Source organism: Microbacterium altimontanum, assembly GCF_058349865.2.
The window spans coordinates 1-115343 of the sequence record NZ_JBYRJB020000004.1 but is presented as its reverse complement, the minus strand read 5'-3'; the positions used below and the strand labels follow the sequence as shown (position 1 = coordinate 115343).

Sequence of the window (115343 nt, the reverse complement as noted above, 5' to 3'; positions counted from 1 at the left end):
CTGCCGACACGGCCCAGGCAGGTGCGAGCAGCCCGGGGAGGTCCGAGGCGCTCTGCAGCGCGGTGAAGCGACGGGCGCGCGGGTCAGTCGAGCGCGGCGGGGCCCTGCTCGACGAGGACCTTGAACTGCGCGGCGTCGATGATCCGGACTCCGAGGTCCTCGGCCTTCGCGAGCTTGGAGCCAGCGCCGGGGCCCGCGGCGACGAAGTCGGTCTTCTTCGAGACGGATGACGCGGCCTTGCCGCCCGCGGCGATGATCGCCTCCTGCGCGCCCTCCCGCGTGTAGCCCTCGAGCGATCCCGTCGCGACGACGGTGATCCCGTCGAGCACTCCCCCGCCATCGGCCGCCGCTCCCGGGCCAGGGTGACCCGGCGTCGCCCACTGCACGCCGGCCGCAGCCCAGCGCTCCACGATCTCCCGATGCCAGTCCACGTCGAACCAGTCGCGCAGCGACTCCGCGATGATGCCGCCCACGCCCTCGACGGCCGCGAGCTCCTCGACGGATGCGTCGCGGATGGCGTCGAGCGACCCGAACCACTGCGCGAGCGCGCGAGCCGCCACCGGACCGACATGCCGGATGTTCAGCGCCACGAGGAGCCGCCAGAGCTCCTTCGTCTTCGCCTTCTCGAGCTCCGCGAGCAGCTTCACCGCCGCCGAGGAGGGCTGTGGGCCGTCGAGACCCGCCTTCCGCTCCTGCGGCGTCGGGTTGCGGCGGAACGGGCTGCGTGTCTTCACGACGCCGTCGTCGTCCTCCTTCGGCAGTCCCGTCTCCGCGTCGCGGACCACGACCGAGATCGGCACGAGCTCGTCCAGAGTCAGGTCGAACAGGCCGGCCTCCGTGTCGAGCGGCGCCACCGCCGGCGGTTCGGCCTGCGTCAGGGCCGCCGCCGTCACCTCGCCGAGCACCTCGATGTCGAGCGCCCCACGCGAGCCGATGTGCTCGACGCGCCCGCGCACCTGCGCCGGGCACGACCGCGTGTTCGGGCAGCGCAGGTCGATGTCGCCCTCCTTCGCCGGGGCGAGGACGGATCCGCACTCCGGACATCGCTCGGGCATGACGAACTCGCGCTCCGTGCCGTCCCGCAGCTCCACGACGGGGCCGAGGACCTCGGGGATGACATCGCCGGCCTTGCGCAGCACCACCGTGTCGCCGATCAGCACGCCCTTCGCCTTCACGACGTCCTTGTTGTGCAGCGTCGCCTGGCGTACGACCGATCCCGCCACGTGCGCGGGAGCCATCACGGCGAACGGCGTCGCCCGGCCGGTGCGACCCACCGACACGACGATGTCGAGCAGCTTCGTCTGCACCTCCTCCGGCGGGTACTTGTAGGCGATCGCCCACCGCGGCGCCCGGCTGGTCTGTCCGAGCTCGGCGTGCAGGGCGAGCTCGTCGACCTTCACGACGATGCCGTCGAGCTCATGCTCGATGTCGTGCCGATGCTCGCCGTAGTACGACACGAACTCGACGACCTCGTCGATCGTTCGACACACCTTCGTGTGCGGACTCGTCGGCAGACCCCACTGCGCCAGCAGCTCGTAGACCTCGCTCTGGGTCGCGACCGGCGGGTTCTCCCAGGCGCCGATGCCGTGCACATACAGCGAGAGCGACTCGACGCGCAGCATCCCGGCCTCGTGTTCGAGGCCTTCCTTCTTGTCGAGCTGCTGGCGCAGTCCGCCGCTGGCGGCGTTGCGCGGATTGGCGAACGCCGGAAAGCGCCGCGCCGCCGCGGCCTTCGCCTTCTCCTCGTCGAACGGCTTCTTCGCACCGCCGCGTGCCGTCCATCGCGCCAGGGCGTCGTCGTACGCGCGGTCGCGGAACGCGGCCTGGGCGGCGTTCAGCCGTTCGAACGCCGCAACGGGGATGAACACCTCGCCGCGCACCTCCACCAGCGGCGGATGCCCCGTGCCCGACAGGCGGGGCGGGATGTCGGCGAGACGCAGTGCGTTCTCGGTGACGATCTCGCCGACCCGCCCGTCGCCGCGGGTGGCCGCCGAGGTGAGCACGCCGTTCTCGTAGCGGAGGCTGATCGCGAGGCCGTCGATCTTCAGCTCGGTCAGCCATGCCACCTCGCGGCCGGCCGCCGCCTGCGTCTTCACGGCCCAGTCGCGCAGCTCCTCGACGGAGAACACGTTGTCGAGGCTCAGCATGCGCTCCGCGTGCTCGATCGTGTCGAGGCCCGTCGCCTCCGCGGCACCCACCATCTGCGTCGGCGAGTCCTGGCCCTGCAGTTCCGGGTACAGCCGCTCGAGCTCGGCGAGCCGCCGCATCCACCCGTCGTACGTCGCGTCGTCGACGAGGGACGTGTCGCGCCCGTAGTACGCGTCCTTCGCCTCGAGGATGCGCGTGGTGAGGCTCTCAGCCTCGGTGCGAGCGTCGTCCCGTGAGATGTTCTGCGCCACGGCTCGAGTCTACGAGCGGCCGCCGACGTTCACGCGTCGACGGGGACGGCGGAGACCGTGCGGTCGATCGTGAACTGCCCGATGACCCGGGTGCCGTCGTAGAGCACCGCCGTCTGCCCCGGAGCCACGCCGTCGAACGGATGCGTCGGCCGCACGGTGAGCACCCCGTCGGCGAGCTCGGCCTGCGCCGGGACCGGGTCGGCGTGCGCGCGGATCTGCACGTCGCAGGCGAACGCGCCGTCGGGCTGCGGACGGCCCGCCCAGCTGAACCGCTCCCCCGCGATCTCCGCACACGCCAGCGCCTCCTTCGGCCCGACGACGACGGTGTTGGAGACGGGCCGGACCTCGAGCACGAAGCGGGGCTTGCCGTCGGGGGCCGGCACGCCGAGCTGAAGTCCGCGCCGCTGGCCGACGGTGAACGCGTGGGCGCCGTGGTGCGTGCCGACGACAGCGCCCGTCCGGTCGACGACCTCCCCGTCGGCGGTGCCGACCTTGTCGGCGAGCCAGCCGCGTGTGTCGCCGTCGGGGATGAAGCAGATGTCGTAGCTGTCGGGCTTCTGCGCGACCGCCAGCCCCCGGCGCTCCGCCTCCGCACGCACGAGGTCCTTCGACGGCGTGTCGCCGAGGGGGAAGTAGGTGTGGGCGAGCTGCTCGGCCGTGAGAACGCCGAGCACGTACGACTGGTCCTTCGCCGCCTCCGACGCGCGGTGCAGCTCTCGGCCGTCGGGGGTGTCGACGAGTGCCGCGTAGTGCCCGGTGCAGACGGCGTCGAACCCGAGCTCCCGTGCGCGCTCGAGGAGCGCGGCGAACTTGATGTGCTGATTGCACCGCATGCAGGGGTTCGGGGTGCGCCCGGCCTGGTACTCGGCGATGAAGTCGTCGACGACGTCCTGGCGGAACCGCTCGGAGAAGTCCCAGACGTAGAACGGGATGCCCAGCACGTCGGCGACGCGGCGGGCGTCCATGGCGTCCTCGATCGTGCAGCAGCCCCGGCTGCCGGTGCGCAGCGTGCCGCCCGCCCGGGAGAGCGCGAGGTGCACGCCGACGACGTCGTGCCCCGCCTCGACCGCGCGTGCCGCGGCGACGGCGGAGTCGACGCCGCCACTCATCGCCGCGAGAATCCGCATCCCTCCAGTGTAGGAGCGCCGAGCTGGGTGCCGGCCGGACCGCGTGGGCCGGGTCTCCCTCGGCGTCCGGGCTGCGGTGACTCAGCCTCGACCGGCGGCGCGGGCGCGCTCCACCGCCGACGGCAGCGCTGCCAGGGCGGCGTCGACGTCCGCCCCCGTCGTCGTGCGACCGAGCGTGAACCGGAGCACCTGGCGGGCTTCGGCATCCGTCCGCCCCATCGCGGTCACGACGTGCGACGGCTCGGGGATGCCGGCCTGGCACGCCGATCCGGTCGAGGCGCAGACGCCGGCGCTGTCGAGCAGGAACAGGAGCGTCTCGCCGAGCGCGCCGGGGAACAGCACATGGGCGTTGCCGGGGAGACGGTCGACCGGGTCGCCGAGCAGCACCGCGCGGTCGATGGAGCGGAGGATGCCGTCGACGAGCCTGTCGCGGAGGGCGGCAAGTCGTGCCGCCTCGTTCTCCCGTTCCGCCTGCGCGAGCTCGGCGGCGACGGCGAACGCCGCCGCTCCCGGAACATCCTGTGTGCCGCTGCGCAGGCCGCGCTGCTGGCCCCCGCCGTGCAGGAGCGCGGCGGGAGCGGCATGGCGCGACACCACGAGGGCACCGACCCCGATCGGGCCGCCGACCTTGTGCGACGACACGCTCAGAGTGGAGAGTCCCGTGGCGCCTGCGGCGTGACCCCGCCAGGTGCGGAACGAGACCGGGATGTGCCCGAAGGCCGCGACAGCGTCGAGATGCAGCGGGACACCCGCGGCGGCGGCGGCCGCGGCGAGTGCGGCGGCGTCGCTGACGGTACCGACCTCGTTGTTCGCCACCAGAGCTGTCGCGAGGGCCGCACCCGGAAGGGCGTCGGCGAACGCGTAGGCGCCGATCCTGCCGATGGCGTCGAGCGCCACCGGCCGCACGACGGCTCCCTCGTGGGTGTGCAGCCACTCCACCGTGTCGAGGGTGGCGTGGTGCTCGCCGTCGGGAAGGACGACGGCATCGGTGCCGGCCGCGCGAGCCCACCAGAGGCCCTTCAGCGCGGTGTTGATGGACTCCGTGCCGCCGGAGGTCAGGACGACTTCGATGGGGTCGCAGTCGAGGACGGCCGCCAGGCGCTCCCGCGACTCCTCGAGCAGGCGGCGCGCATCCTGACCGGCGCGATGGATCGACGAGGCGTTTCCGACGCGCTGGGATGCCTCGAGCCAGGCGTCGCGCGCCTCAGGACGCAGCGGCGCCGATGCGGCGTCGTCGAGGTAGACCGTCACCGTTCCACTCTCGCACGCCGCATCAGTCCTCGGCGCGCGCCAGCGTCCCTGCGGCGACCCGCACGCGCACGGCGCCGGCGAATCCGAGCACGAGGAAGACCGCGGCGACGAGCAGTGCGATGCGCGTGGCATCGGCGAAGCCCGCCGACAGGGCGGCGACGATCGCGTCGGCATGCTGTCCACGCAGCTGCGCGATCGTGGCGCCGGCGCTGGTGCGCGTCGCGGCGACGAGCTCCTCGGCGCGGCCGCCGGTGAGCCCGGCGTCGGATGTCGCGGCGGGAAGCGTGACGGCGAGGGCGACCGAGAGCGCGGCGCCCGAGAGGGCGGTGCCCAGGGCGCTGCCCACCTGTCGCACGGTGCTCTGGGTCGCCGACCCCTGCCCCGACTGCCGGGACGGCACATCGCGCAGCACGGTGCCGGTCAGCTGCGCCGATGCGAATCCGAGGCCCAGTCCGTAGACGGCCAGCAGTCCCGCGATGAGCCACGGCGACGCATCCGGCTGCACGAGAAGCGCGACGGCGGCGATACCCACGACCTCGAGCGCGAGGCCGACGAGAACGACGGCGGGGGCGCCCAGGCGTGCTGAGAGGTGCCGCGCGAGCGCGCCTGACACGAACGCGCCGAGCGCCATGGCGGCCAGCACGAGCCCCGCCTGCATCACGTCGAGTCCGCGGGCGTTGACGAGGTACAGCGGCAGGACGAAGACGATCGCGAACTCGCCGACCGCGACCGCCCCGGCCGTCACGTTCCCCCAGCGGAACGTCGCGAGCCGGAACAGCGACAGGTCGAGAAGGACCGACCTCTCCGCCCGGGCGCGGGCGGCCTCGCACAGGACGAACCCGACGATCCCGAGGATCGCCACCGCCGCCAGCGGCGGGATGGGTGAGACGGATGCCGTCGCCGGCCAGGTGAGACCGAACAGCGTGGCGTCGCGTCGGGGTCTCCACCAGCCGAGATCGGGGCCCTCGATCACGACGAAGACGAGGGCGGCGAATCCGACGGCGCTCAGGACCGCGCCGCCGATGTCCGGACCGCCGTCAGGACGACTGTCGCTCGTCTCGCGCACCGTGAGCAGCGCCGCGACCAGCACGAGCGCTCCCAGCGGCAGGTTGACGAGGAAGATCCACTGCCACGACGCGTATTCGGTCAGCGCACCGCCGATGAGCGGCCCGACCGCCGCGGCGCCGGAGATCACCGCGCCCCACACGCCGAACGCCGCCGCCCGGTATCTCCCCCGGAACGTCGCGTTCACGCTGGACAGCGTCGTGGGGAGGATGAGCGACGCGCCCGCCGCCTGCACTGCGCGCGCAGCGATCAGCGGTCCCGCTGCGGCCGCGGCCGCCGCCCACCCGCTGCCGGCCATGAACACCACGATGCCGGTGAGGAACAGCCGCCTGCGTCCCCAGCGGTCCGCCAGCCGACCGGCCGACAGGAGGAGCGCGGCGAGGATCGCCGCGTACAGGCTCCCCACCCACTGCGCGTCACTGAGCGTGAGACGCAGCTCACGCACGATCTCGGGAAGCGCGACGCCGACGATCGTGCCGTCGAGCACGATCATGCCGAGTCCGGATGCGAGGGTGGCGAGACCGAGCCAGTCGCGGCGGCTCGGCGCGACGGCCGTCTCCGGCGACCGGGTCACCGTCATTCGAGCTGCCCCTGCGGGCGCCGCGTCCACACCGCCTGCCCGACGATGACGACGAGGACGCCGAGGCCGATGCTCAGCAGGATGTGGCCCATCCCGGCGATCCCCGCGGTAGCCGCCGTGGGAGTGCCTCCGGACAGGACGATCCCGCCGTGCACCGCCATCATCGCGGCGCTGAGGATCACGCCGGCGTTGTACACCCCGAAGAAGACCGGGAAGAGCCTGCTGCGCCCGAGGGCGAACACCCTGTCGAGGACGAGCACCACGAGCCCGACCACGAACCCGAGGGTGAGGAGGTGCGTGTGCAGGACGCCGAGCTGGAGCGGCTGACCCTCGGCGAGGCCCGCGTGCTTGGTGAGCTCGCGGTACGCGAGGCCCGAACCGAGCCCGAGCACCAGGTAGGCGGCCGTGGCCACGAAGAGGAAGCGCTGCGAGTGCTTCATGGGACTCCCATCCTTCAGTAACACTGATATAGCTTCAGTGTATCTGAAGGAAAGTGGTGCCGGCCCGTCAGCCCAGGCTCACCCCGAACAGCAGACCGAGGAGGTAGGTCACGGCGGCCGCCCCGAAGCCGATCAGCAGCTGGCGCAGCGCACGGCGCAGCGGTGGCGCGCCCGACAGCAGCCCCACCACGGCGCCGGTGCCCAGGAGGGCGATGCCCACGAGCGCCAGCGCGAGGACGACCGCGGGCAGGCCTGCCATCCCGAAGATCCACGGCAGGACGGGGATGACCGCGCCCGAGGCGAAGCAGAGGAAGCTCGACACCGCCGCCCGCCAGGCTCCGCCCACGACCTCATGGTCGTCGCCGAGCGCCACCGGGCCGGTGTGCGCAGCCGCGGCCTCGGGCCTGCGCGCCCTGTCGAGCACCCGCTGAGCACGGGCGAACGCGTCGTCGGCGGTCATCCCGCGGGATCGGTACACGAGGGCGAGTTCATTCGCATCGAGATCGAGGTCGGGCAGGATCCCGGCTGCGAACTCCGCTGGTTCGGTCGCGTCGAGCATCTCCCGCTGGGAGCGGACCGAGACGTACTCGCCCGCGCCCATCGACAGCGCACCGGCTAGGAGGCCTGCGAGCCCGCTGAACAGGACGAACTGGGGCGCCGCACCGGTGGCGCCGATGCCCATGACGAGCGCGAGGTTCGACACGAGACCGTCGTTCGCGCCGAACACCGCGGCGCGGAATCCTCCCGACAGCCGCCGTCTGCCTCGGGCGGCGAGGCCGCGCACGACCTCCTCATGCACCTTCTCGTCCGCGGCCATCGCAGCGGTGGCATGCGGGTCGGCATCGTACGGGGACCGTCCCTCCGCGTTCTGCGCGAGGGCGAGGACGAAGATCGAGCCGAAGTGCCGCGCCATCCATCCCAGCAGCCGCGTGCGTGCCGACGCACGAGGCGGGGATGCCGGCTCGCCGCCGAGCAGCGCGAGCCAGTGCGCCTCGTGCCGTCCCTCGGCCTCCGCGAGCGCGAGCAGGATGTCGCGCTCCTCCCCGGAGCGACGTCCGGCGAGCTCGCGATAGACGCGCGCCTCGGCGCGCTCGTTCACGAGGTACTGCGCCCAGCGGCGGCGGTCGCCCGGTGCGGGCGGGGCAGGGGTGGTCACGGCGTCTCCTCGGGTGGCGGGCCGTTCGAGGCTACCGGCGTCGGCCGACGCATCCGGCGCCCCGGGCGCGATTGCCAGCATTTCGGGGCTCCGAAGCAGCCGCGCCGGGCCTAGGAGTGCACGCGTCGGCGCAGCAGCTCGATGCGCTTCTGCAGCTGCGCGACCGTCGCCTGTGCGACCGCCGGCCCGCCGCAGACCCGGCGCAGCTCGGCGTGCACGGCGCCATGCGGCTCCCCCGACTGACGCGCGTACAGGCCGACGAGACTGTTCAGCAGCTGTCGCTGCTCCTTGAGCGTGCGATGCAGCGCCTGCGGCGCGACATCCTCCGTCTTCGCACCCGCCTGCGTCTCGCGCTCCTTGCGGCGGCGCGTCTGGCGTGCCTGCCGCTGCATGAGCAGCTCATGCACGTGCTCCGGCTCGAGCAGGCCCGGCAGGCCGAGGAACTCCTCCTCCTCCGGGGTCCCCGGCACAGCGAGCTCGCCGAACTCCTTGCCGTCGAACAGCACTCGGTCGAAATGCGCCATCGATCCGAGCGCCTGGTAGGCGAACTCTTCGGTGAGCGCGTCGGACGCCTTGTCCTCCCGCTCCGCGGCGTCCATGAGGTCTTCTTCGGCGTTCCACTCGTCGCCGCCGTCCGAGTCGCGGTCGAGCGCGTGATCGCGCTGCCGCTCCAGCTCGTTCGCCAGGGCGAGCAGCGGTGGCACGTTGGGGAGGAAGACGCTCGCGGTCTCCCCCCGGCGCCGCGCCCGCACGAAGCGGCCGATCGCCTGTGCGAAGAACAGCGGAGTGGAGGCGCTCGTCGCGTAGACGCCGACGGCGAGCCGGGGCACGTCCACCCCCTCCGACACCATCCTGACCGCGACCATCCAGCGCGAATCGCCCTTCGAGAACGTCTCGATGCGGCTCGACGCCTCGGCTTCGTCGGACAGCACGACGGTGGGCGCCTCACCGCTGATCTCCTGCAGGATCGCGGCATAGGCGCGTGCAGCGGTCTGGTCGGTCGCGATCACGAGGCCGCCCGCGTCGGGCACCTGCTCGCGCACCTCGGAGAGCCGCCGGTCGGCGCTGCGCAGCACTGCGGGGATCCAGTCGCCCTCAGGGTCGAGTGCCGTGCGCCACGCCTGCGCCGTGATGTCCTTCGTGTTGTCCTGCCCGAGCTGGGCCTCCATCTCGTCGCCGGTCTTCGTGCGCCAGCGCATCTGCCCGGCGTACACCATGAAGATCACCGGGCGAACGACCCCGTCCTCGAGCGCCCGCCGGTAGCCGTAGCTGTAGTCCGTCCGTGACAGCCGGATGCCGTGCTCGTTCGGGTAGTACTCGACGAAGGGGATCGGCGCGGTGTCGCTGCGGAACGGGGTGCCGGAAAGGAGCAGCCGCCGCGTCGCACGCTGGTATGCGTCGCGCAGCGCGTCGCCCCAGCTGAGTGCGTCGCCGCCGTGGTGCACCTCGTCGAGGATCACGAGCGTGCGCTTGTCGAGGACGAGCCGCTGGTGCACCGAGGACTTCACCGCGACCTGCGCGTAGGTCACCGCGACCCCGTGGTATTGGCGCGAGGGCGCGTAGTGCCGGTTGCTGAACGCGGGATCCAGCCGGATGCCCACGCGGGCCGCCGCATCCGCCCACTGCGTCTTCAGGTGCTCGGTCGGGGCGACGACCACGATGCGATCGACCACGGCACGCCGCAGCAGCTCGGTCGCGAGCCGCAGGGCGAAGGTCGTCTTGCCGGCGCCGGGGGTCGCGGCGGCGAGGAAGTCGCGGGGGCCCTTGCCGACGCCGTCGGGTCCGTTGAGACCGAAGTACAGATCGAGGGCCTCGGCCTGCCAGGCGCGCAGGCGCTGCGCCGTGCCCCACGGGGCGCGCTGCGGATAGGTCGGCGACAGGTGCTCGGCGGCGAAGCTGCCCAGTGTGGCGTGCTCCTCCACCCGCTCCCCCTTCTTCCTCGCTGCGTGCGCGACGACATTCCACCTTAGGCGAGGCCGAGGACGTCGATCTGCGCAGCCGTGGGAAAGCTAGTCTGATTGTCGGTCACGAACCGGGAGGATGCCGATGTCAGCTGCCGACGATCGCCGCAGTCCGTACGTCCCCAACGCCGGAGCCCACCCATGGCGCCGGTACGTCGCCCTGGGCGACTCGTTCACGGAGGGCGTGGGCGACCCCGATCCCACCCGCCCGGACGCGTTCCGCGGCTGGGCCGACCGCGTCGCCGAGGTGCTGGCGCGTCAGGTCGACGACTTCGCGTACGCGAACCTCGCCGTGCGCGGAAAGCTCATCCGGCAGATCGTCGACGATCAGATCGAGCCGGCGCTCGCGCTCAAGCCCGACCTCATCACGTTCTCGGCCGGCGGGAACGACGTGATCCGGCCGGGCAGCGACCCCGATGTCGTGGCGGAGCTCTTCCGGGATGCCGTGGCCCGGCTCTCCCGTGACGGGGCGACAGTCGTCGTGTTCACCGGGATCGACACGAACTTCACGCCCGTGTTCCGCTCCATCCGCGGCAAGGTGGCGATCTACAACGAGAACATCCGCGCGATCGCGGACGACTTCGACTGCATCATCGCCGACCAGTGGGCGCTGAAGACGGTGCAGGACCCGCGGTTCTTCACCGACGACCGGCTGCACTACAACGAGCTCGGCCATCACGAGGTCGCGCGCATGGTGCTGCGCGCGCTGAACGTGCCCAACGACCTCGCCCCGATGCAGCCCGACCCGCTGCCGCAGCGCACCTGGCGCGCGGCGCGCAACGAGGACTTCGTGTGGGCGCGGGAGTACCTCGTGCCGTGGGTGCTGCGGCGGCTGCGTCACCAGTCCTCGGGCGACAACGTGACGGCGAAGCGCCCCGAGCCGCTGCCCGTCACGACCCTCGCGCCCGGGAGGGATGCCGCGGCCCACCGCGGCGAACAGGTCTGACGCTACGGCACCCGCAGCGCCCACATCGCGACGGCCGCCGCGGCCGCCACGTTGAGCGAGTCCACTCCGCCGCGCATCGGGATCGTCACGATCGTGTCGGCCGCCTGAAGCGCCCGGCGGCTCAGTCCGTCGCCCTCGGCGCCGAGCATGAGGGCGACGCGCTCCGGCGGCTGCGCGGCGAAGTCGTCGAGCGACACGGCCTCGTCGGCGAGCGCGAGCGCGGCGAGGTGGAACCCGGCGGCATGCAGCACCTCGCCTGCGGCGGGCCACTCCGGGAGCCGGGTCCACGGCACCTGGAACACCGTGCCCATGCTCACCCGCACGCTGCGCCGGTACAGCGGGTCGGCGCAGCGGGGACCGATGAGCACAGCGTCGGCGCCGATCCCCGCGGCACCGCGGAACATCGCCCCGACGTTCGTGTGATCGACGATGTCCTCGAGCACGAGCACCCGCCGGGCGCCGGCCAGCACGTCCGCCGGGGACGGCAGCGCGGGCCGGAGCATCGCCGCGAGCACGCCGCGGTGCACCGCGTAGCCGGTCACCTGCTCGGCGGCGGACGCGGAGACGACGTACACGGGCACATCGGGATGCTCCGCCAGCAGCGTCTCGGCGTCGGCGAGCCACTTGTCCTGCACGAGCACCGAGCGGGGGCGGTGCCCGGCGTCGAGCGCTCGCGCGAGCACCTTCGCCGACTCGGCCATGTAGAGCCCGCCGGCGGGCTCGAGAACGCGACGCAGCGCGACGTCGGTGAGCCCGCGGTAGTCGGCCAGGCGCAGGTCGTCGGGGTCGTCGATCGGGATCACGAGCACCCCTCAAGGATGCCCCCGGCGCGCGACGGGCGCCGAATCCGGCGTAGCCTGGGCGCGGGGAGGTGCGGATGACCACGATCGACGCGGCCGTCCGCGTGCTCGACGGCCACCGGATCGCCGTCCTGACCGGCGCCGGCGTCTCGACGGATTCGGGCATTCCCGACTACCGCGGCGAGGGCGCTCCCGTGCGCACCCCGATGACCGTCCAGCAGTTCCTCGCGTCGGAGGAGGCGCGCAGGCGCTACTGGGTCGGCAGCCATCTGGGGTGGCGGCGCTTCTCCGCCGCGCACCCCAACGACGGGCACCGGGCACTGGCAGCGCTCGAGCGCGCGGGCGTGGCGACCGGGGTGATCACGCAGAACGTCGACGGCCTGCACCTGGAGGCCGGATCGGGCCGCGTCGTCGAGCTGCACGGCACCGTGCGACGCATCCTGTGCCTGCACTGCGGCCAGGTGTTCGACCGGCGCGACATCGCCGCCCGGCTCGAAGCGGACAACCCGTGGCTCGTGACGAGCGAAGATGCGATCCTGCTCCCCGACGGCGACGTGCGCCCCGACTCGGTGGACGGCTTCGTCATCCCGGGCTGCACGGTGTGCGGGGGGATGCTGAAGCCTGAGGTGGTCTTCTTCGGCGAGTTCGTGCCGCGGCAGCGGTTCGCCGGCGCCGAGCAGCTGCTCGCCGCCGCCGGAGCGCTCCTGGTCGCCGGCTCGTCGCTCGCGGTGAACTCGGGCATGCGCCTCGTGCAGCGCGCGGAGCGCCGGGGCCTGCCGATCGTGATCGTGAACCGCGGCGAGACCCGTGCCGACGCGCGCGCCACGGTGAAGATCGACGCCGGTACGAGCGATGTGCTCGCCGCCGTCGCCGGGCGCCTCATCGACGGATGACGCTCACGCTCATCCAGCGCCGATCGAGCGCGGCTAGGCTCGTGGCGTGACCACCCTGATGCTCGTCCGCCACGGCGAGACCGACTGGAACCTCGCCGGACGCATCCAGGGCAGCACCGACATCCCCCTCAACGACACCGGGCGCCGGCAGGCCCGTGAGGTCGCCGCCGACCTGCGGTCCCGGCTCGACGGACCGGTCGCGATCGTCGCGAGCGACCTGTCTCGGGCCCGTGAGACGGCAGAGATCATCGCCGCCGAGCTCGGTCTCGATGCCCCGCACCTCTACCCGCAGCTGCGCGAGCACGCGTACGGCGAGGCGGAGGGCATGACGGTCGCCGAGTTCGCGCAGCGCCACAGCCGGGAGCGTCTCCACGAGGTCCCGGGAGCGGAGACGCTCACGCAGCTGCGCGGGCGCGCCGTCTCCGCGATCCGCCGGGTCGCGCACGACGTGCGTCGCGCCACGGCGCCGGCGCCGGCATCCGTCATCGTCGTCTCGCACGGCGCGCTCATCCGCGAGCTGGTCCGCCACGCGACCCACGGCGACCTGCCCGCTCCCGGCACCCGCCTGCCGAACGGCGGCGGCTACACGCTGCTCTTCGAGCGTGACCGCCTGCGGCTGCTCGACGCCGACCGCAGCGGAGCGCCGGCCGTCGTCTGACGCCGTGAGCCAGTCGGCCCGGTGCAGACTGCCGCCTCGCCTGAGTCGAGGACGGATGCCTCAGCGGCGCGCGAGGACCGCGCGGGCGTGCCGCAGCACGGGCTCGTCGACCATGCGGCCCTCGAACGAGAAAACCCCGCGCTCCCCCTCGGCGGCCGCGAGCACGGCGCGCGCCCAGTCCACGGTGCGCTGATCGGGGCGATACGCCGACCGGATGAGCTGGACCTGCGACGGGTGGATGCACGCCGTGGCGGCGAACCCGCTCGCGGCGGCATCCTCCGCCTCGCGGGCGAGGCCCTTCGCATCGGCGATGTCGAGATGCACGGCGTCGATCGCCGCCTTTCCCTCCGCACCGGCCGCGAGCAGGACGCGCGAGCGGGCGTACCGGGCGATGTCGCGGTAGCGGCCGTTCTTCTTGCGGCTGCCGGTGCCACCGAGCGATGCGACGAGATCCTCGGCACCCCACATCAGCGCGGCGACGTTGTCGAGCGCCGCGATCTTCTCGGCGTTTGCGACGCCGCGGGCCGTCTCGCACAGGGCGATCACGGTGAACCGCGGGTCGAGCCGGCGCAGCCGCTTCGCCGACTCCGCCTTCGCCACCATCACGGTGCGGTAGTCCGTCTGCGAGAGCGTCGAGAGATCGGATGCCGCATGCTCGCTCTCGAGCGGATTGATGCGCACGATCGTCCTGGCCGGGTCGAGCTCCGAGTCGATCACGTGACCCCGGGCCGCGGCCTTCGCGTCGGCCGACACCGCGTCCTCGAGGTCGAGGATCACCGCGTCGGCGCGCTGTGCCGCCTTCGCGTACCGCTCCGGCCGGTCGGCGGGGCAGAACAGCAGCGCCGGGCCCATCGTGAAGCTCATGCCGCATCCTCCGGCAGGCACCACATGAGTGCGACGCGGGTCGCCGTGGCGACGACGGTCCCGTCCTGGTTGCGCCCCGTGTGCGTCATCGTGACGAGGCCCTGCCCCGGTCGCGACTTCGACAGTCGCTTGGCGACGATCTCGGTCTCGCCGTAGAGCGTGTCGCCGGCGAACAGCGGGTGCGGAAACGCGATGTCCGAGAGCCCGAGCTGCGCGACGAGGGTCCCCTGGGTGATCTGCGCGACCGACATCCCGACGAGCGTCGCGAGCGTCCACATCGAGTTCATCAGGGGCCGCCCGAAGGGCTGGGTCGCCGAGTAGGCGGCATCCAGATGCAGCGCCTGCGTGTTCATGGTGAGGGACGAGAACAGCGCGTTGTCGGCGTCGGTGATCGTGCGGCCCGGGCGGTGCAGGTAGCGCGCGCCGAGCTCGCACTCCTCGTAGTAGAGGCCGCGCTGGACGATCTCGCTCATGGCATCACGCTACTCGTTCGACGGCGCCGTACCCCTGCCGTCATGCCAGGCCCAGCGCGCGGGCGATGACCAGCAGCTGCACCTCGGTGGTGCCCTCGCCGATCTCCAGGATCTTCGAGTCGCGGTAGTGCCGCGACACCGCGTACTCGTTCATGAACCCGTTGCCGCCGAAGATCTGCGTCGCGTCGCGGGCGTTGTCCATCGCCGCTTCGCTCGAGATCATCTTCGCGATCGCCGCCTCGGTCTTGAACGGCTGGCCGGCATCGCGCAGCCGCGCCGCCTGGTGCCAGGCGAGCCGGGCCGCGTGCACACGAGCGTGCATGCGGGCGATCTTGAACTGGATCGCTTGCCGGGTCGACAGCGCGTCGCCGAAGACGGTGCGTGAGCGCGCGTACTCGGCGGCGGCGTCGACGCATCCCTCCGCAGCCCCCGTGGCGAGGGCGGCGATCGCGATGCGGCCCTCGTCGAGGATGTGCAGGAATCCCGCGAACCCCCGGCCGCGCTCGCCGAGGAGGTTCCCCTCCGGCACGCGCGCGTCGACGAAGGTGAGCGGATGCGTGTCGGATGCGCGCCAGCCGACCTTGTCGTAGGCCGGCTCGACCGTGAAGCCGGGCGTGCCGTTCGGGACGATGATCGTCGAGATCTCCTTGCGGCCGTCCCGCTCGCCGGTCACCGCGGTGACGGTGACGAAGCGCGTGATGTCGGTGCCCGAGTTGGTGATGAACTGCTTGGCGCCGTTGATCACCCACTCGCCGTCGTCGAGCCGCGCCGTCGTGCGGGTGGCGCCCGCGTCGGAGCCGGCCTCGGGCTCGGTGAGGCCGAAGCCGGCGAGCGCCCGCGCGGCAAGGAGGTCGGGCAGGTACTCCTGCTTCTGCTCCTCGGTGCCGAACCGGAAGACCGGCATGGCGCCCAGGCTCACTCCCGCCTCGAGGGTGATGGCGAGCGACTGGTCCACCCGGCCGATGGCCTCGATCGCGAGAGACAGCGCGAAGTAGTCGCCGCCCTGCCCGCCGTACTCCTCGGGGAAGGGCAGACCGAACAGCCCGAGCTCCCCCATCTGCGCGACGACGTCGAGTGGCAGGGTGTGAGTGCGGTCGGCCTCGGCGGCGATCGGGGCGATGACGTCGTCGGCGAAGCTGCGGACGAGACCGGCGAGCTCGCGCTCGTCGTCGCTCACGTCGTAGGTGGTGTAGCTGTCCATATGTCCTTCATTCCGGGAGGGTGACGCGGGCGATGACCTGATCGCGACTGACCTGGTCGCCGACCGCCGCGAGGATGTGGGCCACGCCGTCGTGCGGGGCGGTGACGGGATGCTCCATCTTCATCGCCTCGATGGAGACGAGTCTCTGGCCGGCGGTGACCGTGGCCCCGTCGGCGACGTGCAGGGCGACGACAGAGCCGGGCATCGGCGCCCGCAGATCCGGGTCTGCCGCGCCCGCCGCGCGCTCGCGCTGCGCGAGCCGCCGCTCCATCGCCTGTCGGCGGGTCAGCGGGGCGAGGGCGCTCGTGACGCCGTCCGCGTGCACCCAGACGGTTCCATCGCGGTCGATCAGCGCTTCGACTCGGGCCTGCGGCCCTCGCTCAGCGACCTGAACACCGGCCGCGGGCTGATCGTTGACAGGTCCCTGAGCGAGGGCGCGCGCAGGCTGATCGACGATAGGTCCCTGGGCGAGGGCGCGCGCAGCGCGGCCGAGTCGAAGGGCCGAAGGCGGCACGATCGAGGCCGAGAGGACCCCACCGTCGGCCGTGGCGAACCACGCGCGCGCCGGCGCGGGATCGCCGCTCATCCGCCATCCCGAACCCGAGAGCCACAGCGGCGACGCGTGGCCGCGCCGGTCCGCCGGCGGCATTGCGGCGGCCGCGGCATCGAGTGCATCGGCCGGTGGGGCCGGGTCTTCGAACGGCGGCATCCGGTCGATGAGCCCCGTGTCCATCTGCCCCGCCTGGACGACGGGGTCGGCGAGGAGCGTCCGCAGGAACGCGATGTTGCTCTCCACGCCGAACAGCACCGTGTCGGCGAGCGCCGCGTCGAGGCGGCCGATCGCGTCGGCGCGGTCGTCACCGTACGCGATGACCTTCGCGATCATCGGGTCGTAGTCGGCGGTGACGACGCTTCCGGTCTCCACCGCCGCATCCGTGCGCACGCCCTGGGCCGGCTCCCACAGCAGCACATCACCGGTGGCAGGCAGGAACCCGCGCGCCGGGCTCTCGGCATAGACGCGCGCCTCGATCGCGTGGCCGGTGCGCGCGACCTCGCCGATCTCGAGCGGCTCGCCGGCCGCGATGCGCAGCTGCTGCTCCACGAGGTCGACGCCCGTGACGAGTTCCGTCACGGGATGCTCGACCTGCAGCCGGGTGTTCATCTCCATGAAGAAGAATTCGTCGGGACGGTCGGCCGAGACGATGAACTCCACCGTTCCCGCACCCGTGTAGTCGACGGATGCGGCGGCCGCGCAGGCAGCCTCGCCGAGGCGCGCGCGAGTGGCGCCGTCGATGATCGGCGAGGGCGCCTCCTCGATGACCTTCTGGTGACGTCGCTGCAGCGTGCACTCGCGCTCGCCGAGATGCACGACGCGGCCGTGCGTGTCGCCGAGCACCTGCACCTCGATGTGCCGGGGATTCTGGATGAGCCGTTCGAACAGCAGCGTGTCGTCGCCGAAGGCGGCCTTCGCGACACGACGGGCGGTGGCCACGGCATCCGGGATCTCGGAGGCGTCGTGCACCTCCTGCATGCCCTTGCCTCCGCCGCCCGCGGACGGCTTGATGAGCAGCGGAAAGCCCGCCTCGGACGCTGCGGCGGCGATCTCGTCGTCGATCATCCCGGCCGCCGAGAACCCCGGCACGATGGGCACCCCCGAGGCCGCGACGTGGTCGCGGGCGCGGATCTTGTCCGCCATCGCCTCGAGCGCCCTCGCCCCGGGTCCGATGAAGACGATGCCCGCCTCTGCGCAGGCGCGCCCGAACGCGGCGTTCTCCGAGAGGAAGCCGTACCCGGGGTGGATCGCCTGCGCGCCGGTCTGCCGTGCCGCGCCGATGATCGCGTCGATGTCGAGGTAGGAGAGGGATGCCGCGGCCGGCCCGATGCGCACCGCCTCGTCGGCTTCGGCGACGTGCGGGGCGGTGGCGTCGGCGTCGCTGTGGACCGCGACCGAGCGGATGCCGAGGCGGCGCAGGGTGCGGATGACCCGGCGGGCGATCTCGCCGCGGTTGGCGACGAGGACGGTGTCGAAGGTCATGGATCTCACATCCGGAAGACGCCGAAGCGCGGCTCGGGCAGGGGGGAACGGGAGACGACGTCGAGCGCGAGCCCGAGGAGGTCGCGGGTATCGGCGGGGTCGACGATGCCGTCGTCCCAGAGCCGCGCGGTCGCGTAGTACGGGCTTCCCTGCTGTTCGTACTGGGCGCGCACCGGCGCCTCGAACTCGGCCTGTTCCTGCGCCGACCACTCTTCGCCGCGCGCCTCGAGCTGATCGCGCTTCACGGTGGAGAGGACGGATGCCGCCTGCGGGCCGCCCATCACGGAGATGCGGCTCGCCGGCCAGGTCCAGAGGAACCGGGGCGAGTACGCACGCCCGCACATCGAGTAGTTGCCGGCCCCGAACGAGCCGCCGATCACGACGGTGAGCTTCGGGACGCGGGTGGTCGCGACGGCGGTGACCATCTTCGCGCCGTCCTTGGCGATGCCGCCGGCCTCGGCATCCTTCCCCACCATGAAGCCGGAGATGTTCTGCAGGAACAGCAGCGGGATGCCGCGCTGGTCGCACAGCTCGATGAAGTGCGCGCCCTTGAGAGCGGATTCGCCGAACAGCACGCCGTTGTTGGCGACGATCCCCACCGGGTGGCCGTGGATGTGGGCGAACGCCGTGACGAGGGTGGTGCCGTACTCCTTCTTGAACTCGTGGGTCTCGCCCGCGTCGACGAGGCGGCTGATCACCTCGCGGACGTCGTACGGCTGGTTCACGTCGACGGGGACGACGTCGTAGAGGTCCTCGGCCGCGCCGATCGCGGGGCGGCTCTCGATCACCTCCCAGGCGGGATCGGCCGGCGGCGGCAGCGTCGCGACGATGTCGCGGACGATCTCGAGGGCGTGCTCGTCGTCGTCGGCGAGGTGGTCGACGACGCCGGAGCGGCGGGCGTGCAGCTCTCCCCCGCCGAGCTCCTCGGCCGTCACGACCTCGCCGATGGCCGCCTTCACGAGGGGCGGTCCGCCGAGGAAGATCGTGCCCTGGTCGCGCACGATGACGGTCTCGTCGCTCATCGCGGGAACGTACGCGCCGCCGGCGGTGCACGAGCCGAGCACCGCAGCGATCTGCGGGATGCGCTCGGCCGACAGCCGTGCCTGGTTGAAGAAGATGCGGCCGAAGTGGTCGCGGTCGGGGAAGACCTCGTCCTGCTTGGGGAGGAACGCCCCGCCGGAGTCGACGAGGTAGATGCAGGGCAGCCGGTTCTCGAGGGCCACCTCCTGCGCGCGGAGGTGCTTCTTCACCGTCATCGGGTAGTACGTGCCGCCCTTGACGGTGGCGTCGTTGCAGACCACCATGACCTGGCGGCCGTGCACGAGTCCGATGCCGGCGATGACGCCCGCGGCGGGCGCCTGTCCGTCGTAGAGCCCGTCGGCGGCCAGCGGCGCGAGCTCGATGAACGGGCTCCCCTCGTCGAGCAGACGGCGCACGCGGTCGCGCGGAAGGAGCTTTCCCCGGCCGAGGTGGCGCTCGCGCGACGCCTGGGGGCCGCCGAGGGCCGCGACGGCGAGGCGCTCGTGCAGCTCCGCGGCAAGATCCCGCTGGGTGACGGGTTCGGTCATGGCAGCTCCGGCTGATGTTAGTCTTCATTAACTGAATCCCGATGTTAGCGAGGATTAACTCAGATGGCAATCACGCAGCGCGAGCGGGCGAAGTCCGATCGCCGATCGGCACTGGTCCGAGAGGCGTCGCGGCTGTTCGCCGAGCGCGGCTTCGCGAGCGTGACCCTCGAAGACATCGGCACGGCGGTCGGCGTGAGCGGCCCCGCCGTCTACCGGCACTTCGCGAGCAAGCAGGCGCTGCTGGGGGCGATCCTCGTCGGCGTCAGCGAAGGGCTGCGCGACGGTGGACGGGCCGTGACGGATGCCGCGGCCGACGCGTCGGACGCCCTCGACGCGCTGATCCGCTTCCACGTCGACTTCGCCCTCGCCGACGCCGACGTCATCCGCGTGCAGGACCGCGATCTGGGCTCGCTCGCCGATGCCGATCGGCATCGCGTCCGCCGGCTGCAGCGCGAGTACGTCGAACTGTGGGTCGGCGTGCTCCGCGGCATCCATCCGGAGCGTCCCGACGCCGACCTCCGGGTGCGGGCGCACGCCGTGTTCGGGCTGATCAACTCCACGCCGCACAGCGTGCGCGGCCTGCGCGCGGCGCCGCCCGAGGCCGCCGTCCGTAGCACCCTCGAGCAGCTCGCGGCCGCCGCGCTGCGCGCCTGACCCTATTCGGGGCGGGTTCATGCAGGACCACCCGCACAGACACGCCCCGAACGCAGAGACCCGCCCCAAAATACGACGCGTCAGCGCAGCAGCATCGCCCGGCCCGGCTCCTCCAGCACGCGCGCCACATCGACGAGGAAGCGCGAGCCTTCGGCGCCGTCGACGAGGCGGTGGTCGAACGACAGGCTGAGCGTCATGACGTCGCGCAGCGCGATCTCACCGTCGTGCTCCCACGGCCGCCGCGCCACGGTGCCGAGGCCGAGGATGCCGGCCTCCCCCGGATTCAGGATCGGCGTCCCGGCCTCGACCCCGAACACGCCGAAGTTCGTGATCGAGAAGGTGCCGCCGGTCATCGCCGCGGGCGGCGTCTTCCCGGAGCGCGCGACGCGCGCGAGCTCTCCGATCGCGTCGGCCAGCTCCACGAGGGTCATGGCATCGGCATCCGGGACCACCGGGACGATCAGTCCGCGCTCGGTCGCCGCTGCGACGCCGAGGTTCACGTAGTGGTGCTCCACGATCTCGCCCGCATCGGCGTCCCACTTCGCGTTCAGGCTGGGGTTTCGGCCGAGCGCCAGGCACACGGCCTTCGCGGCGACGGCCATGACGCCGATCCTGTGTCCCTCCAGCGACCGGTCGGCTTTCAGCGACGCGACGAGCTCCATCGTCGCCGTGACGTCGACGGTCTGGAAGGTCGTGACGTGCGGCGCGGTGAACGCGCTGCGCACCATCGCATCCGCCGTCGCCTTGCGCACCCCGCGGATCGGCGTGCGGGTCTCGCGCTCGCCCCGCGTCCGGGCCGGCGCCGAAGCGGGGGCGGATGCGGCGGCCGGCGCCTCGTGCGGCGCCGTGCCGACCCCGACGCGCTCGGCATACGCCTCCACGTCGGCGCGGGTGATGAGCCCGGTGGCACCGGATGCCTCGACGAGCGCGAGATCGATGCCGAGGTCCTTCGCAAGCTTGCGCACCGGCGGCGTCGAGCGGGGGCGTTCGAGCGGCCGCTCCAGCGGCTGCTCGACGATCGCATCGTGCGGAGCCGCTTCGAGCACCGCCGTCTCGCTCGCGCCGCGGTCGCCGGCGCCGCGTGCGACGCGCGCGCGGCGCTGCGGGCGGGCCGAACGCCGCGGTGCTGCTCCGTACCCGACGAGGTTCGGCGTCGCCTTCTCCTCCTCGTCCTCGCTCTCCGCGGGCTTCGACTCCGCGGCCGGCGCGGTGGGCGCCTCGCCCTCTCCGTCGCCGAAGGTGATGAGCACCTCACCCACCTCGACGACGTCTCCCGCGGCGTGGTGCAGCTTCTGCACCGTGCCGGCGAACGGCGAAGGCAGCTCGATGACGGCCTTGGCGGTCTCGACCTCTGCGATGTTCTGGTTGAGGCTCACCGTGTCGCCCTCCGCGACGAGCCACGAGACGAGCTCCGCGTCGGGCAGTCCTTCACCGAGATCGGGCAGACGGAAGTCCTGCATCACAGCTCCACTCCGGTCAGGCTGTTCGGCCGGTCGAGCACGCGGTCGACCGCGTCGAGGATGCGGTCGAGGTCGGGCACGTGGTTCTTCTCCAGCTTGGCCGGCGGGTACGGGATGTCCCAGCCGGTGACGCGCACCGGAGCGGACTCGAGGTAGTTGAAGCAGCGCTCCGTCACACTCGCGATCAGCTCGGCGCCGAGTCCGGCCTCGCGGGCGGCCTCGTGCGTGACGACGACGCGGCCGGTCTTGCGCACCGACGCGGTCACGGTCTTGTAGTCCACCGGCGACAGCGACCGCAGGTCGATGACCTCGATCGAGATGCCCTCGTCCTCGGCGGCGGTCGCCGCATCCATCGCCGTCGCGACCTGCGCGCCGTAGGTGAGCAGCGTGACGTCGGCGCCCTCCCGCGCCGTGCGGGCGAGGCCCATCGGCGCGGCATCCGCCAGATCGAGGTCGAGGTCGACCTCGCCCTTCGTGTGGTACAGCCGCTTGGGCTCGAAGAACACGACCGGGTCGTCGCATGCGATCGCCTGGCGCAGCACGGTGTAGGCGTCCTGCGGGTTCGAGACCGCGACGACCCGCAGCCCCGAGGTGTGCACGAAGTACGCTTCCGGCGACTCGGAGTGGTGCTCGGCAGCGCCGACGCCGCCCGCCCAGGGGATGCGGATCGTGATCGGCATCTTCACGGTGCCCTGCGAGCGGTAGTGGAGCTTCGCCACGTTCGACACGATCTGGTCGAACGCCGGGTAGACGAATCCGTCGAACTGGATCTCGACCACCGGCCGGTAGCCGCGGTAGGCGAGCCCGACAGCGGTGCCCATGATGCCCGACTCGGCCAGCGGCGTGTCGACCACGCGCATCTTGCCGTATTCGTCGAGGAGGCCGTCGGTGATCCGGAACACGCCGCCGAGCTTGCCGATGTCCTCCCCCATGATGAGGACCTTGTCGTCGTCGCGCATCGCGCGGCGAAGGCCCTCGTTGAGGGCCTTCGCCATCGTCAGCTGCGTCATCGCGCCGCCTCCTCGTCGAACCCGTCGAGGTACGCGCCGAACCAGGTCTTCTGCTCCTCGAGGCCGGTGTGCGGTTCGGCGTAGACATTGTCGAGGATGCTGATGGCCGGCGCCGTCGTCATCTCGAGCGCCGTGCTGCGCACCGCCGCCGCGAGCTCGTCGGCGTCTGCCGCGACCTGCGCCTGGAACTCGTCGTCGAAGGCGTCCTGCGCGCGGAGGTACGCCTCGACGCGGGCGATCGGGTCGCGCCGCCGCCAGTGCTCGAGCTCGTCCTTGTCGCGGTAGCGCGTGGGGTCGTCGCTCGTCGTGTGCGGGCCCATCCGGTACGTCACCGCCTCGATGAACGCCGGTCCCTTGCCGCTCCGGGCATGGTCGAGCGCCCATCGCATCGCGGCGAGCACGGCGAGCACGTCGTTGCCGTCGACGCGCATGCTCGGGATGCCGAAGCCGGGCGCACGACCCGCGATGGGGGCCTTCGCCTGCACGCCCACCGGCTCGCTGATGGCCCACTGATTGTTGGAGCACACGAACACGACGGGAGCCTCGTACGACGCGGCGAACACCATCGCCTCGCTCACGTCGCCCTGGCTGGTCGCGCCGTCGCCGAACCAGGTCGCGACGGCCTGATCGGTGCCGTCACGCTGGATGCCCATCGCGTATCCGACGGCGTGCAGCGTCTGGGCGCCGATGATGATCTGCGGGATGGCCGCACCCAGCTCGTGCGGGTCGTAGCTCGAATGCGCCTCGCCGCGCCACGCGCGGATGTATCCGGTCGGATCGGCGCCGCGAGCGTAGACGACACCCGTCTCGCGATAGCTCGGGAACGCGAAGTCGTCGGCGCGCAGCGCGCGGGCGGTGCCGATCTGGGTGGCCTCCTGGCCCTGGCAGGGGGCCCACAGCCCCACCTGCCCCTGGCGCTGCAGCGCCATCCCCTCCGCGTCGATGCGGCGCAGCAGCACCATGTCGCGATACAGCGCGCGCAGCGCCGGTGCGTCGATGTCGGCGATCCACGGGTCGAGATCGCTGTTCGGGCGGCGTTCGCCGGTCGGCGTCAGAATGCGCGCGACGTCGTCGACATCGGTCTTCAGGTCGGCCGCCGGGGTCAGGGTGTGCACCATCGTCATCCCTCTTCCTCGCGAAGCCCTCGTGAGGCTTGCGCGTAGATGAGCCGGCGTCTTCGCCGGATACCGTGAGGCTACGTCGATATTGCACCTAGCTCAAGCATCGAAGCTCGATCTGAGCATGTTGCGCAGAATTGCGCGCCTGCATCGTGCTAGTGTTTCGCACTATGGCCCAACTCGACAGTGTCGACCTCGAACTGCTGGCCACTCTGTCTCTCGAGCCGCGCGCGACCGTCGTCGCCCTCGCCGAGAAGCTGGGGATGAGCCGCAACACGGTGCAGGCGCGCATGGCGCGACTTGACCGGTCGGGCGTGTTCCTGTCGTTCGAGCGGGCCATCTCGGCGACCGCACTCGGGTTCCCGATCGAGGCGTTCATCAGCGTGACGGTGCGGCAGGCCGACCTTCCGTACATCACCGCCGAGCTGCACCGCATCCCGGAGGTGCTCCAGGCGCACGGCCTGAGCGGACAGATCGACCTGTTGGTGCATGTCGCGTGCCGCGACACCCAGCACCTGTTCGACACGGATGCGCGCATCCTCGCGATCGACGGCGTGGAGCGCACCGAGACCTCGCTCGCGATGGGCGAGGTGATCGGCTACCGCGTCCGCCCGCTGATGGAGCTCGCCGGCGAGAGCCTCTGAAGCCTCACCGCGGAGGGCCGGGCAGCGCAGTGCTCCCGGTCGGCTCAGTGCCGGAGGAATCGCTCGATGGCCTCCGCCGCCGGCGCCGGCGTCTCGTAGTGGATGAGGTGCCCCACGGCCGGGATCTCCACGAGTCGCGCGTCGGGGAACATCCGCGCGAGCTCGCGCTCCTTCTCGATCGGCGTGATGTCGTCGCGCTCCGCGACGATCAGGAGCGTCGGCACCGCGATCTGGGCGGCCCATTCGCTGACGTCGTGCGACACCGACGTCACGAACGCGTCGTGCAGCACATCCCGGTCGGCGAAGCGCGAGAAGTAGGTGTCGTGCTGATCGTGCACGAAGCGCCGCAGCGCCCGTTCGTGCGTCTTCGCCATCGAGACGCTCATGACGCGCACGATCACGCGGTTGCGCAGCAGTGCCTCCCCCGGCCTGCGGGGCAGCTTCGCTCCCATCCAGTAGTAGAAGACGGCGAGGCGGGTGAGGATGCCCCGGGGCCCCTCGAGCGCCGGTGCGCCGATCGGATTCACCAGGATGAGCTTCGGGGTCGCCAGTCCCTGAGCGACGGCCGCGGCGGCCACGATCGACCCGAAGCTGTGGCCGAGGACGACGGCACCGGGCGCCGCTGCGGCCGCGAAGGCGGTGAGCCAGTCGACGTACGCGGCGAGATCGTGCGTGCGGCCGGGAAGCGGCGGTGTCTCGCCGAAACCCGGCAGATCGGGTGAGACGACGCGGACGCCGGGCAGGTGAGCGACCACGGGCTCGAGGCCGTGGTGCTCGCCACGGAAGCCGTGCACGGCGAGGATCGTGGTCTCGGCGTCGTCCGGCCCGTAGACCCAGTACCCCGTCGTCCCGCCGAGCACCGACGCCTCCCGCCGCTGAACCGGGATCGCGGCGAGGCGTTCGGCGTACGGGTTCTCGGCGCTCATCCGACCGAGTCTATTCCCGGTGCGCCGCCGGGGAATGTCGGCGGGGTCGCATACCGTGAACGGCATGGACGTCCTCTCGCTGTTCGACACCCCGGAGTGGTCGCGACGCGTCGGGGTGTTCGACCTCGAGACGACGGGCGTCGACGTGACCCGCGACCGCATCGTCACTGCCCACGTCGGGGTGCTCGATGCGACCGGCACGGTGCTTCATGCGCGCGACTGGCTCGCCGATCCGGGCGTCGAGATCCCGGATGGCGCGAGCGCCGTTCACGGCATCTCCACCGCACAAGCCCGCGCGAACGGGCGCTCCGCGCCGGAGGTGGTCGCCGAGGTGACCGCTGCTCTGCGCGCCTTGTTCGACGACGGCATTCCGGTCGTCGCGTACAACGCCCCGTACGACTTCTCGCTGCTCAAGCACGAGGGGCTGCGGCACGGCGTCGCCCCGATCGAGAGCCCGACGCCGGTGATCGACCCTCTCGTCCTCGACAAGGCATGCGACCGCTACCGACGGGGGAAGCGCACGCTCACCGCCGTCGCCGCGCACTACGCCGTGGTGCTCGACGGTGCACACCAGGCGTCGGCCGACGCCATCGCCGCCGGCCGCGTCGCACTCGCGCTGGCGGAGCGCTTCTGCGGGGCGCTGCCGCTCACCGCCGCCGAACTTCACACGCAGCAGATCGGGTGGGCGCGGGATCAGGCCGAGAGCCTCACGGAGTACTTCGTGCGCATCGGGCGGATCGACCCCGCTGAGCGGCTCGACGGCAGCTGGCCCATCCGCTGACGCCCGCGCGTTCCCGATATGCCAGAAGGCCCCGCCGAAGCGAGGCCTTCTGGGGTGGGCGAGCCGATTACTTGGCGCCGCCGAAGCCCTTGAAGCGCTGGTTGAACTTCTCGACGCGGCCGGCCGAGTCCATGATGCGCTGCTTGCCCGTGTAGAAGGGGTGCGAGGCCGAGGAGATCTCGACGTCGATGACGGGGTACTCGACCCCGTCCAGCTCCATCGTCTTGTCGCTGGTCGCGGTCGAACGGGTCAGGAAGGTCTCGCCCGAGCCGAGGTCGCGGAACACGACGGCGTGGTAGTCGGGGTGGATGTCAGTCTGCATGGGATGTCCTTGCGAAGTCGGAAGGGAAATCTGCGGTGCCGCGGCACCAAAGATCGATTCTATCAGTCGTCAGAGGTGCTGTGCGACGCGGCGCGGGCCGCGTACCGCCCGCCATCCTCGGTCAACGCGATCGGCATGCCGAACGTCGACGTGAGGGTCTCGGCGGTCAGGGTCTCGCGCAGCGGGCCGGCGGCCACCACGGCGCCGTCACGCAGCAGCAGGACATGGGTGAAGCCCACGGGGATCTCCTCCACGTGGTGGGTGACCATGACCATCGCGGGCGTCGTAGGTGCCTGGGCGTAGCCGCCGAGGAGCTCGAGCAGCTCTTCGCGGGCACCGAGGTCGAGGCTCGCGCTCGGCTCGTCGAGCAGCAGCAGCTCGGGGTCGGTCATGACGGCGCGAGCGATCTGCACGCGCTTCTGCTCCCCCTCCGACAGCGTGCCGAACGTGCGATCGGCGAGGTGATCGAGCTTCCACTCGGCGAGCACCCGCAGCGCGCGCCGCTCGTCGATGTCCTCGTACGCCTCGTTCCACCGGCCGAGCACCGAGTACGCCGCCGTCATGACGACGTTCAGCACGGTCTCCTCCGGCGGCACCCGCCGGGCCATCGCCGAGGAGGCGAAGCCGATGCGCGGGCGCAGCTCGAAGACGTCGGTGCGGCCGAGCCGCTCGCCGAGCACCGTCACGTCGCCGCTCGTCGGGTGCAGGAGGGTCGCGGCGAGCTGCAGGATCGTCGTCTTGCCGGCGCCGTTCGCGCCGAGCACGACCCAGCGCTGGTCGTCGTCCACCGACCAGTCGACGGCGTCGACGATGTTCCGTTGATTGCGCCGGACGACGACGTCCGTGTACTCGAGGACCTGGGGCATGCCGTCCAGCCTATCGGCCGGACCCGGTCACTTCCGCGTACAGGGCGGCCGTCTGCGCGGCGATGGTGTCCCAGCTGAACTCCCGCGCCGCGCGCTCGCGACCCGCCCGTCCGTAGGCGTCGGCGCGCTCCGGGTCGAGCGCCACCTCGGTCAGCGCGGCGGCGAGATCGGCGGCGAAGCGCTCGGGGTCGTTCGGAGTGCCGGTGCCGTCGTCCGCCTGGTCGATCGGCACCAGCCGGCCGGTGACACCGTCGACCACGACCTCCGGGATGCCGCCCGTCGCCGTCCCCACGACGGCCGCCCCGCACGCCATGGCCTCGAGGTTCACGATCCCGAGCGGCTCGTACACCGACGGGCAGACGAACACCGTCGCCGCCGTGAGCACCGTGCACAGCTCGTGCCTGCTCAGCATCCGGTCGATCCACACGACGCCGTCCCGTGACTCCTGCAGCTCGGAGACGAGCCCGGTCACCTCGGCGAGGATCTCCGGCGTGTCGGGGGCGCCGGCACAGAGGATGAGCTGCACCTCGGGCGGCAGCAGGCGCGCCGCCCGCAGGAGGTGCGGAAGCCCCTTCTGCCGGGTGATCCGCCCGACGAAGACGACACTCGGCCGTGACGCGTCGACGCCGAGGGTGGCGAGCAGCTCCGGGTCGGTCGTGGGGTGCCACGCGTCCACGTCGATGCCGTTGTAGATGACGCGGACCTTGCGGGGATCGAGCTCGGGATAGCTGCGCAGGATGTCGGAGCGCATTCCGTCGCTGACGGCGACGATCGCCGCGGCCGCGTCGTAGGCGGTGCGCTCGATGAAGCTCGACACCGCGTATCCGCCGCCCAGCTGCTCCGCCTTCCACGGGCGCAGCGGCTCGAGGCTGTGCGCGGTGATGATGTGCGGGATGCCGTGCAGCAGCGACGCGAGGTGGCCGGCGAAGTTCGCATACCACGTGTGCGAGTGGACCACCTGTGCACCCGCGACATCCGGGACGATCTCGAGATCGACCCCGAGCGTCTGGATGGCGGCGTTCGCGGTCCGCAGCTCGTCGGGCACCGGATACGACGTGGTGCCCTTCTCGTCGCGCAGCGCCCCGAATGCCCGCACCCGCACGTCGAGCGGCACGCGGTCGCCCGCCGGCAGCGCTCGCATGGCCTTCACCAGCTCGGCGACATGCACGCCGGCACCGCCGTAGACCTCCGGAGGGTATTCCTTCGTCACAACATCCACGCGCATGTCAGGAACGCTAGTACAGGCGCGCATCGGGGAATAGTGTGGTGCCATGCCAGCCGCACCCAGGGTCTTCGGAGTCATTCTCGCCGGCGGTGAGGGTAAGCGGCTGATGCCGCTGACCGCTGATCGCGCCAAGCCCGCGGTGCCGTTCGGGGGCCAGTACCGGCTCATCGATTTCGCGATCTCGAACCTCATCAATTCCGGGCTGCGGCAGATCGTCGTGCTGACGCAGTACAAGTCGCACAGTCTCGACCGGCACATCTCGCAGACCTGGCGGATGTCGGCGCTGCTCGATTCGTACGTCGCCTCGGTGCCCGCCCAGCAGCGCCTCGGCAAGCGCTGGTTCTCCGGTTCGGCGGACGCCATCCTGCAGAGCCTCAACCTCATCAACGACGAGCAGCCGGACATCGTGATCGTGATCGGCGCCGACCACGTGTACCGGATGGACTTCCGGCAGATGCTCGACGCGCACATCGCCTCGGGCGCGCGCGCGACGGTCGCCGGCATCCGCCAGCCCGTGGGACTCGCCCACCAGTTCGGGGTCATCGATGTGGACCCCGAGCATGAGGGACGCATCCGTCAGTTCCTGGAGAAGCCGCAGAACGCGACGGGTCTCGCCGATTCGCCGAACGAGGTGCTCGCGTCGATGGGCAACTACATCTTCGACACGAACGCGCTCGTGGAGGCGGTGACCGCCGACGGTGAGGTGTCTACGAGCAACCACGACATGGGCGGCGACATCGTGCCGTACTTCGTGGACCGCGGCGAGGCGGGCGTCTACGACATGAAGGCGAACGACGTGCCGGGATCGACGGATCGCGACCGGTCGTACTGGCGCGACGTCGGGACGATCGACTCGTTCTTCGACGCCCACATGGACCTCATCTCGACCCTGCCGATCTTCAATCTCTACAACACCGCCTGGCCGATCCACTCGCAGACCGTGAACTCGCCGCCGGCGAAGTTCGTGCGCGACTCGGTCGGCCGCATCGGCAACGCGATCGACTCGATCGTGTCGCTCGGCTCGGTGCTGTCGGGCACGCATCTCGAGCGCAGCGTCGTGGGGCCGTGGACCCTCGCCGCCGGCGGATCGACGATCACGGACGCCGTGCTGTTCGACCACGTGCGCGTCGGTCAGGGGGCGCGCGTGCATCGCGCCATCCTGGACAAGAACGTCGTGCTCGCCGACGGCGCGACCGTCGGCGTCGACCGGGAGCGCGACCTGCAGCGCGGGTTCACCGTCACCGACTCCGGGATCACGATCGTGGGCAAGGGCGTGCACGTCGACGCCTGACGAGGCCCGGCTGCGACATCTGCACCGGAGGCGCCGCCCGGCGTCGGTACTGTGGTCGGGTGCCCGCGCGTCTTCTCGTCGTCCTCGATGCCGACTCCACCCTGATCCGCAACGAGGTCATCGAGCTCATCGCCGATGAGGCCGGGCGCGGCGCCGAGGTCGCCGCCGCCACCGAGGCCGCGATGCGCGGAGAGGTCGACTTCGCCGCCAGCCTGCGCTCGCGGGTCGAGGCGCTGCGCGGCGTGCCGCTCCCCGCGTTCGCGCGGGTGCTGGAGCGCATCGAGCCGACGCCGGGGGTCACGACGCTGATCGACGCCGTGCACGAGCGGGGCGGCGTCGTCGGCGTGGTCTCGGGCGGGTTCCACGAGATCCTCGACACCATCGCGCCGCGCCTTGGGGTGGACGTCTGGCGCGCGAATCGGCTGGAGGTCGCGGGCGGTGCGCTGAACGGCCGGGTCGACGGCACGATCGTGGACGCGACGGGCAAGGCGGCGGCGCTGCGCGAGTGGGCCGCGGCGCACGACATCCCGCTGTCCCGCACGATCGCGATCGGCGACGGCGCGAACGATCTGCAGATGATGGCCGCCGCCGGGCTCGGGCTCGCGTTCAACGCGAAGCCCGCCGTGCGTGCGCACGCCGATCTCGTGATCGGCCGGGTCGACCTCGCCGAGGTCGTGCCGCTGCTGCCGTGAGACGGGGTCAGTGCCCCATGCCGAGGCCGCCGTCGACGGGGATCACGGCGCCCGAGATGTACGCGGCGTCGTCGGAGGCGAGCCATGCGACCACGCCGGCGACCTCGTCGGCGCTCGCGTAGCGGCCGGCCGGGATCGCCTTCTTGTACTCGGCCTTCGTGTCCTCGGGCAGCTCGGCCGTCATCTCCGTCTCGATGAACCCGGGAGCCACGACGTTGGCGGTGATGCCGCGGGCGCCGAGCTCACGTGTGAGCGAGCGGGCGAAGCCGACGAGGCCCGCCTTCGAGCTCGCGTAGTTGATCTGCCCGGCCGACCCGTACAGTCCGACGACGGAGGAGATCAGCACGACGCGGCCCCAGCGTCCCTTCAGCATGCCCTTGGAGGCGCGCTTGACGACCCGGAACGTGCCGCCGAGGTTCGTGTCCACCACGCTGTCGAAGTCGTCCTCCGTCATCCGCAGCAGGAGCGTGTCCTTCGTGATGCCGGCGTTGGCGACGACGATCGACACGGGGCCGAGCTTCTGCTCGACCTCGCTGAATGCGGCGTCGACGGCCGCCGTGTCGGTGACATCGGCGCGGACCGTGAGGGTCCCCTCGGGGCCCTCGCCCGATCGGGCCGTCACGGCGACCTTGTAGCCCTCTGCGACGAAGCGCTCCGCGATCGCGCGGCCGATGCCGCGGTTTCCACCGGTGACGAGGACGACGCGGTCTTCAGACATTCAGGGCTCCACAGCGGTCGGGACGGATGCTCGCACCAGCCTAGCGGCGCCGGAACGTCGCCTCGATCGGCGACCGGACCCGCCGGGCGGCGTAGTCTGGAAGCCGTAGTCTGGAACACAGTGAAGACCTCCGACCAGCACCAGTCCGCCACCTCGCTTCCGCCCGCTCCGCGCGACGAGGTCGGCCGTCGCTCGACGCGCTATCTCATCATGATGGGCGTGCGCGTGTTGTGCTTCGTGCTCATGGTCTTCATCCAGCCGTTCGGCTGGTACACCTGGGTATTCGGGGCCGCCGCGATCTTCCTGCCGTACATCGCCGTCGTCCTCGCGAACGTCGGCCAGGAGTCGAAGACCGTTCCGGCGGTGGGTCCCGAGCGTCAGCTCGAGGCATCCGGTGGCTCCGCCGCATCCGCCGCCGACTCCCCCACGGTCATCCGCGTCGCCGAGACCCAGGGTCTCGCCGCAGGGGCACCGGACGGCGACCGCACGACCGCAGCCGAGCCTCCCACGGACCGCACGGAGCGCGACGCGCGCACCGAGCCCGAAGACGAGCAGTCGTGATCCCTGCGTCGTCCCGCGACGGCGGGCCGATCTGCTCGCGTGCGGGCTGCACCGCCACCGCGACCGCACAGGTGGTCTGGCGCAATCCGCGGATCCACGCGCCCGACCGCCGCAAGGTCTGGCTCGCCTGCGCGGAGCACACCGCCTACCTGCACGACTACCTCGCATCGCGCCGGTTCCCGGTGTCGATCGAGCCCTTCCTCCCGATCGAGGAGACCCGATGAGCCGCCGCCAGAACGCCCCGGCCGCCGTCCGCTGGACCGCCTACGTCGGCGTCGCGATCGTGTTCGCGATCGCCTGCGCGTTCCTGTCGAACTGGCAGCTCACGAAGAACGCCGCGCGCACCGAGCAGCTCGACCTCATCTCCCGCAATTACGATGCGAAGCCCGTGCCGCTCGCCGAGCTGCTCGCACCCGGTGCGACGCTCGACCCGGAGGACGAATGGCGCCCCGTCACGATGACGGGCCGGTACCGCGCCGACGACGAGCTTCTCGTGCGCAATCGCGTGCACGATGGCACGACCGCGTACGAGTTCGTCGTGCCGTTCCGCCTGGCCGACGGGCGTGTCTTCCTCATCGATCGCGGATGGGAGCCGCCGGGCAATCGGCAGCCCACCCCCGATGTGCTCCCCGCCGCGCCCGAGGGCGAGGTGACCGTCGTCGCGCGTCTCGTCCCGGGTGAGAACCTGCCCCCGTCGGGCGCCGACGCTCCCGCCGGACAGGTGCCGTCGGTGCACCTGCCGCTCATCGCCGAGAAGACCGGCGACGCCTCCCTCGAGCAGGGCGCCTACGGCCAGCTCGTCTCGGAGGACCCGGCGCCGTCCGTGTCGCCGCAGGGCTTCGACTCGCCGTCGGCCGACCCGGGCCCGTACCTCTCGTACGGCATCCAGTGGATCATGTTCGCCGTCATGGGCTTCATCTTCATCTGGTACGTCATCCGCTCGGAGCGGCGGGTGCGCCGTGAGGATGCGGAGGATGCGGCGGAGATCGCCGCGCTGGCCGCCACCGACCCGGAGGCCGCGGCACGCCTGCAGGCGGAGCGGTCGATGACGCGGGCCCAGGCCCGGCGCGCGGCACGCGACGACCGCGACGCACAGGACGAGGACGCCCTGCTCGACCGCGCGGCTCGGTAGCCCGGCCGGGGACGGCGGGACCGGATGCGGCGACGTCAGGCGAGCGTGATGAGGTCGATGTAGTCGCGGCCCCAGATGTCCTCGACGCCGTCGGGCAGGATCAGCACGCGCTCGGGGTTCAGCGCCTGCACCGCCCCCTCGTCGTGCGAGACGAGCACCACGGCGCCCTCGTAGTGCGCGAGAGCACCCAGGATCTCGTCGCGCGACGCCGGGTCGAGGTTGTTCGTCGGCTCGTCGAGCAGCAGCACGTTGGCGCTGGACACGACGAGCGTGGCAAGCGACAGGCGCGTCTTCTCGCCGCCGGACAGGACGCCGGCGGGCTTCAGCACGTCGTCGCCTGTGAACAGGAACGATCCCAGCACCTTGCGCGCCTCGGTGGCGGAGATGTCGGGCGCCGCCGACATCATGTTCTCGAGCACCGAGCGGTGCACGTCGAGGTTCTCGTGCTCCTGCGCGTAGTAGCCGATCTTCAGCCCGTGCCCGGGCTCGACCTGGCCGGTGTCCGGGTCGTCGACGCCGGCGAGGATCCGCAGCAGCGTGGTCTTCCCCGCGCCGTTGAGGCCGAGCACGACGACCTTCGAGCCGCGGTCGATCGCGAGGTCGACATCCGTGAAGATCTCGAGCGACCCGTACGAGCGCGACAGGCCCGACGCCATGAGCGGCGTCTTGCCGCAGGGCGCCGGCTTCGGGAACCGGAGCTTCGCGACGCGGTCGACCTGACGCACCTCGTCGAGTCCGCTGAGGAGCTTCTCGGCGCGCGCCATCATCTGGTGGGCCGCGGCGGCCTTGGTCGCCTTCGCGCCGAACTTCGCGGCCTGCTGCTGCAGCGCCGTGGCCTTCTTCTCGGCGTTCGCGCGCTCCTTCTTGCGACGCTCCTCGTCCGCCACCCGCTGGCGCTGGTAGTTGCGCCAGTTCATGTTGTACTGGTCGATCACCTGACGGTTCGCGTCGAGGTAGAACACGCGGTTGACGGTCTCCCCCACGAGCTCCACGTCGTGGCTGATCACGATCAGCCCGCCCTTGTACCCCTTGAGGAACTCACGCAGCCACACGACGCTGTCGGCGTCGAGGTGGTTGGTCGGCTCGTCGAGGATCATGGTGTCGGCGTCGGAGAACAGGATGCGTGCGAGCTCGATGCGGCGGCGCTGGCCGCCGGAGAGCGTTCGCAGCGGCTGGTCGAGGATGCGGTCGGGCAGCGAGAGATTGTGCGAGATGGATGCCGCCTCCGCCTCCGCGGAGTAGCCGCCGAGAGCCTCGAAGCGCTCGGTGAGATTCGCATACCGTCGCATCGCGCGGGCTGCGACATCCGGATCGTCGTCCGCCATCTGCTCGGAGGCCTCGCGCATGCCGAGCGCCAGCGTGCCGAGGCCGCGGGCGTCGAGGATGCGGGTGCGCGCGAGCATGTCGGGGTCGCCGGAGCGCGGGTCCTGCGGAAGGTACCCGAGCTCGCCGGAGCGCGTCACCTCGCCCTCCGAGGGCAGCAGGTCGCCCGCAAGCACCTTCGTCAGCGTGGTCTTGCCGGCGCCGTTGCGGCCGACGAGCCCGACCTTGTCGCCCGCCGCGATGCGGAACGATACGTCCGCCATGAGCGTGCGTGCGCCCACGCGGATCTCGAGGTCGTGCACGGCGAGCACAGCAGACGTCCATTCCGTTCGAAGAGGTGATGCGGCCGACGGGCCAGCCTCCCAGTATAGGTCGCCGCCGTCGCGTGACCCCGCGCCGGAGGTGGTGCCGGCATCGGGAAGACCCCTCCGAAGTATGAGACGGACGATACCGGAGAGTGATGTGCCGCCCCGCACGGCGCACCTACCGTTCCGGTGTGGACACGATCAACGCCTTCATCCTCGCCGCGGCGGCCTCCCCCTCGGTGCTGCTCGTCATGTTCGCCGTCGCCGCCGTCGACGCGGTCTTCCCTCCCGTCCCGAGCGAGACCGTGCTGGTGGCGGCTGCGGCCGCTGCCGCGGCGTCGGGGACGCTGGTGGCGGTGCCGCTCCTGTGCCTGGTCGCGGCGCTCGGCGCGATGCTCGGCGACAATCTGGCGTACGCGCTGGGGCGCGTCGTGGGCACCCGGCGCTTCGCCTGGATGCGCCGGCCGCGGGTCGCCGCGGCGTTCTCGCACGCGGAGCGTTCGCTCACCCGCAACGGCGCGGCGCTGATCATCGGGGCTCGCTACATCCCAGGCGGGCGCGTGGCCGTGAACATGTCGGCCGGCGCTCTCGGCTACCCCTGGGGGCGCTTCCTTCCGGTGAGCGCGCTGGCCGGCGTGTCCTGGGCCGTGTACGGCGCGGGCATCGGCATCCTCGCCGGCAGCTGGCTCGCGCACGAACCGCTGCTCGCCACCGTGATCGGCGTCCTCATCGCGATCGTCATCGGCGTGATCGTCGATCGGATCGCCACACTTCGGCGCCGCCGCGTCGCCCGCGCCGAGATGGCAGGATGACAGCCATGCGAGCGAAGGGCGCGAAGCCGGGGGTGTTGAAGCCGAAGGCCGAGAAGCCCCCGAAACCCCGGGAGAAGAGGCAGGAGGACGCGCGGGCCGGATTGCGGCTCGTGAGGTTCGACGGGCTCCGGAATCGCCGGATCGTCGTGATGATGGTCCTCGCCGTCCTCGCCGTCGCGCTGTATGCCGTGCTGGTCCCCGTCCAGGCGGCGGTCTACGGATCTCCGGTGCCCGCCACGATGCTGCTGGGCGCCGTCGCCGTCGCGGCGCCGCTGGTGGGGATCGGCCGCCCGACGACAGCGACCTTCATGTTCACCGCGGCCGCGGCCCTGATCCCGCTCATGGCGTCGAGGGAGGACGCGCACTGTCGCGCATCGAGGCCCATCCCGCGTCTCGCCCCGCCCCCGGCTGGACCGTGGCGGCCGCGATCCCCGTGGCGCTGGCCGGCATCGTGCTGCTGCTCGTCGCGGGCACCTCGCCGGCCACCGCGGCGACGGCTGTCGCGCTGCTGGTGCTGGCGATCCGGCTCGGGCGGCGCTCGCGCCTCGCGGTCGACGTTCCACGGATGGGTGAAACACCACCCGCGCCACTGTTAGGCTAGCCTTACCAAACCAGCCTCTCCACGAAGGAGCCCCTCCGTGCCCATCCGCCGTGCCCTGTCATTGGCCGCCCTCGCCGTGGTCGCTGCCTCCTCGCTCCTTCTCTCCGGGTGCGCCGCCGGCGCCGCGGCACCGGCCGACGCGCAGCAGGCTGCGGCATCCGACGGCTTCCCCGTGACGATCACGCACGCATACGGCACCACCACGATCGAGAAGAAGCCGGGCCGCGTGGCCACCGTCGCGTGGGGCAACGCCGAGGTCCCGCTCGCGCTCGGGGTGGTCCCCGTCGGAATGGCGAAGGTCACCTGGGGCGACGACGACCACGACGGCGTGCTGCCCTGGGTCGAGGACAAGCTCGACGAACTGGGTGCCAAGACGCCGGTGCTGTTCGACGAGACCGACGGCATCGACTTCGAGGCCGTCGCCGACACGAAGCCCGACGTCATCCTGGCCGCGTACTCCGGCCTCAGCCAGAGCGACTACGACACCCTGTCGAAGATCGCGCCGGTCGTCGCCTACCCGGGCGTCGCCTGGGCCACATCGTACGAGGACATGATCCGCATGGACTCCGAGGCCATCGGCCTGAAGAAGGAGGGCGACGCCCTCATCGAGAAGCTGCACGGCGAGGTCGACGCGGCGCTCGCCGACTTCCCCAAGCTCAAGGACGCCAAGGTCCTCTTCTCCTACATCGACCCGGCCGACTTCAGCAAGATCGGGTTCTACACCGAGCACGACACGCGTCCAGGATTCCTGCGGGATCTCGGGATGCCGGAGCCGCAGATCGTGAAGGACGAGTCGGCGAAGACCAAGGAGTTCTACGTCACGGTCAGCGCCGAACAGGCCGACCGGTTCAGCGACGTCGACCTGTTCGTGACCTACGGCGACGACGCCGATGCGATGATCACGGCGCTGCAGGCCGACCCGCTCCTCTCCAAGATCCCCGCGATCAAGGCCGGCCACATCGCCGTGCTGAAGAACGACACCCCGCTCGCTTCGTCGGCGAACCCGTCGCCCCTCTCCATCGGCTGGGGGATCCACGACTACTTCGCACTGCTCGCGAAGGCACTCGGCTGATGACCGCGACGGCGCCGGCGAGCGCCGCGTCCATCGCCCCGGCACAGGCGGTCCCGCGACGACGAAACCGCACGGCCCGCGCTGGATGGCTCCTCGTCGGCGTGTGCGGACTCGCCGCACTGTGCGCGGCGTCGGTGGCCCTCGGCGTGCGGCTCGTGCCGCCCGCGGAGGTGCTGTCGGCTCTCGCCGGCCACACCGACACCGTGGGCGAGGCGGCGGTCGTCGCGCGTCTTCCGCGTACCGCTCTGGCCGTGCTCGTCGGTGCCGCGCTCGCGCTCTCCGGCGCCTCGATGCAGGCGATCACCCGCAACCCGCTCGCCGACCCCGGCATCCTCGGGGTCTCCGGCGGCGCCGCGCTGGCCGTCGTCGTCTGCATCGTGCTGGTCGGGATGTCGTCGCCCGGAGCGCTCATGGCGGCCGCGGTGATCGGCTCCGTGATCGCCGCGGTCTTCGTGTACGCCATCGGCTCGCTCGGCGCCGGCGGCGCAACACCGTTGAAGCTCACGCTCGCGGGAGCCGCCACGTCGGCGGCGTTCGCCTCGCTCGTGCAGGCGATCCTGCTCCCCCGCGCCGACGCGATGGAGAGCTTCCGGTTCTGGCAGATCGGCGGTGTGGGCGGTGCCACATGGGATCGGATCGGTCTCGTGCTGCCAGTCCTGCTCGCGGGCGCGGCGATCTGTCTGCTGAGCGCCCGCGGGATGAACACGCTCGCGCTCGGCGACGACATGGCCGCCGGTCTGGGCACCCATGTCATGCGCACGCGGCTGCTCAGCGCGGCGGGCGCCGTGATCCTCTGCGGCGCGGCGACGGCGGTGGCCGGCCCCATCGGCTTCGTCGGCCTCGTCGTGCCGCACCTGTGCCGGCTGCTCGTGGGGAGCGACCACCGCTGGCTTCTGCCGTTCTCCGCCGTGGCCGGGGCGAGCCTGCTCGTCGCGGCCGACGTCATCGGCCGCCTCGTGGCGCGACCGAGCGAACTCGACGTCGGCATCGTCACGGCGCTCGTGGGCGCGCCGTTCTTCATCTGGATCGTCCGTCGCCAGAAGGTGCGCGACCTGTGAGTGCCACAGTGGATGCGGTGTCGACGAGAGTCGAGACTCCGGATGCGTCGACCGTGCGCACGATCGTCGCCGGACGCCGCCGTCGGCTGCGCCGCCGGGTCCTCGTCGTGGCGGGCCTTGCAGCGGCCGTGCTCGCCATGTTCGCCGTGTCTCTCATGGTCGGCGACACCTTCTACACGCCCGCCGAGGTCTGGCGGGTGCTCACCGGTGAGACGGTGCCCGGGGCGTCGTTCACCGTCGGCGACCTCAGGCTGCCGCGAGCTGTGCTCGCCGTGCTCGCCGGATTCGCGTTCGGCGCCGCGGGCGTCACGTTCCAGACGATGCTGCGCAATCCGCTCGCCTCCCCCGACGTCATCGGCATCAGCTCCGGCGCCAGCGCGGCTGCCGTCGTCGGCATCGTGCTGCTGTCGCTCGACACCGTCGCAGTGTCCCTCCTGGCGCTCGTCGGAGCGCTCGTCACCGCCGCCGCCATCTGGCTCCTCGCCCACCGCGGCGGATTCGCCGGCACAAGACTCATCCTCATCGGCATCGGAGTCGCCGCGATGCTGGACAGCGTCGTCACCTACACGCTGTCGCGCGCCCCGTCCTGGGATCTCCAGGCCGCGATGCGCTGGCTCACCGGGAGCCTGAACGCGGCGGCCTGGCCCGCCATCGCGCCGCTCGCCCTCGCGTCGGCGGTGCTCGTGCCTCTGCTCCTGTCGCAGTCGCGCGCCCTCGGCACCCTGCGCCTCGGCGACGACACCGCGACCGGCCTCGGCGTGCATGCGCAGCGCACACGCATCCTCGCCCTCATCGCCGCCGTCGCCCTGCTCGCGTTCGCGACGTCGGCAGCCGGGCCCATCGCCTTCGTGGCCTTCATGTCCGGGCCGATCGCGGCACGCCTCGTCGGGCCGTCGACGTCGCTGCTCGCCGCCTCCGGATTCGTCGGCGCGCTGCTGGTCCTGACGGCCGACCTCGTCGGCCAGTTCGCGTTCGACCACCGCTACCCCGTCGGCGTCGTGACGGGCGTGCTCGGTGCGCCGTTCCTCGTCTTCCTGCTCATCCGCCTCAACCGATCGGGGGCCGCGCTGTGACCGCGTCGCACACCCTGTCCGCCGCCTCGCTCACCCTCGCCTACGGTGAGCGGACGATCGTCTCGGAGCTCGATCTCGAGGTGCCGGCCGGTGCGATCACCGCGGTCATCGGGGCGAACGGATGCGGCAAGTCCACGCTGCTCAGGGCCCTCGCGCGGCTGCTCAGGCCGCAGTCGGGTCAGGTGCTGCTCGACGGCGCGCCGGTGCAGCGCCAGCCCACGAAGCAGCTCGCCCGCACGCTGGGCCTGCTCCCGCAGAGTCCGATCGCGCCCGAGGGAATCACCGTCGCCGATCTCGTCGGCCGCGGTCGACAGCCGCACCAGCGCATGCTGGCCCGATGGGGCGCCCAGGACGACGCGGCCGTCGCGAGCGCGCTCGATGCGACCGGTACCGCCGACCTCGCCGATCGCTCCATCGACGAGCTGTCCGGCGGCCAGCGGCAGCGCGTCTGGATCGCGATGGCGCTCGCGCAGGACACCGACATCCTCCTGCTCGACGAACCGACGACGTTCCTCGACGTCGCGCACCAGGTCGAGGTGCTCGATCTGCTCACCGATCTGAACCGCACCCGCGGGACGACGATCGTGATGGTGCTGCACGACATGAACCTCGCCGCGCGATACGCCGACCACCTGTTCGCCCTGCGCGACGGGCGGGTCGTCGCGGCCGGGGCCCCGTCCGAGATCGTGGACGCCGACCTCATCCGCGAGGTGTTCGAGTTCGACTGCGCCGTCATCGACGATCCGCTGACGGGCGCGCCGATCGTGCTCCCCCGGGGCCGCCACCATGTGAGGAGCCTGGCATGACAGGCCACCGATTCTTCCGCGCCGCCGTGACGCGCATCGTCGACGTCACCCCCGGCTTCCGCCGGTTCACATTCGCCGGCGAGGAGCTCGCGGACTTCGGCGACCCGGGGTTCGACCAGCGCATCAAGATCGTCTTCCCCGGCGGCGTGGGTCTGGACCGGATGCCCACCGGCGACGACTGGTACGACCGCTGGCGCGCGCTCGGCGACGATGAGCGACCGGCTTTCCGGACCTACACGACGCGTGCGGTCCGGCACGCCGAGCGCGAGGTCGACGTCGACATGGTCGTGCATGACGTCTCGGGTCCCGCGTCGGCGTGGATCGCCGGGGCGAAACTGGGCGACGAGGTGCTGCTGCTCGGGCCGACCCTCGGCGACGGCGTGAGCCTCGGCCTGGACTTCGTTCCCCCCGCACGCACCGAGCACTATCTCCTGGCCGGCGACGAGACCGCGGCGCCGGCGATCGCCGTGATCCTCGAGCAGCTGCCGGCGACCGCGCGCGGCACTGTTGTCGTCGAGGTGCCGCACCCCGATGACGTCGCGTACCTGCCGCGCCATCCCGGATTCGACTACCGGGTGGCGGCGCGCGCCGACGGGTCGCGTCACGACCACCTTCTGGCGGCGGTGCCGGATGCCGCGGCCGCCCTCGTCCCCGCGGGTCGCGGCGCCGAGGTGGAGGAGATCGACGTGGACGAGGCGATCTTGTGGGAGGTCCCGCGCACTGCGAAGGGCGGGGCGGCGCTGAAGAGCGCACCGCTGTACGCCTGGCTCGCCGGCGAAGCGGGCGCGATCAAGCAGCTGCGGCGTCACCTCGTCGCCGGTCACGGCGTCGACCGGCGAGCCGTCGCGTTCATGGGCTACTGGCGGCTGGGGCGCGCGGAGGTCTGACCCGCCGCCTCCGCTGCAGGCAGCCGGTCAGCCGGCCGCGGTGGCGGGGCGCTACCGGCTTGTACGCAGCCGGTCAGCCGGTCAGCCGGCGAGGGCGGCGATGCGCTGGACCGCCTCCCGCAGCACGTCGGGCAAGCAGCCGACGTTGATGCGGACGTGTCCGGCGCCTTCGGCCCCGAACGCCGGACCGTAGTGCAGTGCGACCTTCGCTTCGCGCAGGATCCGCTCGGCGGGGTTGTCGCCCCAGCCAAGGGCGGTGAGGTCGACCCAGGCGAGGTAGCCGGCGTCGGGAATGCGGTAACGGGCGGCCGGGAGAAGTTCGGCGAGGAGGTCGGCGAGCAGGCGCCGATTCTCGTCGAGGGCCGCCAGCAGCGCGTCGAGCCACTCGTCGCTCGCCTCGTCGAAGGCGGCGACGCCGGCGAGGGCGCCGAACAGCCCGGTGCGCCACTCCACCTCGGCGGGAAGACCGTCGACGACCGCCGCGGTCTCGGGGGCGGCGGTCACCATGAGCGCGCATTTCAGGCCGGCGAGATTGAACGCCTTGCTCGCGCTCGTGACCGCGAATCCCACCTCGGCAGCGGCATCTCCCGCCGCGAGGAACGGAGTGAAGGGGACCCCCGGCTGAGTGAGCGGCGCGTGGATCTCGTCGCTCACGACCACCGCACCGTGTCGGCGGGCGATCTCACCGAGGGCGGCCAGGGTCTCGCGTGCGTGCACGGTGCCGGTCGGATTATGCGGGTTGCACAGCAGCAGTGCCTTTGCTCCCCCGGCGAAGGCCGCCTCGATGCCGTCGAGATCGAGTTCCCATCCCGCGCCGTTCTCGCGCAGCGGGACGCGCTCCACCACGCCGCCGGCCTCGGGCACGCAGTCGTAGAACGGCGGATACACCGGAGGCGTCACGACCACCCGATCGCCGGGCTCGAGGACCGCGCGGAGGATCTCGACGACCCCCATCATCACGTCGCACGTCGACCGCACCCGCGCGGGATCGACGGTCCATCCGAACCTGCGCTGTGCGAACGCGGCGAAGGCCGAGCGGATGCCGGGGTCCGGCGGTGTGTAGCCTGTGTCGCCGAGCGCGACGGCGGCCGCCAGACGCTCGGAGATCGCCGGGGCCAGCGGGAAATCGGTCTCCGCCACGAACAGCGGGAGCACATCCTCGGGATAGGTCCGCCACTTCGTGCTGGAGCGTCGGCGAAGCTGATCGATCGGCAGTGCGTGAAGTGGAGCGGTGGTCACGTCTTGAGCCTATCGAGCGGGGCTGGCGGCGGCCGGCGCGGTGTCGTCGGGTTTCGGCTCCCGTCCTCCGCCGGCTTGGGTGGCAGGTGTTCGGGTTGGGGAGATCCGTCACGGGGCGGAGATGCGAGGGCATAAAGAACGCTGAGGATGGGTGATGCTATGTGCGAATCTGTGAAGGCCAGCGACCGCTCGCGGTGGCGGTGAAGGTGGACGACGAAACAGCCTTGTTTCGCCACTTCAGGCAAGATTTCGGGGCAAGAAGATCCTTGCAGATCGAACGCCTGTTCGGTACACTGGAGGTACCGATCAGGAGGATCTCGACGAGGAGGTGGCACCGATGTCGACACCGAGCGCGGGTCTGTCTCCGGTGATCTCCGAGTTGGATGAGATCGTCGATCACCTCTCCCACTGTCGGGAGCGGGCGGCGTCGGCGTTCGCGGCGGAGATGTTCTTCTTCGAACGCGTCGCGGGCCTGGTGGAGCGCCGGGAACGGGAACGCGGCGCGCGATTGGGCGTCGCCAATCCCGCCTCGCAGTTGGCAATGCGGGAGGTGTACGGCGAGATCGCTGCCGCCCTGCGGCTGAGCGAATGGCAGGTGGCCCGGAAGGTGTCGCTCGCGTGGACGCTCACGCACCAGTTCTACGAGACGCTATGCGACGCCTCCGCCGGGCGGATCTCCCCGGACCATGCGACCGTGATCGCCGATACCGGGATCGACATCCAAGACGACACGGTGCGGCGGGAGTACGAAGCTGTCGCCTGTGACATGGCGGCAGAGATGACGCCCGGGCAGCTCCGCCCCGCCCTGGACGGGCTGGTGCAGCGCCTGGACCCGGAGGGCACCGAGCAACGGGTACGCGAAGCCGTCAAGCGCCGCAAGGTCACGGTGCGGGAACTGGAGCCGGGCCTGTCCCGGATCACCGCCGACGTGCCCACCGCGCAAGGTGTCGGGCTGTTCAACCGTTTGCGGGACATGGCCGCGGAACTGTACGCACAGAACGAGGCAGAGAAGGCCGAAGCCGAAGCAGCCGCCGCTGCGTCGAACGTGGAAGATGGCTCGATCGCAGAGGCTGATACCGAATCGGGCTCCGCCGATGATGGACATGCCGCGATCGCAGAGTGCAGCGCGACTGGTGAAGTGACCGACGACGCGATCGCGGATGCGGCCGAGGCGCCGGTGTTCGATGAGCGGACGCAGGCGCAGATCATGGCGGACGTGTTCTGCGACCTGCTGCTGACCAGCGTCCCCGAAGGCCACGGCGCCACGGACGATACACGGAACGCGCTGGGCGCCATCTCACCCACCGTGCACGTCACTGTCCCGGCGACCACCTTGGCGGGCACCACGATCGGTGGGGCCGCGGTCGCCGGGTTCGGGCCCATCGACGACGACACCGCCAAGCAGCTCGCCGGGGCGGCGCCGGGCTGGGTGCGGGTGTTCACCGACCCGTCCACCGGGGTACCGATCAGCGTCGACCGGTACCGACCCACCAAGAAGCAGAAACTGTACCTACAGGTGCGGGACCGGCAATGCCGATTCCCCGGATGCCGGCGTCCCGCCCAGAACTGCGACATCGACCACACCATCGCATACGCCGAAGGCGGCCCCACCTGCCTGTGCAACCTCGAGCACCTGTGCAAACGCCACCACACCGTGAAACATGAGACGGACTGGACGGTGGAGCAGCTCGGCGGCGGGATCCTACGGTGGACAGCGCCCACCCGCCGCACCCACCTCACCAGACCACCCGGCACCGTCAGATTCCAGATCGCCGCGCTGCTCGACCCGGACCCGAAACACAGACACGCCATGCGTGAGGCACTCGAACGCGACCCCGCACCCTTCTGAGGCGCGCGTCAATCCGTCGCGTCAGATGGCGAAGCCGAGGGCACGCATCATGTCGCGGCCGTCGTCGGTGATCCGCTCGGGACCCCACGGCGGCATCCACACCCAATTGATCCGGAACCGCTCGACCACGTCGTCCAGCGCCTGCGCCGTCTGCTCCTCGAGCACATCGGTCAACGGGCAGCCGGCGCTCGTGAGCGTCATGTGGATCACGAGCGCGTCGTTCTCGTCGTCCCAGGCGAGGTCGTAGATCAGACCGAGGTCGACGACATTGATCCCCAGCTCGGGGTCCATGACGTCCTTGAGAGCCTCGGTGACCTCGTCGTACTTCTCGGGTGACAGCGTCGCGGCCATAGTCCGAGTCTACGCGTCGATCTCGGCGGACGGCTCGTCCGCCGGCTCGCTCTCACCCTCGAGGTAACGGTCGTAGCCCTCGTCCTCGAGCCGATCGGCGAGCTCCGGCCCGCCCTCCTCTGCGACCCGGCCGTTCACGAGGACGTGCACGAAGTCGGGGTGGATGTAGCGCAGGATGCGCGTGTAGTGCGTGATCAGGAGCACACCGAGGTTCGTGGCCTCCTTCGCGCGGTTCACACCCTCCGACACGATCTTCAGCGCGTCGACATCAAGGCCCGAGTCGGTCTCGTCGAGAATCGCGACCTTCGGCTTCAGCAGCTCGAGCTGCAGGATCTCGTGACGCTTCTTCTCACCGCCGGAGAAGCCCTCGTTCACGTTGCGCTGCGCGAACTTCGGGTCCATCCGCAGACCCTTCATCGCCGACTTGATGTCCTTCATCCACGTGCGCACGGCGGGTGCCTCGCCGTCGATCGCGGTCTTGGCGGTGCGCAGGAAGTTCGTGACCGTGACGCCGGGGATCTCCACCGGGTACTGCATCGCGAGGAACAGTCCGGCGCGCGCCCGCTCGTCGACCGTCATGGCGAGCACGTCCTCGCCGTCGAGCGTGATCGTGCCGCTCGTCACGGTGTACTTCGGGTGGCCGGCGATCGTGTAGGCCAGCGTCGACTTGCCCGAGCCGTTCGGGCCCATGATGGCGTGCGTCTCGCCGGTGCGGATCGTGAGGGTGACGCCGTTGAGGATCGGGGTGGCCCCCGCCTCCGTCTCCACGCTCACGTGCAGGTCGCGGATCTCAAGGACAGACATTCTGGTTTCCTTCGTCAGGCTTTCGGTGGGAGGCGACGGCGGCCGTCAGACGGCCGACTTCGTCACCGCGGGGTCGATGAGCACGTCGTCGCCGTCGATCTGGACGGCGTAGACGGGAACGGGCTCGTAGGCGGGCAGGTTCAGCGCGGCGCCGGTGCGCAGCGAGAAGCGCGAGCCGTGGGCCCAGCACTCCACGGTGTCGTCCTCGACGAACCCCTCGGCGAGCGAGATGTCGCCGTGCGTGCAGGTGTCGCCGATCGCGTGCACCTCGCCGTTCGAGTCGAGCACGACGCAGATCGGCACATCGTCGACCACGATGCGCACCGGCGCATCCTGCTCGAGTTCGCTCAGGGCGAGGACGCGCGTCGCGCTCACGCCGTCACCTCCACGGCCGCAGCGTCGCCCTGGCCGAGCTCCCGCTCGATGTCGGCGATCAGCTCGGTCTCGAGCTCGGGCAGGCCCATCCGCTGCACGACCTCGCTCAGGAAGCCCAGCACGACGAGCCGCCGCGCCTCCGCCTCGGCGATGCCGCGGGTCTGGAGGTAGAACAGCTGCTCGTCGTCGAACCGCCCCGTGGCGCTGGCGTGGCCGGCGCCCCGGATGTCGCCGATCTCGATCTCGAGGTTCGGGATCGAGTCGGCCCGGGCGCCCTCGGTCAGCACGAGGTTGCGGTTCGCCTCATACGAGTCGGTGCCCACGGCATCCCGCCCGATCAGCACGTCGCCGATCCACACGGTGTGGGCGGATGCGCCCTGCAGCGCGCTCTTGTACAGCACGTCGGCGCGGGTGTCGACGCCCTCGTGGAAGACGTACACCTGGCTCTCGAGGTGCTGCTCGGCGTCGCAGAAGCCGATGCCGTACACGTCGGCGTGGGAACCGGTGCCGGCAAGCCGCACACTGGGGTTCACGCGCACGACGCCCCCACCGAAGCTCACGACGAAGTGACGCAGCGAGCCGTCGCGGCCCACCGTCGCCTGATGCGTCGACAGATGCACCGCATCGTCCTGCCACTCCTGCACCGTCACCAGCTGGAGCTGCGCGCCGTCGCCGACGATGATCTCCACGTTCTCCGCGAGCGCGACCGAGCCACTGTGTCGCAGCACCACGGTGCCGTGAGCGTTCGGACGCGCCTCGACGACGAAGTGCTCGTGCGCGACGCCGCCGCGTCCCGTCACCTCGACGAGGATGGGTTCGGCAGGCTCGCCGTCGACCACGATGTGGCGGGCATCGGATGCCTTCGCCCACGCGATCGCGGCCGGAAGGTCCTCGGGGATGAACGCGGATCCGCGCGGCGCCTCGCCCACAGCGAGCGTGCCGGCGTCACCCGCGCTCATGCGCACGTCCACGGCCCCGGCGTCGCCGGCCTCGACGTCGAGCAGCGCGCCGATGCGGTTCATCGGCGTGTGCTTCCAGTTGACCTCACGTCCCGTGGGGGTGCCGAACTCGGTGGGGTCGTACGACCGGAACCGTTCGGAGCGGGTCTGCACCGGAGCCGCGTAACGGCGCAGGGCCGCCGCCGGATCGATGTGCGCGTGGGAGTCCTCCGTCTGAGCGACCGTGGCCTGCTCAGACGCTGTCGATGTGGCCGCCATCTAGCCGACCGATCCTTCCATGCCCATCTCGATGAGCTTGTTCAGTTCCAATGCGTATTCCATGGGCAGCTCGCGCGCGATCGGCTCGATGAAGCCGCGCACGATCATCGCCATCGCCTCATCCTCGGGAACTCCGCGCGACTGCAGGTAGAACAGCTGCTCGGCGCTGACCTTCGAAACCGTCGCCTCGTGCCCGAGCTCGACATCGTCGACGCGGATGTCGATCGCCGGATAGGTGTCGGACCGCGAGATCGTGTCGACGAGCAGAGCGTCGCAGCGCACCGTGTTCGCCGAGTGGTGCGCGTTCGGCTCGACCCGCACCTCGCCGCGGTACCCGGAGCGGCCGCCGCCGCGGGCGATCGACTTCGAGATGATCGACGACTGCGTGTACGGCGCGAGGTGGATCATCTTCGCGCCGGCGTCCTGGTGCTGGCCGGGACCGGCGAAGGCCACCGACAGGGTCTCGCCCTTGGCGTGCTCTCCGGCGAGGAAGATCGACGGGTACTTCATCGTGACCTTCGAGCCGATGTTGCCGTCGACCCATTCCATGGTCGCGCCCTCGTGCGCGATCGCGCGCTTGGTGACGAGGTTGTAGACGTTGTTCGACCAGTTCTGGATCGTCGTGTAGCGCACGCGGGCACCCTTCTTCACGATGATCTCCACGACGGCCGAGTGCAGCGAGTCCGACTTGTAGATGGGAGCGGTGCAGCCTTCGATGTAGTGGACGTACGAGTCCTCGTCGGCGATGATCAGCGTCCGCTCGAACTGCCCCATGTTCTCGGTGTTGATGCGGAAGTACGCCTGCAGCGGGATCTCCACGTGCACGCCCTTCGGCACATACACGAACGAGCCGCCCGACCACACGGCGGTGTTCAGCGCGGCGAACTTGTTGTCGCCCGCGGGGATGACGGTGCCGAAGTACTCCTCGAAGAACTCGGGGTGCTCGCGCAGCGCCGTGTCGGTGTCCATGAAGATCACGCCCTGGGCCTCCAGATCCTCGCGGATCTGGTGGTAGACGACCTCGGACTCGTACTGCGCGGCGACGCCTGCGACCAGACGCTGGCGCTCGGCCTCGGGGATGCCGAGACGCTCGTACGTCTCCCGGATGTCGGCGGGCAGCTCCTCCCAGGAGCCGGCCTGCTTCTCGGTGGAGCGCACGAAGTACTTGATGTTGTCGAAGTCGATCTCGCTGAGGTCGGCACCCCACGTGGGCATCGGCTTGCGATCGAACAGCGCGAGACCCTTCAGCCGGGTCTTCAGCATCCACTCGGGCTCGTTCTTCAGCCGCGAGATGTCGCGGACGACCGCTTCGCTGAGCCCGCGCTTGGCGCTCGCTCCGGCGGCGTCTTCGTCGTGCCAGCCGAATTCGTAGACCCCCAGGCCGTCGAGTTCGGGTCGTTCGATCAGCACATCGGACATGACGTCACACACTCTCCTCAATGGACCGCAACGGTGTCATCCGTCCCGGCATCCGCGCTCCTCCAGGGAGTGCTGGAGGAAGGATGCCGCTCTGCGGGCCCGCTCTGTCGGCGCGTTCGCGCGCCTAGACTGTCAGGGATGCCTCGCGCTGTCGCGCGCCGCATCCGACCCCTCGATTCTACAGGCACCGCCCGACCCCCGGGCCGCCCCGGCCGCCGGGCGGCCGCCCCTCTTGGAGGCTCATCACGATGTCCACCGATCTGCGCGCGTCCGAAACCCGCACCGGCAACCGGCTGTGGAACTGGCTGCCGGACCGCGTGGACCGTCGCGTGCGGGTCGCCGCGTGGATCTCGTTCGTCACCGAGGTCCTCATCATCGGCACCGGCGGGGCCGTGCGACTCACCGGCTCGGGCCTCGGCTGCGAGTGGCCGCTGTGCGCTCCCGACTCGCTCGTGCCGGTCGCCGGCATGGGCCTGCACTCGTACATCGAGTTCGGCAACCGGCTCATGACGGGGGTCGTCGGGCTCGCCGCCCTGGCCGTCCTCATCCTCAGCCTGCGGCTGCGCCGTACGCGGAGGAGCCTGTTCGTCCTGGCGCTGATCATCGTGCTCGCCGTGATCGCGCAGGCGTTCGTCGGCGGCATCACGGTGCTCACCGGGCTCAACGCCGCGATCGTCGGCTTCCACTTCTTCGCGACCCTGTTCATCGTCGCGGCGGCCGCCGCCTACCTCGCGATCGCTTATACGCCGGCGGGTCCGCGCGCGCTCGCGGTGCCGCGCTGGTACGCGATCCTCACGCACGTCACGTCGCTGTTCCTCGTGCTGACGCTCATCGTCGGCATCCTCACGACGGCATCGGGCCCGCACTCGGGCGACTCGGACGTCGTGCGCCACCTCATCGACCCCGAGATTATGGCGCACATCCACTCGATCCCCGGCTACACGCTGCTCGCCCTCGTGATCGTGCTGACGGCCACCGCATCCGTGAACAAGCTCCCCACCCTGCGCTGGGCCGCGACGCTCCTCGTCGTGCTGCTCGTACAGGTGCCGGTCGGGATCTACCAGGCGCGGATGAACCTGCCGGCACTGTCGGTCGGCATCCACATGATCCTCGCCGGGCTTTCGGTCGCGGCGATGGCGGTGCTCGTGCTGCGGCTGAAGAAGCCGGTCGAGGCGGTCGCGCCCGTCGCGGCCTGACCGCAGGTCAGAACGGCAGCAGCGGGTCGATCGCCACCGCGAGGAACAGCAGCGTCAGGTACGTGATGGACGCGTGGAACACGCGCATCGGCTTCGGGCCGGTGCCGCGCACCGCGCGGCTGTACAGCACGTGCGCCTCGTAGATGAACCAGCCGCCGAACACGACCGCCGACGCCGTGTAGACGATGCCCATCCCGGCCACCGGGATCAGCAGCAGCGAGCACGCGACGGTCGCCCACGCGAAGAGGATGACCTGCAGACCCACCTGCGAGCCGTCGCGGGTCGCGCCGAGCATCGGCACGTCGACGTCCTCGTAGTCGTCCTTGTACTTCATCGACAGCGGCCAGTAGTGCGGCGGCGTCCAGAGGAACACGACCGCGAACAGCACGAACGGCGCCCACGCGAGAGAGCCGGTCACGGCGGTCCAGCCGATCAGCACCGGGAAGCAGCCGGCGATCCCGCCCCACACGATGTTCTGCTCGGTCCGGCGCTTGAGGATGATCGTGTAGACCACGACGTAGAAGAAGATCGCCACCACCGACAGCAGCGCGGCGAGCCAGTTCGTCGTCACGAGCAGCCAGACGGTGGACGCGATCGCGAGGACCCACGAGAACACGAGCGCGCCGCGCGGCGAGACCTCGCCGGTCACGAGCGGCCGGTTCTCAGTGCGGTGCATGTGCACGTCGATGTCACGGTCGATGTACATGTTGAACGACGCCGCCGAGCCCGCCGACATCGCTCCGCCGATCACCGTGGCCGCGACGAGCCACATGTTCGGGAGCCCGCCCTGCGCCAGGAACATCACCGGAACCGTGGTCACCAGCAGCAGCTCCATCACCCGCGGCTTCGTCAGCTGCACATACGCACTGATCGTGCGGCGGATCGAGCGGGAGCCCTGGGGACGGACGGTGTGTGCCTCGGTGGCACGAGACATCGTGGTGATGGCGATCGCCTCCTGAAAACCGGCGCCGTAACCTCTCAAGTCTAGGGCATCATCCACGGCGGTCACCCGGTGTCAAGGGCCGTCACGAAGCCGTCCCGCCGGGTGCCGCTTCGCTATGCTGAAAGCACACGCGCGCCCAGCGCGAGGCCGAAAAGCACGCGCGCGCAGCGCGACGCTCTGCGGCGGCGCTTCGCTGACCGGTTGCCGGGCGCCCCTTACCTGTGAAAGGCGGCCTCGTGTCGGAACTGCGTTGGGAAGAGATCGACAAGCGTGCGGTGGACACGGTCCGTGTCCTCGCGGCGGATGCGGTGGAGAAGGTCGGCAACGGCCACCCCGGCACCGCCATGAGCCTGGCACCGGCGGCCTATCTGCTCTACCAGCGGGTCATGCGGCACGATCCCGCCGACACCACATGGATCGGGCGCGACCGGTTCGTCCTCTCCTGCGGCCATTCGTCGCTCACGCAGTACATCCAGCTGTACCTCGGCGGGTTCGGCCTCGAGCTGGAAGACCTGCAGGCGCTGCGCACCTGGGGCTCCCTGACCCCCGGTCACCCCGAGTACGGCCACACGAAGGGCGTCGAGATCACGACCGGACCCCTCGGCCAGGGCCTCGCCTCGGCCGTCGGCTTCGCCTACGCGTCCCGCTATGAGCGCGGACTGTTCGACCCGGATGCCGAACCCGGCACCAGCCCGTTCGACCACTTCGTGTACGTCATCGCGAGCGACGGCGACCTGCAGGAGGGCATCACCGCTGAGGCCTCGTCGCTGGCCGGGCACCAGGAGCTCGGCAACCTCGTGGTGATCTACGACGCGAACCAGATCTCGATCGAGGACGACACCGACGTGGCGTTCACCGAGGATGTCGCAGCCCGCTATGAGGCGTACGGCTGGCACGTGCAGACCGTCGACTGGAAGAGCACCGGCGAGTACGTCGAGGACGTCCCGGCCCTCTACGACGCGATCGAGGCGGCCAAGGCCGAGACCTCCCGCCCCTCGATCATCCTCCTCAAGACGATCATCGGCTGGCCCGCCCCCGCCAAGCAGAACACGGGCAAGATTCACGGGTCGGCGCTCGGCGCCGACGAGGTCGCCGCCACGAAGAAGGTGCTCGGCTTCGACCCGGAGAAGACGTTCGAGGTCGCCGACGACGTGCTCGCACACACGCGCGAGCTCGTCGAGCGCGGCGCCGCCGAGCACGCCGAGTGGCAGAAGGCGTTCGACGCCTGGGCCGACGCGAACCCGGAGCGCAAGGCGCTCCTGGACCGCCTCGAGGCGCGCGCCCTGCCCGACGACGTGATCGACGCCCTCCCGGTCTTCGAGGCGGGGAAGGATGTCTCGACCCGTGCCGCATCCGGTCAGGTCATCAACGCCCTCGCCGGCGTGCTCCCCGAGCTGTGGGGAGGATCGGCCGACCTCGCCGAGTCGAACAACACGACGATCAAGGGCGGCGGCTCGTTCAATCCGGTCGAGTGGTCGACGAACGAGTGGAACGCCAGCCCCTACGGGCGCGTGCTGCACTTCGGCATCCGCGAGCACGCCATGGCGGCGATCCTGAACGGCATCACGCTGCACGGGCCGACCCGCGCGTTCGGCGGCACGTTCCTCATCTTCTCCGACTATATGCGCCCCGCTGTGCGGCTGGCGGCGCTGATGGACATCCCGTCGACGTACGTGTGGACGCACGACTCCGTCGCGCTCGGCGAGGACGGGCCCACGCACCAGCCGATCGAGCAGCTCACGGCGCTGCGCGCCATCCCGAACCTCGCGGTGGTGCGTCCGGCCGATGCGAACGAGACGGCGCACGCCTGGCTGGAGATCCTGCGCCGGCACGGTGGACCCGTCGGCATCGCGCTCACCCGCCAGAACGTGCCGACGCCCGCGCGCGGCGACGGCGACGCAACTGGCGACACACTCGCCTCCGCCGCGGGCACTGCGAAGGGCGCGTACATCCTGGCCGAGGCCGCCGCCGACGTGCCCGACGTCATCATCATCGCGACCGGCTCCGAGGTGCAGCTCGCCCTGGCCGCGCGCGAGACGCTCGCCGGCGAGGGAGTCCACGCGCGCGTGGTCTCCGCGCCCTCGCTGGAGTGGTTCGCGGAGCAGGACGAGGCGTACCGCGAGCACGTGCTCCCGGCCGCGGTGACCGCCCGGGTCTCGGTCGAGGCGGGCCTGGCCCTGAGCTGGCGCGGCATCGTCGGCGACCGCGGCCGCTCGGTGTCGATCGAGCACTTCGGCGCCTCCGCCGACTACAAGACCCTGTTCGAGAAGTTCGGCATCACCGCCGACGCCGTCGTCGAGGCGGCGCGCGAGACCCTGAAGGAGAACGCATGACCACGCCTACCCAGCAGCTGTCCGACCAGGGCGTCAGCATCTGGCTCGACGACCTCTCGCGCCGCCGGATCACGACCGGGAACCTCGCCGATCTGATGAAGAACCGCAACGTCGTCGGCATCACGACGAACCCGACGATCTTCGCCACCGCCGTCAGCCACGGCGAGGGATACCAGGAGCAGATCGCGGAGCTCGCCGGCCGCGACGCATCCGCCGACGACGCGATCTTCGAGATCACTACGACCGACGTGCGCGACGCGTGCGACATCATGCGGCCGGTCTACGACAGCACCGACGGCACCGACGGCCGGGTCTCGATCGAGGTCTCCCCCGTCGTCGCGAGCGACACCGAGGCGACCATCACCCAGGCCGAGCAGCTGTGGAAGACCGTCGACCGGCCGAACGCCTTCATCAAGATCCCCGCGACCAAGGAGGGCCTCGCCGCCATCACCGCCGCGATCGCGCAGGGCATCTCGGTGAACGTGACGCTGATCTTCTCGCTCGCCCGTTACGCCGAGGTCATCGACGCGTATCTGTCCGGCCTCGAGCAGGCGCGCGCGGCCGGCCTCGATCTGTCGAAGATCCACTCCGTCGCGTCGTTCTTCGTCTCGCGCGTGGACACCGAGGTCGACAAGCGCCTCGCCGCGATCGGGACGGATGAGGCGGCCGCCCTCAAGTCGAAGGCCGGCATCGCGAACGCGCGTCTCGCCTACGAGCTGTACGAGAAGAAGTTCGCCGCCGACCGGGCACGCGACCTCGTCGCCGCCGGAGCCACGGTGCAGCGTCCGCTCTGGGCGTCCACGGGCGTGAAGGATCCGTCGCTGCCCGACACACTGTACGTCACCGAGCTCGTCGCCCCGGGTACCGTGAACACGATGCCCGAGAAGACGCTCGAGGCGGTGTTCGACCACGGCAAGATCGGGGGCGACGCCGTGACCGGGGCGTACGCCGACGCGCACCGGGTGATCGACGGCCTCGCGGCCGTCGGCGTCGACTTCGACGACGTCACGCAGGTGCTCGAGGACGAGGGCGTCGAGAAGTTCGTCGTCTCGTGGCACGAGCTGCAGGACACCGTCGCCGAGGCGCTGTCCGCCGCGCAGGACGAGGCCCAGTGAGCTTCGACATCCGCGTCACCGGGCATGTGGCGGCGGTGGTCGACGACACGCTGCCCGGGCTCGTCGCCGACCTCGTCGCATCCGGCATCACCGCACAGGACCCTGCCCTGTGGGGCGCCGACGCCGAGGCGGAGGCCGCGCAGCGCCTCGGATGGGTGAACGCCGTGTCGGTGTCGCGTCCGCTCGTCGCCGAGATCGCGGCGCTGCGGGCGGAGCTCGCCGACGCGGGTGTCACCCGGGTCGTGCTGGGCGGGATGGGCGGATCGTCGCTGGCCCCCGAGGTCATCGCCGCGACCTCCGGCGTGCCGCTCACGGTGCTCGACTCGACCGCGCCGAGCCAGGTTCTCGCCGCACTCGACGGCGACGAGCAGGGCGGTCTTGCCGAGACGGTGCTCGTCGTGTCGTCGAAGTCGGGGTCGACGGTGGAGACGGATGCGGCGAAGCGCGCCTTCGAGGCGGCCTTCCGCGACCTCGGGATCGACCCCGCGTCCCGGATCGTCGTGGTGACCGACCCCGGCTCCCCGCTCGACCGGTCGGGCACCGCCGACGGCTATCGCGTCTTCCACGCCGACCCCACCGTCGGCGGCCGATACAGCGCGCTCACGGCGTTCGGCCTCGTGCCCGCCGGGCTCGCGGGCGCCGACCTCACCGAACTCCTCGACGAGGCCGATGCCACGCTCCTCGAAGTCGCGATCGACAGTCCGGAGAATCCGGCGCTCGTGCTCGCGGCGGCGATCGCCGGCGGCTCGCCCCGCCGCGACAAGCTCGGGCTGGTCTCCGACGGCACCCACATCCAGGGCCTCCCCGACTGGATCGAGCAGCTCCTCGCCGAGTCGACCGGCAAGCAGGGAACCGGCATCCTGCCCGTCGTCCTCCTGCCGGTCTCGCCGGAGCTCGAGACGAAGCCCGCCGACCTCCAGGTGCTGCGGCTCGTCGACGAGGCCGACGAGTTCCATCTGTTCGACCGCCACGAGGGCGAGATCCTCGTCAGCGGATCGCTGGGCGCCCAGTTCGTCGTCTGGGAGTACGCCACCGCGATCGCGGGCCGCCTCCTGGGCATCGACCCGTTCGACCAGCCCGACGTGGAATCCGCCAAGGCGGCGACCCGTGGCCTGCTCGAGCGGCGCCCCGAGCCGACCGCGCCCGCGTTCGTGCAGGACGGCGTCGAGGTGCGCGTGTCCGATCAGCAGCTCGCCGCGGCGGGCACGATCGAGGGCGTCCTCGACGCGCTGTGGGCGCGCCTCGGCCCGGACGGTTACGTCGCGGTGCAGGCGTACGTCGACCGCCTCGCCCTTCCCGAGCTGGCGGGGCTGCGCGAACTCGTCGCCGCCGACGCCGGCCGCCCCACGACATTCGGATGGGGACCCCGGTTCCTGCACTCGACCGGCCAGTACCACAAGGGCGGACCGGCGACGGGCGTGTTCCTGCAGATCACCCAGCGCACCGACGTCGACGTGGAGATCCCGGGCCGACCGTTCACGTTCGCCGAGCTCATCGCCGCACAGGCGGCGGGCGACGCCGCCGTGCTCGCCGAGCACGGCCGCCCGGTCGTCACCCTCACCCTGACCGACCCGCAGTCCGAGGTGCTCGCGCTCTTCGAGGCTGCCCAGTAGGAGCGCATCCATCCATGACCGTGCAGATCTCGCGGGACAGCAATCCCCTGCGCGACCCCGACGACCGGCGCCTGAACCGCATCGCGGGCCCCAGCGCGCTCGTGATCTTCGGCGTCACGGGCGACCTGTCGCGCAAGAAGCTCATGCCCGCCGTGTACGACCTGGCCAACCGCGGCCTGCTGCCGCCGGGCTTCGCCCTCGTCGGCTTCGCGCGACGCGACTGGGAGGACCAGGACTTCGCCGAGGTGGTGTACGAGGCGGTGAAGGCACACTCCCGCACCGAGTTCCGTGAGGAGACCTGGCAGCAGCTGCTGCAGGGCATCCGGTTCGTGTCCGGCGAGTTCGACGACCCGGAGGCGTTCCGGCGGCTGCGCGAGACCGTCGAGAAGCTCGACGTCGAGCGCGGCACGATGGGCAACCACGCGTATTACCTGTCGATCCCGCCGAAGGCGTTCGCGACGGTGGCGGAGCAGCTGAAGGACTCGGGGCTCGTCGACGACACCGCCGATCAGCCCGACCGCTGGCGGCGGGTGGTGATCGAGAAGCCGTTCGGCCACGACCTCGCCTCGGCGCGGGAGCTGAACAGCGCGCTGCGCAGCGCGTTCCCCGCCGACTCGATCTTCCGCATCGACCACTACCTCGGCAAGGAGACGGTCCAGAACATCCTGGCCCTGCGGTTCGCGAACGAGCTGTACGAGCCGATCTGGAACCGCAACTACGTCGACCACGTGCAGATCACGATGGCGGAGGACATCGGCGTGGGCGGCCGCGCCGGCTATTACGACGGCATCGGAGCGGCGCGCGACGTCATCCAGAACCACCTGCTGCAACTGCTCGCCCTGACCGCGATGGAGGAGCCGATCTCGTTCGGGGCACGCGACCTGCGCACCGAGAAGGAGAAGGTGCTCGCCGCCGTCACGCTGCCCGACGACCTCTCGAAGGCCACGGCGCGCGGCCAGTACGGGGGCGGCTGGCAGGGCGGCGAGAAGGTGCGCAGCTTCCTCGACGAGGAGGGCATGGACCCGGACTCGACGACGGAGACCTACGCCGCGATCAAGCTGGGCATCAACACGCGACGCTGGGCGGACGTGCCGTTCTACCTGCGCACCGGCAAGCGGCTCGGCCGGCGTGTCACCGAGATCGCCGTCGTGTTCAAGAAGGCGCCCGAGCACCTGTTTACCCGGTCCCAGACCTCCGGCCTCGGCCAGAACGCCCTCGTGATCAGGGTGCAGCCCGACGAGGGCGTCACGATCCGGTTCGGCTCGAAGGTGCCCGGCGCGGGGACCCAGGTGCGCGATGTGACGATGGACTTCGGCTACGGCCACGCGTTCACCGAGGCGAGCCCTGAGGCGTACGAACGGCTCATCCTCGACGTGCTCCTCGGCGATCCGCCGCTGTTCCCCCGGCACGAGGAGGTCGAGCTCAGCTGGAAGATCCTCGACCCCATCGAGGAGTACTGGGCTGCCCTCGACTCATCGGCGGAGCGCGGTCCGCTCGAGCAGTACACCCCCGGCGGGTGGGGTCCCCGTTCCGCCGACGAGCTGCTGGCCCGCGACGGCCGCACGTGGAGGCGTCCATGATCATCGACCTGCCCGACACGACCGTCAGCAAGATCGCGAAGGCCCTCGTCAACGTGCGCGAAGAGGGCGGCGCCGTCGCCCTCGGCCGCGTGCTCACCCTCATCATCGTCGTCCGGCACGGCGGCGCCACGGAAGAGGTCATCGAGGCCGCGAACGACGCCTCGCGCGAGCATCCGATGCGCGTCATCGTGCTGATGAGCGACCCCCACGGACCGGATGCGGCAGACGACCCGCGCCTCGACGCGCAGATCCGCGTCGGCGGCGACGCCGGCGCGAGCGAGGTCATCGTGCTGCGCGCGTACGGGGCGGCCGGCAACAATTCGGAGAGTCTCGTCACGGGACTGCTGCTGCCGGATGCGCCGGTCGTCGCGTGGTGGCCACGGGAGACCCCGAAGCAGCCGTCGCGCTCGTCGATCGGCCGCATCGCACAGCGCCGGATCACGGATGCCGCGACACAGCCCGATCCTGCGGCGTGGGTCGCGGGCCTCGCCGGGCACTACGCCCCCGGCGACACCGACCTCGCGTGGACCCGCGTCACGCGCTGGCGAGAGCAGCTCGCCGCGGTGCTCGACCAGCCGCCGTACGAGCCGGTGACGGCCGTGGAGGTCCGCGGCGCCGCCGACTCCCCGTCCACCGCGTTCCTCGCCGCCTGGCTGCGCCTTGCGCTCGACGTGCCGGTGGACTGGACGTACCTCGACGAGTCGGAATGGGCCAGCGGCATCAAGTCGGTGCGCCTCGTGCGGCACAGCGGCGACACGCTGCTCGAGCGGCCGGAGCCGGGGGTCGCGATCCTCACGCAGCCCGGACAGCCGTCGCACGAGCTGGCCTTCCCACGGCGCAGCCTACGCGAGTGCCTCGCCGAGGAGCTCCGGAGCCTCGATCCCGACCTCCTGTATGGTCGAGTCATCACGGAGGGGTGGGCCCTCCTGGAGGGCGGTCAGCAGGATGGCTAACGGCGGAGCCGAGAAGCGGGTCGTGCTGCACGACAATCCCGACGGCCTCGCCACCGCCGTCGCCGCGCGGTTCTACGACCGCATCGGGAAGAAGGTCCGGGCCGGAAAGACGGTGCATGTCTCTCTCACCGGCGGCGGCATGGGCACGGCTGTCCTGCGGGCGGCCGCCGCGCACCCCGACCGCGGCCTCCTGGACTGGTCGTGCGTCCACTTCTGGTGGAGCGACGAGCGCTTCGTCCCGGCCGATTCGGCTGAGCGCAACGATGTGGGCGCGGACGAGGCGCTGCTGCGCCACATCGACATCCCGGCCGAGAACATCCACCGCATGGCGGCCAGCGACCAGGGTGTCGACATCTCCACAGGCGCGGAGTCCTACGCCGCGGAGCTCGCCCGGTACGCGCCCGACGATGCGACGCCGGCCGCGCAGTGGCCGTCATTCGACGTGTGCTTCCTGGGCGTCGGTCCCGACGGGCACATCGCCTCGCTCTTCCCGGATCGCCCCGAGATCGGCGTGACCGACCGCGCCGCACTCCCGGTGCACGACTCCCCCAAGCCGCCGCCGGAGCGCATCACCCTCACGCGCCCGGTGATCAACTCGTCGAAGCGCGTCTGGCTCGTCATCGCGGGCGCCGACAAGGCCGCCGCACTCGGTCTCGCGCTCGCCGGGGCGAGCTACCACAGCGTCCCGGCAGCGGGCGCGAAGGGACGCAAGCGCACGATCTTCCTCGTCGATCAGGCCGCCGCGGCGCAGGTGCCGCCCGACCTCATCGACGGCTCGTACTGACGCCGGGTCGTCTCGTCCGCGCCGGCTTACTGGCCGCGGCGCTCCCGCAGCTGCGTCAGCGCGTCCTCGAGCAGCGCCTTCGCCTCGTCGTCGGTGCGGCGCTCCTTCACATATGCGAGGTGCGTCTTGTACGGCTCGGCCTTCGACATCGCGGGCGGGTTCGTCTTGTCGCGACCGGCGGGGAGCCCGGAGTGCGGGGAGTCGATCGTGTCGGGGATCTCCTCCTCGGGGATCCCGGCGGCGAAGTAGCGGACGGTCTCATTGCCGAGGGCGTCCCAGTACGACACCGCCACGCGCTCGGCGTGGAAGCCGTGGTCCTGCTCGCCCATCGGGCCGGCGCCGACGCGGGTGCCGCGGATCGCGTTTCCTCCAGTGGCCATGTCAGAGTCCCTGCACCTTCGTCAGCAGTCCGAGCGCCACGATGGCGATGAACCATGCCAGCGCGAGGACGACGGTGAACCTGTTGAGGTTGCGCTCGGCCAGACCCGACGATCCGAGCGACGAGCTCATGCCGCCGCCGAACATGTCGGACAGGCCCCCGCCGCGTCCCTTGTGCAGGAGGATGAGCAGGGTCAGCAGCAGGCTGGTCACGCCCAGCACGACCTGCAGGACGAACTCAAGGATTTCCACGCTTCGTGCCTTTCGCGGCGGCCGCTCGGCCGCACAGAGGTCAAGTATACGGGAGGGCATGCGGCGAGGCCGGGCACGACGGCCCGGCCCCGCCGACGCTCACACCCCGACGTGCTTCTGGTAGCGAGCGATCGCGGCGAACTCGTCGACGACCAGGCTCGCCCCGCCGACGAGGGCGCCGTCGACGTCGGGCTCGCGGAGGAAGCCGGCGATGTTGCCGGACTTCACCGATCCGCCGTAGAGGATGCGCGTGCGGTCCGCGGCGTCGCCCCCGATGGCCTCGGCGACCACATCGCGGAGGGCGGCGCAGACATCCTGCGCCTGCTGCGGAGTCGCGGCCTGGCCCGAGCCGATCGCCCAGACCGGCTCGTAGGCGACGACGATGTCGGCGCCCTGCTTCACCCCGTCGAGCGCGACCCGCAGCTGGGCGACGGGAACGGCACTGGCGCCGTGCTGCTCGAGGTCCTCGGCGGTCTCGCCGACGCAGATCACCGGGATGAGCCCGTTGCGCAGCGCCGCCTGCACCTTCGCCGCCACGACGTCGTCGGTCTCGCCGTGGTAGGCACGGCGCTCGGAGTGCCCGATGATGACGTAGGTGCACTCGAGCTTGGCCAGGAAGGCTCCCGACACCTCACCGGTGTAGGCGCCGGAATCGTGTGCCGAGATGTCCTGCGCGCCGAGGGCGAACGGGATCTTGTCGGCGTCGAGCAGCGTCTGCACCGTGCGCAGGTCGGTGAACGGTGGGAACAGTGCGATCTCGACGGAGTCGGCGTCGTGCTTCGCCTCCTTGAGCGTCCAATGCAGCTTCTGCACCAGCGCGACCGCCTGCAGGTGGTCCAGGTTCATCTTCCAGTTGCCGGCGATGAGCGGCTGCCGGCGGGCGATGCCGCCGTCCGCACGGTTCACTGCTCCCATCCGAGGACCTCCAGTCCGGGCAGCTTCTTGCCCTCAAGGAATTCAAGGCTCGCTCCGCCGCCGGTCGAGATGTGCCCGAACCGGTCGTCGGAGAATCCCAGCTGACGCACCGCGGCGGCCGAGTCTCCGCCGCCGACGACCGACAGCCCCTCGACCTCGGTCAGCGCCTGGGCGACGGCCTTCGTGCCGGCGGCGAACGCCGGCATCTCGAACACTCCCATCGGACCGTTCCAGAAGACCGTGGTGCTGCTGCGGATCGCGTCGGCGAACAGCTCCGCCGTGCGGGGGCCGATGTCGAGGCCGATGCCGCCGGCGCCGAACGGGGTGTCCTCGAGCGCATCGGCGTCGGCCACGACGTGGTCGGCATCGGCGGAGAAGGATGCCGCGACCACGGCGTCGACCGGCAGCACGAGCTCGATCCCCTTCTCCCGAGCGGTCGCGATATAGCCGCGCACGGTGTCGAGCTGATCCTCCTCGAGGAGGCTCTTGCCGACCTTGTGACCCTCAGCCGCGAGGAACGTGAACATCATCCCGCCGCCGACGAGCAATTTGTCCACGCGTGGCAGCAGATGCTCGATGACACCCAGCTTGTCGCTGACCTTCGAACCGCCGAGGACGACGGTGTACGGGCGCTCCGGGTTCTCGGTCAGGCGGTCGAGCACGTCGACCTCCTTCTCGATGAGCAGGCCCGCGGCGCTCGGGAGCGTCTGCGCGAGCTCGTACACGCTCGCCTGCTTGCGGTGCACGACACCGAAGCCGTCGGACACCAGCGCGTCGCCGAGCTGCGCGAGCCGGTCGGCGAACTCCTGACGCTGCGCGTCATCCTTCGTCGTCTCCCCCGGGTTGAACCGCAGGTTCTCGATGACCGCGACCTCCCCGTCGCCGAGGCCGGCGACGGCCTCGCGGGCCGACTCCCCCACGGTGTCGCGCGCGAACGCGACGGGCTGCCCGAGCAGCTCGGACAGTCGCTGCGCCACCGGCGCGAGGCTGTACTTCGGGTCCGGCGCGCCGTCGGGCCGCCCCAGGTGGGAGCAGACCACGACGCGGGCGCCCTGGTTGATCAGGGCGTTCAGCGTGGGCAGCGACGCGCGCACGCGGCCATCGTCCGTGATGACGCCGTCCTGCAGCGGGACGTTCAGATCACAGCGGACGATGACACGCGTGCCGGCGAGCGTACCCAGTCGCGACACCAGAGTGTCGAGGGTGCGCAGAGTCATCGGGGCTCAGAGCCGCTCGGCGACGTACTCGGTCAGATCGACGAGGCGGTTCGAGTAGCCCCACTCGTTGTCGTACCACGCCGAGACCTTGGCCAGGTTGCCGCTGACGTTGGTGAGTTCGGCGTCGAAGATCGACGAGTGCGGGTTCAGCTGGATGTCGCTGGAGACGATCGGGTCCTCGGTGTACTCGAGGTAGCCCTTCAGCCGTCCGTCGGCCGCCGCTGCCTTGTAGGCCGCGTTGATCTCGTCGACGGTCAGGCCCTCGCGGCCGGTGACGATCGTGAGGTCGACGATCGAGCCGGTGGGCACGGGCACGCGATACGACGAGCCGCTGAGCTTGCCGTTCAGCTCGGGCAGGACCAGGCCGATCGCCTTCGCGGCGCCGGTGGAGGCCGGCACGATGTTGATCGCCGCGGCGCGGGCACGGCGCAGGTCCTTGTGCGGTCCGTCCTGCAGGTTCTGGTCGGCGGTGTACGCGTGCGCCGTCATCATGAAGCCGCGCTCGATGCCGAAGGCATCCTCGAACACCTTCGCGAGCGGCGCGAGGCAGTTCGTGGTGCACGACGCGTTCGAGATGACGTTCATCGTCGCCGGGTCGTAGGTGTCCTCGTTCACGCCCATCACGAACGTGCCGTCGACATCCGTGCCCGGGGCGGAGATGATGACCTTCTTGGCGCCGCCGGCGAGGTGCTTGGCCGCGTCGGAGGCTTTCGTGAAGCGGCCGGTCGACTCGATCACGATGTCGACGCCGAGCTCGCCCCAGGGGAGGTTCGCCGGGTCGCGCTCCTCGAAGACCTTGATCGTCTTGCCGCCGACCGTGATGGCGTCGCCGTCGTAGCTGACGTCCTGTCCGAGGGGGCCACCGACCGAGTCGTACTTCAGCAGGTGGGCGAGGGTCTTGTTGTCCGTGAGGTCGTTGACGTCGACGATGTCGAGGTCAGCTCCCTGCGCGAGCGCGGCCCGGAGGAAATTGCGTCCGATGCGGCCGAAGCCGTTGATTCCGATCTTGACGGTCACGGAATGTCTCCCAGATGTTCATGCGCGAATGCGCGGATTATCACGGAGGGACCACGGCGTCCCGACGGAAGCCCCGCCGGGACGCCCGCACTGGCTATGACAGTACCAGCAGCCCCGAGGTCTTCTCACGCGCGGCGTCGAAGCGTGACGCGACGTTCTGCCAGTTCGCGATGTTCCACACCGCCTTGACGTAGTCGGCCTTCACGTTGAGGTAATCGAGGTAGAACGCGTGCTCCCACATGTCGAGCTGGAACAGCGGCACCGTGCCCTGCGCGGTGTTGCTCTGCTGGTCGAACAGCTGCTGGATGATGAGCTGCTCGCCGATCGGGTCCCAGCTGAGCACCGCCCAGCCCGAGCCCTGGATCCCGGTCGCCGCGGCCGTGAAGTGCGCCTGGAACTTCTCGAAGCCGCCGAAGAACTCGTCGATCGCGGCCTTCAGCTCGCCTTCGGGCTGACCTCCGCCGTTCGGCGACAGGTTGGTCCAGAAGATGGAGTGGTTGACGTGCCCGCCCAGGTTGAAGGCGAGGTCCTTCTCGAACTTGTTGACACCCGAGAGGTCGCCAGACTCGCGCGCCTCGGCCAGCTTGTCGAGAGCGGTGTTCGCGCCGTCGACATACGCCTTGTGGTGCTTGTCGTGGTGCAGCTGCATGATCTTGCCGCTGATGTGCGGCTCGAGAGCTGCGTAGTCGTACGGGAGGTCGGGCAGCGTGTACTTCGCCATGTTCTCTTCTTCCTGTCGGCGCCGCACCGAAGACGGAGACGGTTCGCTCCCTGGAGCGGCGAGGATGACGTCTTCATCCTACTGAGCGACAACACCGCCGGCAGGGGGTTGCTTCCCCGATGACGCGGCGTTAGCCAAGGGGCCGAGCGGCGGCGTCAGTCCGTCATGCCGGCGGGGACGGCCGATTCGGTGCCGGGGATCCCCTCGGCCTCCGCCTTCTTGTCGGCCATCGCGAGCAGGCGCCGGATGCGTCCCGCGACGGCGTCCTTCGTCAGCGGAGGGTCGGCGTGGTGGCCGAGCTCGTCGAGGCTCGCGTCGCGGTGCTCGAGGCGCAGGCGTCCCGCTTCGCCGAGATGATCGGGCACCTCGTCGCCGAGGATCTCCAGCGCGCGCTCCACGCGTGCGCATGCGGCGACCGCCGCCTGCGCGGAGCGGCGCAGGTTGGCGTCGTCGAAGTTCACGAGCCGGTTGACACCGGCGCGCACCTCGCGGCGCTGCCGCATCTGGTCCCACGCGGCTGCCGCGCGCGCCGCGCCCATCGCTGCGAGGGCGGCGCGGATGGCCTCGCCGTCGCGCACCACGACCCGTGGGATGCCGCGCACCTCGCGGGCCTTCGCGGCCACGCCGAGCCGGTGCGCCGCCCCGACGAGGGCCATGGCTGCCTCCGACGACGGGCAGGAGATCTCCAGCGCGGCCGAGCGACCCGGGTCGGTGAGCGTGCCGGCGGCGAGGAACGCCCCGCGCCACACGGCGGCGAGATCGGGACGCGACCCCGTCGTGAGCCGGTTCGGCAGCCCCCGGACGGGCCGGCGGCGCTGGTCGAGCAGTCCCGTCTGGCGGGCGAGCGTCTCCCCCGCCTCGATGACCCGCACGGCGTAGCGCGCGCCGCCCGACGCGGATCCGCCCTGCACCTGCACGAGCTCGGGTCGCACGCCGTAGAGCTCGACGAGCTCGCGTGCGATGCGCCGAGCCAACGCATCCGAATCCACCTCCGCCTCGACGGCGACCCGGTTCGCGATGGAGTGCAGTCCGCCGGAGAACCGCAGCAGCGCCGTCAGCTCGGCGACCCGCGCCGTCGGCCGGGGGTCTCGCAGGGCGATGAGCTCTGCCTTCACGTCGGCGGTCAGGGGCACGGTACTCCTTGCAACAGGGGATCGGAACGGGGTGGACGACGCTCCAGCCTACCCGCGCTACTCCCGTCCCAAGTCCCGATGGGCGACCCGCACCGCGACGCCCGGCGTTCCGCGCAGCCGCTCCGCGAGCGCCCCCGCCATCGCGACCGATCGGTGCTTGCCGCCCGTGCATCCGACCGCGATCACACTGTGCCGCTTGTTCTCGCGCTGATAGCCGGCGAGAACCGGGATGAGCGCCGCGCTGTACGCGTCGAGGAACGCCTCCGCGCCCTCCTGCGCGAACACGTAGTCGCGCACTTCCTCGTCCTCGCCGTTCAGCCCCCGCAGCGCGTCCTCCCAGTACGGATTGGGCAGGAACCTCATGTCGACGACCATGTCGGCGTCCACGGGAAGGCCGTACTTGAACCCGAAGCTCTGGATCGTGAGGGTGTGCCGCGCCGATCCGCTGGCGCTGAACAGCTCCACGACGTGCGTCGCGAGCTGGTGGATGTTGAAGTCCGACGTGTCGATCACGATGTCGGCGCTCTCCCGGATCGAGGCGAGGCGCTCGCGCTCCCGGCGGATGCCGTCGACGATGGTGCCGTCGCCCTGCAGCGGGTGCGGGCGCCGCACCGCCTCGTAGCGGCGCACGAGCACGTCGTCTGAGGCGTCGAGGAACACGACGCGCAGCTTCTCGCGCGCTTCGCGCAGCGCCCGCGTCACCTCGGGGAGCTCCGTGAACAGGCTGCCGCCGCGCACGTCGACGACGGCGGCGACCCGCGGCAGAGCGCCGGCGGCGAGACCCGAGAAGTCGAGCAGCGGCTTGAGCATCTGCGGCGGCAGATTGTCCACCACGTACCAGCCCATGTCCTCGAGCGCGTTCGCGACGGTCGAACGGCCGGCTCCCGACATCCCGGTGACGATGAGGATCTCACCGGCCTCGTGCTGGTCGGTCTCTGCCCCTGGTCCGCCGGCCATTGCTCCCCCGATCGTGTCGGTTCCAGCCTATCGAGCGGCGCTATCCCTGCGCCAAGCGCGTGTGCACCGCCGTCGCGAGCGTCGGGCCGATCCCCGGAAGCTGCGCGATCTCGTCCGGTGTGGCGGCGCGGAGATTCGTCACCGATCCGAAGTGGCGCAGGAGCGCCCGGATGCGGGCGGGACCGAGTCCGGGAACCTCGGCGAGCACCGTCGTGATGTCGCGCTTGCGGCGCTTGCGCTGATGCGTGATGGCGAACCGGTGAGCCTCGTCGCGCAGGCGCTGCAGCAGGTACAGCGCCTCCGAGGTGCGCGGCAGGATCACCGGGAAGTCCTGCCCGGGCAGCCACACCTCCTCGAGACGCTTGGCGATGCCGCAGAGGGCGATCTCGGGATGCCCGGCGTCGGCGAGGGCCCGGGCGGCTGCGGCGACCTGCGGCTGCCCGCCGTCGACGACGAGCAGCTGGGGCGGGTAAGCGAAGCGGCGCTTCTTCGCCGCCTCCTCGCCCTCCTCCGGCTCGGGACGGTCGAGATGGGCCAGCCGACGGGTGAGCACCTGGTTCATCGAATCGGTGTCGTCGGTGGTCTCGGCGACGCTGAACGAGCGGTACTGGTCCTTGCGCGGCAGGCCGTCTTCGAAGACCACCATCGAGGCGACCACGTTCGTGCCCGACAGGTGGGAGATGTCGAAGCACTCGATGCGCAGCGGCGCCTCGGCGAGGCCCAGTGCCTCCTGCAGGTCGGTGAGCGCCTGCGTGCGGGCGACGTAGTCGCTCGTGCGGCGCGTCTTGTGCAGCATGAGCGCCTGCTTCGCGTTCAGCGTCGCGGTCTTCATCAGCTCGGCCTTCCGCCCGCGCTGGGCGACCGAGATCGTCACCTTGCGACCGCGGCGCGCGCGGAGCCACTCCTCGAGCTCGGCGGCGTCGTCGGGCAGGGCGGGGACCAGGATCTGACGCGGGATGTCGGCGGCCGCCGCGTCGCCGTACACCCGCTGCAGCACCTGGCCGACGAGGTCGGCGCCGGCGATGTCGATCTCCTTCTCGATCGTGGTGGCCTTCACCCCGCGCACACGACCGCCGCGCACGACGAAGTGCTGCACCGCCGCGGCGAGCTCGTCCTCCGCGATGCCGAACAGGTCGGCGTCCATGTCGGAGGCGAGCACAAGAGCGCTCTTGCTGAGCACCGCGTCGATCGACTGGAGCTTGTCGCGGTAGCCGGCGGCCGCCTCGTAGTCGAGGGCGGCGGCGGCCTCGGCCATCCGTCGTGTCAGTTCGGTGCGGAACCGTTCGTCACTCCCCGACAGGAACGCGACGAAGTCCTCCACGATCGCGCGGTGCTCCTCGATCGTGACCTTCATCGAGCACGGCCCGCCGCAGCGGCCGATCTGCCCGGGGAAGCACGGCCGCCCGGTGGCCATCGCCTTCTTGTACGACGAGTCGCTGCAGGTGCGGATCGGGAAGACCTTGATCATCAGGTCGATCGTGTCGTGCACCGCCCACACCTTCGGGTACGGCCCGAAGTACTTCGCTCCCTTGATGTTGTGGTTCCGGGTGACGATCACGCGGGGCGCCTCGTCGGCCATCGTCACCGCGAGGTACGGGTAGGACTTGTCGTCCTTGTACCGCACGTTGAAGGGCGGCTTGTACTCCTGGATCCACATGAACTCCAGCTGCAGCGCCTCGACATCGCTGCTCACCACGGTCCACTCCACCGAGGCGGCGGTCGTCACCATGCGGCGGGTGCGTTCGTGCAGCGTGTGCAGCGGGGCGAAGTAGTTGGAGAGCCGGGCGCGCAGGCTCTTCGCCTTGCCCACATAGAGGATGCGTCCGTGGGCGTCGCGGAACCGGTACACGCCCGGATCGGTCGGGATCTCCCCCTGCTTCGGCTTGTAGGGCAGCTGGTCGGCCATCCCTCAGCCGGCCTTGCGCTGCGACGCGGCGGGCTCCAGGATCTCGGCGAGGAACGCCCCAGTGTGCGATTCGTCGACGAGGGCGACCTGCTCGGGGGTGCCCGTCGCGACGATCGTGCCGCCGCCGAATCCTCCCTCGGGACCGAGATCGACGATCCAGTCGGCCGACTTGATGACGTCGAGGTTGTGCTCGATGACGATGACGGTGTTGCCCTTGTCGACGAGTCCGTTCAGCACCTCGAGGAGCCGCCGCACGTCTTCGAAGTGCAGGCCGGTCGTCGGCTCGTCGAGCACGTACACCGAGCGCCCGTTGGAACGGCGCTGCAGCTCGGTCGCGAGCTTCACACGCTGCGCCTCGCCGCCGGAGAGCGTCGTGGCCGACTGGCCGAGCCGAACGTAGCCGAGTCCGACGTCGACGAGCGTGCGCAGGTAGCGGTGGATCGCCTGGATCGGCTCGAAGAACTCCGCCGCCTCGCTGATCGGCATCTCGAGCACCTCGGCGATGTTCTTGCCCTTGTAGTGCACCGCGAGCGTGTCGCGGTTGTACCGCTTGCCGTGGCACACCTCGCAGTCGACGTACACGTCGGGCAGGAAGTTCATCTCGATCTTGATCGTGCCGTCGCCCGAGCACGCCTCGCAGCGCCCACCCTTGACGTTGAAGCTGAACCGGCCGGGGCGGTAGCCGCGGGCCTTCGCCTCGGGGGTCTCGCTGAAGAGGGTCCGGATCCGGTCGAACACACCCGTGTACGTCGCGGGGTTCGACCGCGGCGTGCGGCCGATCGGCGCCTGGTCGACGTGCACGACCTTGTCGAGGTCGTCGAGACCGCTGACGCGCGTGTGCTTGCCCGGCACCGTGCGGGCCCCGTTGAGACGGGAAGCGAGCACCTGGTACAGGATGTCGTTGACCAGCGACGACTTCCCCGAACCGCTCACCCCGGTGACGGCGGTGAGCACGCCGAGCGGGAAGTCGGCGGTGACGTTCTTCAGGTTGTTCTCGCGCGCGCCCACGACGCTCAGCTGGCGCTTCTTGTCGATCTTGCGGCGCTTGGCGGGAATCGGGATCTCGCGACGCCCGGAGAGGTAGTCGCCGGTGAGCGACGTGCGCTCCTTCAGCAGCGACTCCAGGGGCCCGGAGTGCACGACGGTGCCGCCCTCGACGCCCGCGCGCGGGCCGATGTCGACCACCCAGTCGGCCGCGTGGATCGTCTCCTCGTCGTGCTCGACGACGATGAGCGTGTTGCCGAGGTCGCGGAGGGTGAGGAGCGTCTCGATGAGACGGCGGTTGTCGCGCTGATGCAGGCCGATCGAGGGCTCGTCGAGCACGTACAGCACTCCCGTGAGCCCCGAGCCGATCTGCGTCGCGAGGCGGATGCGCTGGGCCTCACCGCCCGACAGCGATCCGGCCGAGCGGCCGAGGTTCAGGTAGTTCAGGCCGACCTGGATGAGGAAGTCGAGGCGGAGCCTGATCTCCCGCAGCACCTGTGCGGCGATCTTCGCCTCCCGCTCGGTGAGCACGAGGTTCGCGAAGTACTCCTGCGCGTCGGCGAGGCTCATCCGCGAGGCCTCGGCGATCGAGTGGCCGTGCACCTTGACCGCGAGCACCTCGGGCTTGAGCCGGTCGCCGTCGCACACGGCGCACGGCACCTCGCGGAGGAACTCCGCCCAGCGCTGCCGCTGCGTGTCGGACTCGGCCTGCATGTACTGCCGCTCGATGTACGGCACCACGCCTTCGAAGCCCGACGTGTACCTCATCTCCCGGCCGTAGCGGTTCTTCCACTTGACGGTGACCTTGTAGTTGTCGCCGTGCAGCACCGCGTCGCGCACATCCTGCGGCAGCATGCGCCAGGGGGTGTCGAGCGAGAAGCCGAGGTCGTCGGCGAGCCCCTCGAGCAGCCGCTCGTAGTACTGGAAGAGGCCCTTGCCCTGGGTGGTCCATGGGATGATGACGCCCTCGCGGATGGAGAGGTCCTCATCGGCGAGCATGAGCTCGACGTCGACCGACATCCGGGTGCCGAGGCCCGAGCACGTGGGGCACGCGCCGAACGGGGCGTTGAACGAGAACGTGCGCGGCTCGATCTCGGTCAGCTGCAGGGGGTGGCCGTTCGGGCAGGCGAGCTTCTCGGAGAAGCTCTGCCACGCGGCATCCCCCTCCTCGTCGACGAAGTTGACCTGCATGATCCCGTCGGCGAGGCCCAGGGCGGTCTCGACGGAGTCGGTGACGCGGCTGAGGATCTCGGGTCCGGCGACGAGGCGGTCGACGACCACCGCGATGTCGTGCTTGTAGCTCTTCTTGAGTGTCGGCGGCTCGGCGAGCTGCACGAGGTCGCCGTCGACCACGGCACGCGCGTAGCCCTTCGCCGAGAGCTCCTTGAAGAGGTCGACGAACTCCCCCTTCTTCTGGGTGATGACGGGGGCGACGATCTGGTAGCGGGTGCGCTCCGGCAGCTCCATGAGCTGGTCGGCGATCTGCTGCACGGTCTGCCGCTGGATGACCTCGCCGCAGACGGGACAGTGCGGCACGCCGATGCGCGCCCACAGCAGTCGCATGTAGTCGTGGATCTCGGTGATCGTGCCGACCGTCGAGCGCGGGTTGCGGTTCGTCGACTTCTGGTCGATCGACACCGCGGGGCTGAGCCCCTCGATGAAGTCGACGTCGGGCCGGTCGACCTGGCCGAGGAACTGCCGGGCGTACGCGCTCAGCGACTCGACGTACCGCCGCTGCCCCTCGGCGAAGATCGTGTCGAACGCGAGGCTGGACTTGCCCGAGCCGGAGAGGCCGGTGAACACGACCAGCGAGTCGCGCGGGATGTCGAGGTCGACGTTCTGCAGATTGTGCACGCGGGCGCCGCGCACGCTGAGCTTTCCCGAGGTGTGAGCGGAGGAGGCGACTGGGATGATGGGCACCGATCAATTGTATTTGGGGCCTCCGACACTCGGCTGGGAGGGAGGTCCCACCGGGGTGCTGTTCGCCCTCAGCGTCGGGCGGCCAGCACCCGCAGCAGCACGACGACCCCCACGACGGCGGCCGCCGTCACCACGACGACGAGCCCGGCCGGCAGCAGCGACCGCAGATCGACCTGCTGGACCAGAAGCGCCGCGGCGAGCACCGGCTGCGCGACGACCTGGATCACAAGCCACCGGCGCGCGGGGAGGATGAGCGCGCTCAGCTGCAGAGTGCCGGCTGCGGGAAGCGCGATCGCGAGTCCTCCGAGCACGTGCAGCAGGTGCACGACGGCGACCATGAGGTACGGCCGCGGGTCGGCGGCGATCGCAGGATGCGCCAGCTGCGCGAGCGCGATGACACCCGCGGCGAACCAGGTCCCGCACGAGGCGGGCAGCAGCGCGCCGAGGAGCGCGAGCGCCACGGCGATCGCGGCATACACCGGAGGCGCGATCGCGAACGCCACGCCGGCGACGAGTACCGGCAGGCCGCGCAGCGCCCAGAGGGGCACTGTGCGAGGCGTCCGCACGCGCACGCCGGCACCCGTGCCGCTCTCCACGCTCATCCGCGCCTCCGCTGCCGCGCCATCGTGCGCAGGGCGGCGGCGCGGGCGCCGGCGTCGCCGTCCCAGACGAGGAGGTCCGCGCCCATCCCCCGCACCTCCCGGAGGCGATCGGCCCGCATCCCCAGCACGATGCGGGATGCCGCGATCTGCTCCCGGCGCAGGCGCTCGTCGCGCAGCTGGGGGAGCGTGTCGACGGCCACGACGCGGTGCCCGGCGGCACGCCACAGGCCCACGAGCGACACGGTCTCGTCGTCCAGGAACGTCGACAGCAGCACGACGAGCGCACCGGGCGCCACGAGAGGGGTGCGGTGGCGGGTATAGCGGGTCTGCGGGACGGATGCCGTGATCGCGGCTCTGAGCCGCTGCCGATGCCGTGCTCCCGAGCCGCGGGGCACGGCGCTGCCCAGCCGTGACAGCAGCTGGAACGAGACCTGGTCTCCGGCGTCGAGGTACGCGGACGCGAGCGACCATGCCGCCTGGCGCGCGACATCCATCGACCCGGGCAGCCCGATCCCCCGCTCGCCGCGCGCCCAGTCGCCCAGGCGGCCGGTAACGTCGTCGCCGTCGTCGATGATCAGCGCGACGTCGATGTCAGCCGTGGCGAACGTGCGCCGCACGAAGAGATCACCAGGGCGTCGGGCGAGACGGGCGGTGGCCTTCCAGTCGATGCGCTGCAGTCTGTCGCCGGCAGCGAAGGGATGGATGTCGCGGAACTCGCCGCCGTCGCCGGCGCGGCGCGCGTCGTGGGCACCGGTGAGCCCCGACGGATCGCGCGGGAGGGGCAGGAACGGCAGCCGCACCGCCTGCGGCTCGAGACGTGCCGTCAGGCGGCGGTGCGCCCCGGTCGCGCCGACCCAGAGCCCGTCGGCGCCGACGGGCGACGCATCCGCCACCACGATCTCCTGGTCCCCGGTGTGCGGAGTGCTGACCGTCAGCCGTGCTCTCGCGTGCGGCCCGGCGGCGGCGATCCGCCGCGTGCGGTGCTGCGCCTCGGTCGCCGTGATGACGACGAGCTCGGCTCCGACGGCGTCGGCGCGCAGCGCGACGGGCAGCACCGTCATCCCCTCGTCGCCGGGATGCGCCGCGAGTCGCTCGAGCTCGAGGACCACCGGCTCCGCGGGCTGCTCATCGGGCGAGGGGTGCCGTGCGCCGAGCGCCGCGGCGATCGCCGTGAGCAGCACCGCGCCGGCGACGGCGAGGTCGGCACGCCCGAACGTCAGGGCGGCGCCGAGCAGGACGATCCCGACGCCGAGGGCCGCCGCGAGCGCCGGAGTGAGAGGCCGCATCACGCCCCGACGGCGGTGCGTGCGACGGTCGGCGGTGCGGGCACCCGTGCGATGAGGCCCGCGACGACGGCGGCGGGGTCGGTGCCGGCGGCCCAGGCGGCGGGCGTGAGCGTCAGTCGATGTGCCAGCACCGCGACGGCGCACTGCTTCACATCGTCGGGGGTGACGTAGTCGCGCCCGTCGATCACGGCCAGCGCGCGTCCGACGAGCATGAGCCCCTGAGAACCGCGGGGGGACGCGCCCACCTCGACGGAGCCGTCGCTGCGGGTCGCCGCGGCGAGCTCGACGCAGTACCGCACCACATCGGGATCGACGTGCACGCGCTCCACCCCCGCCTGCATCGCGCGCAGCTGAGCCGGGTCGACCACCTGGGCGACCCGCGCGGTCTCGGTGCGACGAGCGATGCGGTTCGCGAGGATGCGCTCCTCGCCCGCGCGATCGGGGTAGCCGACGCTCAGCCGCACCAGGAACCGGTCGAGCTGCGCCTCGGGGAGCGCGTACGTGCCCTCGTACTCGATGGGATTCGCGGTGGCGATCATGTGGAACGGCCGCGGGAGCGGGTAGCTCGTCCCCTCCACCGTGACCTGCCCCTCGGCCATGGCCTCGAGAAGCGCCGACTGCGTCTTCGGCGCCGTGCGGTTCAGCTCGTCGGCGAGCAGCAGGCCGGTGAACACCGGGCCCGGCCGGAACTCGAACCGGCCCGTGCCCGGGGCGTACACATAGGAGCCCGTGATGTCGGACGGCAGCAGATCGGGGGTGCACTGCAGGCGCCGGAAGTCGAGGCCGGAGGCCTGCGCGATCGAGCGCGCCGCCAGCGTCTTGCCGAGACCGGGCACGTCTTCGAACAGCACGTGACCGCCGGCGAGGATCGCGGCGAGGGCAAGACGCAGCGGCTCCTCCTGCCCGATCACGACGGTGCCGATCTCGGCGAGGATCCGCCGCGCCGCGTCGCCCACGCGGTCGGGCTGATACACCTCCTCGTGGCCGGTCTCGGGAGCGGTCGCGGCGCCGTTCTCGGTTGTCGTCGGCACGGGGCGGTCGGGAGTCGGCACGGGGCGGTCGGGAGTCGTCACGGGGCGGTCGGGAGTCGTCACGGGCGGAGTGTTCCTCTCTGCGGTGCGCCGGTCGGTCGCCGGGATGCGGCGCCGAGCAGGTGCGGGTCGTCGGGATCGAGTGCCTCGAGTCGGTCGAGGCAGTGCTCGACCTCGGCCGGCGTGCGCGCACTCCCCGCGATGAGGAGCGCCGCCGCCGGTTCGCCGAGCAGCTCGCGGACGGCTGCGGCATGGGCCGGATCGTCGATGTCGAGGCCGTGGCGGCGCAGTCGCGACGTCGCGAAGGCGCGCAGGCGCTTGCGTCCGCCGTCGCTGATCTCGCCCTGGCGGGCGCGGAGGGCCCACGCCGTCTGCGTCACGTCGGAGCGGACTCCCGGCCGTGTGTCACGGGTCTGCCGAGCGAAGAGCGGCCGGTCGGCGGTGGCGAAACCGGCCCAGCCGATTCCGGCTGCCGCGCCGAACAGGCACAGAGCGACCGACACCGGCAGGGCGACGCCGAGCACCCACACGATGGCCCCGGCGATCGCGCCCATGACGGCACCGCCGACGATCGGGCCGACAGGCCCGGGCTGCGGGCGGTTCACACCGGCCCCGGTTCCGCTGCCGTGTGCTCGTCGGCGGGCACGTCTCGCCACGACCGCTGCAGCCGTTGCAGACATTCTCGGGCGGTGTGCACCGCGGCCGCGTCGGCAGGACGTCCGCCGAACCGCACGTCCTGGTAGAGCCGCAGGAGCGCTTCCGCCGCGGCGCGATCCGTGTCGAAGCGGCGGATGATGCGCGCGGCGTATTCCGCCGCCGTCTCCGACGCCGCGCGTTCGGCCCCGGCGAGGAGAGCCGCGTCCTCCAGGCCGAGCCACGCCTGCACGACGGCGTCGCTGGGTTCCCGATGCTCGTCGAGGATCTCCAGCGCACGGGCGATGCCGCGCCGCACGGCGGGGGCCGAGACGTCCGTCACTCCCCCGGCGGCAGTCACGTCGGAGCCGGCGGCCAGCACGTCGCGCCGCACATGCCGGCGTCGGTCACGGAACCTTCGCACGAGGTAGACGACGATGGCAGCGACGGCGAGCGCGACCGCGACGATGAACACCACGAGCAGGATGATCCGCAGCGCGTCGCTCGCCACACCGGCCGCCTGCCGCGGCAGCGGGGAGCTCTGCGGCGTCCGCTCCTCCCACGACTTCATCGTCGTGACCGGTCGGGGGTTCCACCGCGGCTCGCCGACGGGGAGTCGGCCTGCCATCACGACGCCGAGCACCACGACGAGGCCCACGGCCGCGACGGCGCCCACCAGCGCCCCGTTGCCGTTCCGGTTCCTCACGGCTTTCACGCTATCGGATGCCTCACGGCGTCAGGCGTGACCGGCCTTCTCCATCGCACGGAGCTCCTTCTTGAGGTCCTGCACCTCGTCGCGCAGCCGCGCCGCCAGCTCGAACTTGAGCTCGGCGGCCGCGGCGAGCATCTGCTGCGACAGGTCGGAGATGGTGTCCTCGAGCTGCTGCGCTCCCTCGGCCGCGAGGCCCTCGCGCCGCAGCTGCGGGGTCGGGCTCTTGCCCTTTCCGCTCTTCGTGCGGGGTGCGTCGCGCTTCGACATCATGGCGGCGGTGTCGGCGCCTTCGCGCGCGAGCACGTCGGTGATGTCGGCGATGCGTTTGCGCAGCGGCTGCGGGTCGATGCCGTGCTCGGTGTTGTAGGCGATCTGCTTCTCACGCCGCCGCTCGGTCTCCTCGATCGCGCTGCGCATCGAGTCGGTCATGTTGTCGGCGTACATGTGCACCTGGCCCGACACGTTGCGCGCCGCGCGCCCGATCGTCTGGATGAGCGACGTGCCGGAGCGCAGGAATCCCTCCTTGTCGGCGTCGAGGATCGCGACGAGCGACACCTCGGGGAGGTCGAGGCCCTCGCGCAGCAGGTTGATGCCGACCAGCACGTCGTAGACGCCGGCGCGCAGCTCCGTGAGGAGCTCGACGCGCCGCAGCGTGTCGACGTCGGAGTGCAGATAGCGCACGCGCACCCCGTGCTCGCCGAGGAAGTCGGTGAGCTCCTCCGCCATCTTCTTCGTGAGGGTCGTGACGAGCACGCGCTCGTCGCGCTCGACGCGCACCCGGATCTCCTCGAGCAGGTCGTCGATCTGCCCCTTCGACGGCTTCACCACGATCTCCGGGTCGACGAGCCCGGTCGGCCGGATGATCTGCTCGACCACGCCGTCGGCGATGCCCATCTCGTAGCGCCCCGGGGTCGCCGAGAGGTAGACGGTCTGTCCGATGCGCTCCTTGAACTCGTCCCACCGCAGCGGACGGTTGTCGAGGGCGGAGGGAAGACGGAACCCGTGCTCGACGAGCGTGCGCTTGCGCGACGCATCCCCTTCGTACATCGCGCCGATCTGCGGCACCGTCACGTGCGACTCGTCGATGACGAGCAGGAAGTCGTCGGGGAAGAAGTCCAGCAGCGTGTGCGGCGGCTCGCCCGGCTCGCGCACGTCGAGGTGCCGCGAGTAGTTCTCGATCCCCGAGCAGAAGCCCAGCTGCTGCAGCATCTCCAGATCGAACGTCGTGCGCATGCGCAGCCGCTGCGCCTCGAGGAGCTTGCCCTGGCGCTCGAGCTCGCCCAGCCGCTCGGCGAGCTCCGCCTCGATCGTGCCGATCGCGCGCTGCACGACATCGGCACCGGCCACATAGTGCGACGCGGGGAAGATCGGCACCGAGTCGAGCTTCTGCACGACATCGCCGGTCAGCGGATGCAGCATGTACAGCGCCTCGATCTCGTCGCCGAACAGCTCGATCCGGATCGCGTACTCCTCGTACACCGGGATGATCTCGATCGTGTCGCCGCGCACGCGGAAGTTGCCCCGCGAGAAGTCGACGTCGTTGCGGTTGTACTGCATCGAGATGAACTGGCGGATCAGCGCGTCGCGGTCGTAGCGCTCCCCCACCTGCAGCGCCACCATGGCGCGGAGGTACTCCTCCGGGGCGCCGAGGCCGTAGATGCACGACACGGTGCTCACCACCACGACGTCGCGCCGGCTCAGCAGCGAGTTTGTCGTGGAGTGGCGGAGCCGCTCGACCTCGGCGTTGATCGACGAGTCCTTCTCGATGAAGGTGTCCGTCTGCGGCACGTACGCCTCGGGCTGGTAGTAGTCGTAGTAGCTGACGAAGTACTCCACGGCGTTGTGCGGCAGCAGGTCGCGGAACTCGTTCGCGAGCTGCGCGGCGAGCGTCTTGTTGTGCGCGAGCACGAGCGTGGGGCGCTGCACCTGCTCGATGAGCCAGGCGGTGGTGGCCGACTTCCCGGTTCCCGTGGCGCCGAGCAACACGACATCCGTCTCGCCGGCGTTGATGCGCGCCGCGAGCTCCTTGATCGCCTGCGGCTGATCGCCGCTCGGCGCGTATTCGCTGACGACCTCGAACGGGCGGACGGAGCGGGTGGTCTGCATCCTCTTAGGCTACGTCGAGCCACCGACACTTCGGCCGGGCTCAGTGCATCGCACGGGCGCCGCCGTCGCCCGCCAGTCGCTGCCACAGCGCGTCGGTCTGCGCCCGTGTGTCGGCGATCGTGCCGGCGGTGTCGATCACGACGTCGGCGATCGCGAGCCGTTCCTCGTCCGTCGCCTGCGACGCGATGCGCGCCCGGGCGTCGGCCTCGCTGAGCCCCCGCAGCTCGACGAGCCGCCGCACGCGCACGTCGGCGGGGGCGTGCGCCACCACGACGAGATCCCATTCCCCCGTGCCGCGTCCCTCCACGAGCAGCGGCACGTCGTACACGATGACGGCGGATGGGTCGGCCGACGCGGCAGCGGTGAAGCGGCGCTGCGACTCGGCGACCACGGCGGGATGCACGATCGCGTTGAGGGCTGCGACGCGATCGGGGTGACCGAAGACGTGCGCCCCGAGCGCGGCGCGGTCGAGCGCGCCGTCGGCGCCGAGCATCTCGGCCCCGAACTCGGCGGCGATGAGCTCCAGCACGGGCGAACCGGGCTGCTGCACCTCGCGCACGATCGCGTCCGCGTCGACGACGACGGCGCCGTGCTCCTTCAGCCGTGCGGCGATGGTCGACTTCCCCGACGCGATTCCGCCGGTCAGAGCGATCAGTGGCATGCCTTCGAGGATGCCACGGCATCCTCAGGATCGGGTCAAGACCGCAAGCCTTGGCGGCGCTTGAGGTACGGCTGAGGGCCGCTTGAGGTCGCCGTTCTACCGTCGTCTTATCGCGGAGGAACACCCCGAAATCCCGGACCGAGACCCTCCGCCCCGACTCGCCTGAGAGGCAGACATGACCGAGATCACCCCCGCCACCCGCGCCGACCGCCGCTCCGCTCGCAAGGGCAAGAAGAAGGGCCTCCCGATCGTCGCCGCCACGCTCGCCCTCGTCGCCGTCGGCGGCATCGGCGCGGCCGCGACGAGCGCCGCCTGGACCGACAACGTCTTCTTCGCCGCACCCGCGCAGGCGGCCACGTTCGACCTTCAGGGCTCCCTGAACGGCACCACGTGGGTGCAGTCGGACAACGCCGACAGCGTGCAGCTCAGCGTGCCCGCCACGGCGTTCGCCAACCTCCTCCCCGGTCAGACGCGCACGGTCACGCTGTATGTGAAGAACACCGGCACGACGAACGCCGCACTCACCGCGACCGCCGCCTGGTCGGGCAGCACCTTCATCACCAACCCGACCCTCGCCGTCGCGCCGACCACGAGCACGCTGACCGCCGCCGGCGGCTCGACCGCCTCGACCACGATCACCCTCACCGTCACCGCCCCCTCCGACTGGAACGCCACCAACCAGGGCAAGTCGGGCACCGTCATCGTCACGATCAGCGGCACCGCGACCGCGTGACCCGCGGATCCGCGACATCCCCCCACTGAGCACTGAAAGCACGGGAAGAAGAGACACCATGGTCGTCCTGCACCGCATCGCACTCGCCGCCCTCTGGACGCTGGCCGCTGTCGGCCTCGCCTGCGGCGTGATCTGGGGTGCCGGCGCCGCGGGGCTCATCAAGCCGCTGGTCGTGATCTCGGGCTCCATGGAGCCGGGCATCATGACGGGCGATCTCGTGGTGGACGTGCCGGTCGACACGAGCACCGTCGCGGTCGGGGATGTCGTGAGCCTGCCGAGCTCGCTCACCCACAACCTCGTCACCCACCGGGTCGAGAAGATCACCGCCGAGGGCGACGGCTACACGATCACCCTGAAGGGCGACAACAACCAGTTCTCCGACGCGCTCGACTACCACGTCGGCGCCCAGGTGTGGACCCCCCGCGTGCAGGTGCCCGGAGCCGGCTTCGTCATCTCCCGGCTCATGTCGCCCGGCGTCATGATCGCGCTGCTCATGGGCGTGCTCGCTCTCATCGCCCTCACCTGGATCACCCCGGCCAGCCGGCCGAAGCGCGGCACAGACCGCGACCTGATCGAGATCACCCCGGCGACCACGCGCCGCCAGCTCCGCCTCCAGGGGGCGACCGCCCTGTGAGCAACGCGACTCCCATCGCCGTCCGCCGACGCAGGTCGCACCGTTCCACCGTCGCCATCGCCGCCATCGCCGCGCTCCTCGGTGTGCTCCTGGGCACCTTCGCCGTCAGCGGCACGAGCGCCGCCTGGACGGATCGGGCCGTGGCGGCCGCCACGGTGCAGGCCGGCACCTGGTCGACGCTCGGCACGTGCACCGCACGGACGGCGACCGGCGCGGCCGTGGGCACGTGCGCGATCACGAAGCTGACGTATGACGGCTGGGGCGTGACGGGCGATCACCGGCGGAACTATTACGTCACATTCCACGTCTCCGCACCTGCGTCGACGTCGTACATCACGGTGCAGGCGGACCTGTCGGCTGCTGCCGTCGGCATCGACAGCAGCTCCGGAACATGGATCTGGTCGAAGGCCTCTACCGTCCCGAGCTGGCAGTTCACGCCTACCTCCGCATGCGCGGCTCTTCCTGGCGTCTCGGGCAGGACAGTCGCGGGATGGGACTGGGCGACCAGCCCGCAGATCTACTTCCAGCTCACCGATTCCCCGCTCGGCCGTCTGTCAGCGAGCTGCGGATGAACGAGATGGAAGCCGCGCCCGGCGCGGCGTTCCGCCACGCGTTCTGGGATATCCTGACCGAAGTCGCTGAGCCGGGCCGAAGGGGGGTGCCCGCTCGGGAGGGAGAGCGTGTGGACCACGAGACCGGTCCGGGTCGCGTCGCCGTCGTGATCGAGGACGAGGACGACATCCGCTCTCTGCTCGCCGACGTTCTCGGTCAGGCCGGCTTCCATGTCCACACCGCCGGTTCCGGCGCGGACGGGGTGCAGCTCGTGCGCGAGGTCGACCCGATCGTGACGACGCTCGACGTCAACATGCCCGGCATCGACGGCTTCGAGACCGCCCGCCGCATCCGTGCGATCAGTCCCACGTACATCGTGATGCTCACCGCGCGCAGTGAGGAAATCGACGCCCTCCAGGGCCTCGACGCCGGCGCCGACGACTACGTCACCAAGCCGTTCCGTCCCCGCGAGCTGCGGGCGCGGATCGAGGCGATGCTGCGACGCTCCCGGATGCCGCTGCCCGGCGCACAGCCTGCCGCGGCCCCGGCAACCGCGCCGACGCCCGGCGAGCCCTCGACGGATCACGGCTCGCCGGACGGCGGAACCGCGTGGCTCGAGCACCACGGGCTGCGGCTGAACGCCGAGATGCGGCTGGCCTCCGTCGACGGAACCCCGCTGAGCCTGACCCGCAGCGAGTTCGACATTCTCGCCGAGCTGATGTCCGCCCAGCGCCGGGTCGTCGGCAAGGGCGAACTCGCCCTGATGCTCCGCGGCCAGCGCTACACCGGCTCGGAGTACCTCAGCGACAGCGACTCCCGCGTGATCGAGGTGCACATGGCGAACCTGCGGCGCAAGCTCGGCGAATCACCGTCTCATCCGCGCTGGATCGAGACCGTCCGCGGCGTCGGCTACCGCCTCACCGCGCGCTGACGTCGCCGTCGGCGACGAGCACCGACGTTCCGACGCTCTCGACGGCGCGTCGGCTCGCCTCCCGTGCGGTCTCGATGAGCGCCGCCGCGTCGGCGGGGTCGATGCCCGCGAGCCCCGCACCCACACCGACGACGGGGATGACGCCACCTGACACTGCACCCAGATCGTCGACGAGTCCGCTGTACACGAGCGACGCCTGTCGCCGCGCGTCGGGTTCGGAGAGGACCCGCACGGCGACCAGCAGCCCGGTCGCATCGTCTTCGCCGACGAGCGCCGAGGACGGTACGTTGCGGACGACGCTCTCGCGCGCGGCGTCGGCCACGGAGCGGGCGGTTTCGGCACCGAACGCCGACGAGATCTGCGGCAGGTCGCTGATGCGCACCGAGAGGACGGCGATCTCCTCCAGGCGCCGCAGCGCGCGCGGGAGGGTCTGGCTGAGGAGGCGGACGAACGATTCGTTCGGCAGGATGCCCTCGCTGCCGAGCAGCGACATCGACGCTGTCAGGAGCGGCCCCCGCTCGGCGGCGCGATCGGCGCGCAGCACGGATGTCACGACAAGGGCGATGATCGTCAGGATGACCGTCAGCACGCTGGTCGCCGCGGTGCCGAACGCGGTCTGGAAGACCGGGCTGTCGAATCCGGCGGCCACCGCGGCGACCGTGCGGCCGACATAGAAGACCGCCTGAAGCCCGAGCACCACGGCGAGAGCGCGCGCGGTGCGATAGCGTCCCATCTCGCCGCGGAGCGCTTCCGCGCAGCCGAGCGCGGCGAACACCGTGAGGCATACGAACATCCAGAGCGCGCCCGACCAGTCGCCGCCCTCCCAGCCGAGCAGGACGCTTCCGGCCGCGCCGAGGACGCCGAGGGCGACGACGAGCGCGGGGATCAGCATCCGTCGGCCGTTGAAGCGCCGGCATCCCAGCCACATGCAGCCGGTGCCGCCGACGAACGTCGCGTTCCCGATGACGACCGACCAGGTGAGGGCCGGGTTCGCCGCCCACACCATGTACGACAGGGTCGTGAGCATCGCGCCGAGGAACGCGAGGGACCAGACGCGGCCCGATCCCTCATCGCGGCGCGCGAACGTCTCGATGATGAAATACACGCCGGCCACGATCACCACGAGGGCGGTGACCATCGAGAGGGTGACCGGGTCGAGTGCGATCATCGCTTGTCCTCCTCGAGGGATGGGGCTTCGTCGCCCGGCCGGTAGACCGCCACCCGCGGCGCCGGGGCCGATGACGCTCGGGTCGCCGGCAGTCGCACCATGAACGTGGACCCGACCTCGGGCGTGCTCCGCACGGTGATGTCCCCTCCGTGGGCGCGGGCCAGTTGTCGGCTGATCGCGAGACCGAGGCCGGTTCCGCTGCGACCGCCGCCGCGCACGTTCGGCGCGCGGAAGTAGTGAGTGAACAGGCCCGACACCTCTTCCTCGGTCATGCCGATCCCGGTGTCGCGCACGATGACCCATGACGAGTCGCCGTCCGTTGTGCAGCCGAGCGTGACGACGCCTCCGGGGTGGTTGTACTTGATGGCGTTCACGATGAGGTTGTCGAGGATCTGCCGCAGCCGGTGCGGGTCGACGTACGCCGGAGCCGGCTCGACGCCGGAGGTGTCGAGCGTCACGGCCGTCTCCGCGGCGCGCGGAGCCAGCGACTCGGCGGAGGCCCGGACGGTGTCGGCGAGATCCGTCTCCTCCGGTGTGATCGTCAGGTCGACCGACCTCCCCGAGTCGCTGGAGGCGGCGAGGATGTCGGCGATGATGCCGAGCAGCCGCTCGGCGTTGCGCTCGGCGATCTCGAGCCCGCGGCGTGCGCCGGCCGGGACGTCCGGATCGTCGATCGCGAGGTCGAGGTACCCCAGGATCGAGGTGAGCGGGGTGCGCAGCTCGTGCGACACCGACGCGACGAGCTGATCGCGGGCGCGGAGCGCGCGGAGCTCGCTCGTCACATCCTGTGAGACGAGGACGGCGCCGGCATCCGCACCATGCGCGTCGCGCAGCCGCCTGACCGAGATCGCGAGGGCGATGCTCTCCGGCCCCGGTTCGCCGAACCACAGCACCTGCGAGTCGAAGGCCTCTCCGCGCAGCGCCCGTTCCAGCGGCATCTGCTCGTCGGACAGCCGCGTGGTGCCGTCCAGCGCGTAGAGGGCGGGCCCGCCATCGCCGTCGGGCCGGTGCATGAGCGTCCGCTGCAGCTGCGCGGGTGCCTCGTTCACCACCGACACCGCGCCATCCTGTGCGATGCGGATGAGCCCGAAGTCGACGGCATCGATGAGCTCCGCGACCTCCTGCTCCTGGCGGCGCGCGTGCTCCAGCGCCTGCGACAGCACCCGCGCCTGCTTGTTGAGCAGCATCCGCTGCGCGGTCGCCCGACGGGCCGTTCCGTAGCTCGTGCCGCTCACCGTCACGATCACCAGCGGGACGAGGAGCGTCGCGTAGCCGGCGGGCAGCGCGTGCTGCTGCGCGATCGTGAACGCGTACGCGGTCACGATCACCGCGGAGCCGCCGACCGCCCCGAGAAGGCCGTAGGTGGAGGAGAGCCAGATCGCGGGGAAGATCCAGAGCAGGCCGATGCCGGATGACGGATCGCCGAGGCGCATCACCGTGATCGCGAGGATGTCGGTGAGCGGGATGATCGTGAGCCACCACGCGTTGATGCCCTTCCACGGCATGACGACGGTGGCGCCGGTGGCGACGAAGATCATGACGATCCCGGCGAAGAAGAGCGGGAGCCGGGAGGCTCCGGGCGTGAACACCACGATCATCGCGATGATCAGCACCGTCAGGCCGAGCAGGAGCTGGTTGAGCACCGCGGCGCGCTGGAAGGTGCGGTCGTGAGCGCTGGAGAGGTCTGCGACGCCCGAAGCCATAGGGCGACGCTACCGTGACGGAATCGCAGAAGAGGCCGGAACCCGCCGGTTCCGGCCTCTTCTCATGAGGTGTGTCTCAGCTCAGCGGCCCGACAGCTTCTCGCGCAGAGCGGCGAGCGCCTCGTCGTCGGCGAGAGTGCCGCCACCGTTCGTCTCGCTGGAGAAGGACGAGGATGCCTCGGCAGCACCGAAACCGGTGGTCTCGGCCTCCTGTGCCTTGGCGACCTGCGCCTTGTGGGCCTCCCAGCGCGCCTGGGCAGCGGCGTACTCCTGCTCCCACTTCTCGCGCTGCTCGTCGAAGCCTTCCTTCCACTGGTTGGTCTCCGGGTCGAATCCCTCGGGGTACTTGTACTCCCCGTTCTCGTCGTACTCGGTGGCCATGCCGTAGAGGGCCGGGTCGAACTCGGTGCCGAACGGGTCGACGGCGTCGTTCGCCTGCTTGAGCGACAGCGAGATGCGCCGACGCTCGAGGTCGATGTCGATGACCTTGACGAAGACCTCTTCGCCCACCGACACGACCTGTTCGGCGAGCTCGACGTGCTTGCCCGACAGCTCGGAGATGTGCACGAGGCCCTCGATGCCGTCCGCGACGCGCACGAACGCGCCGAACGGGACGAGCTTGGTGACCTTGCCCGGTGCGATCTGGCCGATCGCGTGCGTGCGGGCGAAGACCTGCCACGGGTCCTCCTGCGTCGCCTTCAGCGACAGCGAGACGCGCTCGCGGTCGAGGTCGACCTCGAGGATCTCGACGGTGACCTCCTGGCCCACCTCGACGACCTCGGACGCGTGCTCGATGTGCTTCCAGGACAGCTCGGAGACGTGCACGAGGCCGTCCACGCCGCCCAGGTCGACGAACGCACCGAAGTTGACGATCGACGAGACGGTGCCCTTGCGGACCTGGCCCTTGTGCAGGTTGTTGAGGAAGTTGGTGCGCGACTCCGACTGGGTCTGCTCCAGCAGGGCGCGGCGCGAGAGCACGACGTTGTTGCGGTTCTTGTCGAGCTCGAGGATCTTCGCCTCCAGCTCCTGGCCCAGGTACGGGGTCAGGTCGCGCACGCGGCGCAGCTCGATGAGCGATGCGGGAAGGAAGCCGCGCAGCCCGATGTCGACGATCAGACCGCCCTTGACGACCTCGATGACCTGACCGGTCACGACACCGTCGTTCTCCTTGATCTTCTCGACGTCGCCCCAGGCGCGCTCGTACTGGGCGCGCTTCTTGGAGAGGATGAGGCGGCCTTCCTTGTCCTCCTTCTGGAGGACCAGGGCCTCGACCTGGTCGCCGACGCCGACGACCTCGTTCGGGTCGACGTCGTGCTTGATGCTCAGCTCGCGCGAGGGGATGACGCCCTCGGTCTTGTAGCCGACGTCGAGGAGGACCTCGTCGCGGTCGATCTTGACGACGGTGCCTTCGATGAGGTCTCCGTCGTTGAAGAACTTCAGCGTCTTCTCGACCGCGGCCAGGAAGTCCTCGGCAGATCCGATGTCGTTGATCGCGACCTGCTTGGCGGCCGGGGCGGTCGTTGCGGTAGTCATGTAGTGGGTTGTCCTTGTTGGGTTGATATGTCGGGCTCCGGCACGCTGTCCCACGGAAAGCCCCTGCGGGCGCAGGAGGTCACGGCGAAACGCCGGAGCGGAGCGGATTGTGTTGCGGTGCCACAGGCGCGCGAGATGCTCGCCACGCGAATGACACTCCAGAGTATCAGAACGCCGCCGGCGCCCGCGATGTTCCCGGGCGCCGTCTAGCGTGGAGGCATGCCCGAGTCCGCTCCCCCGGTGAAGATCATCACCCCGCGTCGCAAGCTCATCGTCCTCGTCGTCCTGTGTGCGGCCTTCGCGGCGATGGGCGTGGTCATCCTGCTCGTCGCCCCGACGAAGACACTGAACGTCGTCGTCGGCACGGGCGCGATCGCGTTCTTCGGCATCGGCGGCGGCTCCGCATTCATCACGCAGTGGCGGCGCACGGTGGCGCTCACGGCCGACGACGACGGGATCCGGCTGGGCGGCGGCGGGCGCATCCGGTGGAAGGACGTCGACCGGATCGGCTCGACGACGAACGCCCTCGGGATCCGGTTGCGCCGCTATGACGACTTCCTCGCGTCCGCACCGCGCGGAGCGGGATTCTCGGCCGAGAGCCTCCGCGCATCCCGCACCGCGAACTCCGGCTGGGACATCGTCTGGGAGTCGCGCCTGCTCGATCGCACGCCCGGCGAGGCGGCGCGCGATCTGCAGCGCCGGCGACCCGCTCGCTGAGCGAGAGGCGCGACGACAGGCGCGCGAACGGCGGCGTCAGCGCCCGAACGGGGTCAGCGCCCGGCGCGCTCGGCGCACGCGACGCACAGCGCCGCCATGGGGCGCACGCGGAGGCGGCCGACGGGGATCGGGCGCTCACAGGAGACGCAGACGCCGTAGCTGCCGGCATCCCACCGCTGCAGCGCCGCGTCGACCGCATCCCGTTCCTGCTGCTGCTCGGCGCGCAGTCCCTCGACGCGCGACCATTCGGCCGAAAGCGTGACGCCTTCGGGGTCGTGCTCGTCGTCGGCGCTCGCGTCGGCGCGCGCGGCGATGAGGTCCTGGAGGTCGCCGGTGAGCGAGGCGAGGGTCTCGTCGATCGCCGCGCGGCGCTCGCGCAGCAGCGCGCCGAACTCCGCGCGGTGAGCGTCATCCATAGTGGTTGAGCATAGAGCGGGGCAGGGCCCTAGCGTGGAGACATGCGCATGACCGCACCGTTCCGCGCCAGCAGGCGCTCGCCGCTGCTGCAGGTGCTGAAGTCCGCGGTGGCGACGGTGGTGGCGTGGCTGCTCGCGGGGTGGCTCGTGCCCGGTCCGCTGCCGGTGTTCGCGGCGATCGCGGCGCTGCTCGTGGTGCAGCCGAGCCTCAACCAGTCGTTCGCGAAGGCCGTCGAGCGCACCGTCGGGGTGATCGTCGGCGTCGCCGTGGCGGCGGTTCTCGGTCTCGTGCTCGGCAACGGCACGTGGATCATCCTCCTCGCCATCGTGATCGCGCTGCTGCTGGCGTGGGCACTGCGGATGACGGCGGGGACGGCGAATCAGGTGTCGATCAGCGCGATGCTGGTGCTCGCGCTGGGAACCGGGACGCAGGGATACGCCCTCGACCGCATCGTGGAGACGATGATCGGCGCGGTGATCGGGTTCGTCGTGAACATCGCGATCGTTCCGCCGGTGGCTGTCGCTCCCGCGCACAGCAGCGTGGATCGGCTGGGCGGTGAGCTGGCGCGCACGATCGACCGGCTCGCGGGAGCACTGCTGCGTCCGCAGTCGGCGGCAGATCTCACCGAGCTGATCGTGACGGCGCGGCTGCTGCGACCGATGCTCGAGGCGGCGGATGCGTCGATCACCGACGCGACCGAGTCGCTGACGCTCAACCCTCGCGCCGGACGTCACCGCACCGAGCTCGAGGAGTTGCGGAGTCTGGTGGAGAAGTTCTCGCCGATCGTCACGCAGGTGATCGGGATGACGCGGACGTTCTGCGACCGCTACGACGACGCCCTGCAGAAGGAGCCCACCGTCGCGGCGATCGCGGAGCAGCTGCACCGCGCGGCGCATGACGTACGGCTGCTCGTGCATCGTCTCGAGGGTGAGGCAGACATCGTGCCGGAGCAGGAGGATGAGCCGGCGCTGACGCGTCCGCTCTCGATCGCCGCACCAGCGTCCGGGCACTGGGTGCTCGTCGGGTCGCTGCTCGTCGATCTGCACCGCATCCACGACACGCTCGCCGAGGACGCCTGAGCTGTGGATAACTTCCGTGGCGTCGGCCGCGGAATCGCTACGGTGGGCGTGTGTCTCGTCGTCTCGCAGGACTGGCCGTCGCCGCCCTCTGCGCGCTCGCGCTGGTGACCGGCTGCGCCCCGCAGCCCGCGGCGACGCCGACTCCGACACCACGCTTCACGAGTGAAGAGCAGGCGTTCAAGGCCGCGGAAGACACGTACCGCGCGTATGTCGACGCAGTGAATCACGTCGACCTCGGAGACCCAGCCACGTTCGAGGAAGCATATAAGTGGACGACCGGTGACGCGCGGGCCGCTGACAAGAGGAACCTGACGGGCCTGTATGCCGATGGGGCCCGGATGGAGGGCGATTCGGTTGTCACACTCTCCCAACCAGTGAGCGCCTCGGCGGATTTCACAACCGTCACCATCGCCACCTGCGTGGACGTGTCAGCAGTCAAAGTTATCGACGCATCTGGGAAGTCTCTCGTCGATCCGGACCGCGAGAGCGTTCACAGCACGACGGTAACTCTGACGCAAGCGCGCGCATCCAAGACAGGCTTCCTTGTCGCCGGGGTGGTTGGTCGCGAAGGGAAGCCGAAGTGCTGAAGACCGTGCTCGTCTGCCTTCTTGCCGGCACATTTCTTACCGCCCCACTGTCAGCCGCCGGAGGAAACGAGGCGGATCCTCCACAGGGCGGGTTCACAGACGGGCTGATCCATAGCGCGAAAAAGTCGGGCGACGGCAGAACTCTTGATGTGGCCGGCCAGAAGACCACTGGGCCATCCAACGGGACGCAGCACTCTTCCCACCACACACGTGAGGCCTCTCCACGTTCCAACGACGACGCCGTCCACGCTCCATCCACCGACCCGCTGACTGCGGTGGACTGCGAAGACCCTGCGACCCCGTGCCGCCTCAACGGCCCGTCCCCGTCGCCGAGCCCGACCCCGAAGGCGAAGACGAAGACCATCCCGGCGGTGACTCTCACCGACCTGGTCTCCTTCCGCCCCACCCCGCCGACCCTGATCAGCGAACCCGACCACATCGGCATTGCCGGACTCCCCCAGAACCTCATCGCCCACACCACCACCCAAACCCTCCACGGACACCTGTTCGACCTGCCCGTCACCGTCCGATTCACCCCACACCACTACACCTTCACCCCCGGCGACGGCACCACCCACACCCACCACACCGGCGGCACCACCTGGGCCTCCACCGGCAACGCCCAATTCACCCCGACCACCACCAGCCACACCTACACCCACCGCGGCACCTACCCCGCCACCGTCACCGTCTCCTACACCCCCACCGTCACCTTCGACAACACCACCTGGCAAACAGTGCCCGGATACATCACCGCCACCAGCAGCACCCAACGCATCCGCATCCTCGAAGCACACACCGCCCTCGTCGCACACACCTGCACCGAAGACCCCACCGCACCCGGCTGCTGACCCACACCCCACCTCCACACGCCACCCCCACCCCCACCCGCGCTCCCACGCCCCGCACCGCCCCGATGTCACCAGATCAGGCACAGCCACGGAATCAGGCAGATCCCGCCACAACCCGCCTGAATCCACACCATCGCCTGAACTCGTGACGCCCAACGGCGCAATACCGGCCGCTGACCCACCCACGTCGCCGGCCCATGCCAGACTTGGCCCGTGATCGAGCCGACGAACTCCGAGAAGCTGATGCTGCTCGACTCCGCCTCCCTCTACTTCCGGGCGTTCTACGGCGTTCCAGACTCGGTGAAGTCGCCCGACGGCATGCCGGTCAACGCCGTGCGCGGGTTCCTCGACATCATCGCCAAGCTCGTCACGACGTATCGTCCGACCGATCTCGTCGCGTGCTGGGACGACGACTGGCGGCCGGCCTGGCGGGTCGATCTCATCCCGACGTACAAGGCGCACCGTGTGACGAAGTCGGTGCCGGGCGGTCCCGACGTGGAAGAGGTCCCCGACGCGCTCGTCGCGCAGGTCCCGCTCATCCGGGAGACGCTCGACGCCCTCGGCATCCCGATCGTCGGTGCACCCGGCTACGAGGCAGACGATGTCATCGGAACGTTGGCTGCCGCCGCGACAACCCCCGTCGACGTGGTCACCGGCGACCGCGATCTCTTCCAGCTCGTGGACGACGCCCGAGCGGTCCGGGTGATCTACACCGCGCGCGGGATGAGCAACCTCGAGGTCGTCACCGACGAGACCATCCTCGCCCGCTACGCGATCCACGCAGCCCAGTACGCCGACTTCGCCACGCTGCGCGGCGATCCTTCCGACGGGCTTCCCGGCGTCTCCGGGATCGGCGAGAAGTCGGCGGCGACGCTCCTGCAGGCCCACGGAACGCTCACGGCGCTGCGGCAGGCAGCGACCGAAGGCACCGGGATGACGCCGCGTGTCGCGTCGAAGATCCTCGAGGCCGGCGCCTACCTCGATGCGGCGCCCGCCGTGGTGGGGGTCGCCGACGACGTGCCGGTCGCCCTCGCATCGACGACGCTGCCGGCAGCGGATGCCGCGACCCGCGAGCGCTGCGAAGAACTCGCCACGCGCCACGGCCTCGGCACGGCGATGACGCGGCTGCTCGACGCCCTCGCAGCGGCGACCGTCGAGTAGCGCCGTGTACTCCCGCGGGAGTACACGCACTGCCTGCCCGCGGCCGATGCGGCGGACGCCGATGCACGAGTAGCCTTTCGGCATGCCGGAGCAGCCCTGGGACGAGACCGGCGCCCGGTTCCGGCCGCCACCCGGGGTCACGCTCTATGTGCCCGTCGTGGTCTCGTTCCTCATCCAGGTCCCGGCGACCGTCGTGGTCGCGGTCTGGGCGCGGGTCGAACCGCGGTGGATGCTCCTCGGCGTCGTCCTTGCCGCCGCATCCGCACTCGCGCTCCTCGCGGCACGAGCACTCCCCGGTCCCGCCGTTGCGCTCGTCTCAGCCCTCGCCACGGCCGACCTCTTCGTGCCGCCGGACGCCGGACCGCCCTTCGTCGCGCTCGCGTTCGCGATCGTCGGCGCCGTCGTGCGCGGCGCCCCCGCCTGGGCGCTCGCTTCGGTCGGGGCCGCCTGGCTCGTCGCCATCGCCGTGAGCGGCATCCACGGTCACCTCTGGCACCCCTTCCGCATCGCGCTGGTCACGCTGCTGCTCGCCGTGTGCTTCGCCGTGGGCGCCGGCATCCGCACCCGCATCGACCGCGCGACGCGACGCCGGGCCCAGCTCGTCGAGCGGCGGCGCGCCAGCGAGCAGGAGGAGCGCGCCCGCATCGCCCGGGAGCTGCACGATGTGCTCGCGCACTCCCTCAGCCAGATCTCCGTGCAGTCAGGCGTCGGGCTGCACCTGTTCGACCGGGAACCGGAGCGAGCGCGGGAAGCGCTCGCCGCCATCCGGGGCCTCTCGGCGACCGGACTCAACGAGGTCCGCGGCGTGCTCGCACTCCTGCGCGGGGATGACGCGAGCCACGCGGGCGCACCGCTGACGCCGCAGCCTCAGCTCGACGCGATCCCCGCGCTCATCGCTCAGCACAACGGGCACGGACTCAGCGTGACGCTCGACGACCGACTCGGGGGCGTGGCTGCGCCCAGCAGCGCGCAGTCGGCCGCATACCGCATCGTGCAGGAGGCGCTCACCAATGTCGTGCGGCACTCCGGTGCGACGAGCGCTGTCGTCCGGCTCCGCCGTGAGGGCGACGACCTCGTCGCCGTGGTGGAGGACGACGGCATCGGCCTCGCGGATCGTGCGGCCGGCGCGGGGATGCGCGGGATGCGCGAACGAGCGGCGATCCTCGGCGGCACGGTCGAGGTCTCATCCGGCCCGCACGGCGGCACGCGCGTCACCGCCCGACTGCCCTGGGAGGGACCGGCATGATCCGTGTCGCGATCGCCGACGACCATCAGCTGGTGCGGGCCGGCTTCCGCGCCCTGCTCGACTCGGAGCCCGACATCGAGGTCGTCGTCGAGGCGTCGGGCGGCCAGGAGCTGCTGCTGCGCGTGCGGGAGACACCCGCCGACGTCGCACTGCTCGACATCCGCATGCCCGACGGCGACGGACTGTGGACCACTGAGCAGATCGCCGCCGACCCCTCGCTCGCCGGTCTCCGGGTGGTCATCGTCACGACGTTCGAGCTCGACGAGTACGTCGCACGCGCGATCCGCGCCGGCGCGAGCGGATTCCTCGTGAAGGACACCGAACCCGTCGACCTGCTCCGCGCCGTGCGCGTCGTGGCCGCCGGGGATGCCCTGCTCTCCCCCGGCGTCACGCGGCGCCTGCTCGAGCGCGCAGCGAGCGGTCTGCGCGATTGCTCCGACGCGCCCACGCTCTCCGGGCTGACCGAGCGGGAGACCGAGGTCCTCCGGCTCGCGGCGCAGGGCTTGACGAACGACGAAATCGCCCAGCGGCTGTTCCTGTCGCCACTGACGGCGAAGACCCACGTCTCCCGGATCATGCAGAAGCTGCACGCCCGCGACCGTGCGCAGCTCGTGGTCATCGCCTACGAGTCGGGGCTCATCACGCCGGGATGGCAGTAGTCCTGCATCCGGGCGACTACTCCCCGGGGAGCAGCGCACAAGACTCCCGGGGACGGATTCGCGGATGCGCTGACCGGCGTTGACTCGTGAGCGTGGATCGCGATCGCCGCGATCCGAGCTCACGAGAGGCACATCATGACCACCGCACTCGCCGACTCCGCCTTCCGCGGCGCGATCGCCGCCGCCCATGTCGGCGGACATTGGGGACCCGGCTTCGGCTGGTGGTTCCTCCTCATCCCCCTGTTCTGGATCGCCGTGTTCGCCATCCTGTTCGCCGTCTTCGGCCGGCGTTGGCGCCGCGCCGCGATGCGGGACGGATACGGCCCGTACGGCCACGTGTCTCCGAGCCGACAAGCCGAGACGACGCTGGCGGAGCGGTACGCCCAGGGCGACATCGACGAGGTCGAGTACCGCAAGCGGCTCGAGGTTCTGCGTGCGAACGCGCCGCAGCCGCCCGAACGCTGAGCCGCCGCGCGTGGACCGGCGTCCCTACCGGGGGCGACCGGTCCAGGCGCGCAGGCGGTCGAGCGGCCACGTCGTGACGATCCGCTCGGCCGGCACGCCTGCGCGCTCGGCGCGCGCAGCTCCGTGGTCGATCAGCGACAGCTGCCCCGGTGCGTGCGCATCGGAGTCGATCGAGAACAGGCACCCGAGCTCGAGCGCGAGCGCGAGCAGCTCATCGGGCGGATCCTGCCGCTCCGGCCGGGAGTTGATCTCGACCGCGACGCCGTGCGCCGCGCAGGCTTCGAAGACCGCGCGGGCATCGAACTGCGACGGCGGCCGGGTCCCGCGGGATCCCTCCACGAGCCGCCCGGTCACGTGCCCGAGGACATCGGTGCGGGGGTCGGATGCGGCGACCACGAGCCTCCGCGTCATCGGTGCCGCATCCATCCGGAGCTTCGAGTGGGCAGAGGCCACGACGATGTCGAGTTCGCCGAGCAGCTCCGGCTCCTGGTCGAGGACCCCGTCCTCGAGGATGTCGACCTCGATGCCGGTGAGCAGGGTGAACCCGGGAGCAGCTTCCTGGTTCACCGCGGCCACCGCGGTCAGCTGCTCGCGCAGGCGCTCCGGGGAGAGACCGTTCGCGACGCGCAGCCGCGGCGAGTGATCGGTCAGCGCGAGGTACTCGTGGCCGAGCGCCCGCGCCGCCTCCACCATGGGCGCGATCGGGGTGAGCCCGTCGGACCAGTCGCTGTGCGCGTGCAGATCCCCGCGCACCAGCGGCCGCAGCTGCGACTGCGTCGTCACGCCCGTGCGCTCGCGTAGCTCGGCGAGGTAGGCGGGGGTCTCCCCCGCTAGCGCTGCCTGGATGACGGCATACGTCGAGTCGCCGATGCCCTTGCGTCGCCGCAGCCCGGGGTCGCGCAGCGCGGCGTCGTCGAGCCCTTCGATCGCGGCGGCGGCGCTGCGGAACGCCTTCGACTTGTACCGCGACGCGCGCTCGCGCTCGAGGAGATACGCGATCTCCTCGAGCGCCTCACGCGGATGCATGTCGCCGCCTAGCCCGCCAGCGAGCGCGTCGCGCTCACCCACTCGTCGAGCTTCGCCGTGGCCGCGCCGCTGTCGATCGCCTGTGCGGCGGTCTCCACGGCCTCCGCGAGCCGGTCGAGGATCGGCCGCTGCACCTGCGTCGGGTCGCGGAACAGCCGGTAGGCGACGAGTCCGGCGGCGGTGTTGAGCAGCACGATGTCGCGCACCGGCCCCGTCTCGCCGGCCAGGGTGCGACGCACGACCTCGGCGTTGTGCGCGGGGTCGCCGCCGAGGAGGTCTTCCAGGTCGGCGAGCGGGAAGCCCAGGTCGGGCGGGTAGATGTCGTGCTCGTGGATGTCGCCGAGGCTGACCTCCCACACCCGGCTGTGGCCCGTGGTGGTCAGTTCGTCGAGCCCGTCGTCGCCGCGGAAGACGAGCGCCGTCGCACCGCGGGTGCGGAACACACCCGTGATGAGCGGGACGCGGTCGAGCTGTGCCACCCCGACCGCGTTCGCCTCCGCACGCGCCGGGTTGCAGAGCGGCCCGAGGAAGTTGAACACGGTGGGCACGCCCAGCTCGCCCCGCGTGGGTCCGGCATGGCGGAAGCCCGGGTGGAACGCCGACGCGAACGCGAACGTGATCCCGGTGCGGCGCAGGGCCTCCGCGACCGCCTCGGGACCGAGCGAGAGGTCGAGGCCGAGCGCGGACAGCACATCCGACGACCCCGAGGCCGAGCTTGCGGCCTTGTTCCCGTGCTTGACGACGGGCACGCCGGATGCCGCGGCCACGACCGCCGACATGGTCGAGACGTTGACGGTGCCGACGCGGTCGCCGCCCGTCCCCACGATGTCGAGCACATCGGCGTCCACGGGCAGCGGCAGCGCGGCCTCGAGGATCGCATCGCGGAACCCGACGATCTCGTCGACCGTCTCGCCCTTCACCCGAAGGGCCACGAGGAACGCGCCCAGCTGAGACGGCGACGCATCCCCTCTCATCACCTGGCGCATCGCCCACGTGGCCTCCGACACGCTCAGGTCGCGGCCCTCCAGGAGAGTCGTGAGGATCCCGGGCCACGAGGTGAGTTCTGCCATGACTGAAGATCCTATCGACTGCCCTCCCGCCACCCCCGCTCGGAGTCGATGAGTGACGGATGCGGACATCCCGCGCTCCATCGGGGGTTCTCAGAGTGCTCCCAGCGCACGCCGGGCGAGCGTGCGCCGCTCACACGGCATCCTCCGGGCTTCCCCTCAGCCGGAGATCGGCCCCGGTCGGGCACGCCGATGCGAATATCCCGCCGCAGAATCGGCCATAATGGGGAGCGTGACGACCCCAGCGACTTTCAATCAGGCTTTGCGCACAGTGAAGCGACCAGACCCGGTCGCCGTCGGCACGATCGTCTGGCTCGGCAGCGAGGTGATGTTCTTCGCGGGCCTGTTCGCGATCTACTTCACGCTGCGCAGCACCTCCCCCGATCTGTGGGCGGAGATGACGCAGCACCTCAACGTGCCGTACGCCGCCGTGAACACGATCATCCTCGTGCTCTCGTCGGTCACCTGCCAGATGGGCGTGTTCGCGGCGGAGCGATTCCAGCCGTACTCCACGCGCAAGCGCGGCATCCTCGGATGGGGCATGGTCGAGTGGTTCTTCCTCACCTTCGCGATGGGCGCGATCTTCGTGTCCGGGCAGGTCTGGGAGTACGCGCAGCTCACCTTCGAGGGGATGCCGATCTACGCGAACGCGTACGCATCCGCCTTCTACCTCACGACCGGTTTCCACGCGCTGCACGTGACCGGCGGCCTCGTCGCATTCCTGCTCGTGATCGGCCGCGCGTACGCCGTCAAGAACTTCGGCCGCAAGGAGATGACCACCTCGATCGTCGTGTCGTACTACTGGCACTTCGTGGACGTCGTGTGGATCGCCCTGTTCCTGGTCATCTACTTCCTCAAGTGACAAGCGAGAGTCGCAGACAAATGGCACGTGACAAGAAGCGTCGCGCCTCAGGGCGCCGCAGCCCCCTGGCAGCCGTCGTCCTCATCGGCATCGGCCTGCTCGCCACCGGCGGCATCTACGCGGGCGCATCCGCGGCGATGGCGGCGACCAACGACTCCTCCACGTCGGCGACGGCACTGACCGTCGACGACGGCGAGAAGCTGTTCCAGGCGAACTGCGCCACCTGCCACGGCATGGACCTGCAGGGCACGGATGCGGGCCCGTCGCTGTACGGCGTCGGCGAGCTCGCCGTCGAGTTCCAGGTCTCCACCGGTCGCATGCCGCTGGCGATGCAGGGCCCGCAGGCGCCGCAGAAGCCCGTCCAGTTCACCGAGGACCAGATCAAGGCGATGGCCGCCTACGTGCAGTCGATCGCGCCGGGGCCGACGTATCCGTCCGAGGAGACCCTGGACGGCAAGGGCGACGCCGCGAACGGCGCGGAGATCTTCCGCACCAACTGCGCCATGTGCCACAACGTCGCCGGCGCCGGCGGCGCACTGACCGAGGGCAAGTTCGCCCCCGCGCTCGACAAGACGAGCCCGCTGCACATGTACGCCGCGATGGTCACCGGCCCGCAGAACATGCCGGTGTTCAGCAACCTGAACCTCAACCTCGAAGAGAAGCGCGACGTCATCACGTACCTGCTCTACCTGCAGCAGCACGAGTCGCCGGGTGGATTCGGGCTCGGCTCGCTGGGTCCTGTCGCCGAGGGCCTCTTCATCTGGATCTTCGGTATCGGCACCCTGATCGGTGTCACGGTGTGGATCACCGCGAAGTCCAACTGATACTGATCGATCACTGACATTCCACGCACGAGGAGCACCATGGCACACGAGGAAGACCCGCTCGAGCACGAGAGGGCTTCGTGGAAGCCCTCCCCCGGGCTCGCCGTCGCGGTCCCCGATCCGGTGCAGAACACCGCGCTGCCGCCCCACCGGGAGCGCACCACCGACAAGGACCCGGCCGCCATGAAGCGCGCCGTCCGCACGGTCTACACGCTGTTCTACCTGTCGGTCGCGGCCTCCATCTGGGCCGTCGCCGCCTACATGATCTTCCCGATCGAGGACGGCCGGGTCACCAGCATCCGGCACAACAACCTCTTCATCGGACTGGGCATCGCGCTCGCGCTGCTCGCCATCGGCCTCGGTGCTATCCACTGGTCGAAGGCGATCATGTCCGACAAGGAGTTCATCGAGCCCCGTCATGCGACACGCGGCCGTGACACGACGCGTGAGGCGACGATCCAGGCGTTCGCCGCCGCGAACGAGGAGTCGGGCTTCGGCCGCCGTGCCATGGTGCGCAACTCGCTGTTCGCCGCCCTCGTGGCGTCGATCATCCCGGGCATCACGCTGTTCCGCGGCCTCGCTCCGCACGACTCGCCCGCGAACCCGCACGCCGGAGACCCGGTGTACCTGCTCAACCACACGATGTGGAAGAAGGGATCGCGCCTCGCGCACGACCCGAGCGGCATCCCGATCAAGGCCGCCGACGTCACACTGGGCTCCGCGTTCCACGTGATCCCCGAGGAGCTCGCGAAGAAGGGCCACAGCGAGGGCTACCTCGAGGAGAAGGCCAAGGCCATCGTCCTGCTGATGCGCCTCCCCGAGAAGGACCTCCACCCGGCTCCCGGACACGAGGACTGGGGCTTCGACGGCATCGTCGCGTACTCCAAGGTCTGCACGCACGTCGGCTGCCCGGTGGCCCTGTACGAGCAGCAGACCCACCACCTGCTGTGCCCGTGCCACCAGTCGCAGTTCGACGTGTCGCACGGCGCCCGGGTCATCTTCGGCCCCGCGGCGCGCCCGCTGCCGCAGCTGCCCATCGAAGTCGACAGCGAAGGCTACATCGTCGCGAAGAGCGACTTCCACGAACCCGTCGGCCCGAGCTTCTGGGAGCGCCATTGAGTACCGCAACCACCCCCTCCCGCTTCCAGGAGGACACACGGGAGAAGCCCCTCGGCGGCCGCTTCGTCGGGTGGGCCGCCAACTACCTGGATGAGCGCACGAGCCTGTCGGGCTTCGTCAAGGAGCTGGGTCGCAAGATCTTCCCCGACCACTGGTCGTTCATGCTCGGCGAGATCGCCCTGTGGAGCTTCGTCGTCATCCTGCTCTCCGGAACGTTCCTGACGTTCTTCTTCCAGGCGTCGATGGTGCCCACGCACTACGCGGGCTCCTTCGTCCCGATGCGCGGTGTGGAGATGTCGGCAGCGCTCGACTCGACCCTGCGGCTGTCGTTCGACATCCGCGGTGGCCTGCTGGTGCGTCAGATCCACCACTGGGCGGCGCTCGTGTTCGTCGCCGGCATCGGTGTGCACATGCTGCGCATCTTCTTCACCGGCGCGTTCCGCAAGCCGCGTGAGCTGAACTGGGTGATCGGCTTCATTCTCTTCATCCTCGCGATGGCCGAGGGCTTCACCGGCTACTCCCTGCCCGACGATCTGCTCTCCGGCAACGGCCTGCGCATCATCGACGGCATGATCAAGGGCCTCCCCCTGATCGGCACGTGGACCTCGTTCCTGCTGTTCGGCGGCGAGTTCCCGGGCAACCAGATCGTCGGGCGGCTCTACACGCTCCACATCCTGCTGCTGCCGGCGATCCTCGTGGGTCTGCTCGTGCTGCACCTGATGCTGATGGTGATCAACAAGCACACGCAGTTCGCCGGCCCCGCCCGGACGAACAGCAACGTCGTCGGCTACCCGATGATGCCGGTCTACATGTCGAAGATGGGCGGGTTCTTCTTCCTCGTCTTCGGCGTGATCGTGCTGATCGCCTCGCTGTTCACGATCAACCCGATCTGGAACTACGGGCCGTACGACCCGTCACCGGTGTCGGCAGGTACGCAGCCCGACTGGTATATCGGCTTCGCCGACGGCGCGCTGCGCCTCGTGCCGCCGCACCTCGAGTTCGTCTGGCTCGATCACACGTGGTCGTTCAACATCATCCTGCCCGTACTGGTGCTGGGTCTGTTCATCGTCCTCGTGCTGATCTACCCGTTCATCGAGGCGTGGGTCACGGGCGACAAGCGCGAGCACCACATCGCGCAGCGACCGCGCAACGCGGCCACCCGCACGGCCATCGGCGTGGCCGGCGTGATCTTCTACGCGGTCCTGTGGGCATCGGCCTCGTCGGACCTCATCGCGACGCACTTCCACGTCACGATGGAGGGCGTCATCCACACCCTGCAAGGGATGCTCATCCTCGGCCCGATCATCGGCTACTTCGTCACCAAACGCATCTGCATCGCGCTGCAGAAGAAGGACCGCGAGATCGCGCTGCACGGCTACGAGTCGGGTCGCATCGTGCGTCTGCCCGGCGGCGAGTATGTCGAGGTGCACCGCCCCGTCGACCACTTCGACCGGTTCAAGCTCGTGGATTACGAGACCTACGAGCCGCTCGTCGTGCGTCCGAACGCGAAGGGCCGCATCGGGTTCTGGCAGAACGTGCGGGCCGGGATGTCGCGCTGGTTCTTCGAGGACCGTCTGCTTCCGGTGACGCAGGCCGAGCTCGACGCCGCCGTGGAGCACCAGCACCACGCCCTCGCCCAGATGACGACGGTCGAAGACGCGGAGATCCAGGGAGCGCACGAGCGCGCCGGCCACCCCGACTCGCCGCTGCGCCCCCTTGAGGAGGACGCGAAGACCGGTGAGATCCCGGTACGTCCGACCTCGGTGATCGCCGAGGAGGCGCCGCCGAAGAAGAGCAAGAAGAAGGACGACGAGGCGGAGTAGACCCACTCCCCTCGCTCCGGCCCCGTCGCACCACGTGCGGCGGGGCCCTTCTCGTTGTGCGCCCTTCTACGCGACGAGCCGCGCTCGCTCACACGATGCGGCGGTGAACGGCACTGTCCGCCGTCGGAGGGCACGGGACGCCGCTCTCCAAGGGTGCAGGACGGGTACCGCCCACACGGACTGTGGGAGACGTCGTGCGCTCGTTGTGCGGCGACGGATGCGTCATCGCCGGCGTGCGCGAAGGAGAGACGCGTACCGAGGCACCGCGCGCGACGAAGCATTTCATCGACTGTGACGCAGTCACGACGGCCGTGACGACGGTCACGAGGCTGTGAGGCGCGCGGGGCTGTGCCGACGGCTAGGCGGCCGGTAGCCACGCCCGCCACGAGGCTACCGGCTGTCGGCGGCGGTTGAAAACTGGTCAGTTTCGGCGGTGAAAAGTGGTCACTCATCACGATTGGAGAGTGATCACCTTGGAGGACTGGGCACTGATCCGGAGGCTGGCGGCGGAGGGCGTGCCGAAGGCGCGTATCGCTGAGCGGTTGGGGATCTCTCGGACGACGGTGTTGAAGGCGGTCCGGTCGGAGTCGCCGCCGAAGTATGAGCGGGCGCCGGCGGAGTCGTCGTTCGTCGTGTTCGAGCCGCGGGTGCGGGCGCTGCTGACGGAGACGCCGGACATGCCGGCGACGGTGCTCGCGGAGCGGGTTGGCTGGTCGGGGTCGATCACGTGGTTCCGGGAGAACGTGAAGCGGCTGCGGCCGCTGTTCCGGCCGATCGATCCGGCGGACCGGCTGACGTGGGATCCCGGGGATGCGGCGCAGTGCGATCTGTGGTTCCCGCCGAAGAAGATCCCGCTCGAGGACGGGACGGCGAAGCTGCTGCCGGTGCTGGTGATCACAGCCGCGCACTCCCGGTTCATGGTCGCTCGGATGATCCCGACCCGGATGACAGAGGATCTGCTGTTGGCCTCTTGGGAGCTGATCCAGCAGCTCGGTCGGGTGCCGCGGCGGCTGATCTGGGACAACGAGGCCGGGATCGGGCGGGGGCACCGTCCCGCGCAGGGCGTGGCCGCGTTCATGGGCACCCTGGCGACGAAGCTGGTGCTGCTGCCGCCCCGAGATCCGGAGTCAAAGGGCGTCGTGGAACGCCGTAACGGCTGGTTCGAGACATCGTTCATGCCCGGCCGGTCGTTCACGTCGCCGGCGGACTTCAACGAGCAGTTCGCTGACTGGCTGGATCGCGCGAACCGGCGGGTGGTGCGCACGACCGGCGCGGCGCCGGTGGACCGGTTGGACGCGGATCGCGCGGCGATGCTGCCGTTGCCGCCGATCCCGCTGCATCTGGGGTGGCGCAACAGCATCCGGCTGGGCCGGGACTACTACGTCCGTCTCGATACGAACGACTACTCCGTCGACCCCACCGTGATCGGACGGATGGTCGACGTTTCCGCGGATCTGGAGCGGGTGAAGGTCCGGACGGACGGGCGGATCGTCGCCGATCATCCCCGGATCTGGGCGCGTGGCAGAACGGTCACCGATCCCGACCATGTGGAGACCGCGGCGCAGCTGCGCAAGCAGTTCCAACAGCCCCGCGCCGCAACTGGGAGCAGGGACGATCTGACCCGCGACCTCGCCGACTACGACCGCGCGTTCGGGATCATCGACGGCGGGCCGCAGTGATGGCCGCCACGAAGGGCACCGAGTCGGTGAAGCAGATCACCTACCTCGCCGGCGCGCTGAAGGCGCCCCGGATCACCGAGGCCGCCGCCCGGATGGCCGACCAAGCAAGGGACGCGGGCTGGTCGTTCGAGGACTACCTCGCCGCCGTCCTCGAACGCGAAGTGAGCGCCCGCAACGCCTCCGGCGCGGAGCTGCGGATCAAAGCCGCCGGGTTCCCGGCGCGCAAGACACTCGAGGACTTCGACTGGGACGCACAGCCCACCGCCCGGCAGCAAGTGGCCGCGCTGGCCTCGGGCGGGTTCCTCCTGGAGGCGCAGAACGTGGTGCTGCTCGGCCCACCCGGAACGGGGAAGACGCACCTGGCGGTCGCATTGGGGATCGTCGCGGCCCGGCATGGGCACCGGGTGCTGTTCGCGACCGCGACGGACTGGGTCACCCGCCTCACCGACGCCCACCGGCAAGGGAACCTGCCCCGCGAGCTCGCCCGGCTGCGCCGCTACGGGCTGATCATCGTCGACGAGGTCGGCTACCTGCCCTTCGAACAGGACGCCGCCAACCTCTTCTTCCAGCTCGTCTCATCCCGCTACGAGCACGCGTCGCTGATCCTCACCTCCAACCTGCCGTTCAGCGGCTGGGGAGGCGTGTTCGGCGACCAGGCCGTCGCCGCCGCAATGATCGACCGGATCGTGCACCACGCCGACGTCCTCACGCTCAAAGGCGCCAGCTACCGGCTCCGCGGCAGGGGCATCGACAGCCTCCCCAGCATCCGCACCACCACCGACGAAACCCCTGGCTAGACTGCCCGCAACTGATCACTTTTCAAGCGCCGGAAATGACCAGTTCTCAAGCGTCGCCGACACCGGCGAACGTGCAACTCTCGAACCCGTAGGCGGGCACGACGCATCCTCAGCCGCCCACAGCTTCCCCATTGCAACGAGCTCCCATGCCGCAACGCTGTAGCCGTCACGGAGGGAGGAAACGGGACGGAGGGAGGGCGACGCCGCGCAGATCTTCCTTCGCTCGTACCGCGTCCTTCCCCGAGTCTCAGCTGCCTCACGCCGCGGTCGCGTCGGCGAACGCGTCGCAGCACCCCGAGGAGCGGACACAGCGAAGGGCCGTCGGCGCGGGAGGAACCCGGCGCCGACGGCCCTTGACGCGTGTCTCAGCGGGCGAAGTGTCCGCGGTAGTACTCGTACACCCAGCCGACGATCGCCACGGCGAAGATGCCCAGGCCGATCGGCAGCATCCACGTGCCGACAGCGAAGCCGATCGCGGCGAACGCGGCCGACAGTGCGAGGACCAGCGGCCACCACGACCACGGCGAGAACTCGCCGACCTCGGGGTCGCCGTCGTCGATCTCGGCGGTGAGCACGTCCTCGGGCAGCTCGCCGCCCTGGGCACGGTGTACCCGGCCGACGTAGAACGCGATCAGCGCGGCCATGAACGCGACGAACAGCAGGCCGATCGAACCGACCCATTCGATCGCGTGGAACCAGACGACGTCAGGCTTGTCGATGATGTTCCACACCGTGTAGACACCCGCGACGATCAGGAAGAACACGCAGATGACCCACCAGATGCCCATATTGGTGCGCATTTACTTCACCTCTCCGCTCACGCCGGCGAGAGCCGGTGCGGCGACCGGGGCCGCCTCCGGGTGGTTCAGGTCGAACGCCGGGCGCTCGCTGCGGATGCGCGGGATCGACGCGAAGTTGTGGCGCGGCGGCGGGCAGCTCGTCGCCCACTCGAGCGAGGCCCCATAGCCCCACGGGTCGTTCACGGTGACCTTGGGTGCATTGCGCGCCGTGATCCAGACGTTCAGCAGGAACGGGATCATCGACGAGCCGAGGATCATCGCACCGATCGTCGACACCTGGTTCATCCAGGTCCAGCCGTCCGACGGGGCGTAGTCCGCGTAGCGCCGCGGCATCCCGTCGACACCCGCCCAGTGCTGCACGAGGAACGTCATGTGGAAGCCGATGAACAGCATCCAGAAGTGCACCATGCCAAGACGCTCGTTGAGCATCTTGCCCGTCCACTTCGGCCACCAGAAGTAGAAGCCCGAGAACATCGCGAACACCACCGTGCCGAACACCACGTAGTGGAAGTGGGCCACCACGAAGTACGAGTCGGAGAGGAAGAAGTCGAGCGGAGGCGAGGCGAGGATGACGCCGGTCAGACCGCCGAACACGAACGAGGCGAGGAAGCCGATCGCGAACACCATCGGCGTCTCGAACGTGATGGATCCCCGCCACATCGTGCCGAGCCAGTTGAAGATCTTCACACCCGTCGGCACCGCGATGAGCATCGTCATGAGCGAGAAGAACGGCAGCAGCACCGCACCGGTGACGTACATGTGGTGGGCCCACACCGAGACCGACAGGGCGGCGATCGCGATCGTCGCGTACACCAGGGTCTTGTACCCGAAGATCGGCTTGCGGCTGAACACGGGGAACACCTCGGACACGATGCCGAAGAACGGCAGCGCGATGATGTACACCTCGGGGTGGCCGAAGAACCAGAACAGGTGCTGCCACAGCAGCACGCCGCCGTTCTCGGCGTCGTAGATGTGCGCGCCGAGGATGCGGTCCGCGGCGGCGCCGAAGACTGCGGCGGCCAGCACCGGGAACACCATGATCACGAGGATGCTGGTGATCAGCGTGTTCCAGGAGAAGATGGGCATGCGCCACATCGTCATGCCCGGCGCGCGCATCGTGATGATCGTCGTGATGAAGTTCACCGCGCCGAGGATCGTGCCGAAACCGCTGATGCCGAGGCCGAGGAACCACAGGTTGCCACCAGCACCGGGCGAGAACGTCGCGTTGGCGAGCGGCTGGTAGGCGAACCACCCGAAGCCGGCGGCGCCCTGCGGCGTGAGGAAGCCGGCCACGGCGATCGTCGACCCGAACAGGAACAGCCAGAACGCGAAGGCGTTCAGTCGCGGGAACGCGACATCGGGGGCGCCGAGCTGCAGCGGCAGGATGGCGTTCGCGAAGCCGGCGAACAGCGGCGTCGCGAACATCAGCAGCATGATCGTGCCGTGCATCGTGAACAGCTGGTTGAACTGGTCCTTCGTCGGCACGATCTGCATGCCGGGCGCGAACAGTTCCGCACGGATGATGAGCGCCATCACGCCGCCGAGCATGAAGAACATGACCGACGCGATGAGGTACATGTACCCGATCGTCTTGTGGTCGGTGGACGTGATCCACCGCACGACGATGTTGCCCTTCTGCTCCACCCGGCTGGCGCTCATGAGCGCTGCCTGGCGGGGAGGAAGCGTCGTCGACCGGCCCGTCGCGGGCTCCTGTAGCGGGAGCGTCGTCGCCATCTCAGTTCTCTCCGTTCGAAGCGCCGGTGCCGGGCTCGTTCTGCAGCCGGTCGTACGCGTCAGTGATGTCTCCGGTGTCGCCGCGGTCGCGCAGCGTCTGCAGGTACTGCTCGTACTCGCTGTCGCTGACGACCTTCACGCGGAACAGCATCGCCGAGTGGTACTCGCCGCACAGCTCGGCACACTTGCCCTGATACGTCCCCTCCCGCGTCGGCGTGAAGGACCAGTGGTTGTCCTTGCCGATGTAGAGGTCCTTCTTGTACAGGAAGTCGATGATCCAGAACGAGTGCGCGACGTCGCGCGACTCGAGATCGATGCGCACCGTCTTGTCGACGGGCAGATACAGGGTGGGCAGCGCGGCCTGGTCGACGTTGCCGTTCTTGTCGGGCTCGGCCTGCGTGCCCATCGTCCAGACCGCGTCGGAGTTGTCGGCCGCCTGCCCGTTGTACTGGAAGTCCCACGACCACTGCTTGCCGATGGCGACGATGGAGACGTCGGGGTTCTCGTCCTGCGTCTCGAGGATCGCCTGGTCGCGCGCCGTGAATGCGAACATCCCCGCGACGAGGATGACCGGGATGATCGTGTAGAAGATCTCGATCGGCATGTTGTATCGCAGCTGAACCGGGAGCCCGGTCTGGCCCTTGCGGCGACGGTAAGCGACCATCGCCCACAGCATCAGGCCCCACGTGATCAGGCCGACGACGAGGAGCACGATCCACGAGTTGGTCCACATGCCCGCGACCATTTCGGTGCGGTTCGTGGCAGGCGCGGCGTTCGGGTCCTGGAAGCCCGGAAGGAACCCGTGCAGCTGCGAGGGGGTGCAACCCGCCAGGAGAACGGCCGCGGCGGTCCCGAGCGGGATGGCGACCCAGCGGAGGCGACGTTTCGAGGGCACAGTGCACCTTTCCGGATCAAGGAACTGACAGTGGCCAGTCTAGAGCAACCTCCCACCGGATTCTGGCCAACCGCCCAGGCGGGGCGGGCGCAGCAGACACCCGGCGCACCGCATCGAGGCGCACCGAATGCCGGCCACAGCCGGTGAGGAGAATGGTCAGCTCAGTGGAAGCTGTCGCCGCACGCGCAGCTGCCGGCGGCGTTGGGGTTGTCGATCGTGAAGCCCTGCTCCGAGATCGTGTCCTTGAAGTCGATCGTGGCCCCGTCGAGGTACGGGATGCTCATCTCGTCGACGATGACCTCGACGCCGTCGAAGTCCACGGTGTGGTCGCCGTCGAGGTAGCGCTCGTCGAAGTAGAGCTGGTAGATGAGGCCGGAGCAGCCACCGGGCTGCACGGCGACGCGCAGACGCAGGTCGTCACGGCCTTCCTGCTCGAGCAGGCTCTTCACCTTGTCGGAGGCGGCCTGAGTGAGCAGCACGCCGTGCTCGCGGACGGACTGGTCTGCGGTCAGTGCGGTGTCGGTCATGTGTTTCCTCCGGGGTCGAGCGAATACGTCGAGTCTACGCCCGCACGCGTGGCAGGCGGCCGGCGGCAGCCGTGTCGTCCCTCCGGCCCAGCGACTCAGACCGTGCGCGCATTCAGGCGCTCGAGCAGCAGCGCCTCGGCGATCAACGCGTGCCGGAACGTGTCGAGGTGCAGCGACTCGTTCGGGCTGTGCGCGCGGGCGTGGGGGTCTTCGACGCCGGTGACGAGGATCTGCGCCTCCGGGAACGTGCGGACGAGGTCCGCGATGAACGGGATCGACCCGCCGACGCCCAGGTCGACGGGCTCGGCGCCGTAGCCCGACTGCAGGGCCTCCTTCGCCTCTGCCACCGCCCATCCGCTCGTGTCGACCAGGAAGCCGTCGCCGAAGTCCGCGTCGCGGAACGTCACCTCCGCCCCGAAAGGCGCGTGCGCGCGCAGATGAGCGGTGAGAGCGTCATACGCCTCGCGGGCCGACTGTCCGGGCGCGACCCGGGCGCTGATCACGACCGTCACCTCGGGACTCAGCGTGTTCGACGCGTTCACGACGCTCGGCGCGTCGATGCCCGTGACGGTGATGGAGGGCTTGTTCCAGATGCGGCTGAGGATGCTGTCGCGCCCGACGGGGCTCACACCCTCGGGAAGTCCCGCCTCGTCGCGGAGCGTGTCCTCGGTGTAGGGCGGGGTGACGGCATCCCGGGCGGCGAGTCCCTCGACCGCCGGCGCGCCCTCCTCGTCCCACAGCGTGGACAGCAGCTTCACCGTCGCCATCATCGCGTCGGGCACCGCTCCCCCGAACATTCCTGAGTGCGACGCGTGCTCCAGGGTGCGCACGGTCATCGTGAAGCGGGCGTTGCCTCGCAGCGAGACCGTGAGTGCGGGCGTCGTGGCGTCCCAGTTGCCGGAGTCGGCGACGACGATGACGTCGGCACGGAGCGCGTCGGCGTTGTCGGAGAGGAACTGCGCGAAGGAGCGTGAGCCCGCCTCTTCCTCACCCTCGATGAACAGGGCGACGCCGAGGTCGAGGTCGTCGCCGAACGCCTCGTGCAGCGCACGCAGGGCGCCGATGTGGACCATGATGCCGGCCTTGTCGTCCGCGGCTCCGCGGCCGTACAGGCGGCCGTCACGGACGGTGGGCTCGAAGGGTGCTGATTCCCACAGCGCCTCGTCGCCGACCGGCTGCACATCGTGGTGCGCGTAGAGCAGGATCGTGGGGCGGCCGTTGCGGGCGGCGCGCGTCGCCAGCACGGCCGGCATCCCGCGTTCCTCGGTTCCCGTGATCGCCGCGTCGCGGATCTGAACGCCCTCGAACACGCCCGTGCCCTCGGCGAGGTCCTTCACCGCCTCGGCGCTGCGCTGCACCTCGGCGCGGTCGAAGCCGGGGAAGGCGACCGAGGGGATCCGCACGAGCGAGCCCAGATCGGCGAGGGCGGCGGGAACGCCGCCCCTCGCGGCGTCGCGTACGGATGCGGGTCGGTTCGTCTCAGGGCTCGTCGCGGAGGTCATGCGGGTAATCTTAGGAGAACCCCATCATCGAGCCCGAGGATCATCCGTGTCCAAGAAGACTGACGCCCCGCAGACCGAAGCTGCCGACGACGCATCCGTCAGCGGCAAGGGACGGCCGACGCCGACGCGGGCCGAGCGGGAGGCTGCACGCAAGCGTCCTCTCGTCGCGGACACGAAGGAGGCGCGCCAGCGCCAGAAGGCCGAGCTCGCCGCTCAGCGCGAGAAGGCGCGGATCGGCATGGCGGCCGGCGACGACCGGTACCTGCCGGTGCGCGACAAAGGCCCTCAGCGCCGGTTCGTGCGCGACTTCGTCGATGCCGGGTGGCACCTCGGCGAGCTCATCATGCCGCTCATGATCCTCGTGATCCTCGTCACGTTCCTGCAGTCGCTGCCGGTGATCCAGGTCTACGCGTTCATCGTCCTGTGGGTGTTCGTCGTGCTCGTGATCATCGACATGATCGTCACGTCGTGGCGCATCAAGCGCGCAGCGGCGAAGAAGTTCGGCGACCGACGCGAGAAGGGCCTGGGCTGGTACGGCGCGATGCGCACGATCCAGATGCGCTGGATGCGGCTGCCGAAGCCTCAGGTCAAGCGCGGCCACTACCCGCGCTGAGCCCCCGGTTGATCTGCCGCGCCCAGAGCGGTCCGCGGTACAGGAAAGCCGTATAGCCCTGCACGAGGTCGGCACCGGCCGCGAGCCGCTCCCGGACATCGTCTGCCGTCTCGACGCCGCCCACGGCGATCACCGTGAAGTCGCGCGGCACGACCGCGCGCACGGTGCGCAGCACGGCGAGGGCCCGCTGTTTCAGGGGCGCGCCGGACAGGCCGCCCTCCCCGGCCGCGGCGACGACGGCCGGATCGGTCACGAGGTTCTCGCGTGAGATCGTCGTGTTCGTGACGATGATGCCCGCCAGGCCGAGGTCGACCGCGAGGCCCGCGATCGCCGTGATCTCGTCGTCGGGCAGGTCGGGCGCGATCTTCACGAGAAGCGGCGTCCTGCCCGACGCATCCTGCACCGCCTGCAGCAGCGGGCGGAGCGTCTCCACCGCCTGCAGCCCGCGCAGCCCCGGCGTATTGGGCGACGACACGTTCACCGCGAGGTAGTCGGCGAGCGGGGCCAGCAGCGTCGCGCTGCGCACGTAGTCGGCCGTCGCATCGGCGACGTCGACCACGCGGCTCTTGCCGATGTTCACGCCGATCACGGCGCGGTGCCGGCGCTGGCGCCGCAGCCGTTGCAGCCGGGCCGCAGCGGCTTCCGCTCCCCGGTTGTTGAAGCCCATCCGGTTCACGACGGCGCGATCCGGGATGAGCCGGAACAGGCGCGGCTTCGGGTTGCCCTCCTGCGGGACCGCGGTGACGGTGCCGACCTCGATGTGACCGAAGCCGAGGGCCGTCAGTCCCGCGACCCCCACGACGTTCTTGTCGAATCCCGCAGCGACACCGAACGGCGAGTCGAAGGTCAGCCCCAGCGCCCGGGTCTGAAGCTCCGGCGCCGGCCTGGTGAGGGCCCGCGTCGCCCAGGAGAGGGGCGGAAGGCCGAGCACGCGGACGACGAGCATGCCGCAGTGATGGGCGAACTCCGCGTCGAGGCGTGACAGAACGGTGCGGAACAGGAGGGGATACATCCCCACCAGCGTATCGGTCAGTCCTCGACGGTTCCCGTTCGCGCGTGGTCGGCACGCAGCTGGGCGATGGACGCCTCGAAGTCCTCGAGCGAGTCGAACGCCTGGTACACGCTCGCGAATCGGAGATACGCGACCTCGTCGAGCTCGCGCAGCGGACCCAGGATCGCGAGTCCGATGTCGTTCGTCTCGATCTGTGAGGCGCCGGTGCCGCGCAGCACCTCCTCCACCTGCTGCGCGAGCAGAGCGAGGTCGTCGTCGGTCACCGGACGGCCCTGGCAGGCTTTGCGCACACCGGCCGCGACCTTCTCGCGGCTGAACGGCTCCGCGACACCCGATCGCTTCACGACGGTGAGGCTCGCCGTCTCGACGGTCGAGAACCGGCCGCCGCATTCGGGGCACTGTCGACGGCGACGAATGCTGAGACCATCGTCGGAGGTGCGCGAATCGATGACGCGGGAGTCGGGGTGACGGCAGAAGGGGCAGTGCATCAGCCGACAGACTACCCCGCGAACCTCGCCGTGACCGCCTCGCCGTGCGCAGGGAGGGCTTCGGCGTTCGCGAGGGCGACGATGTGGTCGGCCACGTCGGCGAGGGCGTCGCGGTTGTACGTGATCACCTGTTGAGGACGCAGGAAGGTGGCGGCCGACAGTCCGGATGCGTAGCGGGCCTGCCCCCCGGTCGGCAGCACGTGGTTGCTGCCGGCGAGATAGTCGCCGAGGCTCACCGGAGTGTACGGCCCGACGAAGACGGCACCGGCGTTGGTGAACGGCTCGGGTCGGGGATCGGCGAGGTGCAGCTCGAGATGCTCGGGCGCGTAGGCGTTGCTGAATGCCGTGGCCGCTGCGATGTCGTCGACGAGGACGATCGCCGACTGCTCGCCCTCGAGCGCTTCGCGGGCGCGGGCGGCGTTGCGCGTGGCGCCGACGCGGTTCTCGACCTCCGCCCGGACGCGCTCGGCGAGGTCTGCGCTGTCGGTCACGAGCACGGCGGAGGCCTGCTCGTCGTGCTCGGCCTGGCTGATGAGATCGGCGGCGACGAGGCCGGCGTCGGCGGATGCGTCGGCGACGATGAGGATCTCGGTTGCGCCGGCCTCCGCGTCCACGCCGACGATGCCCGCGACGGCGCGCTTGGCGGCGGCGACGAAGTTGTTGCCCGGTCCGGTCACGACGTCGACCGGGTCGAGCCCGATCGAGGAGACCCCGTGCGCGAAGGCCGCCACGGCGCCCGCGCCGCCCATCGCGTACACCTCCTCGATGCCGAGCAGGGCCGCGGCGGCGAGGATGTCGGGGTGCACGCGACCCCCGAACTCGGCCTGAGGGGGCGAAGCGAGAGCGACGGCGCCGACGCCGGCGACCTGCGCCGGAACGACGTTCATCACGACACTGGACGGGTAGACCGCCTTCCCGCCGGGAACGTACACGCCGGCGCGCCCGACCGGCTGCCACCGCTGTGCCACGAGGGCGCCGTCGGCGAGCTCGGTCACGCTCCCCGCCGGCACCTGGGCGGCCGACGCACGACGTACCCGGGCGATCGACTCCTCGAGAGCCGCTCGCACGGCCGGGTCGACGCGCGCCACCGCCTCGTCAAGATGCGCGGAGGGGACGCGGATGTCGTGACCCGACACCCGGTCGAACCGTTCGGCCTGCTCGCGGAGCGCCGTCTCGCCTCGTTCGGCGACGTCGCGGACGATCTGCGTCGCGGCCGCGAGGGCGTCGGCGCGGGCCGCCTGCGCGCGCGGGACGACGGCGAGCAGCTCGGCGGCCGACAGCGACCGGCCGGTCAGATCGATGGTGCGCAGCATCCCTCCAGGCTATCCGGTGGGATGCGTCGGTCAGCCGCGCGTGACGCCCGAGACGTCGGTGAGATAGCCGACTCGGCCGTCTTCGTGTCGCACGACGAAGGACGAGCCGCGGTCCTCGATCACGAGGGCCCACGCGGTCGGGCCGATGCGGAACAGGGGCACGCCGTTCTCGTCGACGACATCGCGCTCCTCGGGCACGAGTGCCCAGAACGCCTGGTGGGCCGACGCCGGCGCCCGTTCGTCCTGCGGCTGCTGCTCCTGGTGTCGGGTCGCGTCGAGGTCTTCGTACGCCTCCGTCGGCTGATCCTTCGCCTCGGGTGCGAAGCCGCGGTGGTCGGCGACGGGCTGCTCGTCGCTCGCTGCCGTCGGCCAGGCCGCGGTGGCACCGGCCGGTGCGGCCGTGGTCGCACCGTGGCCGTCGTGGGAGGCCGCTGAGGCGGGAGCATCGTGCGGCGCGGCCGGGCGCGGGGTGATCGGGCGGGGCGTGACGGGGCGCACCGTGCGGGCGACGCGATGCGAGACCGTCTCCGGTCGCTGCTCGAAGTCCTCCTTCAGCCCCGGGATCAGTCCGGCGAAGGCAGTGAGGACGACACCGGCGAGCATCAGCACGAGCTCGACCCACGGCACCCAGCCGAGCACCCAGCGCCCGCCCGCGGCGGTGAGGCCGACCTGCCACCACACCTGTCCGAGCCAGACGACGGCCGCGACGGAGAAGGCGACCGAGGCGAACTGGTCGATGCCCAGCGAGCCGACGCGGCGAATGCCGCTCGGCGAGAGTCGCCGCAGGATGAGCAGGAACACGGCGACCGTGGGCACGCCGATCGCGAGCACCCAGTCGATGCCCTGCGTCCACACCGAGCTGAAGGTGTAGAAGCTCGTGGAGAAGAACGAGACGATGAAGGCGACGAGCCAGACGCCCGCGAGGATCACCTCGCGCAGGGAGAACGGTCCCACGCCGTACTGGACTGCTCCGGCAGAATCAGACGCGGCCGCAGGGCGTGCATCGCCGACTCGCGAGCTTCCGTCGGTCGCGGCATCCGTCGCCGCCTCGCGGTCCGTCGTCACGTCGCGATCCGCCGTCGCCGGATCGGTCGTCACGTCGTGTGCCGGTGCTGCGGCGGGATCCGCCGTCGCGTCGGTCGTGGCATCCGCCCACGCGGCTGCCGCGGCATCGGTGGCCGAGTCGTCCGCGGCAGCACCCGTCGGGCTCGCCGCCGCGGCATCCCTCGCCGCACTCGGGCTCGCGGCATCCGTCTCATCCGGTCCGTTCAGCTGTTCGTTGGTCACGTCTGCTCCTTCCGGGGGTGCGCCGCGCTGCGCGTCTTTCGGTCCTCAAGACTAACCCAGGCAGTTCGGGCCCAGGAGGCTCTTCAACTCCCCGTAAAGGTCGGCCGTGACGCGTACACCGAGGGGCACTTCGAACACCTTCGCGGCTCCTCCTCGGTGCAGTCTCAGCGTCACCTCGGTGTCTCCTCGGTGCCGCCGCAGCATCTCCGCGAGCTCGGTGATCGTGCGCTGCGTGGCCCGGTGCTCGGGCATCGTGAGCGCCAGCGGCCCCGACGCATCCACGACCCCGAGGTCGGGCGCGAACGCCGACTGCGCGTGGAGGTTCATGCCGTCGTCACGGCGTGAGACACGGCCGCGCACGGCGAGGATCGAATCGGCCTGCAGCATGAGCTGGAACTCGGTGTAGGTCTTGCCCATGAACATGATCGTGACCTCACCGTCGAAGTCCTCGACGGTGATCATGCCGTACGGGTTGCCGCTGGATTTCGCGACGCGATGCTGCACGCTCGTCACGAGGCCCGCGACCGTCACCTGGTCGCCGTCGCGCAGGTCTTCGTTGGTCAGGAGGTCGTTGATGGTCGTCGACGCGTGCTTGGCGAGAGGGATCTCGAGCCCCGCCAGAGGGTGGTCGGAGACGTACAGGCCGAGCATCTCGCGCTCGAACGCGAGCTTGTCCTTCTTCGTCCACTCCGGTCGGTCCGGCACCTTCGCGTCCTGCTGCGGCTCGTCGTCGCCCCACAGCGAGTCGAAGTCGAATCCGACCTCGCCGTGCGCCTCCCGGCGCTTGTCGAGGACGGCGGCTTCGGTGGCGTCCTCGTGGATCTCGAGGAGGGCACGGCGGGTGGCGCCCATCGTGTCGAACGCCCCGGCCTTGATGAGCGATTCGACGGTGCGCTTGTTCGCCACGTGGGCGGGAACGCGGCGCAGGAAGTCGTGGAACGACGTGTACGGCCCGTCCTGGCGGGCCTGGACGATGCCGTCGACGACGTTCGAGCCGACGTTGCGCACGGCGCCCAGACCGAAGCGGATGTCCTCGCCGACGGCCGCGAAGTACTTGATCGACTCCGACACATCCGGCGGCAGCACCTGGATGCCCATCCGACGGCACTCGTTGAGGTAGAGGGCGAGCTTGTCCTTCGAGTCGCCGACGCTCGTGAGGAGGGCGGCCATGTACTCGGCGGGATAGTGCGCCTTCAGGTATGCGGTCCAGTACGACACGAGTCCGTACGCGGCGGAGTGGGCTTTGTTGAATGCGTAGTCGGAGAACGGCAGCAGGATGTCCCACAGGGCCTTGATCGCGCCCTCGCCGTATCCGCGATCGACCATGCCCTGATGGAAGCCCTCGTATTGCTTGTCGAGCTCGGACTTCTTCTTCTTGCCCATCGCGCGGCGCAGGATGTCGGCTTGGCCGAGGGAGAACCCGGCCACCCGCTGCGCGATCGCCATCACCTGCTCTTGGTAGATGATGAGGCCGTAGCTCGTCTCCAGGATCTCCTGCAGGGGCTCGGCGAGCTCGGGGTGGATCGGCGTGATCTCCTGCTGGCCGTTCTTGCGCAGTGCGTAGTTGATGTGCGAGTTCGCGCCCATGGGGCCGGGACGGTACAGCGCGATGACGGCGGAGATGTCCTCGAAGTTGTCGGGCTTCATCAGGCGCAGCAGCGACCGCATCGGGCCGCCGTCGAGCTGGAAGACGCCGAGCGTGTCGCCGCGCGCGAGGAGGTCGTACGACGCTCGATCGTCGAGCGGCAGCTCTTCGAGCACGAGGGGGTGGCCGCGGTTGGCGGCGATGTTGTCGAGGGCGTCGTTGATGATGGTGAGGTTGCGCAGCCCCAGGAAGTCCATCTTGATGAGGCCGAGCGTCTCGCACGACGGATAGTCGAACTGCGTGACGATCTGGCCGTCCTGCTCCCGCTTCATGATCGGGATGATGTCGATCAGCGGATGACTCGACATGATGACGCCGGCGGCGTGGACGCCCCACTGGCGCTTCAGGTTCTCCAGGCCGACGGCCGTATCGAACACGGTCTTCGCCTCCGGATCGGTCTCGATCACGGTGCGGAACTCGGACGCCTCTTTATAGCGCGGATGACTCGGATCGAACATGCCGTTCAGCGGCATGTCCTTGCCCATCACGGCCGGGGGCATGGCCTTGGTGAGCTTCTCCCCCATGCTGAACGGGAAGCCGAGCACGCGGCCGGCATCCTTCAGCGCCTGCTTGGCCTTGATCGTGCCGTAGGTGACGATCTGCGCCACCCGGTCGTCGCCGTACTTCTCGGTGACGTACTGGATGACCTCACCACGGCGGCGGTCGTCGAAGTCGACGTCGAAGTCGGGCATCGACACGCGGTCGGGGTTGAGGAAGCGCTCGAAGATGAGGCCGTGGTTGAGCGGATCGAGGTCGGTGATGCGCATCGCGTACGCCGCCATTGAGCCGGCGCCGGAGCCGCGGCCCGGGCCCACGCGGATGCCGTGGTCCTTCGCCCAGTTGATGAAGTCGGCGACGACGAGGAAGTAGCCGGGGAAGCCCATCTGCGCGATGACGCCGCACTCGTAGTCGGCCTGCTTGCGCACGGCGTCGGGGATGCCGTCGGGGTAGCGATAGCGCAGGCCCGCCTCGACCTCCTTGATGAACCAGCTCTCCTCGGTCTCGCCGTCGGGAACCGGGTAGCGCGGCATGTAGTTCGCGCTCGTGTTGAACTCGACGTTGCACCGCTCGGCGATGAGCAGGGTCGTGTCGCACGCCTCCGGGTGGTCGCGGAAGACCTGCCGCATCTCGCCGGGGGACTTGACGTAGTACCCGTCGCCATCGAACTTGAAGCGCTTCGGGTCGTCGAGCGTCGATCCCGACTGCACGCACAGGAGCGCCGCGTGGCTCGTCGCGTCGTGCCGGTGCGTGTAGTGCAGGTCGTTCGTGGCGACGAGCGGGATCTGCAGGTCCTTCGCGATCCTCAGCAGATCGCTGTTGACCCGCCGCTCGATCTCCAGACCGTGGTCCATGAGCTCGCAGAAGTAATTGTCGCGGCCGAAGACGTCCTGGAACTCGGCGGCCGCCGCTCGTGCCGCTTCGTACTGGCCGAGGCGCAGCCGCGTCTGGATCTCGCCGGAGGGGCACCCCGTGGTGGCGATGAGCCCCTTGCTGTAGTTCTGCAGCAGCTCCCGATCCATGCGGGGTTTGAAGTAGTAGCCCTCGATGCTCGACAGGCTCGAGAGCCGGAAGAGGTTGTGCATCCCCTCTGACGTCTCGCTGAGGAGCGTCATGTGGGTATAGGCGCCCGAGCCCGAGACGTCGTCGCTGCTCTGCTCGGGGCTCCCCCATCGCACGCGCGACTTGTCGGAACGGTGGGTGCCGGGAGTGACGTACGCCTCGATCCCGATGATCGGCTTGATGCCGGCGGCCTTCGCCGTCTTGTAGAACTCGAAGGCCGCGAACGTGTTGCCGTGGTCGGTGACGGCGATCGCGGGCATCTCGAGGCGCGCCGCTTCTTCGACCATCGATCCGATCCGGGCGGCACCGTCCAGCATCGAGTACTCGCTGTGCACGTGCAGGTGAACGAAGGAGTCGGATGCCACGTCTTCGAGTCTACGTTTCGGTTCCGACGTCGCTCGCCCGGCCCCGGGCGTGCCGTGACTCGCGAACGCTCCCTGCTCGTCCCGCGGGTGCGTGGCAGGGACAGTCGGTCGGCATCAACCGGCGGGGCGCTGAGTCAGCGAAGGTCTCGACGCATCAGCACCCGCGGGAATCCGTCCAGCACCGACGACGTCTCGGCGGCCTTCGTGAAGCCGGCGCGTTCGAACACCCCGCGTGTTCCGACGTAGGCCATCGTGAGGTTCACCCGAGCATCGCCGTTGTCGACCGGGTAACCCTCGATCGCGGGCGCGCCGTTCGTCCGCGCGTGTGCCACGGCACCCTCGATCAGGGCGTGGACGATGCCCTGTTTGCGGTGTCCCGGTCGCACACGGAAACACCAGAGCGACCACACATCGAGGTCGTCGACATGCGGGATGAGCCGGTTTCGAGCGAAGCTCGTGTCACGGCGCGGGTGGACCGCCGCCCATCCCACCGGTTCGCCGTCGCGATAGGCGATCGCCCCGGGAGCCGGATCGTGCGCGCACAACTCTCTGACCCGCTGGGCGCGGGCCGGTCCGCGCAGCGCGACGTTCTCTTTGCTGCCGATGCGGTAGCTCAGGCAGAAGCACACGTTCGAGGTCGGCTTCTTCGGCCCCACGAGAGCGGCGACGTCGTCGAACTCGACCGCCGGACGAACCTCGATGCTCATGATGCCCAGTCTGAACCACGCGTCCGACATGGCTCGGGCGAGGGATCGAGGGATCGAATGTCGGGGTCGGGAGCCTTCGAATCGACCGCCGTTCGAATGTCGGAGGCCACTCCTACTGTGAGAATATGAAGGTTTCGTCGACGCCGGTGCTGGACCCCGAGTGGTTCGATCCCGAGGTGTGCGTCGACGAGGACGACATGCTCCTCCCCGGTGAGGTCTTCGATCAGGCGTGGGGTGGGGACATCTTCACCTCCGGTGCCGCGCACGATGTCGCCGTGGAGGATGTCGGTGAGGTCACGGCCGGGA

The 115343-nt window shown here is 70.4% G+C and carries 110 protein-coding genes; 46 read left to right on the top strand and 64 right to left on the bottom strand.

Features of this window, described 5'->3' with window-relative positions:
- Positions 1–83: 83 nt before the first annotated feature.
- From ligA to AC3RX1_RS07780, 7 genes are all read right to left on the bottom strand, one after another.
- A complete protein-coding gene (gene ligA / locus AC3RX1_RS07810) occupies positions 84–2399 on the bottom strand; it encodes an NAD-dependent DNA ligase LigA (RefSeq protein WP_491500665.1) in 2316 nt (771 codons plus the stop codon).
- Positions 2400–2428: 29 nt separating this feature from the next.
- A complete protein-coding gene (gene mnmA, locus AC3RX1_RS07805; protein WP_491500664.1) occupies positions 2429–3526 on the bottom strand; it encodes a tRNA 2-thiouridine(34) synthase MnmA in 1098 nt (365 codons plus the stop codon).
- Between the two features lie 81 nt (positions 3527–3607).
- Entirely contained in the window at positions 3608–4777 is a 1170-nt protein-coding gene (locus AC3RX1_RS07800) for a cysteine desulfurase family protein (protein ID WP_491500663.1), read from the bottom strand.
- Positions 4778–4799: 22 nt separating this feature from the next.
- Complete coding sequence (locus AC3RX1_RS07795; RefSeq protein ID WP_491500662.1) at positions 4800–6422, bottom strand: MFS transporter; 1623 nt, start codon at positions 6420–6422, stop codon at positions 4800–4802.
- Positions 6419–6862 carry a DUF2871 family protein gene (locus AC3RX1_RS07790; protein WP_491500661.1) on the bottom strand — a complete coding sequence of 148 codons (444 nt, stop codon included), beginning with the start codon at positions 6860–6862 and terminating at the stop codon, positions 6419–6421. Before AC3RX1_RS07790 ends, AC3RX1_RS07795 begins: the two co-directional genes overlap by 4 nt.
- A gap of 67 nt (positions 6863–6929) precedes the next feature.
- A complete protein-coding gene (locus tag AC3RX1_RS07785; protein ID WP_491500660.1) occupies positions 6930–8018 on the bottom strand; it encodes a VIT1/CCC1 transporter family protein in 1089 nt (362 codons plus the stop codon).
- 110 nt (positions 8019–8128) lie between these two features.
- Positions 8129–9940 (bottom strand): DEAD/DEAH box helicase, encoded by a 1812-nt coding sequence (locus AC3RX1_RS07780; protein WP_491500659.1) that lies wholly within the window; start codon positions 9938–9940, stop codon positions 8129–8131.
- 124 nt (positions 9941–10064) lie between these two features.
- On the opposite strand from AC3RX1_RS07780, the gene AC3RX1_RS07775 reads away from it, so the two are divergent.
- Positions 10065–10925 (top strand): SGNH/GDSL hydrolase family protein, encoded by an 861-nt coding sequence (locus tag AC3RX1_RS07775; protein WP_491500658.1) that lies wholly within the window; start codon positions 10065–10067, stop codon positions 10923–10925.
- 2 nt (positions 10926–10927) lie between these two features.
- On the opposite strand, the gene AC3RX1_RS07770 is transcribed toward AC3RX1_RS07775, so the two are convergent.
- Positions 10928–11734: a TrmH family RNA methyltransferase gene (locus AC3RX1_RS07770; RefSeq protein WP_491500657.1), complete on the bottom strand. Its 807-nt coding sequence runs from the start codon at positions 11732–11734 to the stop codon at positions 10928–10930.
- A 68-nt stretch (positions 11735–11802) separates the two neighbouring features.
- On the opposite strand from AC3RX1_RS07770, the gene AC3RX1_RS07765 reads away from it, so the two are divergent.
- Together AC3RX1_RS07765 and AC3RX1_RS07760 are read left to right on the top strand one after the other, a co-directional pair.
- The gene (locus AC3RX1_RS07765) at positions 11803–12618 is read left to right on the top strand and encodes a Sir2 family NAD-dependent protein deacetylase (protein ID WP_491500656.1); all 816 of its coding nucleotides are present in this window, start codon (positions 11803–11805) and stop codon (positions 12616–12618) included.
- A gap of 46 nt (positions 12619–12664) precedes the next feature.
- Entirely contained in the window at positions 12665–13276 is a 612-nt protein-coding gene (locus AC3RX1_RS07760; protein WP_491500655.1) for a histidine phosphatase family protein, read from the top strand.
- 60 nt (positions 13277–13336) lie between these two features.
- Here AC3RX1_RS07760 and AC3RX1_RS07755 read toward each other — a convergent pair whose 3' ends face one another.
- From AC3RX1_RS07755 to AC3RX1_RS07735, 5 genes are read right to left on the bottom strand one after another with little or no spacing between them, the layout of a single operon-like run.
- Positions 13337–14140: an HpcH/HpaI aldolase/citrate lyase family protein gene (locus AC3RX1_RS07755; protein ID WP_491500654.1), complete on the bottom strand. Its 804-nt coding sequence runs from the start codon at positions 14138–14140 to the stop codon at positions 13337–13339.
- Entirely contained in the window at positions 14137–14613 is a 477-nt protein-coding gene (locus AC3RX1_RS07750) for a MaoC family dehydratase (protein ID WP_491500653.1), read from the bottom strand. Before AC3RX1_RS07750 ends, AC3RX1_RS07755 begins: the two co-directional genes overlap by 4 nt.
- 40 nt (positions 14614–14653) lie before the next feature.
- Positions 14654–15814, bottom strand: a complete 1161-nt coding sequence (locus AC3RX1_RS07745; protein ID WP_491500652.1) for an acyl-CoA dehydrogenase family protein — start codon at positions 15812–15814, stop codon at positions 14654–14656.
- A gap of 7 nt (positions 15815–15821) precedes the next feature.
- Positions 15822–17849, bottom strand: a complete 2028-nt coding sequence (locus AC3RX1_RS07740) for an acetyl/propionyl/methylcrotonyl-CoA carboxylase subunit alpha (RefSeq protein WP_491500651.1) — start codon at positions 17847–17849, stop codon at positions 15822–15824.
- 5 nt (positions 17850–17854) lie between these two features.
- Complete coding sequence (locus tag AC3RX1_RS07735; RefSeq protein WP_491500650.1) at positions 17855–19417, bottom strand: carboxyl transferase domain-containing protein; 1563 nt, start codon at positions 19415–19417, stop codon at positions 17855–17857.
- Between the two features lie 63 nt (positions 19418–19480).
- Here AC3RX1_RS07735 and AC3RX1_RS07730 point away from each other — a divergent pair, with 63 nt between their 5' ends.
- Positions 19481–20071, top strand: coding sequence for an SACE_7040 family transcriptional regulator (locus tag AC3RX1_RS07730; RefSeq protein ID WP_491500649.1), 591 nt, complete (start codon positions 19481–19483; stop codon positions 20069–20071).
- Positions 20072–20151: 80 nt separating this feature from the next.
- Here AC3RX1_RS07730 and AC3RX1_RS07725 read toward each other — a convergent pair whose 3' ends face one another.
- The 3 genes from AC3RX1_RS07725 to pdhA are packed head-to-tail and all read right to left on the bottom strand — an operon-like array spanning position 20152 to position 23665.
- A complete protein-coding gene (locus tag AC3RX1_RS07725) occupies positions 20152–21534 on the bottom strand; it encodes a dihydrolipoamide acetyltransferase family protein (RefSeq protein WP_491500648.1) in 1383 nt (460 codons plus the stop codon).
- Positions 21531–22541, bottom strand: a complete 1011-nt coding sequence (locus AC3RX1_RS07720; RefSeq protein ID WP_491500647.1) for an alpha-ketoacid dehydrogenase subunit beta — start codon at positions 22539–22541, stop codon at positions 21531–21533. Before AC3RX1_RS07720 ends, AC3RX1_RS07725 begins: the two co-directional genes overlap by 4 nt.
- Positions 22538–23665, bottom strand: coding sequence for a pyruvate dehydrogenase (acetyl-transferring) E1 component subunit alpha (gene pdhA / locus AC3RX1_RS07715; protein WP_491500646.1), 1128 nt, complete (start codon positions 23663–23665; stop codon positions 22538–22540). The genes AC3RX1_RS07720 and pdhA overlap by 4 nt, the downstream gene beginning before the upstream one ends.
- Positions 23666–23829: 164 nt before the next feature.
- Here pdhA and AC3RX1_RS07710 point away from each other — a divergent pair, with 164 nt between their 5' ends.
- Entirely contained in the window at positions 23830–24303 is a 474-nt protein-coding gene (locus AC3RX1_RS07710; RefSeq protein ID WP_491500645.1) for an Lrp/AsnC family transcriptional regulator, read from the top strand.
- 44 nt (positions 24304–24347) lie between these two features.
- On the opposite strand, the gene AC3RX1_RS07705 is transcribed toward AC3RX1_RS07710, so the two are convergent.
- On the bottom strand, positions 24348–25229 hold the full coding sequence (locus tag AC3RX1_RS07705; RefSeq protein ID WP_491500644.1) for an alpha/beta fold hydrolase: 882 nt from the start codon (positions 25227–25229) through the stop codon (positions 24348–24350).
- Positions 25230–25293: 64 nt separating this feature from the next.
- Between AC3RX1_RS07705 and AC3RX1_RS07700 the strand changes: the two genes are divergently transcribed.
- A complete protein-coding gene (locus AC3RX1_RS07700; RefSeq protein WP_491500643.1) occupies positions 25294–26010 on the top strand; it encodes a 3'-5' exonuclease in 717 nt (238 codons plus the stop codon).
- Between the two features lie 67 nt (positions 26011–26077).
- Here the strand turns inward: AC3RX1_RS07700 and AC3RX1_RS07695 are convergent, their stop codons facing one another.
- The 3 genes from AC3RX1_RS07695 to glgA all read right to left on the bottom strand — a co-directional run bounded on the left by AC3RX1_RS07695 (position 26078) and on the right by glgA (position 28423).
- Complete coding sequence (locus tag AC3RX1_RS07695) at positions 26078–26332, bottom strand: type B 50S ribosomal protein L31 (protein WP_491500642.1); 255 nt, start codon at positions 26330–26332, stop codon at positions 26078–26080.
- A gap of 62 nt (positions 26333–26394) precedes the next feature.
- Positions 26395–27198, bottom strand: a complete 804-nt coding sequence (locus AC3RX1_RS07690; RefSeq protein ID WP_491500641.1) for an ABC transporter ATP-binding protein — start codon at positions 27196–27198, stop codon at positions 26395–26397.
- 10 nt (positions 27199–27208) lie between these two features.
- Positions 27209–28423 (bottom strand): glycogen synthase, encoded by a 1215-nt coding sequence (gene glgA, locus AC3RX1_RS07685; RefSeq protein ID WP_491500640.1) that lies wholly within the window; start codon positions 28421–28423, stop codon positions 27209–27211.
- A gap of 46 nt (positions 28424–28469) precedes the next feature.
- Between glgA and glgC the strand changes: the two genes are divergently transcribed.
- Positions 28470–29714, top strand: coding sequence for a glucose-1-phosphate adenylyltransferase (gene glgC / locus AC3RX1_RS07680; protein ID WP_491500639.1), 1245 nt, complete (start codon positions 28470–28472; stop codon positions 29712–29714).
- 59 nt (positions 29715–29773) lie between these two features.
- A complete protein-coding gene (serB, locus tag AC3RX1_RS07675) occupies positions 29774–30406 on the top strand; it encodes a phosphoserine phosphatase SerB (RefSeq protein WP_491500638.1) in 633 nt (210 codons plus the stop codon).
- Positions 30407–30413: 7 nt separating this feature from the next.
- On the opposite strand, the gene AC3RX1_RS07670 is transcribed toward serB, so the two are convergent.
- Positions 30414–31124, bottom strand: a complete 711-nt coding sequence (locus AC3RX1_RS07670; RefSeq protein ID WP_491500637.1) for a beta-ketoacyl-ACP reductase — start codon at positions 31122–31124, stop codon at positions 30414–30416.
- A gap of 120 nt (positions 31125–31244) precedes the next feature.
- Between AC3RX1_RS07670 and AC3RX1_RS07665 the strand changes: the two genes are divergently transcribed.
- From AC3RX1_RS07665 to AC3RX1_RS07655, 3 genes are read left to right on the top strand one after another with little or no spacing between them, the layout of a single operon-like run.
- Positions 31245–31685 carry a DUF3099 domain-containing protein gene (locus tag AC3RX1_RS07665; protein ID WP_491500636.1) on the top strand — a complete coding sequence of 147 codons (441 nt, stop codon included), beginning with the start codon at positions 31245–31247 and terminating at the stop codon, positions 31683–31685.
- Entirely contained in the window at positions 31682–31909 is a 228-nt protein-coding gene (locus AC3RX1_RS07660; RefSeq protein WP_491500635.1) for a hypothetical protein, read from the top strand. The genes AC3RX1_RS07665 and AC3RX1_RS07660 overlap by 4 nt, the downstream gene beginning before the upstream one ends.
- A complete protein-coding gene (locus AC3RX1_RS07655) occupies positions 31906–32817 on the top strand; it encodes an SURF1 family cytochrome oxidase biogenesis protein (RefSeq protein ID WP_491500634.1) in 912 nt (303 codons plus the stop codon). Before AC3RX1_RS07660 ends, AC3RX1_RS07655 begins: the two co-directional genes overlap by 4 nt.
- Before the next feature lie 35 nt (positions 32818–32852).
- On the opposite strand, the gene abc-f is transcribed toward AC3RX1_RS07655, so the two are convergent.
- Complete coding sequence (gene abc-f / locus AC3RX1_RS07650) at positions 32853–34451, bottom strand: ribosomal protection-like ABC-F family protein (protein ID WP_491500633.1); 1599 nt, start codon at positions 34449–34451, stop codon at positions 32853–32855.
- Between the two features lie 185 nt (positions 34452–34636).
- Here abc-f and AC3RX1_RS07645 point away from each other — a divergent pair, with 185 nt between their 5' ends.
- Positions 34637–35257, top strand: a complete 621-nt coding sequence (locus tag AC3RX1_RS07645; protein ID WP_491500632.1) for a DedA family protein — start codon at positions 34637–34639, stop codon at positions 35255–35257.
- A gap of 214 nt (positions 35258–35471) precedes the next feature.
- On the opposite strand, the gene AC3RX1_RS07640 is transcribed toward AC3RX1_RS07645, so the two are convergent.
- The gene (locus tag AC3RX1_RS07640; RefSeq protein ID WP_491500631.1) at positions 35472–35600 is read right to left on the bottom strand and encodes a hypothetical protein; all 129 of its coding nucleotides are present in this window, start codon (positions 35598–35600) and stop codon (positions 35472–35474) included.
- A 72-nt stretch (positions 35601–35672) separates the two neighbouring features.
- Here AC3RX1_RS07640 and AC3RX1_RS07635 point away from each other — a divergent pair, with 72 nt between their 5' ends.
- Genes AC3RX1_RS07635 through AC3RX1_RS07610 form a run of 6 tightly spaced genes read left to right on the top strand, consistent with a single transcriptional unit; the run spans position 35673 to position 40754 of the window.
- Positions 35673–35858: a hypothetical protein gene (locus AC3RX1_RS07635; RefSeq protein ID WP_491500630.1), complete on the top strand. Its 186-nt coding sequence runs from the start codon at positions 35673–35675 to the stop codon at positions 35856–35858.
- A gap of 43 nt (positions 35859–35901) precedes the next feature.
- Entirely contained in the window at positions 35902–36930 is a 1029-nt protein-coding gene (locus AC3RX1_RS07630; RefSeq protein WP_491501007.1) for an iron-siderophore ABC transporter substrate-binding protein, read from the top strand.
- Positions 36930–37988 carry a FecCD family ABC transporter permease gene (locus AC3RX1_RS07625; protein ID WP_491500629.1) on the top strand — a complete coding sequence of 353 codons (1059 nt, stop codon included), beginning with the start codon at positions 36930–36932 and terminating at the stop codon, positions 37986–37988. The genes AC3RX1_RS07630 and AC3RX1_RS07625 overlap by 1 nt, the downstream gene beginning before the upstream one ends.
- Positions 37985–39061 (top strand): FecCD family ABC transporter permease, encoded by a 1077-nt coding sequence (locus AC3RX1_RS07620; protein ID WP_491500628.1) that lies wholly within the window; start codon positions 37985–37987, stop codon positions 39059–39061. The genes AC3RX1_RS07625 and AC3RX1_RS07620 overlap by 4 nt, the downstream gene beginning before the upstream one ends.
- Complete coding sequence (locus AC3RX1_RS07615) at positions 39058–39867, top strand: ABC transporter ATP-binding protein (protein ID WP_491500627.1); 810 nt, start codon at positions 39058–39060, stop codon at positions 39865–39867. The genes AC3RX1_RS07620 and AC3RX1_RS07615 overlap by 4 nt, the downstream gene beginning before the upstream one ends.
- A complete protein-coding gene (locus tag AC3RX1_RS07610; protein ID WP_491500626.1) occupies positions 39864–40754 on the top strand; it encodes a siderophore-interacting protein in 891 nt (296 codons plus the stop codon). The genes AC3RX1_RS07615 and AC3RX1_RS07610 overlap by 4 nt, the downstream gene beginning before the upstream one ends.
- An 81-nt stretch (positions 40755–40835) precedes the next feature.
- Here the strand turns inward: AC3RX1_RS07610 and AC3RX1_RS07605 are convergent, their stop codons facing one another.
- A complete protein-coding gene (locus AC3RX1_RS07605) occupies positions 40836–41993 on the bottom strand; it encodes a MalY/PatB family protein (protein WP_491500625.1) in 1158 nt (385 codons plus the stop codon).
- 379 nt (positions 41994–42372) lie between these two features.
- On the opposite strand from AC3RX1_RS07605, the gene AC3RX1_RS07600 reads away from it, so the two are divergent.
- Positions 42373–43842: an HNH endonuclease signature motif containing protein gene (locus tag AC3RX1_RS07600; protein WP_498239229.1), complete on the top strand. Its 1470-nt coding sequence runs from the start codon at positions 42373–42375 to the stop codon at positions 43840–43842.
- A gap of 21 nt (positions 43843–43863) precedes the next feature.
- On the opposite strand, the gene AC3RX1_RS07595 is transcribed toward AC3RX1_RS07600, so the two are convergent.
- From AC3RX1_RS07595 to sufB, 5 genes are read right to left on the bottom strand one after another with little or no spacing between them, the layout of a single operon-like run.
- Positions 43864–44193, bottom strand: a complete 330-nt coding sequence (locus tag AC3RX1_RS07595; RefSeq protein ID WP_491500624.1) for a metal-sulfur cluster assembly factor — start codon at positions 44191–44193, stop codon at positions 43864–43866.
- Positions 44194–44202: 9 nt separating this feature from the next.
- Positions 44203–44997 carry a Fe-S cluster assembly ATPase SufC gene (gene sufC, locus AC3RX1_RS07590; protein WP_491500623.1) on the bottom strand — a complete coding sequence of 265 codons (795 nt, stop codon included), beginning with the start codon at positions 44995–44997 and terminating at the stop codon, positions 44203–44205.
- Positions 44998–45042: 45 nt separating this feature from the next.
- Entirely contained in the window at positions 45043–45372 is a 330-nt protein-coding gene (locus AC3RX1_RS07585; protein ID WP_491500622.1) for a non-heme iron oxygenase ferredoxin subunit, read from the bottom strand.
- The gene (gene sufD / locus AC3RX1_RS07580; RefSeq protein WP_491500621.1) at positions 45369–46589 is read right to left on the bottom strand and encodes a Fe-S cluster assembly protein SufD; all 1221 of its coding nucleotides are present in this window, start codon (positions 46587–46589) and stop codon (positions 45369–45371) included. The genes AC3RX1_RS07585 and sufD overlap by 4 nt, the downstream gene beginning before the upstream one ends.
- A complete protein-coding gene (gene sufB / locus AC3RX1_RS07575) occupies positions 46590–48008 on the bottom strand; it encodes a Fe-S cluster assembly protein SufB (protein ID WP_491500620.1) in 1419 nt (472 codons plus the stop codon).
- A 248-nt stretch (positions 48009–48256) separates the two neighbouring features.
- On the opposite strand from sufB, the gene AC3RX1_RS07570 reads away from it, so the two are divergent.
- Positions 48257–49204: a COX15/CtaA family protein gene (locus AC3RX1_RS07570; protein ID WP_491500619.1), complete on the top strand. Its 948-nt coding sequence runs from the start codon at positions 48257–48259 to the stop codon at positions 49202–49204.
- A gap of 7 nt (positions 49205–49211) precedes the next feature.
- Here the strand turns inward: AC3RX1_RS07570 and AC3RX1_RS07565 are convergent, their stop codons facing one another.
- Entirely contained in the window at positions 49212–50138 is a 927-nt protein-coding gene (locus AC3RX1_RS07565) for a heme o synthase (RefSeq protein ID WP_491501005.1), read from the bottom strand.
- Positions 50139–50383: 245 nt separating this feature from the next.
- Between AC3RX1_RS07565 and tkt the strand changes: the two genes are divergently transcribed.
- Genes tkt through pgl form a run of 6 tightly spaced genes read left to right on the top strand, consistent with a single transcriptional unit; the run spans position 50384 to position 58525 of the window.
- Positions 50384–52480, top strand: a complete 2097-nt coding sequence (gene tkt / locus AC3RX1_RS07560) for a transketolase (protein ID WP_491500618.1) — start codon at positions 50384–50386, stop codon at positions 52478–52480.
- On the top strand, positions 52477–53595 hold the full coding sequence (gene tal, locus AC3RX1_RS07555) for a transaldolase (protein WP_491500617.1): 1119 nt from the start codon (positions 52477–52479) through the stop codon (positions 53593–53595). The genes tkt and tal overlap by 4 nt, the downstream gene beginning before the upstream one ends.
- On the top strand, positions 53592–55208 hold the full coding sequence (locus AC3RX1_RS07550) for a phosphoglucose isomerase-related protein (RefSeq protein ID WP_491500616.1): 1617 nt from the start codon (positions 53592–53594) through the stop codon (positions 55206–55208). Before tal ends, AC3RX1_RS07550 begins: the two co-directional genes overlap by 4 nt.
- A gap of 14 nt (positions 55209–55222) precedes the next feature.
- Entirely contained in the window at positions 55223–56788 is a 1566-nt protein-coding gene (gene zwf / locus AC3RX1_RS07545; protein ID WP_491500615.1) for a glucose-6-phosphate dehydrogenase, read from the top strand.
- Positions 56785–57741 carry a glucose-6-phosphate dehydrogenase assembly protein OpcA gene (locus AC3RX1_RS07540; RefSeq protein ID WP_491500614.1) on the top strand — a complete coding sequence of 319 codons (957 nt, stop codon included), beginning with the start codon at positions 56785–56787 and terminating at the stop codon, positions 57739–57741. The genes zwf and AC3RX1_RS07540 overlap by 4 nt, the downstream gene beginning before the upstream one ends.
- Positions 57734–58525: a 6-phosphogluconolactonase gene (pgl, locus tag AC3RX1_RS07535; RefSeq protein ID WP_491500613.1), complete on the top strand. Its 792-nt coding sequence runs from the start codon at positions 57734–57736 to the stop codon at positions 58523–58525. Before AC3RX1_RS07540 ends, pgl begins: the two co-directional genes overlap by 8 nt.
- Before the next feature lie 26 nt (positions 58526–58551).
- Here pgl and AC3RX1_RS07530 read toward each other — a convergent pair whose 3' ends face one another.
- The 17 genes from AC3RX1_RS07530 to coaE all read right to left on the bottom strand — a co-directional run bounded on the left by AC3RX1_RS07530 (position 58552) and on the right by coaE (position 76956).
- The gene (locus AC3RX1_RS07530) at positions 58552–58905 is read right to left on the bottom strand and encodes an RNA polymerase-binding protein RbpA (RefSeq protein ID WP_491500612.1); all 354 of its coding nucleotides are present in this window, start codon (positions 58903–58905) and stop codon (positions 58552–58554) included.
- A 1-nt stretch (position 58906) separates the two neighbouring features.
- Positions 58907–59155, bottom strand: a complete 249-nt coding sequence (gene secG, locus AC3RX1_RS07525; RefSeq protein WP_491500611.1) for a preprotein translocase subunit SecG — start codon at positions 59153–59155, stop codon at positions 58907–58909.
- A gap of 99 nt (positions 59156–59254) precedes the next feature.
- On the bottom strand, positions 59255–60061 hold the full coding sequence (gene tpiA / locus AC3RX1_RS07520; RefSeq protein WP_498239224.1) for a triose-phosphate isomerase: 807 nt from the start codon (positions 60059–60061) through the stop codon (positions 59255–59257).
- On the bottom strand, positions 60058–61287 hold the full coding sequence (locus AC3RX1_RS07515; protein WP_491500609.1) for a phosphoglycerate kinase: 1230 nt from the start codon (positions 61285–61287) through the stop codon (positions 60058–60060). Before AC3RX1_RS07515 ends, tpiA begins: the two co-directional genes overlap by 4 nt.
- A 6-nt stretch (positions 61288–61293) precedes the next feature.
- Positions 61294–62304: a type I glyceraldehyde-3-phosphate dehydrogenase gene (gene gap / locus AC3RX1_RS07510; protein ID WP_491500608.1), complete on the bottom strand. Its 1011-nt coding sequence runs from the start codon at positions 62302–62304 to the stop codon at positions 61294–61296.
- A 94-nt stretch (positions 62305–62398) separates the two neighbouring features.
- A complete protein-coding gene (locus AC3RX1_RS07505; RefSeq protein WP_491500607.1) occupies positions 62399–63025 on the bottom strand; it encodes a superoxide dismutase in 627 nt (208 codons plus the stop codon).
- Positions 63026–63180: 155 nt separating this feature from the next.
- Positions 63181–64158: a DNA-binding protein WhiA gene (whiA, locus tag AC3RX1_RS07500; RefSeq protein WP_491500606.1), complete on the bottom strand. Its 978-nt coding sequence runs from the start codon at positions 64156–64158 to the stop codon at positions 63181–63183.
- A 57-nt stretch (positions 64159–64215) separates the two neighbouring features.
- Positions 64216–65115, bottom strand: coding sequence for an RNase adapter RapZ (gene rapZ / locus AC3RX1_RS07495; RefSeq protein WP_491500605.1), 900 nt, complete (start codon positions 65113–65115; stop codon positions 64216–64218).
- A 40-nt stretch (positions 65116–65155) separates the two neighbouring features.
- Positions 65156–67021: an excinuclease ABC subunit UvrC gene (uvrC, locus tag AC3RX1_RS07490; RefSeq protein ID WP_491500604.1), complete on the bottom strand. Its 1866-nt coding sequence runs from the start codon at positions 67019–67021 to the stop codon at positions 65156–65158.
- Positions 67022–67024: 3 nt separating this feature from the next.
- Complete coding sequence (uvrA, locus tag AC3RX1_RS07485; protein ID WP_491500603.1) at positions 67025–69925, bottom strand: excinuclease ABC subunit UvrA; 2901 nt, start codon at positions 69923–69925, stop codon at positions 67025–67027.
- Between the two features lie 68 nt (positions 69926–69993).
- Positions 69994–70527, bottom strand: a complete 534-nt coding sequence (locus AC3RX1_RS07480) for a hypothetical protein (RefSeq protein ID WP_491500602.1) — start codon at positions 70525–70527, stop codon at positions 69994–69996.
- Complete coding sequence (locus AC3RX1_RS07475) at positions 70524–71813, bottom strand: DUF58 domain-containing protein (protein ID WP_491500601.1); 1290 nt, start codon at positions 71811–71813, stop codon at positions 70524–70526. The genes AC3RX1_RS07480 and AC3RX1_RS07475 overlap by 4 nt, the downstream gene beginning before the upstream one ends.
- The gene (locus tag AC3RX1_RS07470) at positions 71813–72787 is read right to left on the bottom strand and encodes an AAA family ATPase (protein WP_491501004.1); all 975 of its coding nucleotides are present in this window, start codon (positions 72785–72787) and stop codon (positions 71813–71815) included. Before AC3RX1_RS07470 ends, AC3RX1_RS07475 begins: the two co-directional genes overlap by 1 nt.
- Before the next feature lie 116 nt (positions 72788–72903).
- Positions 72904–73449 carry a hypothetical protein gene (locus AC3RX1_RS07465; RefSeq protein ID WP_491500600.1) on the bottom strand — a complete coding sequence of 182 codons (546 nt, stop codon included), beginning with the start codon at positions 73447–73449 and terminating at the stop codon, positions 72904–72906.
- Entirely contained in the window at positions 73446–74183 is a 738-nt protein-coding gene (locus AC3RX1_RS07460; protein ID WP_491500599.1) for a DUF4129 domain-containing protein, read from the bottom strand. Before AC3RX1_RS07460 ends, AC3RX1_RS07465 begins: the two co-directional genes overlap by 4 nt.
- Positions 74184–74213: 30 nt before the next feature.
- Entirely contained in the window at positions 74214–76295 is a 2082-nt protein-coding gene (gene uvrB / locus AC3RX1_RS07455; protein ID WP_491500598.1) for an excinuclease ABC subunit UvrB, read from the bottom strand.
- A 40-nt stretch (positions 76296–76335) separates the two neighbouring features.
- Positions 76336–76956 (bottom strand): dephospho-CoA kinase, encoded by a 621-nt coding sequence (gene coaE, locus AC3RX1_RS07450; RefSeq protein ID WP_491500597.1) that lies wholly within the window; start codon positions 76954–76956, stop codon positions 76336–76338.
- Positions 76957–77131: 175 nt separating this feature from the next.
- Between coaE and AC3RX1_RS07445 the strand changes: the two genes are divergently transcribed.
- From AC3RX1_RS07445 to AC3RX1_RS07430, 4 genes are all read left to right on the top strand, one after another.
- Positions 77132–77689: a hypothetical protein gene (locus AC3RX1_RS07445; protein ID WP_491500596.1), complete on the top strand. Its 558-nt coding sequence runs from the start codon at positions 77132–77134 to the stop codon at positions 77687–77689.
- 58 nt (positions 77690–77747) lie between these two features.
- Positions 77748–78323, top strand: coding sequence for a signal peptidase I (locus AC3RX1_RS07440; protein ID WP_491500595.1), 576 nt, complete (start codon positions 77748–77750; stop codon positions 78321–78323).
- A complete protein-coding gene (locus AC3RX1_RS07435; RefSeq protein WP_491500594.1) occupies positions 78320–78895 on the top strand; it encodes a S8/S53 family peptidase in 576 nt (191 codons plus the stop codon). The genes AC3RX1_RS07440 and AC3RX1_RS07435 overlap by 4 nt, the downstream gene beginning before the upstream one ends.
- 110 nt (positions 78896–79005) lie before the next feature.
- Positions 79006–79806 (top strand): response regulator transcription factor, encoded by an 801-nt coding sequence (locus AC3RX1_RS07430; protein ID WP_491500593.1) that lies wholly within the window; start codon positions 79006–79008, stop codon positions 79804–79806.
- Here AC3RX1_RS07430 and AC3RX1_RS07425 read toward each other — a convergent pair.
- From AC3RX1_RS07425 to rpsA, 3 genes are all read right to left on the bottom strand, one after another.
- Complete coding sequence (locus AC3RX1_RS07425; protein WP_491500592.1) at positions 79793–80974, bottom strand: hypothetical protein; 1182 nt, start codon at positions 80972–80974, stop codon at positions 79793–79795. The genes AC3RX1_RS07430 and AC3RX1_RS07425 overlap by 14 nt on opposite strands.
- Positions 80971–82677, bottom strand: a complete 1707-nt coding sequence (locus tag AC3RX1_RS07420; protein ID WP_491500591.1) for a sensor histidine kinase — start codon at positions 82675–82677, stop codon at positions 80971–80973. The genes AC3RX1_RS07425 and AC3RX1_RS07420 overlap by 4 nt, the downstream gene beginning before the upstream one ends.
- Before the next feature lie 81 nt (positions 82678–82758).
- Positions 82759–84210: a 30S ribosomal protein S1 gene (gene rpsA / locus AC3RX1_RS07415; RefSeq protein ID WP_491500590.1), complete on the bottom strand. Its 1452-nt coding sequence runs from the start codon at positions 84208–84210 to the stop codon at positions 82759–82761.
- A gap of 219 nt (positions 84211–84429) precedes the next feature.
- Here rpsA and AC3RX1_RS07410 point away from each other — a divergent pair, with 219 nt between their 5' ends.
- Positions 84430–84927, top strand: coding sequence for an STM3941 family protein (locus AC3RX1_RS07410; RefSeq protein WP_491500589.1), 498 nt, complete (start codon positions 84430–84432; stop codon positions 84925–84927).
- Positions 84928–84980: 53 nt separating this feature from the next.
- Here AC3RX1_RS07410 and AC3RX1_RS07405 read toward each other — a convergent pair whose 3' ends face one another.
- Positions 84981–85343 carry a TraR/DksA family transcriptional regulator gene (locus AC3RX1_RS07405; protein ID WP_491500588.1) on the bottom strand — a complete coding sequence of 121 codons (363 nt, stop codon included), beginning with the start codon at positions 85341–85343 and terminating at the stop codon, positions 84981–84983.
- A gap of 42 nt (positions 85344–85385) precedes the next feature.
- Between AC3RX1_RS07405 and AC3RX1_RS07400 the strand changes: the two genes are divergently transcribed.
- From AC3RX1_RS07400 to AC3RX1_RS07370, 7 genes are all read left to right on the top strand, one after another.
- On the top strand, positions 85386–86423 hold the full coding sequence (locus AC3RX1_RS07400) for an FUSC family protein (protein WP_491500587.1): 1038 nt from the start codon (positions 85386–85388) through the stop codon (positions 86421–86423).
- Between the two features lie 50 nt (positions 86424–86473).
- Complete coding sequence (locus AC3RX1_RS07395; RefSeq protein ID WP_491500586.1) at positions 86474–87010, top strand: hypothetical protein; 537 nt, start codon at positions 86474–86476, stop codon at positions 87008–87010.
- 371 nt (positions 87011–87381) lie between these two features.
- The gene (locus AC3RX1_RS07390; protein WP_491500585.1) at positions 87382–87861 is read left to right on the top strand and encodes a hypothetical protein; all 480 of its coding nucleotides are present in this window, start codon (positions 87382–87384) and stop codon (positions 87859–87861) included.
- A gap of 243 nt (positions 87862–88104) precedes the next feature.
- Entirely contained in the window at positions 88105–89022 is a 918-nt protein-coding gene (locus AC3RX1_RS07385; protein WP_491501003.1) for a 5'-3' exonuclease, read from the top strand.
- A gap of 82 nt (positions 89023–89104) precedes the next feature.
- Positions 89105–90268, top strand: a complete 1164-nt coding sequence (locus AC3RX1_RS07380; protein WP_491500584.1) for a sensor histidine kinase — start codon at positions 89105–89107, stop codon at positions 90266–90268.
- A complete protein-coding gene (locus AC3RX1_RS07375) occupies positions 90265–90927 on the top strand; it encodes a response regulator (RefSeq protein ID WP_491500583.1) in 663 nt (220 codons plus the stop codon). The genes AC3RX1_RS07380 and AC3RX1_RS07375 overlap by 4 nt, the downstream gene beginning before the upstream one ends.
- Positions 90928–91062: 135 nt before the next feature.
- Positions 91063–91392: an SHOCT domain-containing protein gene (locus tag AC3RX1_RS07370; protein WP_491500582.1), complete on the top strand. Its 330-nt coding sequence runs from the start codon at positions 91063–91065 to the stop codon at positions 91390–91392.
- Positions 91393–91416: 24 nt separating this feature from the next.
- Here AC3RX1_RS07370 and AC3RX1_RS07365 read toward each other — a convergent pair whose 3' ends face one another.
- Both AC3RX1_RS07365 and trpD read right to left on the bottom strand, forming a co-directional pair.
- Positions 91417–92418, bottom strand: a complete 1002-nt coding sequence (locus AC3RX1_RS07365; protein WP_491500581.1) for a PHP domain-containing protein — start codon at positions 92416–92418, stop codon at positions 91417–91419.
- A gap of 8 nt (positions 92419–92426) precedes the next feature.
- Entirely contained in the window at positions 92427–93488 is a 1062-nt protein-coding gene (gene trpD / locus AC3RX1_RS07360; protein ID WP_491500580.1) for an anthranilate phosphoribosyltransferase, read from the bottom strand.
- 220 nt (positions 93489–93708) lie between these two features.
- Here trpD and ctaE point away from each other — a divergent pair, with 220 nt between their 5' ends.
- The 6 genes from ctaE (at position 93709) to istB (ending at position 100589) form a co-directional block, all read left to right on the top strand.
- Positions 93709–94347, top strand: coding sequence for an aa3-type cytochrome oxidase subunit III (ctaE, locus tag AC3RX1_RS07355; protein ID WP_491500579.1), 639 nt, complete (start codon positions 93709–93711; stop codon positions 94345–94347).
- A 20-nt stretch (positions 94348–94367) separates the two neighbouring features.
- Positions 94368–95171, top strand: coding sequence for a cytochrome bc1 complex diheme cytochrome c subunit (qcrC, locus tag AC3RX1_RS07350; protein WP_491500578.1), 804 nt, complete (start codon positions 94368–94370; stop codon positions 95169–95171).
- Positions 95172–95210: 39 nt separating this feature from the next.
- On the top strand, positions 95211–96290 hold the full coding sequence (qcrA, locus tag AC3RX1_RS07345; protein WP_491500577.1) for a cytochrome bc1 complex Rieske iron-sulfur subunit: 1080 nt from the start codon (positions 95211–95213) through the stop codon (positions 96288–96290).
- On the top strand, positions 96287–98113 hold the full coding sequence (qcrB, locus tag AC3RX1_RS07340; protein ID WP_491500576.1) for a cytochrome bc1 complex cytochrome b subunit: 1827 nt from the start codon (positions 96287–96289) through the stop codon (positions 98111–98113). The genes qcrA and qcrB overlap by 4 nt, the downstream gene beginning before the upstream one ends.
- 464 nt (positions 98114–98577) lie before the next feature.
- On the top strand, positions 98578–99792 hold the full coding sequence (gene istA, locus AC3RX1_RS07335) for an IS21 family transposase (protein ID WP_491500575.1): 1215 nt from the start codon (positions 98578–98580) through the stop codon (positions 99790–99792).
- On the top strand, positions 99792–100589 hold the full coding sequence (istB, locus tag AC3RX1_RS07330; protein WP_491500574.1) for an IS21-like element helper ATPase IstB: 798 nt from the start codon (positions 99792–99794) through the stop codon (positions 100587–100589). The genes istA and istB overlap by 1 nt, the downstream gene beginning before the upstream one ends.
- A 365-nt stretch (positions 100590–100954) precedes the next feature.
- Here istB and AC3RX1_RS07325 read toward each other — a convergent pair whose 3' ends face one another.
- The 5 genes from AC3RX1_RS07325 to AC3RX1_RS07305 form a co-directional block, all read right to left on the bottom strand.
- The gene (locus AC3RX1_RS07325) at positions 100955–101389 is read right to left on the bottom strand and encodes a cytochrome c oxidase subunit 4 (protein WP_491500573.1); all 435 of its coding nucleotides are present in this window, start codon (positions 101387–101389) and stop codon (positions 100955–100957) included.
- Complete coding sequence (gene ctaD, locus AC3RX1_RS07320; protein ID WP_491500572.1) at positions 101390–103123, bottom strand: aa3-type cytochrome oxidase subunit I; 1734 nt, start codon at positions 103121–103123, stop codon at positions 101390–101392.
- A gap of 1 nt (position 103124) precedes the next feature.
- Positions 103125–104018: an aa3-type cytochrome oxidase subunit II gene (gene ctaC / locus AC3RX1_RS07315; protein WP_491500571.1), complete on the bottom strand. Its 894-nt coding sequence runs from the start codon at positions 104016–104018 to the stop codon at positions 103125–103127.
- 161 nt (positions 104019–104179) lie between these two features.
- A complete protein-coding gene (gene erpA, locus AC3RX1_RS07310) occupies positions 104180–104545 on the bottom strand; it encodes an iron-sulfur cluster insertion protein ErpA (RefSeq protein WP_491500570.1) in 366 nt (121 codons plus the stop codon).
- Positions 104546–104640: 95 nt separating this feature from the next.
- Positions 104641–106047 carry a dipeptidase gene (locus AC3RX1_RS07305; protein WP_491500569.1) on the bottom strand — a complete coding sequence of 469 codons (1407 nt, stop codon included), beginning with the start codon at positions 106045–106047 and terminating at the stop codon, positions 104641–104643.
- 46 nt (positions 106048–106093) lie between these two features.
- Here AC3RX1_RS07305 and AC3RX1_RS07300 point away from each other — a divergent pair, with 46 nt between their 5' ends.
- On the top strand, positions 106094–106660 hold the full coding sequence (locus tag AC3RX1_RS07300; protein WP_491500568.1) for a DUF3043 domain-containing protein: 567 nt from the start codon (positions 106094–106096) through the stop codon (positions 106658–106660).
- Here AC3RX1_RS07300 and AC3RX1_RS07295 read toward each other — a convergent pair.
- From AC3RX1_RS07295 to AC3RX1_RS07270, 6 genes are all read right to left on the bottom strand, one after another.
- Positions 106635–107672: a quinone-dependent dihydroorotate dehydrogenase gene (locus AC3RX1_RS07295; RefSeq protein ID WP_491500567.1), complete on the bottom strand. Its 1038-nt coding sequence runs from the start codon at positions 107670–107672 to the stop codon at positions 106635–106637. The genes AC3RX1_RS07300 and AC3RX1_RS07295 overlap by 26 nt on opposite strands.
- 17 nt (positions 107673–107689) lie before the next feature.
- Complete coding sequence (gene nrdR, locus AC3RX1_RS07290; protein WP_491500566.1) at positions 107690–108160, bottom strand: transcriptional regulator NrdR; 471 nt, start codon at positions 108158–108160, stop codon at positions 107690–107692.
- An 11-nt stretch (positions 108161–108171) separates the two neighbouring features.
- Positions 108172–109473 carry a histidinol dehydrogenase gene (gene hisD, locus AC3RX1_RS07285; RefSeq protein WP_491500565.1) on the bottom strand — a complete coding sequence of 434 codons (1302 nt, stop codon included), beginning with the start codon at positions 109471–109473 and terminating at the stop codon, positions 108172–108174.
- Positions 109474–109503: 30 nt separating this feature from the next.
- On the bottom strand, positions 109504–110760 hold the full coding sequence (locus AC3RX1_RS07280; protein ID WP_491500564.1) for a hypothetical protein: 1257 nt from the start codon (positions 110758–110760) through the stop codon (positions 109504–109506).
- Positions 110761–110811: 51 nt separating this feature from the next.
- A complete protein-coding gene (dnaE, locus tag AC3RX1_RS07275; protein ID WP_491500563.1) occupies positions 110812–114330 on the bottom strand; it encodes a DNA polymerase III subunit alpha in 3519 nt (1172 codons plus the stop codon).
- Between the two features lie 134 nt (positions 114331–114464).
- Positions 114465–115037 (bottom strand): GNAT family N-acetyltransferase, encoded by a 573-nt coding sequence (locus tag AC3RX1_RS07270; protein ID WP_491500562.1) that lies wholly within the window; start codon positions 115035–115037, stop codon positions 114465–114467.
- A gap of 125 nt (positions 115038–115162) precedes the next feature.
- On the opposite strand from AC3RX1_RS07270, the gene AC3RX1_RS07265 reads away from it, so the two are divergent.
- A partial coding sequence (locus AC3RX1_RS07265; protein WP_491500561.1) for a hypothetical protein occupies positions 115163–115343 on the top strand: 181 nt, incomplete at its 3' end.

Coding starts and splice junctions, on each gene's coding strand:
- rapZ (WP_491500605.1), bottom strand. CDS start 65,115: ATGGCCGGCGGACCAGGGGCAGAGACCGACCAGCACGAGGCCGGTGAG.
- AC3RX1_RS07370 (WP_491500582.1), top strand. CDS start 91,063: ATGACCACCGCACTCGCCGACTCCGCCTTCCGCGGCGCGATCGCCGCC.
- sufC (WP_491500623.1), bottom strand. CDS start 44,997: ATGTCTGTCCTTGAGATCCGCGACCTGCACGTGAGCGTGGAGACGGAG.
- AC3RX1_RS07720 (WP_491500647.1), bottom strand. CDS start 22,541: ATGACGCAGCTGACGATGGCGAAGGCCCTCAACGAGGGCCTTCGCCGC.
- AC3RX1_RS07515 (WP_491500609.1), bottom strand. CDS start 61,287: ATGACTCTGCGCACCCTCGACACTCTGGTGTCGCGACTGGGTACGCTC.
- AC3RX1_RS07695 (WP_491500642.1), bottom strand. CDS start 26,332: ATGCAGACTGACATCCACCCCGACTACCACGCCGTCGTGTTCCGCGAC.
- istB (WP_491500574.1), top strand. CDS start 99,792: ATGGCCGCCACGAAGGGCACCGAGTCGGTGAAGCAGATCACCTACCTC.
- AC3RX1_RS07705 (WP_491500644.1), bottom strand. CDS start 25,229: ATGAGCGCCGAGAACCCGTACGCCGAACGCCTCGCCGCGATCCCGGTT.
- AC3RX1_RS07670 (WP_491500637.1), bottom strand. CDS start 31,124: ATGTCTGAAGACCGCGTCGTCCTCGTCACCGGTGGAAACCGCGGCATC.
- AC3RX1_RS07610 (WP_491500626.1), top strand. CDS start 39,864: ATGACAGGCCACCGATTCTTCCGCGCCGCCGTGACGCGCATCGTCGAC.
- glgA (WP_491500640.1), bottom strand. CDS start 28,423: ATGCGCGTGGATGTTGTGACGAAGGAATACCCTCCGGAGGTCTACGGC.
- AC3RX1_RS07730 (WP_491500649.1), top strand. CDS start 19,481: ATGGCAATCACGCAGCGCGAGCGGGCGAAGTCCGATCGCCGATCGGCA.
- qcrA (WP_491500577.1), top strand. CDS start 95,211: ATGGCACACGAGGAAGACCCGCTCGAGCACGAGAGGGCTTCGTGGAAG.
- ctaD (WP_491500572.1), bottom strand. CDS start 103,123: ATGGCGACGACGCTCCCGCTACAGGAGCCCGCGACGGGCCGGTCGACG.
- AC3RX1_RS07710 (WP_491500645.1), top strand. CDS start 23,830: ATGGCCCAACTCGACAGTGTCGACCTCGAACTGCTGGCCACTCTGTCT.
- AC3RX1_RS07775 (WP_491500658.1), top strand. CDS start 10,065: ATGTCAGCTGCCGACGATCGCCGCAGTCCGTACGTCCCCAACGCCGGA.
- ctaE (WP_491500579.1), top strand. CDS start 93,709: ATGGGGAGCGTGACGACCCCAGCGACTTTCAATCAGGCTTTGCGCACA.
- AC3RX1_RS07790 (WP_491500661.1), bottom strand. CDS start 6,862: ATGAAGCACTCGCAGCGCTTCCTCTTCGTGGCCACGGCCGCCTACCTG.
- uvrC (WP_491500604.1), bottom strand. CDS start 67,021: ATGGCCGACCAGCTGCCCTACAAGCCGAAGCAGGGGGAGATCCCGACC.
- AC3RX1_RS07530 (WP_491500612.1), bottom strand. CDS start 58,905: ATGGCCACTGGAGGAAACGCGATCCGCGGCACCCGCGTCGGCGCCGGC.
- AC3RX1_RS07735 (WP_491500650.1), bottom strand. CDS start 19,417: ATGACCGAACCCGTCACCCAGCGGGATCTTGCCGCGGAGCTGCACGAG.
- AC3RX1_RS07405 (WP_491500588.1), bottom strand. CDS start 85,343: ATGGATGACGCTCACCGCGCGGAGTTCGGCGCGCTGCTGCGCGAGCGC.
- sufD (WP_491500621.1), bottom strand. CDS start 46,589: ATGGCGGCCACATCGACAGCGTCTGAGCAGGCCACGGTCGCTCAGACG.
- nrdR (WP_491500566.1), bottom strand. CDS start 108,160: ATGCACTGCCCCTTCTGCCGTCACCCCGACTCCCGCGTCATCGATTCG.
- AC3RX1_RS07595 (WP_491500624.1), bottom strand. CDS start 44,193: ATGGCCGCGACGCTGTCACCCGAGAAGTACGACGAGGTCACCGAGGCT.
- trpD (WP_491500580.1), bottom strand. CDS start 93,488: ATGGCAGAACTCACCTCGTGGCCCGGGATCCTCACGACTCTCCTGGAG.
- AC3RX1_RS07655 (WP_491500634.1), top strand. CDS start 31,906: ATGAGCCGCCGCCAGAACGCCCCGGCCGCCGTCCGCTGGACCGCCTAC.
- coaE (WP_491500597.1), bottom strand. CDS start 76,956: ATGCCACTGATCGCTCTGACCGGCGGAATCGCGTCGGGGAAGTCGACC.
- AC3RX1_RS07425 (WP_491500592.1), bottom strand. CDS start 80,974: ATGATCGCACTCGACCCGGTCACCCTCTCGATGGTCACCGCCCTCGTG.
- AC3RX1_RS07700 (WP_491500643.1), top strand. CDS start 25,294: ATGGACGTCCTCTCGCTGTTCGACACCCCGGAGTGGTCGCGACGCGTC.
- AC3RX1_RS07750 (WP_491500653.1), bottom strand. CDS start 14,613: ATGAGCGAGATCGTCCAGCGCGGCCTCTACTACGAGGAGTGCGAGCTC.
- AC3RX1_RS07480 (WP_491500602.1), bottom strand. CDS start 70,527: ATGAGCGTGGAGAGCGGCACGGGTGCCGGCGTGCGCGTGCGGACGCCT.
- glgC (WP_491500639.1), top strand. CDS start 28,470: ATGCCAGCCGCACCCAGGGTCTTCGGAGTCATTCTCGCCGGCGGTGAG.
- AC3RX1_RS07440 (WP_491500595.1), top strand. CDS start 77,748: ATGGTCGTCCTGCACCGCATCGCACTCGCCGCCCTCTGGACGCTGGCC.
- AC3RX1_RS07365 (WP_491500581.1), bottom strand. CDS start 92,418: ATGCATCCGCGTGAGGCGCTCGAGGAGATCGCGTATCTCCTCGAGCGC.
- AC3RX1_RS07380 (WP_491500584.1), top strand. CDS start 89,105: ATGCCGGAGCAGCCCTGGGACGAGACCGGCGCCCGGTTCCGGCCGCCA.
- AC3RX1_RS07325 (WP_491500573.1), bottom strand. CDS start 101,389: ATGCGCACCAATATGGGCATCTGGTGGGTCATCTGCGTGTTCTTCCTG.
- AC3RX1_RS07475 (WP_491500601.1), bottom strand. CDS start 71,813: ATGCGGCCTCTCACTCCGGCGCTCGCGGCGGCCCTCGGCGTCGGGATC.
- AC3RX1_RS07565 (WP_491501005.1), bottom strand. CDS start 50,138: ATGTCTCGTGCCACCGAGGCACACACCGTCCGTCCCCAGGGCTCCCGC.
- erpA (WP_491500570.1), bottom strand. CDS start 104,545: ATGACCGACACCGCACTGACCGCAGACCAGTCCGTCCGCGAGCACGGC.
- hisD (WP_491500565.1), bottom strand. CDS start 109,473: ATGCTGCGCACCATCGATCTGACCGGCCGGTCGCTGTCGGCCGCCGAG.
- tal (WP_491500617.1), top strand. CDS start 52,477: ATGACCACGCCTACCCAGCAGCTGTCCGACCAGGGCGTCAGCATCTGG.
- AC3RX1_RS07795 (WP_491500662.1), bottom strand. CDS start 6,422: ATGACGGTGACCCGGTCGCCGGAGACGGCCGTCGCGCCGAGCCGCCGC.
- AC3RX1_RS07640 (WP_491500631.1), bottom strand. CDS start 35,600: ATGAGCGGGATCAGGGCCGCGGCCGCGGTGAACATGAAGGTCGCTGTC.
- AC3RX1_RS07765 (WP_491500656.1), top strand. CDS start 11,803: ATGACCACGATCGACGCGGCCGTCCGCGTGCTCGACGGCCACCGGATC.
- AC3RX1_RS07295 (WP_491500567.1), bottom strand. CDS start 107,672: ATGTATCCCCTCCTGTTCCGCACCGTTCTGTCACGCCTCGACGCGGAG.
- AC3RX1_RS07385 (WP_491501003.1), top strand. CDS start 88,105: ATGCTGCTCGACTCCGCCTCCCTCTACTTCCGGGCGTTCTACGGCGTT.
- AC3RX1_RS07410 (WP_491500589.1), top strand. CDS start 84,430: ATGCCCGAGTCCGCTCCCCCGGTGAAGATCATCACCCCGCGTCGCAAG.
- sufB (WP_491500620.1), bottom strand. CDS start 48,008: ATGTCCGATGTGCTGATCGAACGACCCGAACTCGACGGCCTGGGGGTC.
- AC3RX1_RS07420 (WP_491500591.1), bottom strand. CDS start 82,677: ATGGCTTCGGGCGTCGCAGACCTCTCCAGCGCTCACGACCGCACCTTC.
- mnmA (WP_491500664.1), bottom strand. CDS start 3,526: ATGCGGATTCTCGCGGCGATGAGTGGCGGCGTCGACTCCGCCGTCGCC.
- AC3RX1_RS07745 (WP_491500652.1), bottom strand. CDS start 15,814: ATGGACAGCTACACCACCTACGACGTGAGCGACGACGAGCGCGAGCTC.
- AC3RX1_RS07375 (WP_491500583.1), top strand. CDS start 90,265: ATGATCCGTGTCGCGATCGCCGACGACCATCAGCTGGTGCGGGCCGGC.
- rpsA (WP_491500590.1), bottom strand. CDS start 84,210: ATGACTACCGCAACGACCGCCCCGGCCGCCAAGCAGGTCGCGATCAAC.
- AC3RX1_RS07690 (WP_491500641.1), bottom strand. CDS start 27,198: ATGCCCCAGGTCCTCGAGTACACGGACGTCGTCGTCCGGCGCAATCAA.
- AC3RX1_RS07270 (WP_491500562.1), bottom strand. CDS start 115,037: ATGAGCATCGAGGTTCGTCCGGCGGTCGAGTTCGACGACGTCGCCGCT.
- AC3RX1_RS07400 (WP_491500587.1), top strand. CDS start 85,386: ATGCGCATGACCGCACCGTTCCGCGCCAGCAGGCGCTCGCCGCTGCTG.
- AC3RX1_RS07540 (WP_491500614.1), top strand. CDS start 56,785: ATGATCATCGACCTGCCCGACACGACCGTCAGCAAGATCGCGAAGGCC.
- AC3RX1_RS07445 (WP_491500596.1), top strand. CDS start 77,132: ATGACCGAGATCACCCCCGCCACCCGCGCCGACCGCCGCTCCGCTCGC.
- AC3RX1_RS07625 (WP_491500629.1), top strand. CDS start 36,930: ATGACCGCGACGGCGCCGGCGAGCGCCGCGTCCATCGCCCCGGCACAG.
- zwf (WP_491500615.1), top strand. CDS start 55,223: ATGACCGTGCAGATCTCGCGGGACAGCAATCCCCTGCGCGACCCCGAC.
- pdhA (WP_491500646.1), bottom strand. CDS start 23,665: ATGACGATGGTGCACACCCTGACCCCGGCGGCCGACCTGAAGACCGAT.
- pgl (WP_491500613.1), top strand. CDS start 57,734: ATGGCTAACGGCGGAGCCGAGAAGCGGGTCGTGCTGCACGACAATCCC.
- AC3RX1_RS07505 (WP_491500607.1), bottom strand. CDS start 63,025: ATGGCGAAGTACACGCTGCCCGACCTCCCGTACGACTACGCAGCTCTC.
- AC3RX1_RS07570 (WP_491500619.1), top strand. CDS start 48,257: ATGTCCACCGATCTGCGCGCGTCCGAAACCCGCACCGGCAACCGGCTG.
- AC3RX1_RS07740 (WP_491500651.1), bottom strand. CDS start 17,849: ATGACCTTCGACACCGTCCTCGTCGCCAACCGCGGCGAGATCGCCCGC.
- uvrB (WP_491500598.1), bottom strand. CDS start 76,295: ATGCAGACCACCCGCTCCGTCCGCCCGTTCGAGGTCGTCAGCGAATAC.
- AC3RX1_RS07755 (WP_491500654.1), bottom strand. CDS start 14,140: ATGAGCTTCACGATGGGCCCGGCGCTGCTGTTCTGCCCCGCCGACCGG.
- qcrC (WP_491500578.1), top strand. CDS start 94,368: ATGGCACGTGACAAGAAGCGTCGCGCCTCAGGGCGCCGCAGCCCCCTG.
- AC3RX1_RS07305 (WP_491500569.1), bottom strand. CDS start 106,047: ATGACCTCCGCGACGAGCCCTGAGACGAACCGACCCGCATCCGTACGC.